The sequence below is a fragment of the Balneolaceae bacterium genome (assembly GCA_034521445.1).
Classification (GTDB): Bacteria; Bacteroidota; Rhodothermia; order Balneolales; family Balneolaceae; genus JAXHMM01.
In genome coordinates, this window is record JAXHMM010000017.1 from 57,672 (window position 1) to 171,829 (window position 114,158).

The following is a 114,158-nucleotide window of genomic DNA, read 5'->3' on the forward strand; positions in this document are numbered from 1 at the left end:
TACGCCTGTTACCGAAGGGATGTCCGCCCAGTTCACGATCCAGTCGTTCCCGGAGGCCACGGTCTGTGAGGCGCCCCAGCTATTTTCCTCCCAGCGGGCGTAGCGAAGGTGTGCTTGTCCGTCGCCGGCGCTGTCGGCGTTTTCCTCCACCCAGCTCAGCCAGACCCCGCCATCCGGCCCGGCCTGCAGATTGGGAACGCGTGCGGAGGCCTCTCCGGAAGGGGCGTCCACCGCTTCGGGGGCGTTGGTTTCAGGCGAACTACAGCCCGCCATCAGCAGAACGGCGGCAAGCAGGGTGGAAAGGAGTGCAGAGACCGGGGCTTTCATCACAGGAAAAGTATGTCGTTATTGGTGGGTAAACATCCTTCGTATAGAAACACATTTGTTATGGAAAAACAAGTACTCACCAAGCTCTTCGAACGCGACCTGGACCGGCTGATCACCGAGATGGAACAGGTGCCCGAAGAGTTGATGTGGAAGGCTCCTCCCGGGGTGACCAACTCCTGTGGGGTGCTGGCACAGCACCTGGTCGGCAACCTGCGTCATTTCATCGGCGCACACCTGGGCGGCACGGACTATCAGAGGGACCGCGAGCGCGAGTTTACGAACACAGGCGTACCGGCCGCCTCTCTTATACGTGAGGTGCGCGAGCTGAAGGATGCGCTCTTTCACATCCTTAATGACCTGGACCAGGGGGTGTGGGAGGGCGACTACCCGGAGGGGACGCCCCTGGAAGGGAGCACCCGTCAGGTGCTGGTCCACCTCTACGGGCACCTGAATTACCACCTGGGACAGCTTAACTACCTGCGGCGGATGCTGGACGAAAAAGAGGGCTGACAATCTGCCCGCCAAGCCCTACCTTCCCGACTTCCCGACTTCCCGACTTCCCGACTTATTAGACTTCAAGACTTTTAGACTTTAAAGACTTAGTAGTATGAAAGACAACGACTTTCTAAAACCCGGAGACACCGTCAGCCACAGCAACAAGCAGCTCATGGAGTCCCCGGAAATCGAAGCCATCGCCAAACGCGTCATCGACAGGGAGGACATGGATTTCGGTCCGGCTGAGATCGGCTACTTCCTGGTCTATCCCAACCTCTCCAAATACCGCGCCGCCAAATGCGTGAAGGCCTCCCGCGAGGTGAAATACTACTCCGGCAACGACTATCTTATCGAGATTTCGGGCGAGATGTGGGACATGCTGGACGAAAATACGCGCGAAATGGTGCTTTTCCACCAGCTGCTGCACGTGGAGCCGGTCTACAAGGCCAAGAACCAGGAGTGGAAAATGAAGATCCGCAAGCCGGACTTCAAGGACTTCTACGAGATCAACGACAAGTACGGCAACGAGTGGTACAAGACGGTGCAGGCCACGGTCTCCTCCCTGTACGACCTCGACCCGCGCCGCGAGAGCAAGGTGTCGCTCTGACTACTCCTCCTCTTCCTCGAAGAATTTCATCTCCAGGGATTCCATCCGGCGCTCCATACGGTCGAGCTTGTAGAGGATAAGGGCGTGGGTTCGGGCCGCATCGATACCCACCGGGCTGTCGTCGCTGCGGATCTGTTCCAGGATTTCCCGGAGTTCTTCGTCGGGTATGTCGAGGGAGTTCATGGTGCCGTCAGCCTTGTACGTTGAATCCTTCTTTTTCAAGAAATGTCGTGACCTTGTCGATCTGGTTGCCCTGGATCTCGATGGTTTTGGCGTAGCTGGTGCCGCCCGCCCCGCAGTGTTTCTTCAACTTCTTCTCCAGCTTCTCGATGACTTGGGGATTATGCTGGATGTTGGAGATGACGGTCACCTCTTTTCCGCGTCGTCCGCTTCGGTCCAGTTTTACAGTTACAGCCATGGGGGAGGGGATCAGAGTTGAAAATTACGGTTGGTGGTCCGGCCTAATAATTCTCGGCGGTGTCGGCATAGGCGTCGGGGCGCTTGGAACGCAGCTCGAAACCGTGCAGGGTATAGTTCCTGAGATGCCACAGAAAGCGCTTGACCGGCGAGTCTGGCAGGGTGAAACGCACGATGGATCCCGCTGCGCGGCGGATGGTCTTGTCGGCCGCCGAAAACTCGGAGATATCCACCACCACGGGGCCCTTGTGTTCCTTCGCCTTTTGCAGGAAATAACGCTCCTGGGGGGAGGCGTATTTGACCTTCGAGTGGGTGTAGCCGGTGTAGACCCCGCAGAGCTGATCGCCGTTCCTGAAATAGAGGAGGGCGCCGGTGTTGCGGTGCTGTTCGAAGATACGGTCGAGGGCCTCATAGGTTTCCGATTCGGAACGGGAAACCAACTCCTCGAAGTCCACCGTCTCCACACTCTTGCCGGCAGCCCGGCCCAGTTCCTCAAGGGCGCGCTTCTTGTCGGGCTGATAGAGTCCCAGAAAGAGGCTCAGGTGTGATTCGTCGTCCGGCAGGGCCGAGAGATGTTCGGCCAACTCGCCGAAACCGGCTCCCTGGAAGGTGATGTTTTTGAAGGTGTCTTCGGGCGTCGCAAGGTCCATGTGGCGCTGGGTTATGGATGGCTTCGGTTCATCATTGCCCCGGCATTTCGGCCGGGAGGGGGCGGGGGCTCCCGTTCGGGGCGCACCAAATATAACAAAAAGTGGCCATACCATGTGAAAAATGAATGCCCCGTGCGTATGTTAGAGGCGGAATGATTTTAAAGCGGTACAGACCCGATTTGCACCGCAGCCGTAATCTCGAATCCCGTCCATGAACCTTGAAGGGCTTACATCGTGGCTGAGCCGGAATCTCACCATACTTCGGTGGGTGGGGGAATATTCGCCCGCCCATCTCCGGGGTGACCTGGCAGCCGGCCTTTCGGTGGGAGTCATACTCATTCCCCAGTCCATGGCCTACGCCGTGCTGGCGGGCGTGCCGCCCGTCTACGGCCTCTACGCTTCGGTGATTCCCCTGATGGTCTATCCGCTCTTCGGCACCTCCCGCCACCTGGCCGTGGGCGTGGTGGCCATCGACATGCTGGTGGTGGCGGCGGGCGTGTCTGCGCTGGCGCCCGCCTCCCCGCAGAGCTACATCGCCCTCGCGGTGCTGCTCAGCTTCATGGCGGGACTGATCCAGGTCGCCATGTCGGCCGCACGCCTGGGTTTTATCGTCAACCTCCTCTCCAAGCCGGTGGTACTGGGATTTACGGCCGCCGCCCCGCTCATCATTGCCGTGAGTCAGCTGGGCAACCTGCTGGGCATGGAGATCGACGCGGCCGCCCACATCTTTGTGATGGCGGGCGACCTTCTGCGCTCACCGGGAGAGGCGCACATGCTGACAGCCGTCATAGGACTGGGCTCTATCGTTCTCATCGTGCTGCTGAACCGGCTGCTGCGCGTATCCTGGGAACCCCTGATCATCGTGGCCGGCGGGGCGTTGGCGGTATGGGGGCTGGATCTGCACGGTGAGGGTGTGGCCGTGGTGGGAGCGGTGGAGGGCGGCCTGCCGAGGGCAGGTCTCCCCTCGGCGGGACTCGAGGAGATGCGCCGCCTGCTGCCCACGGCCATCACCCTGGCCCTGGTGCAGTTCATGAACGTCACCTCGCTGGGACGGACTTTCGCTTCCAGGCACCGCTACAGCCTGCGTCCCAACAGCGAGCTTTTCGCCATCGGAGCGGCCAACCTGGCGGCCGGTATCTTCCGGGGGCTGCCGGTCTCGGCGAGCTTTTCCCGCTCGGCCATCAACGAGCAGTCGGGCGCCCGGACGCCCCTGTCAAATGTCTTTTCGGCCCTTCTGGTGGTGCTGGCCCTCCTGCTGCTCACCCCGCTGCTCTATTACATACCCATGGCCGCCCTCGCCGCCGTGATCATCACGGCGGCCCTGGGTCTTATCGACGTGGGCGAGCTCCGCCAGCTCTTCTACACCAAGGAGCGTGACGGCTACATCGCCCTGTTTACCTTTGCGACCACCCTGCTGGTGGGCATACAGGAGGGCATCCTGCTGGGCGTGAGCGCCTCCCTGGTGGCCGTGCTGGTCCGGGCCAGCCGCCCCAACGTGGCGGTGCTGGGACACATCGAGGGCTCGCGCTTCTTCCGCGACGTGCAGCGCCACCCGGAGGCCGTGCAGGTGGAGGGCATACTGGTGCTGCGGGTGGACGCCTCCTTCTCCTTCAACAACGCCGAGTTCTTCAAGGAGCACATTCTCAGCGAAAGCGAGCGCAGGGGACGTCCGGTGCAGGCGGTGGTCATTGACGGTATAAGCATCAATGACATGGACTCCACCGCCGTGGAGGCCCTGGAGCTGGTGGTGGACGAACTGGGAGACCACGGTATCGAACTGCACTTCGCTGGACTGAAGGGGGCCATTCGCGATGTGCTGCTGCGAAGCGGACTGGCGCGCAGGCTGGGAGGCACCCATTTCCATATCACGCCCGACCGGGCGGTGCGCTACATCCTGCAGAAAGTCCGGCGAAAGGACCCCGCCGACGGGCGACTGGAGTGGTACCTGGGCAGGGTGGACTGATGCCGGGTAAACCGGGCGTGTCGGAGAATGAGCGAAACTTCAGCCTCCCCGTAAGTGGTCGACAGCCGAACCCTGGGGGGTGAGATAGCCTCCCATCAGGTCGGCCGTCAAGCAGGAATGCACCGGAAGCACGCCCAGCAGGTCGCCGGGGCGCACCGAGTCGAAGACCTCCCTGCTGAGCGAGAGCAGTCCGTGTTCCTGGGAGAGGCGGCTTACGCTGCATCCCTCCAGGCTGGCGGACCAGCCGTCCTCGTCAAAGCGCACCACCTTGCCGTAATGCACGCCCCCGTTCTCCTCCAGGCGATCCTTGGAGAGATGCACGGCGCCCCCGTGCACCGTCACCTCCAGGCGCTGCGGGTGGCGGGCCACCACGGGACAGGCCAATGCGCAGGCGATCTGCTGCTCCCGGCAAGCGCCGATCTGCTCCTGCATGAGGTCGTAGAAGACAAAATTGCCCGGGCTCCACTCCTCAATGCCCTCGAAATCCTCTCCGACGCTGCAGCAGGGCGTATCGCCCATGCGTATGACCGCCTCCCCGGCGGTCAGCTCATCGCGCAGGCTCCTCAGGCGCCCGGCACAGCTCCGGTTGATCTCCCGTATCTCTTCGGCTGAGCGGGCCGCGTAGGAGTGCCCAGGGTGGGAGTAGAAGCCGCGGAAGTGCAGGCGGTCCGCCGCAACCAGCCGGTCCAGCACCTCGCCAGCCTTTTCGGTATTATCCCAGGGGATGCCCGTGCGCCCGGACCCGCTGTCCACCTCCAGCCAGACGCCCAGATCTGTGTTCATTTCCCGCTGCAGGACCGACAAGGCGTCGGGGTCGCTCAGAAGCACCGACAGCGAAAGCCGGGAGGCCAGCCCGTTCAGGCGCTCCATCTCCCGCAGGTTGACGGGGAAAGCGATGGTGATCTCCTCCCAGCCCGCTTCAGCGAAATACGCGGCCATGTCCACCGACGAGACGGTGATCTCCTCCACACCCTCGGCGCGCATCCATCGGCCTATTTCGGCCGACTGATGGGTCTTCATGTGGGGACAAAGGCGCGCGCCGAAGCTGCGGGCGCGTTCGGCCATGCCTGCGATGTTGGCGCGGCAGCGTTCAGGATCCAGAATTAAAGCGGGAGAACGTACAAAGTCCATTACATGGATGACTGCATCTCCTCTGCAGTCTGGATGACCTGCTCCCAGACGCGGAAGACGTTGCCGGAGCATATTTTTTCGATTTCCTCCTCGGTGTAGCCGCGCTCCAGCAGTTCGGCGATCAGGTTGGGAAGTCCGGCCGGCGACTTGAGACCCTCCGGAAGGGTGTTGCCCACCCCGTCCCAGTCCGAACCGAGTCCCACATAGTCAACGCCTGCCAGCTCCACCACGTGGTCGATGTGATTGGCCACCATCTCCACGTCGCTGAACTGGTAGTTCTCGTTGTAGTACTGCTGGGCCCACTGGCGCCCCTCATCGCTGGAGCGGTCGAGTCCCATAGCCTCCAGGGAGTCGGAGATGGCTTGCTGCACGCGGTCGCCGCTGTTGGCGGACGCGCTGTCCAGGAAGGCGGAACCGAAGTTGATCATGATCACACCGCCGTTTTCGGGCAGGTGCGCGATGAGCGAGTCACCCATGTTACGCTCAAAGCCCGGGGTGAAGTGGCGGGCGGAGGAGTGGGAGGCGATCACGGGGGCCTCGGTTACCTCCATGACGTCCCAGAAGGTTTCGTCGGTGATGTGGGAGACGTCCACCATGATGCCCAGTCGGTTCATTTCACGCACCACCTCGCGGCCGTAGTCGCTCAGCCCGTCGTGGGTGTCCTCGGAATCGTCGTAGGAGGAGTCGCCGATCAGGTTGTCCTCTCCGTGCGTAAGGGTGATGTAGCGGATGCCGCGATCGTAAAAGTACTGCAGGTTGGCCAGATCGTCCTCAATGCCTGCGCCGTTCTCCATACCCATGGGCAGGGAAACCAGGCCCTCCTCGTGATGCTGCCTGATCTGGTCGGGTGTCGTGGCGATGGCAAATTGGTCGGGCCATTCGCTGGCGATGCGCTCCACAAGGTCGATAAGGGTATCTGCCCGGTTGTAGGCCGCACCGGCCTCGTCCTGGTATCGCGTGGATACGTAAATGGACATAAAGGGCGCGTCGAGTCCGCCTTCCCGGGCGCGAACGAAGTCGATGTCCCCGTCGGGCGTACGCTGGGAGACGTTTTCCCAGCCGCCGCTGAGCCTGGAGGGCAGGTCCACATGGCCGTCAACGATGATAAACTCCTGGGCCAGGCGCTGGGCCTTTTCGGCGGTGGTTTCGGTTTCTCCCGAACAGGCCGCCAGGAGGGTGAGAGCAAAAAAGAGCGTGAAGAGCGGTGCTAAGCGTTTCATATCCATCCGTTTATGTGATTCTGATGCCGTTTTAAGAGATCCTCTAATTAAGGATTTCTTTGCAAAACGTAAAAAACCTTTTACAACATTTACGCTCTGTCACCTCTATCATGCAGCTGTTGCACATATATCTTTAGGGCAATCAGGCGTTCCACGTGATCAAGGAGTCTTTTACCATGCGACCAACCTGCAGCTTATTGCTGTTTCTTCTGCTGGCTTTCCTTGCGGGCTGCGGCGAGCCGGAGATGCGGGAAGGCCCTGCCGACACGCGGGCCCTCCTGCAGCGCGTTTCGGCTGACTCCATCGCGTCGACGGCCCGCACCATGACGCTGAGGGCTGCCAAGCTTAGTTCCGCCGGGGAAGAGGCCACGGGGGACCCCATGGCGCGCTGGGTCTACAGCCGGCTCAACAGCTACGGCGGGAACGAGGGGAGGCTTAGGCTCAGCTACGACCGGCACCCGCACCGCGGCGGCGAGCTGGTTAATGTGGTCGCCGTACTGCCCGGCATTCAAATGGAGGGCCGCAACCGCATCTACGTGGTATACAGTCCCTACCCGGTTGCACCTCCCGAAGGAGCCAAAAACTCCTCCGCCGGTCCTGCATATCTTCTGGAGCTGGCCCGTGTTCTGACGGGGGCGGAATTCGATGCCACCCTGGTTTTCCTGGCCCTGGACGGGCGTGAGGGGGGTATTCCGGCGGCAGAGGCCTTTACCCGGCAGGTAAACTGCAGGAATTTAGACATCGAAGCCGTACTTTCGGTCGAACTGGGTATGGCTTCGGGTGAGGCTCCCCAGGTATTGCGGATTGTAGCCGAAGGATTTGCGCCCAGGGAGGAGCTGGGAGATTACCAACGCGCCCTGCTGGCCTCGGGAGGGGAGAACGACACACCCTCTCGCAATCTGGCCAGATTCCTTCGGCATACGGCCGATGACCATGTGCCCGGGTCGCCCGTGGAATTGGTGTACGGCGACGGGCGACCTGGCGATCCCTCTACACAGGGGGCCTTTATCAGGAAAGACTATACGACGGTCCGGTTGGTGGGAGGCCTGCCGGAAAATGGCATGCAGGAGGGGAGGGACGCCGCCTGGCTGGCAGGGGTTACCCGCATAAGCGTAGCCGCACTGGCGACTATGGCCGATGCACCCGCCCGTCCGCGACGCGTGCGCATGGAGACGGCGGAATCGGGCGACCGGGTTCGCCTGCGCTGGAAAGCAAACAAAGAGCCCGACCTGCGCGGCTACCGGGTGGTCTGGCGCGCCTCCACCGCAGCCTATTGGGAGCATGAAGCTTTTATAGGGGACACCACGGCCTATGTGCCTGAGATAGATACTCCAGCCTACTACCGATTCGGTGTGCAGGCGGTGGACCGGTTCGGGAATGCCGGTCCCGCGGTTTTCCCGCTGGCAGTCAACTAGCCGGGATCACCTGCATGCCCGAGCCTGTCGTCAGTCCTCGTCAAAAAGATAGGCACCTTCCCGCCGGACGTTTTCGTTGCCGTCATGCACGGCGTAGGAGTTGGGTCCGTAGATGCTGGCGCATCCGTAGGCGCCGTCCCTGTTGAGGGCGTAGAAGTTCACGTTGAAGTCGGGGCGCCCGTTTTCGTTCAGCAGGTTGGGAAGTTTGGCATGGTCCACCAGACGCTGGCATACCTTAAGGCAGGCCTCCTCGGGGCTGTCGCCCTGTCGCATGAATTCCACCACCATGAAGCAGCTCAGGTTCTTCAGATTCTCCTCGCCCCGTCCGGTGGAGCCGCAGGCCCCCACCTCGTTGTCCACGTAGAGTCCAGCGCCGATGATGGGACTGTCGCCCACGCGTCCCGGGATCTTAAAAAAGAGTCCGCTGGTGGTCGTTACCCCGGAAATATTTCCGTTCTGATCGAGTCCCATACAGCTGATGGTGCCGGTGATGCGGGTTCTGCTGCCCGAGCCGTACACCTCCAGGCCCTGGTAGGAGATGGAATCGTCTTCGTCCTGCGGCGGAAACCAGTCGTCGTCATCGCTGAGGCTGGCTTTGTAGTCGAGCCATATGCGGCGGGATCGGTCGGTAAGCAGGTTTTCGATGGTGAAGCCGTGGGCTTTTGCAAAATCCTGGGCGCCCTTCCCGACCAGCTGTACGTGGTCGGTCTGCTCCATGACCAGGCGGGCCACCTTGGAGGGGGTCTTGATACCTTCGAGGGCGCCCACGCTGCCGGCGTTGTGGGTGGGGCCGTGCATGCAGCAGGCATCCAGCTGCACCACGCCGTCCTCATTGGGAAGTCCACCGTAGCCAACTGAAATGTCGTCCGGATCTTCCTCGACGATATTCACCCCTTCTATGACGGCGTCGATGGCGTCGCTTCCGCCGCGCATCATCTCCATGGCCCGTTCGGTTGCGCGCAGGCCGTTTCCGCTGGAGACGGACAGCAGGCCGTTGGCCGAGCGTTGGGCTTGCCCGCCGGCGGAGGCAGGACGGGCAATGGTAGAGAGGGGGGCCAGGCTTCCAGCGCCGGCCGCCATCAGTTTCATAAAGTCGCTGCGTTTCATGGGTCGTATATTTAGTGATGATTGCCGTGATTCTGCCTTGCGGTTGCACCGCACCGGGCATCAATCCAAAAGGAACTGCCGGATGCGCCGGGCCGTGTCCGGATCAAAGGCCAGTGGACGTCCCCCGAAATGGAACAGGTGCATCCGCTCCTCGCGTCCGCGTATGCGTCCGGCAAGGTAAACTTCATCCCATAAGTAAAGGCCCGGGAGACCCTTCTGCAAATGGTCTGTTTCCACCTCCATCAGGGCATCCTCCTCGAGGCTTTCCTCTTCCAACCGGCGGCCGTTCTTGAAGTAAATAAAGCGTATTTCCCCCGCCTCCCGGACCAGCCGCACCGTATACCTTCCCTCCATGGTCTTGAGCCCGCAGATCACCGCTCCCGCAAAGACCGCAAAGATGATCAGCCGAAGGGTGTTGCCCCATATGGGGTCGTCGATGCTCCAGAGCAGAATGAGTCCGCCGGCCGTCAGCACGCCCAGGGCGAGGAGACCCACCTTCCAGACGGGCGGCTTGTACTCCTCGACGACCAGGTCGATTTCGGGCCTATTCATGTATGAAATGCTTGGGTTGGGTAAGGATCAGTCCAGCCCCTCGGGGTCCACTCGCGAAGGGGTATCCTCCCCGGTGACGATGCTGCGCGAGCTGAGGGCGATGGCGCGTATCATGTTGGTCATGTGCTCCAGGTTCAAGGTCTCCAGCTCGTCATCCACCGTATGGTAGTATTCGTCCGTGTCGATCTGGACGGAAGATATCGTGTGGGCCGGCACGCCCAGCCGGGCGAGGGTGGCATTGTCCGAGCGATAGAAAAGATTCTGTTCGGGGTAGGGGTCGGGGTGGATGGCGTAGGGGGTGCCCTCCAGGTTGCGCTGGAGGATAGCTCCCATATCGGAGGCCTCGAAGCCGGTCAGAAAGGCGGTATTGGGACCGAACTGGGAGGGCTTGCCGATCATTTCGATGTTGAACATGGCAGCGACCTGCGCCGGGTCCATCTGCTCCGAGAAATAACGGGAGCCGTAGCCGCCTATCTCTTCGGCGGTAAAGGCCACGAAGACCAGGCTGCGTTCCTGCGGTCCCAACGCGCGGTACCAGTCGGCCAGGGCGATGACGGCGGAGGTCCCCGAGGCGTCGTCGTCCGCGCCGTTGGCGATGGAGTCGCCCTCGACGGGAGTGGCGACCCCCAGGTGGTCGTAATGTGCCGAAAAAAGTACGTACTCATCAGGCCTTTCGGTGCCGGGAATCATGCCGGCCACATTGGCGCCCCTCCGGCTGCTGACCTCATTCCCGGCCGTAAGGGAGCCGGAGTCAATCCCGGTGTCGTCGGTGAGAATAAAGAGCCGGGTGCCGCCCTCATTGAGGCGCATGGTGCGCCGCGTGCGGTTGTAAAAGCCGGCGTATCGTCGGAAATCCTCTTCGTGGTCGGTATGCACCAGCACCACAAGGTCCTTCCCGCTGTCGTTGTATTCCTCCCAGGCTGCCGTGAAGGGATCCGCCCGCCCGATGGGCGCCGCCTCCACCTGCGAGAGATCCTCCCACTGCACATCCTCGTAATCGCCCATCACGATGAAATTGCCGGCCGCCAGCTTGCGGCCGTTAAAATTGAGCGAGCGTTCTCCGCGCTCAATGGTGTAAACCGTAAAATCCTGTAGAAAGTCATCCTCGCCCTCGAGGGGCTCAAGGCCGATCTCGTTGAATTCCGCGGCGATGAAGTCGGCGGCTCGCTGCGCGTCCGGGGTGAAGGCCTGGCGCCCCCTCATTTCGTCGGAACTGAGCTCGGTGATCCAGCCGCGCATCTTGTCGACGGTAATGTGCCGGGCAGGATCAGGGCCCGGACTGCAAGCGTGGAGAAGACCGGCGACGAGGAGAGGAAGAAGAATGAAACGGCGGATCATGACGTGGGCATAGGGTTGAATTTCAAGGGAGAATAACGAAAAAATAACGCTATCGAAACGGAAAATGACCGAAGGTGCCAAAGGACCGCGCAGATAGCCGCCAGGGTGGCTATATTTGTTTTTGAGGGCGGAGCCCCCTTTCTTGGTAATGGCACTGTTACGTTGCGGTAATACGATCGTCACACGGCTCTGCAACCTTCACAGCCCAACCGAATCCAAGGCACCTTGAACACCAATCCCGCACAAAACCTGGTATCCAGCAACAAGTACCTGGTTCGATTCGCCTCCAGCGAAGAGGACCTGCGCGAGGCGCAGCATCTTCGTTTTGTGGTCTTCAATCTGGAGTTGGGCGAGGGACTGGAGCAGTCTTTTGAGACGGGCAGGGACGAGGACAAATACGACGCCTACTGCCGGCATCTGCTGGTCATTGACCGTCAGTCGGAATCGGTTATTGGCACCTACCGCCTGCAAACCTACAAGAATGCCGTGCGCAACCACGGCTACTACACCGACGGGGAGTACGTGCTCGAGCAGCTTCCCGAAGAGGTGCTGTACGAGTCGGTGGAGGTGGGACGGGCCTGCATTGCCAAGGACCACCGCAACGGCCGGGTGCTCTACCTGCTCTGGAGGGGCATTGCCGAATTTCTCAAGCAGACCAACAGCCGCTACCTGCTGGGCTGCTGCTCCATCACCAGCCAGGACCCCTCTGACGCATGGAAAGTCATGGACTACCTGGAGCACAACGGGCTGATGCACCCGGATATACGGGTGGAGACGAGGCCCGACTTCCGCTGCGAGGAGGTGGAGCGCGATGAGAACGCCTGGAAAACGGTGCAGCTCCCGCAGCTCTTCCGGCTCTATATGGATGTGGGCGCGCTGATCTGCAGCCAACCGGCCCTCGACCGCGAGTTCAAGACCATCGACTACCTCGTCCTTCTCGACGTGGAGAATCTCGACGAGCGAACCCGCATGCTTTTTTTCAAATGACGGGTGCACGATGAGCCGAGTATGGAACCTGATCAAACTGCTGGCCTTCGGGCTGCTCACCCTGGGCACCATGGCGGGCGTTGTGCTGGCCAGGGGACTCACCCTGGGGCGCAACGGCAACTTCCTGCGCTGGAAAAACCGCATTCTCACGGGGTGGGCCTCCGGCTGCTTTACCATCTTTGGTCTCAGGCTCACGGTGGAGGGTAATCCGCCCAAAGGGCCCTTCATCCTGGTCTCCAACCATCTGAGCTACCTCGATGTGGTGCCGCTCTGGTACCTTACCGACGCCACCTTCGTGGCCAAGCAGGAGCTCTCCGGCTGGGCCTTTTTCGGCTGGGCCATGCGCAGGCTGGAGGTCATCTTTATTGACCGTGCCAACATTCGCGACCTCCCCCGGGTGAACCGCGAGATCGCCCGGCACCTGGACCTGGGGGAGGGGATCATCTTCTTTCCGGAAGGAACCAGCACCAAAGGAGACAAGATCCATCCCTTCAACGCTCCACTGCTCCACTACGCGGCCCGAAACCGCCACCCCGTGCATTACGTTTCCATAGGCTACAAGACCAGAGATCCCGAAAAACCGGCCTCCCGGTATGTCTGCTGGTGGGGCGATATGGACTTTATCGGCCATTTCATGGATTTTATTACCCTGCGGAGGGTGGAGATAACGCTTCGCTTCGGCGAAGAACCGGTGGTCAGCGGCGACCGCAAGAACCTGGCAGAAGAGCTGGAAAACAACGTAAGCCGGCTCTTTGAACCCATCGGATGATGAACCCCACGCTTCGCTCCTGGATACTTGGTTGGAAGGGCCTGCTGCTGGCCTACCTGCTGCTGCTGGGCGCTTCCCACGCCTTGATGGCTCTGCAATCCGACAAAGCCGATGGTGTCGGAGTAGGACAGAGCCTTGAGCTGGCGGTGACGGAAGGGGACAGCCTCACCAGTCGCACGGTGCGTTTTTCCTATCAGGACCGCTACCGGGGATCCCGCCCCGATCCTACAACCCTGCTGCTGCTTTCGGCCGGCGAGCGCGTGCGACCTCTCGCCGAAGGGTTGTCAGACTCCCTGAGGGTGATCCAGCTTGGCGGGCCCGCCCAGGACCCCTCGGCCGACAGCCTGCCCGACTACTCCATGCAGAGCCGCGCCCGCTACGCGTCCCAGCTTCTCGACTCCCTGGGTGTGGAGAACGTGCATGTGCTGGGACACAATCGCGGCGGTGCGGCTGCTATCCATTTTGCGCACGACGACTCCGCCCGGACCGCCTCGTTGACCCTGCTCTCGGCCATAGGCGTGCAGGAGCTCCGCCTGCTGGGCTCCCATCCCATCAACAGGGCCGTCTACGGCTTCCAGCTGGGCGTGACCTGGATGGCCCGAAACCTGACGCCGCATTTCGGTAGCCTGGGTTCCCAACTCACGCTCAGCCATGTGCGGGGTAATTTTGACACCGACCAGCGTCCCCTTCGGGGCTACCTAGAAGGCTACAGCAAGCCCATGCTCATTCAGCACGGGCAAGATGACGCGGTAGTACCATCCGTGGTAGCCAAGGAACACGCCCGCATCGTGCCGCAGAGTGTGCTGGAGTTATACAGCGGCGATCACAGCCTGGCGGCGGACCGCAGCGCCGAGCTCGCCTCCCGCATCACGGTCTTTGTAGGCGAGGTGGAGGCGGGCAAGGCCCTCACACGCGCCGGTGCCCCGCAGCATCGCCTGGAGGAGGCCGCACGCTCTTTCGAGAACATCGATTTCGCCCGTTTTGAGGGACTCAGCCTTGCCATTCTCATGTTCATTATTGCCATCAGCACTTTTGTGAGTGAAGACCTCACCTGCATCGGGGCCGGACTGCTGGCCGCGCGGGGACTCCTGGGCTTCCTGCCGGCCACGGCGGCCTGTTTCCTGGGTATTTTTATTGGGGATATGGGACTCTACCTGATCGGGCGTTTCCTGGGGCGGCCTGCACTCAAGAAGGCCCCGCTGAAGTGGATGATCTCAGAAGCGGACCTCAAGCGAAGCTCCGAGTGGTTCGCCGCCAAGGGTCCCGCCATCATTATCGCCAGCCGTTTTCTGCCGGGCAGCCGCCTGCCCACTTACCTGAGCGCAGGCATGGTGGGGGCAGGCTTCTGGATGTTTACCTTCTACTTTCTGGTGGCGGCCGTGGCGTGGACGCCCATCCTGGTGGGCCTATCCATGCTGGTGGGCAGCGAACTTATCGCCTGGTTTTCGGTCTATAGCAACTACGCTATCTGGGTTATCCTGGGAACCCTTCTGTTTCTTGTCGTATTTGTCAAGGGCGTGATGCCCGCCTTCAGCTACCGGGGACGTCGCCTGCTGGTCTCCCGATGGCGTCGCATCACCCGCTGGGAATTCTGGCCGGTCTGGGTGCTCTACGCGCCTGTCTGCCTCTATATTGGCTGGCTGTCACTTCGTTACCGCAGCCTTACCCTTTTTACCGCAGCCAACCCGGGCATGCCCGAGGGCGGTTTTGTGGGCGAGTCGAAGTCGGATATCCTGGAGCTCATGGGACGGCAGCCCTTCCTTCCGCCGTGGACTCTCATAGCCGCCGATCTTCCCCCCGGCAACCGCATACTCGAGGCGCGCGAATTCCTCAACCGGGAAGAGATGACGTTTCCGGTGGTCCTCAAGCCCGACCGGGGACAGCGTGGGCAGGGCGTCCACATCGTACATTCGCGAGAGCGACTGGAGGAGCTGCTTTCCGATGCCGGCTGCGACCTCATCCTGCAGGGCTATGTCGAAGGGGAGGAGTACGGGGTCTTCTACTACCGCATGCCCGGGGAGCAGACGGGACATATTTTCTCCATCACCTGCAAGTCTCTGCTCTACCTGAAAGGGGATGGCGCCTCCACCATCGAAGAGCTCATCCTGGAAGACGACCGGGCGGTCTCTCTTGCCAAGCGGCACCTGCAGGCCCAGCGCAACCGCCTCTACGAAATTCCGGCCGAGGACGAGCGTGTATCGCTGGTGGAAATAGGTACGCATGCACGGGGTGCGCGTTTTCGCGACGGGGCCGAGTACATTACCGATGATCTACGCAGGGCCATGGACCGCATAAGCGGCAGCCTGAAGGGATTTGCCTTCGGGCGCTATGACCTGAAAGCACCCTCTCCCGAAGCTCTGAAGAGGGGCGAGGGGTTGAAGGTGATCGAGGTGAACGGGGTCACCTCCGAGTCCACCAATATCTACGACCCATCAAACAGCTTCCTGGATGCGCAGCGCATCCTCATGAGGCAGTGGAAACTTGCCTTTGAAACAGGCCGCCGGCAGGCGGAAAGGGGGCACGAGCCTGCGAGCCCGTGGAAGCTTCTGAGGCGCATAGCCGCCTTCCTTACGGGAAGAAACTGATAGGGTCAGCCCTGCGCGGAACCGCCCGCCCCCCGGTCGTCGTTGCTGCGATACATCTCTCGGGCAATCATCCGAAGGCTGTCCGCCATCGACTCCTGCGCACCGATAAAGCGGAAGGCCAGCCAGATGGCCAGGACCAGCAGGGCGATCTGGATGACGACCAGCAGGATTCCAAGTACTCCTATTCCCCAGAAAAACTCTTCAAACATCATGGCATTGGTGATTTAGTTGAAAGTGTAAGAAGTAAATAGCCCCTCCGCGACAAAACCTCAAGCGGCGATGCGCCGAACCGGGCATGTTAACCCGGAAGATCCATGTGGCATGGCACGGCTCCTTTTTCCTATATTTGGGGTTCATTCACATGCAGTAGACACCCCTCACCCCAGATCCTTACAACACGCCATGAGATACGCCATCCTTACCTTTGTCTTTCTATTCGGGGGAATTACCCTTTCCCAGGCCCAGGATACCCAAAGCCAGAATTCCGAATCCCAGCAGGAGGTCATCCAGCTCTCTGATCCGGTGGAGCAGACCGACGACTACCGCGTCTTCGGCTCCGCTTTCGAGGAGGAGGGGGAGATCCTGGCCATTGACTCGGTCATCGCCTCCGCGGAACAGTATGACGGGCAGCGCCTGAAAGCCGAGGGCACCATCAAGCAGGTCTGCCAGAAAAAAGGCTGCTTCTTCATGCTGGAGTCAGAAGGCGTGCAGGCCCGCATCACCTTCAAGGACTACGGCTTTTTTATCCCCACCAACACGGCCGGGCTGACAGTAAAGGTGGACGGCACCTTCGCCGTCAAGGAACTCAGCGAGGAGCAGGCCAAGCATTACGCTGAAGACGCCGGCGAGGACGCGGACGCCATCAGCGGTCCCCAGCAGGAGTATACCCTGGTAGCCACCTCGGTTAAAATCATGGACCGCCCGGAATAGTCTTCCATAATGGAATCGTTCAACCTTCTTTTTCTGCTCGCCGGACTTTTGCTGGGGTCCGCCTTGGTCTGGCTCTACCTGCGCAGCCGCGGGGGACTCACCCAGGGTGAGGCTTCGGCACTGAGAGAGCAGAAGGAGGAGGCGCTGCGCACCATATCCCGGCTGGAAGAGCGAAACGAGCGTCTGGATGCCGAGGCGCAGGAACAGCGCAACCGCATGCAGCAGCAGATGGACCGTGCCAACGAGTCCGAGAAGAAGCTGGCACGCCGTGAGACCGAACTGGAAAACCTGCAGGATCGCCTGGACGAGCAAAAAGAGGAGATGCAGGCCCTGCAGGAGCGCTTTAAGGAGGAGTTCGAGAACCTGGCCAACAAGATTCTGGAGGAGAAGTCCAAAAAATTCACCGAACAGAACAAGGAGAAACTCGACCAGCTTCTCAAGCCCCTGGGCGAAAAACTTCAGGAGTTCAAGAAGCAGGTGGAGGAGACCCACAAGGAGGATCTCAAGGGGCGCAGCTCGCTCGAGCAGCATCTCAAGCACCTCTATGAGCTGAACCAGCAGATGAGCAAGGAGGCCAAGGACCTCACCCGGGCGCTGAAGGGCGATACGGGCAAGCAGGGCAAGTGGGGGGAGGTTATCCTGCAGCGCATCCTGGAGAAGTCGGGCCTTACCGAGGGGAGGGAGTACGAGACCCAGGTGGGGGCCAGGACGGAGGAGGGTGGCCAGCGGATCCTCGATGTGGTGGTAAAGCTGCCCGACGAAAAACACATCATCATCGACTCCAAGGTATCCCTTTCGGCCTACGAGCAATTTATTTCAGCCGAAGAGGATGAGGAGCGTGAGAAGCACCTGAAACAGCACGTGCAGTCCATGCGCTCGCACGTCAAGGGACTCAGCTCCAAGAACTACCAGGAACTCTACGGGGAGTACAGCCCCGATTTTGTACTCATGTTTGTGCCAATTGAGTCCGCCTTTGGCGTTGCACTGCAACAAGATACTGATCTTTACTACGAAGCATTCGAGAAAAATATTGTGATCGTGAGTCCCTCCACACTGCTGGCTACCCTGGCCACCATCGACAGCGTCTGGAAACAGGAGTACCAGAACAAGAACGCCATGGAGATCGCCGAAAGGGGCGGGGCGCTGTACGACAAATTTACGCTCTTTGTAGAGAGCATGGAAGACATCGGCCAGCGCATCCGGCAGACGCAAGATAGTTACGACCAGGCGATGACCCGGCTCTCCGCCGGACACGGCAACGTGATCCGCCAGGTGGAGATGCTCCGCGAGCTCGGCGCCAAGGCCTCCAAGAAACTGCCTGAGCACCTGGCCGATCCCAAAGAGCTGGAGGAGAATAGTGCGGGTAGGGACGGCGAAGAAGCGAACGGCAGTTGACCTCTACTCGCTTCCCAGGTGTGGCAGGAAGTATTTGTCGCCTATTTCTGCAGCGGACCTACCAGCGAGGCGAGCGTGTTTCCGTCGTGGTTGCTGATGGCCGCATACCAGGTATCCTCCCACTTCCAGGTCACCACGTGTTTTCCTTCAATTTCCAATACGTGGTAGTCTTTTTGCGTCTTGCAGTTTTCCACGGCCGCCTGCGTGCGGGTCAGGCTGCGGAATCGATCCAAGGAGTCAATACTGAAGGCAAAAACGTAGATGTACTGGTCGACTGACGGCTGGTAGTACTCGAGCATGGGCGTCTCGTAACCGGGCACAAACTCTGAATAGACGACTCCTGCAAACTCGGTGCCTTCAATAGGCGGTACGTCCATGGAGAGGTTGTAGGAATCGGAGAGGCTCAGTTCAGCCCCGGAAAGGCTGGCGGCACTTATGGTGGGAGGGACGTGGCCGCCGCCGTGGTTGGTAAAGTGCTGGTAGACGTACTGCTCCACATTGTAGCTCTGCTGTTCGCTGGCACCGTACCATGACAGCATGCCCCACAGGGCCACGACGAGCAGAAGGGAGGCTGCGGCGGCAAGGGGCCAACGAAAGTATTTCGCATCCTGCTTATCGTTGGATGTTTCAATATGCGAGGGGTGGTCGAGGCGTTCGTCGTCAATGTCTGGACCGGAGGTTTCGGAGGGCGAACTGCCGGCAGCAAGTTCGCGGACACGCTCACGAAGGCTTTCCGGTGCTTGGCAAAAGGGGCAGCGCGTTACGATCAGCTCCTTGATTTTCTTCTGGGACTGGTATTGCCGCCGAACCTCCTGGTTGTTTTCGATAAAACGGAGGAAGGCGTCGCGCGTCTCCTCGGAGACCTCGCCGTCGATCACGGGAGTAATGAGCTCCAGCGCTTCACCTTTGGATATACTCCTGTTAGACATGGCTGATCCCTGAGACTGACTATCTCAATGCGGCCCAAATAGGCCGTTTATTAATCGATTCATCCCTGCAACACCTTTGACCCTTTCAGTGTTCCAACCCAACGTTTGAAACTTCTCACGAGCGAAGGGAAGAGGCCTTTTCACGGTGCCCCAAAGAAGGGTGTCAGTACCGGCTCCAGTCGTCGTACCAGTGGTCCTGGCGAATCTCAGCCGTCTTGCTGGCCGACTGCCCGCCGGCGGTCACCGTGATGGTGTAGATGCCGGTGTCGGCATCGCCGGTGACGTAGTTCAGGTTGGAGGGACTCAGGTAGTTCTCCACCTGTTGGTCAGACCAGCCGAATTCTCTCAGCCGTTCCGCACGGTCGCGCATTTCCTGCTTCTCCTCTTCGGTGCGCTGGCGCTCCCAGTACTCCTGTTCCCACTCCACGGTATTCAGGCCTGCGTCGCCGCTGCCTTCAAATTCGAAGATCTTGCGACCCGCCTTGAAGACCTCGACCGTCACGGGCCCGCTGGCCTCTTCGCGCAGGTAGTAGTTGACCACCACGTCTTCGGAGGGTGGTTCCCCGTAGAAGTTGATGAAGCTGGAGTTGTTGTCCCCGTTGTCAACCCAGCGGTAGATGGGTTCAATGGGGAAGAGGTGGAAATCGCTGCCCATCATCTCATGGGACATCTCCTGCAGCCAGGAGATGTCGGTGATGAACATGCCACGGCCGTGGGTGCCCACGATCAGGTCATTCTCCCGGGGATGGATCTTCAGGTCATGCACCGGCTGCGTAGGCATGTCGCCTTTCATCCGGTTCCAGGAATTGCCGCCGTCCAGGGAGACGTACACGTGCATGTCGGTGCCCACAAACAGTAGGTTGGCGTTGTTGTGGTCCTCACGGATCACGTTAACCGATTCGTTCGGCAGGCCGTTTGTGATTTCGTTCCATGTTTCACCCCAGTCGGTGGTCTTGTAGACAAAGGGACGGAAGTCGTCGCGGCGGTAGCCGGTGTAGGTCACATAGGCCGTGCCCTCATAATGCTGGGAGGCAATGACGCGACTCACCCAGTACTCGGGATTGCCGGTAATGTTGTCATTGAGCTTGGTCCAGCTGTCTCCGCCGTCACGGGTCAGCTGCACGTTGCCGTCGTCGGTACCCGCCCAGATTTCGCCCTCGTTGAGGGGCGACTCGTCGATAGCGGTGATGGTAGCGTATTGGATGTTGCCGGTACCCACAATCTTGGAGGAGTCGGCGTTGCTGAGGTCGGGACTGATTACCTCCCAGGTCTCACCGCGGTAGGATGAGCGTACCAGCACGTTACCGCCGTGGTAGATCACATCGGAGTCGTGCGGGGAGATTTCAATGGGCGACATCCAGTTCCATCTCGTGTCGTTGTCAATATTGCGGTAGGCGATTCCTGCGGTCTCGCCGGTTTTCAGGTCGCGGCGTACCAGGGGACCGAATTGTGATTCGTTGTACAGGTAGCGGTTGTTGCTGGGATCTACTTCCTGGTACATGCCGTCGCCGCCTCCGGTGGACTTCCAGTCTTCCATGCGGATGGGATTGCCGCTGCGCTTGGCGCTGGGACCCACCATGGAGCCGTTGTCCTGGGTGCCACCATAGACGTTGTAGGGATAATCCATATCGTAGCCGATGGCGTAGAACTGCGCCAGGGGCTTCTCGTCGGGGTGATACCAGTTCTCCCCGGCGTCGTAGGTGATGCCCATGCCGTGGTCGTAGCCCAGGACGATGTGTTTGGGATTGTCCGGGTCGATCCAGATGGCGTGATTGTCGCCCCCGAAAAAGAAGGGGCGGTCCCAGGTCTTGCCGCCGTCGGTGGTCTCCCACATGCGCACGCCCAGCACGTAGACGTGATCGGGGTCGGTCGGGTCCACGCCCATCTGCTGGTAGTAGTAGGCCGGCCCTCCTCCCACGTTTTCGTCGGGGGAGTGGGTCAGGTACCAGCTCTCGCCCATGTCGTCGGAGCGGTAGACCTGGTCGCCGATGTTGCTGCCCTCTACGGGCCGCCCCTCAACCAGGCCCTGGTAGCGTTCCTCGTCGCTTACGCCCTCCACATTGACGTTTTCGATGTTGGCGTAGATAATGTCCGGGTTGGAGGGTGCAAAATCGATGCCGATGCGTCCCAGCATGCCGCCGGGCAGCCCCTCGGTGAGCTTGCGCCAGCTATCCCCGCCGTCGGTCGACTTGTAGATGCCGCTGCCGGGGCCGCCTTCGCTGAAGGTCCACGCACGGCGCACCTTGTCGTAGGTGGCGGCCAGCAAAATATCGGGGTTATCGGGGTTGATGGCGATATCCACCGCACCGATGTGCTTGCCACGGACGACCACATCCAGGGTCTTCTCCCAGGTTTGTCCCCCGTCGGTGGTTTTGTAGACGCCCCGCTCGGGGTTCTCCGAATAGAGGTGACCGAGCGCAGCCACCCAGACCACGTCGGGATTGTCGGGATGGATAAGCACCCGCCCGATGTGGTGTGACTCGGGCAGCCCCATGTTGGTCCACGTCTGCCCGGCGTCGGTCGATTTGTAGACTCCGTCGCCGTAGTAGGTGCTCCGGGAGTTGTTGGCCTCGCCGGTGCCTACCCATACGATGTCGGGATTGGAGGGCGCCACGGCCACATCGCCGATGGATACCACGCTTTCGTGGTCGAAGATGGGATTCCAGGTAAAGCCGTTGTCCATGGACTTCCAGAGTCCCCCGGAGCCGGTGGCAGCGTAGATGATGGTCTTGTCCTGTTGCGGAACGGCGTAATCCACATATCGTCCCCCTTCACGGGTCGGTCCGATAGGCCGGTAGTTCACGCCGTCCAGCAATTCGTCAAGCTGGGCCTGGGCCTCTGCCTGCATGCTGATTCCGAGCAATACAGTCAGGGTGACGAGCCAGAGCAGCCCCCACCCACGTTTTAAGCTATTCATACATCCCTCATATTGTGTTTAAAAGAAAAGAATTAGATCAATAAAGGCATTCCGAGGGCGGGAATCCAGACGCGGAGGGTGGCCGGAGGATGTATTTGCAAAAATTTACGGCGGGATCGGACGCTGCTTACCTTGATCAGATAATTTAAATCCAGTTTTCCAATCTCAGCTCTAATATAGGTTGGAAGTGACGAGTATTATTTGTCACCATGATGAGATTAAATACAACAGAAGTTGATCCAATCAATAAATCGAAATCATCTACTGTTTTTCCAGATTTTCGGAGTCGGGATTTCTCTGAAGCATAGACATCGAGTACTGGATAGATGGGAAGAATCTGTATACCTGACAAAAAATTATCAAGCGCTTTTTGATTCTTCTCTTGATGTTGGCTGTGAGCAACTCCAAACTTCAATTCTGCCAATGTGATTTCAGAAATGAAGCAGTGTTCTGGACCGACCTGTTTGAACTTCGATTTCAGATCATGCAATCCCTTGATAAAGTAAACACAGATGTCGGTGTCGAGCAGGTATTGTTTCAAAACTCTTCACGTGTTCGGGTGAACGTTCTGGATTCTTTGATGTTCCGGATTATCTCATTTGCACTGTCTGTTTCATCCCACGCTCCAAAAGATTTAAAGAATCGGTCGTTATTTTGATCGATATCCTCTTTTATATTTTGGCTCAGCTTGGAAATCAGAACTAATTTGCTTTCGTTGCTCATATTTTTGAATAGAGCTAGATAACTGTCTACTAGTTTCATATTGATATCTGAGCCATCCATAATAGCAAGAATGTCTTCTGATGATTCCGAAAAAGTAATTCTATTTCATGGTTCTTTAATAAATATAACGAAAAAGAAGAGAGAATTGCGCTATATCCTGCCGCACGTACTCAGTTTGATTCTACAATAGCAATACCGTTGAAGGTCACAGAGAAATGGCATGCCTTTTTAATTTGCGGAAATATTATTCCTCCGATGATGTATTGAAACGATTCCACGGGTCTTCCTGCGGAAGTTGGGAAGTAAAACGCATCTCCTTGCCGGTTGCGGGATGTCGTAGGACCAGCTCGTAGGCGCGCAGCGCCATGGCCCGCCCGTCGGGCTGCTCCGGGCCATATTTGTAGTCTCCCCATACGGCGTGGCCCACGGCGGCGAGCTGCACGCGGATTTGATGTGGGCGGCCTGTCTGGAGATGTACCGACAGCAGGCAGAGGGTTTGCCCGCCTTCCTCGGCCATGTCCAGGCGGGCGAAGGAGAGCACCGCCTCTTTGCTGTCTGTCCCCGTCTCATCTCGGGCGGTCACCACGTTGCGGCTGCGGTCTTTCTCCAGGTGATGGGTCAGCACGCCGTTGACCGCCGTTTTTCCGAAGACCGTCACCCGGTAGGTCTTCTGCACCAGGCGGTCGCGTACCTGGCGGGCCAGGTCTTCGGCGGCCCGGCGCGTTTTGGCGAGCATCATCACCCCGGCCACAGGCCGGTCAAGGCGGTGGACCAGTCCCAAAAAGGGATCGCGGGCGCCTCCGGCCCGAAGATACCTCTTGCAGAGGCTCAGCAGGTCGGGGTCGCCGGTATGATCGGCCTGGGAGAGCAGCCCCGCAGGCTTGTTCACCACAAGCAGGTGTTCATCCTCGTGGAATATGGGTATGTCGGGCTTGGTTCCGGTACTGTTCATCAGCTCAGGCCTTCATGTAACGCTCCACCCGTTCCTTCGCTTCCGGCTGGGTGGCCAGGCTGACGCCCGTAAGCAGGGCGATATTGGCGACCAGCCCGTAGATGCCTTCGTGCAGGGGGAGGGGACGCAGCTCGGGCCAGAGCAGGAACAGGATGGTCACGGCCACCCCGCCCACCAGGCCGGCAAGGGCGCCTTTGCCGTTGGCCCGCCTCCAGTAGAACATGCAGAAGACCGGTGGGAAGATCTGCGCCACGCCCCCGTAGGAGCCCAGCAGCAGGTTCACGATGGGCACCTCGGAAAATACGGCGAAATAGTAGGCCACCAGGCTTATCACGATGACCAGCAGGCGGATGAGACGTCGTTGCAGGTGGTCGTTTTTCCAACGATCCGGGAGAAACTTGGCGATGCCGTCGCGCACGCCCACCGAGGCGGCCGAGTGCAGGATGGCGTCCCCGGAGCTCATGGAGGCCGCCAGGGCCCCCGCACAAACCAGGCCGATGAGCACCACCGGCAGCTCGAGCTGGGTGAGCACGTAGGGCAGAATGGAGTCGGCGGGTTCCACGCCGGGGTAGGCCAGCACGGCGGTGAAGCCGATGATCAGTATGGGCACCAGGAAGAGCTGGAACGTGGGGTAGAGCACCACGGTGAGTTTCATGGTGCGGTCGCTGTTGGCGGCGAAGGAGCGCATGAAAAAGTGGGGCCAGACCGAAAAGCCGATGGCCGAGACCAGCACGGCCGAGCTGAAGCCCCACCAGTTCCACGGGGTGCCGTCGCCGGCCAGGCCGGGTGCGGAGAGCATGGCCGAGAAGTCGCTGGCGGCGATGGCCTCGAACATGGGACCCACCCCGCCGAAGAGCTTGAAAGGCAGCCAGAGTCCCAGGAACCAGGCGATTGCCATCATGAACATGCCCTGGAAGGTGTTGGTCCACCCCACGCCCATCACGCCGCTGAACCACACGTAGATCAGCACCACCAGGTAGGCGATGCCCGCACCGGCCCACTGCGGGATGGCCCCCTCGCTGATGGTAGTCAGGATGTAGCCGGCGCCCTTCATCTGCAGGGTGAGGTAGGGGATGAATACGGTGATGGAGAGCAGGGCCAGCAGGATGGAGAGGCTGCGGCTGTCGTAGCGGTCCTCCATGATTTCCGCCTGGGTCACGAAGCCGAAGCGCTCACCCAGTCTTCGCACCTTGGGACCGAAAAAATAGAGCGGTATCAGTCCCGTGGTGCCGTAGGCGATGATGTAGAAGGCCGCGGCGCCCCGCGAGTAGGCCCAGCCAGGTCCCCCGAGAAAGGCAAAGCTTGAGAAGATGGAGGCGCCCATCACGAAGTAGAGGATGAGCAGGTTCATGGAGCGGTCGCCCGCCACGAATCCGGTGACACTGTCGGAGACTTTCAGGCCCGGAATGATGCCCATGGCAAGGGTGAGCAGCAGGTAGATGCCGCAGATGATGAGGACGATGACCCAGTTCTCCATTTACTCCTCCGCCGCCATTGGATCCTCTACCCGGGGATCTGTGAGGTAGTACCAGAGCAGCAGCCCGAAAGCGCAGCAAAGCACCACAATGAGCCAGAAAAAGGAGAGGGGCAACCCCAGGATAAAGGGGCGGGCGCCGGAAAAGAGAGGATAAACGGGCCAGATGAGGGCCAGCTGCACCAGCACAAGTCCGATCACAAAGATTATTTTTCTGCGTGACATGTCCAGCATCCCGGTTGGTTCTCCCCGATTATAACGGAATGCGGCCACAGTTGAAACTTGGGAAGGGAAGCGGTGACTGCCCGGGCGGCAGGGACCTATATCTTTGCGGGCAGAGTTTATATCTTGGTCCGCCTCAACCAAAACCCGCAAAGGTGTCCGATATCAACGTACAGCAGAAAGTCGACAACCTGCCCGCCTCCCCCGGCGTCTATATGTTCAGGGACAGCGGGGGCCGCATGCTCTATATCGGCAAGGCCAAGCGGCTGCGCAACCGCGTACGCTCCTACTTCCAGGAGTCGGCCGCCCATGACGGGCGCATCAAAGTGATGATCTCCAAGATTGACGACCTGGAGGTGATCGTCACCGATTCCGAGGCGGAGGCCCTCATCCTGGAAAACACCCTCATCAAGAAGCACCAGCCGCGCTACAACGTGCTCTACCGGGACGACAAGTCCTATCCCTACATCTGCGTGACCAAGGCCGACCGTCCCCGGGTCTTCCCGACGCGCACGGTGGTCAGCGACGGGAGCAAGTATTTCGGGCCGTACGACAGCGTGACCCACATGAAGCGGATGCTCGAGACCATTCGCAAGGCCTTCAACCTCTGCACCTGCGCCGTCTCGCGCAAGAATATCGACCGCACCAAGGGTCCCCCGAAATGGGGCTCATGCTTCGACGACTACCTGGAGCGGTGCTCGGCGGACATGGACCTGGAGGAGTACAACGACACCATCGACAAGGTGGAGCGCATGCTGAACGGGCGCACCGACGCTCTTATCAGCGACCTGAAGGAGGAGATGCAGATTGCCTCCGACGCCCTGGAGTTCGAACAGGCGGCCCGCATCCGCGACAGCCTGGAGGCAGTGCAGCGCTACAGCAAGAAGATGAAAATGGTAAGCGACAAGAAGGTGGACCGCGATCTCTTCGCCCTGACGGTGGACAGGGAGTTGGGGGAGGCCTGCGGGGTGCTCTTCAAGATTCGCGAGGGCAAGCTCATCGGCAAGTTTCACCGCTTTCTGCGCAACATCGAGCACCTGGAGGAGGGGGAGATGCTGCAGTCCTTCGTGGAGGACTACTACGCCGGCCGTCGCGAATTTGGAGCGGAGATCATACCCGACGAGGTCTATGTGAGCGTTGAACTGGACGACGACGAGGCCCTTCTGCAGTTTCTTTGGCAGGAAAAAGGAAAAAAAGTTCCTGTCCACCGCCCCCAGCGCGGCGAGAAGGCCAAGATGATCCGAATGGGACGATCCAACGCCAAACTGCTGCTGGGCGAGCGCAAGCTGGAGAAGCAGAAGGCCGAACGCGACCGAATTCCCCATTCGGTGCGCGAGCTTGCCGAACACCTCGGCCTGCAGCGGCTCCCGCGACGCATCGAGTGTTTTGACAATTCCAACCTGCAGGGCAGTGATCCCGTGGCATCCATGGTGCAGTTCGTGGACGCCCAGCCCCGTAAGAGCGCCTACAAACGGTTTAAAATCAAATCCGTGGAGGGGCCCGACGACTACGCCTCCATGAAGGAGGTGGTGGCCAGGCGCTACCGGAGGGTCCAGAAGGAGGGGGAACAGGCGCCCGACCTGGTGGTGGTCGACGGAGGGAAGGGCCAGCTCAGCAGCGCCGTGGAAGCCATGAAGGAGATCGGTTATTTCGGATCAAGCGAAATTGTGGGACTCTCCAAGCGCCTGGAGGAGGTCTGGCTTCCCGGCAGAGGCGAACCCGTCATGATTCCCAAGACCTCCAGCGCCCTGAAACTGCTGCAGAAGGTGCGTGACGAGGCGCACCGATTCGCCGTGGCCTACCACCGCAACAGGCGCAGCGGGAGGACCCTGAAGACCGAGCTCACGAAGATCGACGGCATAGGCGACAAGACCGCCCGGAAACTGCTCAAACACTTCGGATCGGTGAAAGGCGTACGCGAAGCCGAGCAGTCCGAGCTCATGGAGCAGATAGGGGAGAAGACCGGTCGGAGGGTCTGGAAGCACTTTCACGGGTCCTGATCAGCCGCAGGCGCCTGGACGGCCCATCACATGATTATGTTATATACAATATGGCTGCTGTGGACTACCATTTGGTAAGAAAGGGCTTCCAGGCACCGTCCATCCGGTGCGGTCGCACCTTTCGGGCAGCATTCCGCGTAGGCGGGAAACCCGCCCCGCTCTTCTGATGTTACGGAAGGGCTTGAGGCAGGCAATCCGTCGAAGGTGTTGCGATGCGTGCTTAAATTTATTAAATCTGGCATGAGGCCACTATGAAATTCGAACGCAGCGACCATATCAGCTCCAAGTACGAAAAACTGGACGACAAGGACCTGGTCCGTTTCTACAGGCAGAACGGAGACGAGCAGGCCTTCCGGGAGCTTATGAACCGGCACCAGTCCAAGATCTATTCGTACATCTACTCCATGGTCGGAAGCGGCGACGTGGCCGATGACATCTTCCAGGAGACCTTTACCAAGGTGATCACCAAGATGGATGACACCTACAACGAACAGGGTAAATGGATTGCCTGGGTGATGCGCATCGCGCATAACGCCACCATCGACTACATCAGAAAACAAAAACGGTTCGTGGACGTTAGTTCTGACTACGACAAGGAGTCGAACACCGACTTCTACGACCGTCTGCCCGATGAAGACCTGGTAGGCGCGCAGGAACAGCTCGAAAAGGACGAGGCAAAATCGAGCCTCATGCGGCACATCGCCGACCTCCCGGACGAGCAGCGCACAGTAGTGATGCTTCGCCATTACTACGAGATGCCCTTTAAGGAAATTGCGGAACTTACGGATGTTTCCATAAACACCGCACTAGGACGCATGCGGTATGCGTTAATCAACCTTAGAAAACTCTTCGACCAGGAAACAGAACAAGAGTCAAGCAAGTATGCGAAATGATGAAAATGCCTGCATCCGCTACCTCATGAAGGAGATGGATCCTTCGGAGGAAGTGCTCATGGAGCGGGCCATGATGGAGGATGAAGATCTTCTCATCGAAGTGGAAAGTATGCGGAAGACCCTGGGCAGGCTGGATGGTCTGCCCGATAAAGAGCCCTCGCCCGAGCTGACCGACGCCATCGTCAACGAGGCGTCAGACTACCGAGAACAGGTGCTATCTTCTGTTTGGCACGTGATGCCACTTGTACGCTATGCCGCTGCAGCCGTTGTACTTATAGGCATGAGCTTTGGTTCTTTTTATGCCTATGACTACTTTTCGGATGCCCAACAGTCCGTCGCAAATTCGCAGGCTTCGGTCTCATCACCCGGCAGCCCGGTCGGTACACCTCAGGTGACCCCGTGGGTGGACCGCAACGACGTGCTGAGGCTGGATCAGACCCTCAACAACTCCAGCCCTGGCTTCGACGCCATCTTCCAGTCGGCCACCCGCAAGCTTACGCCCATCAGCGACCCCTTCTTCGGCACCACGCCCAACCGCAACCTGCAGCTCACCAACAGCAGCGGCAACTGACCCCGCGTGCACACGACCCGCGGCGCCATGGGCTCTGGTAATGTGCTGCTGGATGTGCTATACTTCGGCTTGCGCTTCGTTTGAATACCTGCACCTCCGTTCATCGCCATGATCGTCCACACCGAAGCCATCGTCTTCCGGACCGTCGACTTCAAGGAGTCGAGCCGCATCGTCACCCTCTTCACCCGGGAGCAGGGTAAGCTGGCCGTAATGGTGCACGGGGCGCGCAAACCCAAGGGCAAGTTCGGGGGACTGATGGAGGTGGGCAACCTGCTGGAGGTGGTCTACTATTACAAAAGCACCCGCTCCGTGCAAACCCTATCGGAGGCCTCCTACCTCGAAAAGACCCTTCAACTGCGCACCGACTTCCGCAAAATGGCCCTGATGACCTCCTCCGTGGAGCTCATCAACCAGCTGCTGCACGAAGGGGAGGTAAACGTGCCCATCTACCGGCGCACACGTAACTTCCTGCTATGGCTGGACCGCACCGAGCGCGACCCTAGGGCCGTTTTCCCCTACCTTCAGCTGCGGCTGGCCGAGGATATGGGACTGGGTATCCGCCTGCTTCCGGGAGGGGAGGGGCGGGACCACTACCTGACCATGGAGAGCGGGGAGGTATCCACGGAAAGCGATGCGCGCCATGCTTATAAATTGACACAAAATCAGTTACTTTACGTACGCCTCGCCCTGGGGGAGGAGAGCGGGGCGCTTTTTCGGGTCGATTTCGACAGCGGCGAGCTCAAGGCACTGATTCAGCTGCTGGACCGTTACCTGCAATACCACGTGGAAGGGCTGAAGGAGCGGCGCTCCGATGCCATCTTTGAACAAATTCTGGAGTAAGGATCATGAAACTGCGCGACCGCATTCTCACGGCTACCCTGCTCATCCTGGTGGGCGTGCTCATCGGACTGGTCATCACCTTTTACCAGCGCGGATACGCGGTAGACGACCTGGCCCAGGTACAGGTTACCGAGGTGGAGCGCAGCGAGCAGCCTATGCTATCCGATGAGGTGCTGGAGAAGATGGACGCGCGCTTCCTTTTTAAAACGGTGGCTGAACGCGTGGCCCCCTCTGTGGTCTACATCGAGGCTGTGGTCCCGGTCGAGAGCCGCGGCCGTTTCCGCGGGCAGGAAGAGGAGGAGGGAAGCTTCTGGAACCGCGTGCTGCCCCAGCGGATGCGTACCGTCGGATCCGGGGTCATTCTGAGCCGCGACGGCTATATTGTCACCAACAATCACGTGGTGGATGGCGCCGACGGGGAGATCGAGGTTGTGCTGGACGACAAGCGAAGTTTTCGCGCGAGACTGGTGGGCAGCGACCCGACGACGGACATCGCCGTGGTCAAAATTGACGCCGGGGGGCTGTCGCCCATTACCGTCGGCAACTCCAACGAGGTGCAGGTGGGCGAATGGGTGCTTGCCTTCGGCAACCCCTTCCAGCTGCGCTCGACCGTCACCGCGGGGATCGTGAGCGCTCTCAGCCGCGAGGTGAACATCATCGAGGAGCAGATGGGCATTCAGAGTTTTATTCAGACCGATGCGGCTATTAACCGCGGCAACAGCGGGGGCGCCCTGGTAAATACAAGCGGCGAACTGATAGGCGTGAACACTGCCATTGCCTCCGAGGACGGTTCCTACCAGGGCTACGGCTTTGCCGTGCCCTCCAATCTGGCCTCAAAGGTGGCCCGCGATCTTATTGAATACGGGGAGGTACGAAGGGCGCTGCTGGGTGTGACCATCCTCTCCGTCAACGCCAGCCAGGCCCGCAGACTGGGCATGGACCGGGTACGCGGGGTGCTGGTGAACGCAGTCACCGAGGAGGGGCCCGCCGCCCGCGCAGGCCTGCAGTCTGGCGATGTGGTGCTGGAGGTGAACGGCGATGCCGTCAACGAATCGAACCAGCTGCAGGAGAAGATCGCCGTGCTGCCGCCCGGCCGGGTCGTTACCCTTACCGTCTGGCGGGACGGCGAGCAGCTCCAGCGCGATGTTGAACTGGGCTTGCTGGAAGATGTGCAGCCCGAACTGGCGCAGCAGCCCTCCGGCGAAAGGCCCGGCCTTGAGCCCGCGCCCGAAGGGGAGGGACGGGGAAGCGTCAATTTTCACCGTTTCGAGGAGCTGGGCTTCCGCGTCATGCAATACACCCGCCGAGGAGAGGAAACGCTGATCATATCCGACGTGGAACAGGGAAGAGAGGCGGAACGACGGGGACTCAAGCCGGGCTATACGGTGTTGGACGTGGAGGGCGAAAGAGTTGAAGATCTGCAGACAATGAGAGATCTTGTGCGCCGCACCCTGGACCGCAGCGGATCGGTGGTTCTGCAGATCGAAACCCGCGACGGCACCCGGGGCTACTACGAACTGAAACGCCCATAGAGGACCAATTCCCATGTACCGACGCACGCTTGGAGCGCTGCTGATCGCCGGCGGTCTACTGCTGGTGGGCTGCTCCGCCCCCTCTCCCGCCATCCAAGACAACCCGCAGACCCAACCCGAAGCCGAGACCTCATGGCCCGGATGGTATCGGGCCGACACCCCCCTTCAGACGACCGGCTCCGGGGGATGGACCCTCCACGCCGCCGCGCTGGGCGCGGACTCCGCTCGTGCCGCCTCGGCGGCGCTGCAGCATGCCCGAAAAAACCTCTCCTCGCAGCTCTCCGAGCAGCTCGAGCAGGTGCGCCGAAGCGTGGCCTCCACGGAGGCTGCAAAGGACACGGGCGTGGCGGAATCGTCCTTTGTGATGGCGCTGCGCAAGGCCGAAAGGGAGCTCGGTGCACTGGCCGAGCGTGAGAGGACGGAGGCGCAGCTCTCGGACGAGGCTTCCTCCTGGCGTGCCTTCGTGGAGGTGCGGATGGACAAGCAGGTCCTGACGCGTCACCTGGAACAGGCCCTCTCGTCCCACGCCACGGCCTGGCAGGCTCTCCGCGGTTCCGATGGCTACCGGCTGTGGGGCGCGGGCGGCTGACTTACATGTTCTTGACGATCTCCTCGCCGAATTCCGAACATTTCAGCAACGTGGCGTCTTCCATGAGCCGCTCGAAGTCGTAGGTGACTCTCTTGCTGCTGATGGCGGCCTCGATGCCTTTTTCGATCAGATCGGCCGCCTCTCCCCATCCCATATAACGCAGCATGATCACGCCCGAGAGAATGAGCGAGCCGGGATTCACCTTGTCCTGACCGGTGTACTTGGGCGCGGTGCCGTGGGTGGCCTCGAAAACGGCGAAGCCCGTCTCATAGTTGATATTGGAGCCGGGGGCGATGCCGATGCCGCCCACGCAGGCCGCCAGGGCGTCGGAAATGTAGTCGCCGTTCAGGTTGAGGGTGGCGATCACGTCGTATTCCGAGGGACGGGTGAGAATCTGCTGCAGGAAAGCGTCGGCGATCACGTCCTTGATCACCAGCCCGCCGGGCAGCCTGCACCACGGGCCGTCGCCGATCTCCTCGGCGCCGAACTCCTCCTTGGCCAGCTCATAGCCCCAGTTCTTGAAACTGCCTTCGGTGAATTTCATGATGTTGCCCTTGTGCACCAGGGTCACGCTGTCGCGACCCTCCTCCAGGGCGTAGTTGATGGCCGAGCGGACCAGCCGCTTGGTACCCTCCTCCGAAACCGGCTTGATGCCCAGGGAGGTGGTGTCGGGGAAGCGGATCTTGTCCACGCCCATATCCTCCATGAGGAATTTTTTGAGCTTTTCGTTTTCCGCTGTGCCGGTCTGGTATTCGATGCCCGCGTAGATGTCCTCGGTGTTCTCGCGGAAGATCACCATGTCGTAGGGCGTGGGGTCCTTGACAGGACTGGGCGTGCCCTGGTAGTATTTAACGGGACGCACGCAGGCGTAGAGATCCATCTTCTGGCGGATGGCCACGTTGAGCGAGCGGATGCCGCCCCCGACAGGGGTGGTCAGGGGACCCTTGATGGCTACCTTGAACTCCTCGATGGCTTTCAGGGTGTCATCAGGCAGCCACACGCCATCCCCGTAGGTCTCAACCGCCTTCTCGCCGGCGTACATCTCAAACCATTCGATCTTCTTCTCTCCACCGTAGGCTTTCTCCACGGCGCTGTCCAGCACATTTTTCATTGCGGGCGTAATATCCACGCCGATGCCGTCGCCTTCGATGAAGGGGATGATGGGACGGTCGCCTACCTGGAGGCCGCCGTCGGTATCCTTGGTAATGGTGTCACCTTTGGAGGGGGGCGTGATCTTCGCGTAACTCATGGATGGCTGCTCTGCTTTGGGTTGAAATTCGGGGGGCTGAAGTATAGCAAAAAAAATCCTGTCATGAAGCAGGGCGGGGGTGGGGAAGGGGACCTTTTCGGGATTCCCGTGCAGTTGTTATATTGCATGGAGGTAAAACAAAAACCAAGTCCACGACCCATGCCTGGCAAAATGCCCTTCCGGTCGATGTTCGGGCACCAGCCCAAGCCCAAGCGCTTCGACTACGAATACCGCTACTACGACCCCAAACAGGAGGAACGCGAGAAGCGCCGGATCAAGATCGATCGGCCCTACAAGAAAACCCACCAGGGGAAGTCCATCGTTCTCTACGCCATCTGCCTGTCCTTTGTGGTCTGGCTCATATACCAGCTGGGTACCGTCTGAGAAGAACCCCGGTGCCGCATCTCTTTCTTCTCTATTTTGCCTGCCGTTTTGTACCTTTGGCAACCACGTAAACGACGAACTGCCAAGACCCGCATCCTTGAGCGAAGAGACCCCAGCATCGGAGTCCATCATACGCCAGCTCCCCCCCGAAATTTCCAATAAAATTGCGGCGGGGGAGGTGATCCAGCGTCCCGCCTCAGTGGTCAAGGAACTGATGGATAACGCCATCGACGCGGCGGCGGACCAGATCAAGATCGTGGTGCAGAATGCCGGCCGCACGCTCATCCAGGTCATCGACAACGGCTCGGGCATGGGCAGGGAGGACATTCGGCCCTGCTTCGACAGGCATGCCACGTCCAAGATACAGGACATGGACGACCTGTTCCGCGTGCGCACACTCGGCTTCCGGGGCGAAGCCATGGCCTCTATCGCCTCCGTGTCACAGGTGACGCTGAAGACGCGCCTGCCGGGACGCGACATGGGCTGGGAGTATGAGATTTGGGGCGGGGAGGAGAAATCCTTCGAGCCCGCAGCGGCTGAACCGGGCACCAGTGTCTCTGTGCAGAACCTCTTCTATAACGTGCGGGCCCGCCGGCAGTTTCTGAAGACCGACGCCACCGAGTTTCGCCATATTCTGCGTGCCGTGCAGCAGGCCGCCATCGCCCACCCCGACATCGGCTTCACCCTGCTGGCTGACACCGACACCATCTACGAGCTGCCGGCCGAGCAGCCGCGCAAGGAGCGCATCGCCGAGATGTTCGGCAAGAGCTACCGTGCCAGCCTGCTCTCCTTTGAGGAGGCGACCAGCTATATGACGGTGCGGGGACTGCTGGCCGATCCCAAACTAACCAAGAAGAGCAGGGGAGAGCAGTTTCTTTTCGTCAACGGACGTCCCTTTCAGCATCGCTGGCTCACCCACACCGTGCTCAGCGTATACGACACGTGGACCGGAGAGAATGAGTATCCCTTCTACGCGGTCTTTATCGACGTGAACCCGGAGCAGGTGGACGTAAATGTGCACCCGGCCAAGGAGGAAGTGAAATTCGAAGACGAACGCTCGGTCATTAAGCTGGTGAAATCGGTCGTCAAGAAGGCCCTTCACGAGCGTTTTCAGGTGCCGGAGGTGCCACGCGGTGCAGGGGAGGAGGAACCGGGATCCGGCTTCTCAGGCGGTTTTGCCTTTGGAGGTCCGACCAACCGAGTGCAGGATTCGGGGGACGGTGGACCCATGCGGCTGCCTTCGCGCATCAATTTCGGGGAGGACGGCGGGAAGCCATCCTCGCTTCGGGGCGGGAAAGGCGACGACTGGGCCGACCGTCTCTATGGGGGAGAGGAGGAGACAGCCACCCCTACGCAGGGACGGGAATTCTGGCAGCTCCACAACAGCTACATCCTCACGCAGACCCGCTCGGGCTTCTGCATGATTGACCAGCACGCCGCCCACAAGCGCATCATCTACGAAAAGGCCCTCAGCGCTACGGAGGCTTCCCTGCCCAGCACCCAGCAGCTGCTCTTCGCCCAGAATGTGGAGCTCTCGGCCTCCGAATTCGCCCTGCTGGAAGAGCTGCATCCCATCATCCAGCGCATGGGCTTCAACGTGGAGCTTAAAAGCGGCAATGCCGCCCTTATCAGCGGGGTACCCGCCGATATCGATGTGGGCAACGAGGGCACCATGCTCACCTCCATGCTGGGACGATACCGGGAGCTGGAGGGCGCCGTGGAGCTGGACGCCCGCCACAAGCTGGCCATTGCCTTCGCCTCACGCACCGCCATACGCAAGGGCAAGCGCCTTGCCAACCTCGAGATGGAGAACCTGGTAGACCAGCTTTTTGCCTGCGAGGAGCCCTACCGTGATCCTTTGAAAAAGCCCACAATCGTGTATCTTCCTCTTGAGGAGATTGAATCGCGCTTTCGCTGACCTGTCCCGCGCGACCGCTTCCAGTACAACCAATTCACCGTTTCCCCATGAACATCCTCGCCGTTGAGCCATACTACAGCGGATCCCACAAGGCCTTTCAGAACGGGCTGAAGGAACACTCCCGGCACAACATCATCCCGATCAACATGAGCTACAAGGGACGAAAATGGCGCATGCACGGTGATTCGGTGGCTCTGGCCGGCATGGCCGGGGAGGTGGAAGAGGATATCGACCTTCTGCTCGTCAGCAGCATGACCAACCTGCCTGCGTTTTTGGGACTCACCAACCCGCGTTTCTCGCATACGCCCACGATTATGTACATGCACGAAAATCCTTTCACCCAGCCGGTGCCTGAAGAGGAGGAGCGCGACACTACCTACTGCTACATCAACTACCTGAGCATGCTTACGGCAGACCGGCTCATCTTCTCCTCACATTTCCACAAGCGGGATTTTCTGAGAGCGCTGCCAGCTTTCCTGGAGCATTTCCCCGAGGACAAACACTACTATACGAGCGACAAGATTGCCGAAAAAAGCACCGTCATGTACCCCGGGCTCAATCTCCGACGTTTTGACCGGCAGCCGGACTCCCGTTCCGACAACGAACACCCGGTAATTGTCTGGAATCAGCGCTGGCAGTTCGACCGCAACCCGGCCATGTTTTTCCGCGTGCTCAACCGTCTCAACGACATCGACCTCACCTTTGACCTCATCCTGGCCGGCGACACCCAGCACGAGAAACCCGAGGAGTTCGAAAAGGCGTGGGCGCGCTACGGTCGCCACATTACCCACTTTGGCTATGTCGAGAACGTGGAGAGCTACAGCCGGCTGCTGCACTCAGGAGATATCGTGGTCTCCACGGCTACCTACGAGTTTTTCTGTGTGGCCATCATGGAAGCGGTCTACTGCGGCTGCCATCCGCTGGTGCCCAACCGCCTTCACTACCCCGAGCTCATCCCCGAAAGCCTCCACAAGCCGCTGTTACACGCCCCGGTGCTCTACGACACCGAAGACGACCTGTTCCACTACCTGAAGGACCTGCTGACGGGGGAGACGCAGCCCCTCCCCAAGCGTTCCCTGCAAAACATCAACGGGCACCTGGACTGGTCGGAGCGCATCCGCAAATTCGACGACCTCTTTGAAGAGACGCTTTCTATGGAAATCAGACCGTCGGTCTGATTTCCATAGTTCTTAAAGTCATATAGTCTAATAAGTCGAAGAGTCGGACTTTCTGACTCCTGGACTTCTCGACTTATTAGACTTGGTTAGCGGCCGTAGGCGATGACGTTGAGGGGATTTGTGCGGGAGGCCACCCGGGCCGGCAGCCAGGTGGCAAGGGTACAGAGCGCCAGCGTCACTCCGGCCGTGATGACGAAATCGAGGAGGTGGGGCTGCACCGGTACGTAGCTCATGTAGTAGTTCTGCTCGGAGAGGGGTATGAGCTGCCAGGTGGACTGCACCCAGGCAAATCCAAGCGAAAGGGCGAAGCCGATGGCCAGGCCCACCAGGGCCACGAAAAGCCCCTCCAGCAGAAAGATTGTACGCACCTGGCGGTTCTGCGTACCCATGGTCTTGAGTATACCGATATCGCGCGTGCGTTCGATGACCATCATCAGGATGGTTCCGATGAGGTTGAAGGCGGCCACCAGGATCATCACGCTGATCACGAATGGAATGATCTGCTCCTGCATCTCCACCCAGGCGAAGATGCTGCCGTACTGCTCCAGGATGGTAGTGGTACGGTAGGGGAAGGGCAGGTTTTCCGAAAGTGTCCTGTCAAAGGCGTCGATGGCGGAGGGATCCTCCAGCCGCACCTCCACTGCCGTTGCGTGGGCGCCGGGCAGCTGAAATAGTTGTCCGGCGTAACGTTTGTCGATGATCGCCAGCAGGTCGTCGAATCGGTCTATGCCGGTCTGATAGACGCCGGTGAGGCGAAACTGCTGGATTTCGGGCGAGTTGAGAGGGGAGGGGATGCCCTCCGCCGTAAAGGCGGTAAGCACTGAGCCAATGTCAGCGTCCAGGCTGCGGGCCATGCTGCTGCCCAGCACGATGCCGGGCATGCCGGCCGAGTCGGAGGAGAGGTCGTATTCGCCGCGGCTCACATACTGCTGAAGGTCGGTGACCACGGCGCCTGGCGAGACCCCCTTGAAGCGGGTGCCGGTGACCTGCGATGCGGTCTGCACCATGGCCTCACCTTCGACCACGGCCTGCGCCTCGCGAATTTCAGGAAAGCGGTCCAGCCAGGTAAGCAAGGTGTCGGAGCGATAAACGGGGCTGTCGGTGAAGGTTTCGACCGTCATGTGAGGAGCAAAGCCCATCACCTTGTTATCGATGACCGACTTGAAGCCGTGCACGATGGAGAGGGCGATAAGCAGTCCTGCGGAGCCCACCGCCACTCCCACAATGGCCATGGACTTGATGAAGGAGAGGAAGCGCGCCTGCTTTCGCTGCCCGCGGAAATACCTAAGCGCCAGGTACCATTCGAATTTCATGTTATTCGGGCTTCATCTGGGGAAAGAAAAGCACATCGCGGATGGAGTCGGAGTCGGTCATAATCATGGCCAGACGGTCGATGCCCACACCCAGCCCGGCCGTCGGCGGCATGCCGTACTCCAGCGCGCGCAGGAAATCCTCGTCCAGCGACATGGCCTCCTCGTCGCCTGCCTCCCTCAGTTGCGCCTGCTCCTTGAAGCGGCGCCGCTGGTCCTCCGGGTCATTCAGCTCCGAGAAGGCATTGGCGATCTCCTTGCCATTGCAGATGCACTCGAAACGCTCCACCAGGCCCTCCTTGCTGCGGTGCTTTTTGGCCAGGGGACTCATTTCAAGGGGATAGTCGGTGATGAAGGTGGGCTGGATGAGCTCCGGCTCCACATATGTCCCGAAAATCTCGTCGATGATCTTGCCTTTTCCGGCGCCCTTCTCCAGGGTAATATCAAGCTCGGATGCGATATTCTTAAGCTCATCCAAACCCTTGCGGTACAGGTCCTTACCGGTCTTTTCTTCGATAGCCTCCAGCATCGGAATACGCGGCCAGGGGCGGCGGAAATCGATCTCCTCGCCTCCCACCGTGACGATGGTGCTGCCGTGCATGGCGAGGGCCACCTTTTCGATCATCCCCTCGACAAAATCCATCATCCAGTGGTAGTCCTTGTAGGCCACGTAGAGCTCAACCTGGGTGAATTCGGGGTTATGGAAGCGGGAGAGTCCCTCGTTGCGGAAATCCTTGGAAAACTCGTAGACCCCCTCGTAGCCCCCCACGATCAGTCGCTTGAGATAGAGCTCGTTGGCAATGCGCAGGTAGAGCTTCATGTCGAGGGCGTTGTGGTGGGTCTCGAAGGGCCGCGCGGAGGCGCCCCCGTACTGGGGCTGCAGGATGGGGGTTTCCACCTCCAGGTAGCCTTTTCCGTTCATGAATTCGCGCATGGCCTGCACCATCTCGGTACGCTGGCGGAAGACCTCGCGCACCTCGGGATTGACGATCAGGTCGAGATAGCGCTGGCGGTAGCGCTGCTCCTTGTCGGTGAAAGCGTCGTAGGTGACCGTCTCGCCCTCCTCGTTTTCCGCCTCCTTGGGCATGGGAATGGGGCGTAGCGACTTGCTGAGGATGATGAATTCCTTGGCGTAGACGGTGGTTTCACCCGTTCCGGTAACGAAGACGTGTCCCCTGATACCGACGATGTCACCAATGTCGGTGAGTTTCTTGAATACCGTATTGTAGGTCTTCTCACCCACGTCGTTCTTGCGGATATAAACCTGCACCGTGCCCTCGGCATCCTGCAGGTTGAAAAAAGTGGAGCCTCCCATGATGCGCCGCGTCATGATGCGCCCGGCCACGGACACCTGTTCCGCCTCCCCGTGCTCCTGTCCGTCGCCGATGACAAGGTCGGGATGCTCCAGGATTTCGCGGCTGCTGTGGGTCACCTCGAAGGAATAGGGATAGGGATCGAGCCCCATATCCCGCAGCTCATTCAGTTTTTGGAGGCGAATTTCATGCTGCTCGGAAATCGTGGATTCGGATTCGCTCATGGATAGTTGAGGTTGTGGGTCTTCATTGGGGGTGCCAAATCACCAAAAATAGGAAATATGATGCAAAGTTGTGAGGTGCCTGCGGCCCTTTTCTTTCCCCTTATAGGAGAGGCTCTTATCTTTGATCCTATGGACCGCCGGAAACCTCTCGAAATACTCGACCAAAACAGCCTTCCCATGCTGCCGGGCTATGTGCGTTTGGCCTGGAGCCGGATGGACGCGGAGGGCGGCCAGGACGGACTCTCGGGGGAGGAGCATGAGGAGATGGCCAGTCTGGGCAGCGTGCGCCGGCGGCGTGAATACGGCATGAGCCGCATGCTCATACGCCGCCTGGCCGGCACCGCCGGCATGGAGCCGGCCGAACTGCGCATCCTGAGGGAGGAGGGAGGCAGGCCCTACGGGGAATACCGCGGCCGCCGTGTGCACCTGAGCCTCACCCACACCGACCGCCGTATCGCCTGCGTGCTGTCGGGCGACGGGCAAGTGGGACTCGACATGGAGCCGGAGGGGCGTCGCGTGCATGCGCACCTGCGGTCTCGCATGATGCATCCCGGGGAGGTGAAGCCCATGGAGAGCGTCGACACCCTCCGCATATGGACGCTCAAGGAGGCCATGCTCAAACTACAGGGCAGGGGACTGAGGACCAACATGAACGAGGTGTGCCTGTCACCCGACGGGGAAGGGCGTTTTGAGGCGATATTTAATAATGAGATGAGGGCCAAAATTTGTAGTTTTACGCACGATGGCCACTGGGTCGCCCTGGCCTACTTCATCTAGCAACAGGATCAGCGCATCGTTTTTCTGCCATGAACATCACCTCGTACACCCGGGAGCAGATCACCGAAGGACTCAACCGGGCAAGGGATGCCAACAGGGGAGCCGGCAGCGACCACATCCGCGTTCTCTTTTCGCCCATTACCATAGACGACCAAAACTTTGACCGGGCATGCGACATTTACAGCCGCATCGACCCGGATAACTACGAGACCGTGGTGGTCGTGGAGACGTATGGGGAAGACCTTGACAAGCGGCTGCCCATGCCTTCCAATCGCTTTTTCAAGACCCCGCTGGGACAGGTGAAGGCCAACGAGTTCATGCGTGACGAGTTCTGTGACGAAGACGACGATTTCTTCATCCACGACGAGGGCTACAGCGAGGATATGAGCCTGTTCCAGCAGCTGATGATGCTGCAGTGCACCTTCGGGGATGACTTCTCCGTGCTCAGCGTACAGGTGGCCGACCAGGGCCCGGCCATTGTCAAGGAGCTGGCCTGGGTGCTCGAGGAGGTGCTGGCCTCCAGGCGGGCGCTGGTAGTCTTCTGCTGCGAGCTTGATAACGAGCGCACGGAGGAATTCGAAAAGGTGCGCAGGATGATCGCCTCGAACAACCAGTCGGGACTCCTCAACTACCTGAACAGCGGCGAATCGCACATCCGGGGCACCTCGTCCTTTATCGCAGGCGTTTTGGTGGCACATGCCTGGAAGCTGGACATCACCTTTCTGAACGGCGAATACAGCAACAACCGCGGCAGTCTGGTGACCGCCTACGGCGACCGCCAAAACGTATTTATACGGCCGTGAGCTTCCCGCCGGTCAGTCTCATAGGGACCGGAGCGCTGGGCGGGGCCTTCCTGGAGGCCTTCTCGGAGCTGGAACTGGACGTTGCCGGTGTCTACAATCGCACCCCATCCCGCGCTACCCGACACGCCGATCGCTTTTCAGGCGCCCGCTCCGGCGCCTTTCCCGACACCACGGATGAACTGGGAGGGCTCCTTCTGCTTGCCGTGCCAGACGGGGCCGTGGCCGAAACGGCTGCGCGACTGGCCGGCCTGGGTGGAATCTGGGAGGGGCGCTGCGCCGTACACTGCTCCGGTACGCTCACCTCCGATGCGCTCTCACCCCTGTCCGACAAGGGCGCCCGCACGGCTTCCTTTCATCCCCTGCAGAGCTTCACGGCCGAAGGCGGGGGTGGGGCCCGACTGTTCGATGGCATCTGTTTCAGCACCGAGGGAGACGCCCGGGCTCTCCATCTGCTGGAAAAGCTGGCCCGCCTGCTGAACGCCCGCCTGCTGAAGGTGCGTCCTCAGCAGAAACCGCATATCCACCTGGCCGCGGTCTTTGCCTCCAATTACCTGGTGGCCCTGCTGGAGGCGGCCGGAAGGGCAGGGGCGGAGAGCGAGGAGGAGCGCGGGGAGCTGGTGCGCGCGCTGGGTCCCCTGGTGCGGCAGACGGCCGAAAACATCGCGGTCAAAGGCACCGGGGAGGCGCTCAGCGGTCCCATATCCCGGGGCGACGCCGGCACCGTGGAGAAACACCTGGAGCTGCTCGAAGATCATCCCCGCCTGCGGGAAATCTACAGGCTGCTGGGCGCCGAGCTGCTGGATCTTGTGAAAGGGCGTTCAGAGGAGGATGACCCCCGGACGAACGCATACTTAGAAAAGTTGTTGGAACGTTAAGGCCATGAACGCCTCTGAAAAAGACTACTACGAACGGGTCTACGAGGTGGTCCGCCGCATTCCAAGCGGACGGGTAACCACCTACGGGGCCGTCGCCTCGCACCTGGGCATTGCCTCAGGAGCTCGGATGGTAGGCTATGCCCTCAACGGTTCCGCCGACCGCCTGCCGGCGCACCGGGTGGTGAACCGGCTGGGTGAGCTGAGCGGCCGTGAACACTTTCCCGACGACACCATGCGGGAGAGACTCCGCCAGGAGGGCGTCACCTTCGTGGAACCCTACAGGGTAGACCTGGACCAACACTTTTGGAATCCCTCGGATCCGAATCAATGAAAGCAAAGATCCCGATCATCGAACTTGCCATCCTGCTGGCTCTGAGCGCATCGGCCGGTACCGCTTTTGCGCAGCAGGCCATCTCGGACGAAGAGCTGCTGGTGGACGCCGGGCCGGATACCCTCCAGCAGGTCATTGACTCCTACCAGGGGGAAAAGGCCGTAATCGTAAACGTCTGGGCCACCTGGTGCGCCCCCTGCATCGAGGAATTTCCCCATCTCGTCGATATTCAGCGAAAGTACGCCGACCAGGTGCAGGTGATCTTCGTGTCGGCCGACTTTCCCGACGTGCGCGGCCGCGCCCTCGACTTCCTGCGCAGGCAGGGGGTGGACTGGACCACCTATTTCAAGCAGGGCGGGGACCAGGCCTTTATTGAATCGCTTTCCTCCGACTGGAGCGGCGCGCTGCCCTTCAGCAAGGTCTACGACACCTCCGGCAGCGTGGTGGCCAGCTGGCAGGCCAAAACTTCTTTCGAAACTTTCGAGAAATACGTCAAACAAGCAATAAACCCCTGATATCATGTTTAAACAAACGCTTCGTCTGCTTACCGTACTGATGCTTGGCTTCGGCCTGGCGGCCTTTGTGCCGTTGGAAGAGCCGGCGAATCCCAAGCTTGAACTTGGTGCAAAGGCGCCCCTTACCGATTACGAGATGCAGAACGTGGACGGCGAGATGCTGAGCCTGTCCGACGTGGCCGGTGAGAACGGCGTGCTGGTGGTCTTCTCATGCAATACCTGTCCCTGGGTGGAACGCTGGGAGGACCGCTACAACCCCGTTGCCGGCCTGGCCGAGGAGAACGATATCGGCGTGATATTCCCCAATTCCAACGCGGCTATCCGCGACGGTGGAGAAAGCTTCCAAGACATGGTGCAGCGCGCCCGCAGCAGCGGCTACGAATTTCCCTACGTGCTGGACGAAGATGCGCGCCTGGCCTCAGCCTTCGGCGCCACACACACTCCCGATGTCTTCCTGTTCAACGGCGACATGGAGCTGGTCTACAAAGGCGCCATTGACGACAATGCCGCTTCGGCGGAGGACGTCGGGCAGCACTACCTGCGCGACGCCATCAACGCGCTGGCCAACGGCGGAGAGATCGGTCCCAAGGAGACCAAATCGCTGGGCTGCGAGATCAAATTCCCCGAATCCTGATACACATTTCCGCCTGAATTGGTTATTTTGAGGGCCTTCCGCCATGCGGTGGAGGGCCTTCTTTATAAATGCGACCTGCACCATGTACCGAGCCGAAACCGCCACACCAAATAATGCCGGAACCTCCGGGAGGAAACTCTCGGAGGTGGCGTATCCGGTCATGGAACACTTCCTGACCATACAGGGGGAGGGCGTGCATACCGGTAAGGCCGCCTACTTCATACGTACGGCGGGCTGCGACGTCAACTGCTGGTGGTGCGACGTGCAGGAGAGCTGGGACGAGGAGAAGCACCCGCCCGTCACCGTGGGCGAGCTGGTGGAGGCCGCCTCCGAAAGCGGGGCGCCTATGGCTGTGCTCACCGGCGGGGAGCCCCTGTTGCACGATCTGGGACCGCTCACGCGGGCGCTTCGGCAGGCCGGCCTGCGCACCCATCTCGAGACCAGCGGGTCCTCGCCCATGTCGGGACACGTTGACTGGGTCACCCTCTCCCCGAAACGCTTCAAGAAGCCGCTGAAGGAGGCCTACGCCTGCGCGGACGAGCTAAAGGTAGTGGTGCTCACCGCCAAGGACCTGGCGTGGGCCGAGTCGTGCGCCGCCCGCTGCCCCAACAACACGCGCCTGTTACTGCAGCCTGAATGGAGCCGAAGCGAGGAGGCCGTCCCACTAATTTTCGACTATATAAAACAACATCCTCAATGGGAAATAAGCCTGCAGACCCACAAATTCATGGGGGTGCGCTGAGCCGCCCATGAGTCGACTCTCCTCGCCATTTACCGCCGTTGTAACCGGTGCCAGCCGCGGCATTGGCCGCCGCATTGCCCGCGCACTCGCCCGCGAGGGTGACGTCTACCTGCTGCTGGTGGCCCGCAGCCGCGAGGGACTCGTGCGTACCCGAAGCCGCTGCATGGAGGAGGGCGCTCCCGGCGCCGAACTGCAATGCTGCGACCTGACGGAGCCGGAGCAGGTGCAGGCGCTGGAGGTTCCGGACACTTGGCCGCCCGTAGGCCTGCTTGTCAATAACGCAGGATCGTATCTTCTAAAGGACTTGCAGGCAACGACATACGAAGAATACCACAGACAAATTCAAAGTAATCTTTTCTCGGCCGTACATGCCACCGGACGCTTCCTGCCCGGGATGAAGGAGCAGGGACAGGGGCTGTTGGTCAATATCTGCTCGGTCGGCGCCCTGCAGGGACTGGCCGAGAGCGGCGCCTACGCCTCCTCAAAACATGCGCTGCTGGGGTTTACGCGCTCGCTGCGCGAAGAGCTGAAGGAGGAGGGCATAGGGGTCACCGCCGTCAACCTGGGACAGACGCACTCTTCCTCCTGGAAGGATTCTGACCGTGACCCGCGCGAGCTGGTGGATCCCGAAGATGTGGCGCGGATTGTGGTCGCGCTGGCGCGGCTGAGCGGACGCAGCGTAGTGGAGGAGCTCAGGGTTCAGCCCCAGGGAGGGCAGGGGCCTCCCTTATAGAGGGCATACCGGAGGTGTACCGACATGGAACGGTGGCGGCAAGGGTAACCTTTTGTAAAACCATTGGGATATCGCCCTCAATTTTTCCTTCTTATACCTTGGCTACAAGGTCATCAATCATAATAACAGTCGATTTTCCATGCACAAGTCACGTACATCCACCATCGTCGCGATGCTTGCACTCTTCCTGGCCGCCTGCAGCGGGGGACAGACCGACCAGGCCGCCCCGTCGAATACCTCAACCGATGGCAGCCAACCCGTCATGGGACAGGGCATACAGGACACCCTGGACACCTCCGGGTACACCCTTGAAACCGTCACGACCGCCGTTTCGGTGCCATGGGGCATGACCTGGCTTCCCGATGGACAGATGCTTGTGACCGAACGCAGCGGCAGCCTCCACCTCTTCGGCGATGGCAGCGAGCCCATACGCACGATCGATGGTCTGCCGGAGATCTGGGCGCGCAGCCAGGGGGGATTGCTGGACATCGCCCTGCATCCCAATTACGAGGAGAACGGCTGGATCTACATCACCTATTCAAGTCCTGAGGGCGGCGAGGGCGCTAACACGGCCCTCATGCGGGCCCGGCTCAACGACGATCGCACCGGCCTGGTTGACCAGGAAGTGCTCTACAAGGCCGAGCCCAACAGCGGACGGGGACAGCATTTTGGAAGCCGCATCGTTTTCGACAACGAGGGTCACGTCTTCTTTGGCATTGGCGACCGCGGCAACCGCGGGGAAAATCCCCAGGACATCACCCGGGACATGGGTAAAATATACCGTCTGAACACCGACGGCAGCATTCCGGAGGACAACCCCTTCGTGGGACAGGAGGGATTGGACGCCATCTTCGCCTACGGTATCCGCAATCCGCAGGGCATGGACCTTCACCCTGAATCGGGCGAGCTCTGGGAGCATGAGCACGGTCCGCAGGGCGGCGACGAAATCAACATTATCCGGGCCGGAAACAATTACGGCTGGCCGGAGATCTGCTACTGCGTCGATTACGGCGGAGACGAGATTACCTCCGATACCGCCCGGGCGGGCATGGAGCAGCCGGTATGGTACTGGAACCCGTCTATCGCGCCTTCAGGCATGACCTTCGTGACCTCCGATCGCTATCCTGACTGGCAGGGAGACCTGCTGGCTGGATCCCTGAAATTCGGCTATCTCGTACGTGTAGAGGTGGAAAACAACGAAGTGACAGGCGAGCAGATCGCCTTTGACGGCATCGGGAGGGTACGTAACATCGAGCAGGGGCCGGACGGCTACCTCTATGTAGCCACCGAGTCAGACAACGGCATCGTACGCATCGTACCCAATCAGTAGGACTTTCCTTGTAGCCGGATCTTTCCGACCGCTGACGGCGGTGTGGAGAGGTCCGAAGGGCAGGGTGGACAGGATCCGGCACAGCGCTGGTCTCCATGTCCATATGTTTAACTTTACATAATATAAATTATACGACATATATATAGTAAGTCTGCCAGGATTGACCGTTAAAGGATCGTAATTTCCTGCACGGCGCGCTATTGCGCGCGTCTGTAGCGAATGCGCCATTGCAGCTGCCAGCTCTCGCCCCCGTCGGCAGAGCGTTCCCAGTCCCAGGTCAGGCTGTCGCGCGTAATCTCGTGAAAAACCATGCGCTGTAAAACCTCGTTGCCCTGCGGGTCCATCCCTGTTCGGTGGAAAATGCGCCGGTCGCCGTCTACAGCCCCGGTAAAATCCAGGTAGCCTCCCTGGTTGTCCACCCAGGTCTGCTTCCACATGCCGGAGGCCGGCTGAAAGACCGACCAGCTGTTTCCGGCGTAGCCGTCCATGGTTCCCCCCTCGGCGGAGAAATTCTCCTGGATCACCCTGCCGCCCAGGATGCGTTCGATGCGGTTGGTGCCCCGACCGGTCGTCCCGTCCCTGTTCTCCCAGGTCAGGTTCCACTCGCCCAGCCAGAAATCGTAGAAATGGGCGGGTTCAAGATTGGCTATGCGAAGTGATTCCGGACTTTCGGATTGCTGGGCGTGCGAGGCGGCGGCAAGTATCATCAGCAGTACAACAAAGGCAAGAAGCGTTTTCATGGCGGTTCTGTGACGTTAAAAGTAGGGTTTCTCCCAAATTTGCCTTCTAAGCGTCTTAAATCGTCTCTGTTTATAAAGGTTGACCCCTTTTCAGGCCGAATTTCCGTACAAACGGTCCTTCTTGAACTGCGACGGCGTCTTGCCGGCATTCTCCTTGAAGACCTTGTTGAAGGAGGTCTTGTTGTTGAAACCCGACTCGAAGGCGATGTGCAGTATGGTCAGGTCCCGGTTGGAGGGATCGGCCAGCCTCAGCTCTCCGTCCTTCCACGGTTTCTCTCTGCGCATATGCGACTGCAGCCGCTCCAGCTGCTCGTCAAGTTCCCGGCGGTCCATTGTGGAGGTTTCGTACTTGCGAACGATCCGCAGCTCCTCTCCCGTTGGACCGTTCAGGTAGCCAAGATAGCCCACGGTATAGATAAAGAGCGTCATGGCCCCCGATATCATGTAATCGAATTCCACGTTGAAGTCGATGGTGTGCACCAGTACGTAATAGAGTGTATAGCAGCCAATAAAACCGCCGAAACAGGCTGCCGTGACAAGAAGGCGCAGACGCAGCTTGGAATAATCGGCTACCTCATGGATTCTTACGCCACGGAATCGACGCCGTATCAGCCACAGCGAGGCGCCCAGATAGGCGCTCAGATGCAGTACCTTGGCGCCCACCGGCAGCAGGCGCTCCAGGCTGCCCCACTCGGAAGCCAGGGTGCGTAAAAAAGTGAGCTTTTCGGGCGCAGACAGAAGGAAAAAAGGTGCCATCCATGCCAGGTAGAGTGCAAAAGGCAGCAGATGGGCAAGATGTTTCCGGGAAATCACCGCCTCCGGGTAAAGAGTGGTGAATATGTAGGCGAAGAACACCGGTCCGAAGAGAAAGTATAACGGTTCGGCCACCGCCATGAGGTGCGGGTAGACGCGCTGAAAGCCGGTCCAATAGGCCACGTAGGTGGCGAGGGTTATCGAAAATAGCAACAGGAAAAGGGCCATGAATCGCGAGGAGCGCGTTCCGTTTCGCCGCCATACCAGTCCCGACAGCACAAGCCCGTGAAGGGCGGCCAGCAGAAAAATCGTGGTCCAGGTGTTGAAAGAAGCTTCCATGGAACAAATGAGTGACACCTCCCTATAACTATGTTTGACAAAATATATTTCTTCAGAACAAGACCTGAAAGAGTGGTAAAGATAGCAAACAAGGAGAGAGCCGAACTTGACAAAGTCACTGGCTTGCAATTACTTATAGGCGTTCAAACCGGGAGGCACCATTCCGATACGCGGGACGGGACCATTCCCTCTAATGTGGTAATCCCCGCTTCATGCGCGTATTGATAGTGGAAGACGACCGGGTGCTCTCCCTTATGCTTTCGATGATGGTCCAGCGGCTGGGCTACCGCGTGGCGGAGACGCTCAGCGAGGGTGAAGAGGCCGTGCAGTACGTCCAGGAGCAGCAGGTGGAACTCATCCTGATGGACATCATGCTGGAGGGTGTAGTGGACGGCATACAGGCCATCCGGCAGATACGCGACTTCTCCTCTGTCCCGGTAATCTATGTAACGGGCAATTCCGACAGTACCACCCTGGAGCGCGCCGGGAAGACGGGCTATGCCGACTACCTGGTCAAGCCGGTGCTCATTGAGCACCTGAAGGAAGCCATCTCAAAGATCTGAAGCTCTTTCCCGACCGGATCGTGCCAGGGCCGCGTCCGGACCACAGACTGCGCGGAGTCCCCCCGGATGGATCCGTACCAAAAAATCCCGTTCCCCTTCTCCGAAGGCCTCACCGTCCATGTGCGCGGACACCGGCGCATCGAACCTGAGCCGGCATTCCCGCACCGGCCTGCTGTGCACCACAGGCAGCCAGCCCTGGCGGCCCGCGATAAACAGGGGCAGCAGCAGGGGCAGAAGTGCACGCGGGACCGGTTCACCGTCGATCCCGCAGGCCATGCGCCGGTGCATGAGACAGGTGCGCAACGCAGCGGCCACGTAGGCCAACCTGCCGCTCCCTCCCCCTTCGCGGACCATCCCGGCGACCTCCCCGTCGAAACCGAATCCCAGGGTGTTGATGAAATGGCGGCCGTTGCAGCTGCCCAGGTCCACCGAATGTATCCGCCCCTCACGCAGCAGCGCCAGGGACTTCTCCACGTCAAGGGGCACGCCCAGGCTCTTGGCCGTATCGTTTCCGTTGCCGACGGGAACCACGCCCAGCGCGCACGCCGTGCCGGCAAGTGCGCCTGCCACTTCGTGGACGGTCCCGTCACCCCCGCAGGCGGCCACCACGTCAAACGATTCAGCGAGCGACGCCGCAAGTCCGCGTATATCTCCGCTCCTGCGCGACGTCCGGTATGCTGTTTCCGGCCAGCCGGCTGTTTGCCGCTTCAGCCGTTCGAAGGGTCCCGCGGAACGGCCGCTATTGCTGGCGGGATTGTAGACGAATGCAACACGCCTCATAGGCAAAATAGTATATATCAATCACGCTAAACCATTGGTGTACATATATTTAGTCCTTGGTATCAAAAGCTATTTTGAAAGTACCGTCATCCTCCGGCCTCAGCTTGATCTTGTCTATGACCGCCCCGGTGTTGAGGGGACCATAGACGTGGGGAAACAACTCATCGCCTCCCTCCTCCCCCTCCTCGTATCTTACTTCGGGCTCCAGCGAGGCCACGTCGATAACCAGCAGCAGCATCTTGCGCTCACCGGGGTAGAGACGGTTGGCAACCTCCTCCAGCTGCCGTCCTGCCGAGCAGTGGACAAAGCCCGCCTCCTGCAGCGACGGCGGACGGTAGGTGCCTCTCTCCTGCCGTTCTTTCCATTCCTTTTCGCTGACCAGGTGAAAAATGATATCCTGTCGTTCCATTAATTTCTGTAATTATTGTATTTATAACATTATTCGTTGTAGGCAAGGTGCATCAGCGCGTCCCCCTTGTGCACCACGGGCGCGTGGTTCAGCCCGATCACCCTGCCCGAGCGGGGCGCGCTCACCTTGTACTGCTCCGTGCCGTAGGGATCGTTAATGTGTCCCACCACCTGGCGGTGCCGTACGGTATCGCCGGCCGCCACGCGCGAACGAAAGAGCCCGGCGTACCGGGCCCTCACCCAGGTGCTCTTGCGGTAGATCTGCGTCTCGCCCGCTTCGGGGGCGGACTCGCGCATCTCAAGGTGTTTCATCACTCGCAGCGTGCCCTCGATGCCCAGCCGGATACCCTCCTCGTCCAGGCGGTGGGACTCGCCAGTCTCGTAGACCAGGATATGCTTGCCCTTTTTGTGGGCCGCCTTCCGAAAGGATTTGTCTATGAGCGAGCTGTGCAGGATGACCGGAGGGGCAAAGGCGCGGGCCAACTCGGCGTTTTCGGGGACGTCGAGGACGCTTCGAACCTGCGGGAAGTTGGCCCTTGAGGCGCCGCCCGTGTGAAAATCAATGCCGTAGTCTGCGCGGGGCAGAATCTGGTTCATCAGGGTATGGGCCAGCAGGCGGGCCAGCGACCCCCCTTTCGCCCCGGGAAAGCTGCGGTTGATGTCCTTGCCGTCCGGTAAGCCACGCACATTCTGTATAAACCCGTAGAGGTTGACCAGGGGGATGGCAATCACGGCGCCGCGCCGGAGGTGCAGCTGCCCGCGGCTGATCATGCGGCGAATTATTTCGATGCCGTTGATCTCATCGCCGTGCAGTCCCCCGGTCAGCAGCAGTACGGGCCCCTCCTGCTCCCCGCGATACACGTGCACGGGGAGATCAATGGGGGTGTGGGTGGGCAGCCGGGCGACGGTGAGATGCAGTTCCCGGTGCTCGCCCAGAGCTATGGCCTCTTTGTTGATGACCATGGCGTCAGGCTTCGCTCTTTATCCTTTTGCGGCGGGAGCTTTTCTCGCTGTAGTCTTTGGCTCCCTTTTCCACGAAATGAATGATCTGTTCTGCAATGTCCTTCCCGGTAGCCCGCTCAATGCCCTCCAGGCCGGGCGAGGAGTTCACCTCCAGCACCAGGGGGCCCCGTTCTGACTGCAGCATATCCACCCCCGCCACCGAGAGTCCCATGACCCGGGCGGCAATGAGCGCGGCCCTGCGCTCCTCCTTGCTGAGACGGATCAGCTCCACACTTCCCCCGCGGTGCACGTTCGAGCGGAACTCCCCCTCTTTGCCGGTGCGCTTCATGGCACCCACCACCTTGCCGTCCACCACGAAGGCGCGTATGTCCTCTCCCTTGGCCTCGGCAATGTACTCCTGCACGATGACGCGTGCCTTCATGCTGTGAAAGGCCTGGATGATCGACTCGGCCGCCTTGAAGGTGGGCGCCAGCACGACGCCCACTCCCTGCGTGCCTTCCAGCAGCTTGACGATGAGCGGGGGGCCGCCCACGCTCTCGATAATCTTGCGTACCTCGGTGGAATAGTTGGTAAATACGGTCTTGGGCATGCCCACGCCCGCGCGCGCTAGGATCTGCAGGCTGCGCAGTTTGTCGCGGGAGCGTACCAGCGCCTGCGACTCCACAGCAGTGAAGACCTTCATCATCTCAAACTGCCGCACCACGGCCGAACCGTAGAAGGTCACGGAGGCGCCGATGCGCGGGATGACCGCGTCCACGCCCTGCACCCTGGTGCCCCGGTAGTAGATGCAGGGATTGTCCCTTTCGCTGACAATATCGCACTTGAGGTGGTCGAGCACGGTGGCTTCGTGCCCCGCCTCCTCGATGGTCTCAACCAGTCGGGAGGTGGAATAGAGTCTGGCGTTGCGGGAAAGGACTACAATGTGCATTCAGAAAGGTTTAATCGGATTCGGTTAAGGGTGCAGAACCGGTGCGTGAGACGTCCACCAGGAAACGTCCTTTCAGGACTTTCCGGCCCAGCAGCACCGCGTACTTCATGCCGGTACGGTCAGCCAGGGAGAAGTCAGCCGAAATTTCGCTTCCAAAAAGACGAACGGCGGCGTGGATGAAGATCCTTTCTTCAGAGACCCCGTTGGAGCTGCGTACGGTCTTGCGGCGCCGGACGGGCACCTCAATGGGCTCCGAACGATAGTTTTCGCAGGAGGGATCCAGCAGCCACAGGCGTACCCAGTCCTCCTGTCCGTCTCCCTTTTGAATGGCCTCCACCCGGTGGCAGTGCAGGCTGGAGGAGTAAGCGCCGGTATCGACTTTTGCCTCCAGGCCGGTGTAGTTCCACTGCGGAAAGTCCACGGTGACGTGCCGGCCGATAATTCGCAAATTGCTGTCCATACCGCATCGAGATACCTGGTTGCCGCCCGCTAGCAGAGTCGGTAAGTATACAAGTTATTCCACTCTCTGTCACCTGCAACCAAAAAGGGGGGCGTTGGACCGGCCTCTCTCCGGTCAGCGGGTCAGCGATTCAACCCGATGTCCTCAGCCGCTCCTTCCGAGGTGTCGGTGTCGCTGTAGTCGGCGCGGCCTTTTCGAGTCTGGGTCTCACCGTCGCCGCCACTTCGGCGCACGATCAGAAGTCCGGTCAGCAGCCACAATAACATGCTGACCCCGAAAAGCCAGGCAAAGAGGTTCGATTCAGGCTGTGCCCGAAGGGCCCAGCGGTCTACCTTCTCATCAAGTTCGGCGATCTGCCGGTGGGTAAGAAAACCCTGATCGCCGGCGTATTCAGCCCAGCTCAACTGCACCTTGCCGGTCCAGAAATTGTTGAACCTCTGCCAGTCGTTCCGCACCTCCTCGCCGCCCTCTTCGGTGGCGCGCTCCAGGGAACGGTCCAGGTAGCTGTCCATCTCCTTGAAAAGCTCCCCGCTGCCGTTCACTTCGGCCACGGGTAGATTCAGCTCCTGAAGATCGCGGTTAACGGCCATCCAGAGCTGCGTATCGAGACGCTCCCCCCAGCGGGTGAGCTGCTCCTGGATGCGGTCACGCCGTTCCTCGCCCTCACCATACGTACTCAGCAGCTGTTCGTCGAGGCGATTCCACATGGCAGAAAATTCGCGGTGCACCTGGTTCATGCGAAGGTAGTCCATCACCTGCAAGTCAGCGGACTCCTCCAGGAACGCCGCATTGCGGGCAGCCACACGTTCGATCAGGTCAAGGGGACCGCCGTCTCCCGACAGGGATCCGCCCTGACTTAGCTGTTCTTCCTGGGCGGCGGGCAGATCGGCGTAAGTGACCGTCATCGAATCGACGATAGAGCGTACCAGAGCATCTCTGCGCTCGACGCTTCGCCGGTACTCGGCCGCCAGTTCCTGCAGATCCCGCTTTTCCACCGCGGTGGACCGCATGGCCTGCTGCAGGGAATCCGCATGGCCTGTGAGGGACTGCAGCTGCTCGTCGTAGCTGGTCAGCTGGCGGTTCATGCGCTCGATGCGGTTGTTCAGGCTCGCTATTTCGGCCAGTCGGGCGCGGGTATCGACTGCTCGGCTCCGCAGCCGGTCCATCATGGCACGGTAGGAGCGCGGATGAAGGGCTTCGTCGAGCAGCTCTCGGTGCCCAGAGAATCGATCTTCCAGGTCGGAAATCTCCGCTATAAGCGAATCGGCCGCAGCGGGACTTCCCACCAGGTCAAGCCGTCCCTGCAGCTCGGACCAGGCCTGGGTGAAGGATTGGTAGATTTCGTAGTCGGATGGTTCGGGCTGTTCCTGTACGGACTGCTGCGCTGTCGTAGCGCCAAAGCAGGCCAGCAGGAGCGCTGTCGCGACAAGGGGTATGCTTATAAGTCGTATCATGGTTTGCCGGCCTCCGCCGTGGTTTCAGGTTGGGAAGAAACGATGCCGCTGCTGGAGAGGCGGTAGCTCTCGCCGGTCTGCCGGTTCAGCAGCACTACATAAGGTTCACGCTGGTTGAAGGCGGGGCGAGCAATGCCCTCCTTAGAGATGAGGATACGCCTTTCCACCTTGAGGCGACTGTCCAGGGGTTTCAGAACGTAGACGTGCCGGTAGGATGAAGCGGTCACGAAATAGTGGCCATCCTGTCCCCTGATCAGGCGCACTTCGCGGGTACTCACCGAGGTGCTGTCGCCCGTTTCGGCGTATTGCAGCGGTAGGATACTGAAGGAGAGCCCGCTTTCGGGATCCCTGATTACGCCCTCTGCGTCGGGTTCCAGGACGCTTTCGATGGGCTGGGCGTACTGCACGTCGGAGATTACCATTGACTGTTTGCAGCCGCCCATGAGGATGATCCCTGCGAGCAGGACCAGGGATAGAAGGGATGCTCGGGTTGGTAGCATGGTCGGGTCCGTTTTGTTAGCCTGTTACCGTTAATGTGGGTCACTCCACATGCATGTATAGGCCTGGACCCGCGGGCGTGTTCCCGCGCAGGAAAAGAAATGTTGGAAACCCTAGAGGGAGAGGAGCACTTCGAAGGGCACGTCGCCGGGAAGCCTGCCCCTTCCCCCCAGGTCGGCCAGCTCGATAATAAAGGAGTAACCTGCCACCTTTCCCCCCATGTGGCGTACCAGTTCGGTGGCGGCCTGCGCCGATCCGCCCGTCGCGATGAGGTCGTCGTGAATAAGCACGGAAGAGCCCTCCTCGAAGGCGTCGGTATGAATTTCAAGACGGTCCTGCCCGTATTCCAGCTCGTAGGTGGCCTCGTGGGTCTCGGCCGGCAGCTTGCCGGGCTTCCGGATGGGGACGAAACCGGCGTGAAGGTCCTGCGCCAGGTTGGTGCCGAAAAGGAAACCGCGGGATTCCAGGCCCACCACCATGTCGATGTCGGTGCCCCTGAAAGGACGCGCCAAAACCTGCGAGGTGAGCTCCAGGGTGTCGCGGTCGCGCAGCAGCGGCGTGATGTCCTTGAACTGTATGCCCGGCTTGGGGAAGTCGGGGATGTTGCGGATCCTGGAATTCAGAAGTTCGAGTATGCTGCTGCGTACGGATTCCATGCGGGGAGATCGAGTTTGCGATTGAAAGGGATAATAGCCAATCCCCCCGCAAAGGTGCAATATTACATCTTATGCCTAATTCCGCTATACTCCAATCTCGGCAAATCCCTCAAGCCTTACAGCTCCATGTCACACAACGGCATCTCGTTGAGCAGCCAGCACGAGCGCTATATGATGCAGGCCTTCCGCCTGGCCGAGCAGGCCTACGAGGAGAAGGAGGTGCCTGTGGGCGCGGTTGTGGTACATCGGGGACGTATTATCGGCAAGGGCTATAACCAGACCGAAAGACTGAAGGACCCTACCGCCCATGCCGAGATGCTGGCCGTATCGGCCGCCTGCGCCACCCTGGAGTCAAAATACCTGGAAGAGTGCACACTCTATGTGACCCTGGAACCCTGTCCCATGTGTACCGGGGGACTGATCTGGGCGAAGCTTCCCCGGCTGGTCTTCGGGGCGTGGGACGCACGTGCGGGTGCCTGTGGCAGCATGTTCAATCTGGCCGACCACCGGAAGCTCAATCACCGCATCGAGATCATCCAGGGCATTCTTGAAGAGGACTGCGAGGCGCTTATGAAGACTTTTTTTCGCGAGCGCAGGAGCTGAGCTCTCTACCGAATATTGACAAGCATGACAGAGCGTTACGACTACATTATCGCCGGCGCCGGTGCGGCCGGGCTCAGCCTGGCGCATCACATGCTGCGGCCCGAACTGTCAGACAGGAAGATCCTGGTGGTGGACCTGCGCCTGGAGCCTCTCAACGACAAAACCTGGTGTTTCTGGCACGAGGGGGATCCTCCCTTCCCCGACCTGGTAAAGCGCTCCTGGGAGCGCGGGGAAGTGCGAATGGGCGATCGCACCATGCCTGACCGCCTGCTCGACCACCGCTACTCCTGCATACGCAGCTGGGATTTCCGCCGACACATCCTGGAAGAGCTGAGGGGTGACGACCATTTCGACCTTCTCGAAGCCCGTATTGAGAGTCTGGGCAACGAAAAGGGGCGACCTACGCTGAGGACCGGCAGTCGCGTCTTTACCGCTGAGTACATCTTCCAGAGTTGCCTGGAGCCCGAACCCGCCGCGGGAGGAGCAGCTTACCCTCTTCGTCAGCATTTCCTGGGCTGGGAAGTAGAGGCCGGGAAGGAGACTTTCCGCCCCGACCGCTTCGTGCTGATGGATTTCGACGAAACCTTCACCGGCGGGGTGGCCTTCATCTACCTGCTGCCCTGGTCGGAGCGCCGGGCGCTGGTGGAGTATACCGTCTTCTCAGCCGGACTGCTGGACGAGTCCGACTACGAGCGCAAGATCGAGCTCTACCTCTACAACCGCTACGGCATCCGCAGGCTGGACTATCGGCGCACGCGCACCGAACGGGGCGTCATTCCCATGGACGACCGGATCTATCCCGCCTGGTACGCCCCGGGCGTACTGAACGTGGGAACCGTCGGAGGTCTTACCAAGCCTTCAACGGGCTATACCTTCACCCGCATACAGCGACACAGCCGGCAGGTGGCGGCCGACCTGGCGGCGGGACGCCCGCCCTCGCCTCCCCCCCGGCCGGGACGCTTTCATGCCTACGATCTCTGGCTGCTTCAGATCATGCACGAGCGGCCCCGTGCGGCCCTGGATATCTTTGAAGCCCTTTTCCTGAACAACGATATGGACGCGGTCTTTGCCTTCCTGAGCGAGCGCTGCAGTGTGGCGCGGGAGCTGAAAATCATGGGCAGCGTACCTCCCCTGCCCTTTCTTCGCGCCATCTGGAAGAGCCGGGGCCCCCTGCTGCGCTGGCTGCTCAGCCGCCTTCAGGGGTCAGCGCTGCCTCCCAGCAGGAAGCCGTAGGGCTTAAGGGCCTCCACTTCCAGGAAGATGCAGCGCAGGATACCCAGGAAGGGCACAAAGAGAATCATGCCGGCTATGCCCCATATCTGTCCCCCGATGATCAGCGCCACCAGGGCCATGAAGGGATTGATGCTCACCCGGCTGCCGATCACATTGGGCGTAATAAAGTTACCCTCCAGGAACTGCACCGCCGCAAAGACGCCGATCACCGCCACCGGATCCCAGAACGTCTGTGAAAATAGAAGAGCCCACAGTATGGCGGGAATGCTTCCCAGGATGATGCCGATATAGGGTATGACGGCCAGCACGGCGGCGAAAACCGCAAAAAAGAGGGCGTTCTCCAGGCCGATGATCCAGAGTCCGATGGCGTTGAGTGCGGCCAGGATGGAGATGACGGTCATCATGCCGATGATGTAGTTCTGGGTGACGTCCTGTACGTCGGAGATGACCGAGTCGACCGACCGGCTGTCGCGCCGCGAGGTGACCAGGTGCAGAAAGTGCCGAAAGAGGTTGCGGTAGTACATCATGAAAAAGACGAAGATGGGCAGCAGTCCCAGCGTGGTGAAGACACTGGTGGTGGCCCCCACGGCCGTGGAGAGATACTCCCCGCTGCCCTTGACAAGCTGCTGCAGCCCCTGCTCCATGTAGGCGATCTGACGCTCGGGGGTGATGCCCAGCAGCGATTCGGCCGTCGCCGTCAGCTGTTCGCTTATCTGCTGGATGCGCTCGTTGGCCTCCGGAAGTCGGTCAGCGAACTGCACAATCTGCGTGGAGAGCAGAAAAACAAGTCCGGCAACCACCACCAGGGCGGCGAGCAGGCTCAGCAGGATGCTGCCCACCCGGCCCAGTTTCCACCGCTCGAAGCGGTCGCGCAGAGGGTCCAGCAGCATGGCAAAAAAGGCGGCGAAGGCCAGCGGCATCAGGATGAACTTGCCGTAGACCAGCAGCTGCACCAGTACAAAGAGGGCGACCAGCACGGCGGTGCCCTTCAGCCAGGCGGGATAGGAACGGTTCATGGTAGGTCGGTTCTTGGTTTATGCGAAGATGGTGCTCAGTAGGCGCGGGCTACGTCCTCGGAAGGACAGAGAACGCCCAGTCGCTGGGTAGTAGTCGGGACCCGGTTTGCGTCCCAGCAGCGCGGCGCACCATGTCCACCGGCAGGGCGTTCTGGCGCAGGATGAAATCGTGGAACTCCTTCTCGCTCATATCCCCGTTTACCACAAACTCATGGTGCAGGGCGCGAAACTGCAGTCCCCCGACCAGGTAGGCGATCTGGTAGAGGGGTCCGTAGCCCCCGGTAAAGGAGCGGCGCACCTCCGCCTCCGCGTTGGCACGCTCGTGGCCCACCTTCTCCACCAGGAAATCGATGCTCTCCTGCGGCGACATCTCACCCAGATGGTAGCTCAGCGAGAAGATGATGCGTGCGCTGCGGTGCATGCGCCAGAAGAGCATGCCGATGCGGTCCTCTGGCGAGCGGGGAAAGCCCATGTCCCATAATCGCAGCTCCCAGTAGAGGGCCCATCCCTCCGTCCAGAAAGGCGTGGAGAAGGCCTGCTCACGGTAGGGCCGGTGGCGGTCGTTCATAAATCCCTGCAGGTGGTGACCGGCGATGAGCTCGTGGTGCACCGTGGCGCGGGAAAAATGGGGGTTGTTGCCGCGCATGCTCATCATTTTTAGCTCGTGCTCCATGGTGTTGGTGGGGTAGGATATCTGGATCACCTCCCCTCCCAGGAAAAACGGCGCGTAGCGCTGGCGCTCGGGCGACATCATGCTCATGCGCCAGGTCTCCTTGGCCAGGTCCGGGATGGTAAGCAGGTCATGCTCCTCCAGGAAATCCACCGCCCCCGTGGCCAGCCCGTAGATCATTTCGGGCTGCTTGCCGGCGGGTACGTAGCTTTGCTTGACGTGCTCCAGGGCCGCCCGCCAGTCGTCCCCGTAGCCCAGTTCGCGGGAGGCCTTGAGCATCTCCCGCTGGCACCACGCGAATTCGCGGTTGGCCAGATCGATGAGTTCCTTGGGGGTGTAACCTATCATCTCGTACGCCAGCATCTCCATCACGGCCTCGCGGCCTGCGGGGTTTCCGATAATGCCGCTGCCGTCGTCGCGGTGACTCTGGTCGGCCCTGTACCCCTGCAGGAAGGCGCGGTAGCCGCCGAGCAGGGAGTCGGCGCGGCGGTAGGGTTTCTCGGCCCACCAGGTTACGTCGGGATCGTAGCCGTGATAAAATTCCCAGCTGTAGGCCAGGGTCTCACGCAGATTCTCCACGGCATCGGCCGCCGCCTCCGAGCGCTCCGGGGAGAGCGGCGCCATGGAGGCAACCCTGGCGCGGGCCTCCGTGACGGCCGCTGCCAGGCTGTCCAGGCGCCGGGCCATGCGTTGACCGTCGGGGTCCTCCCCTACCCTGCGCTGCCGCTCCAGGCGTGCAATCATGGGTTCGAAGGGGACCGCAAAGCTTGCCCGGCGCCAGGCTTCGGCCTCGGCTCGCAGCGCGGCCCGGTCGCTTTCCACGTTACGCCTGAGCAGGGTGTAGTCGATGCCTTCAGCCACGTTGAGCGCGGCGTAATCCACCTCCTCCAGGCGCTGCAGCCAGTCCTGGTAGAAGTTTTCCATTCGGGTGAACCACTCTTCGTTTTCCAGGACGTAGGTACGTCCCAGGCTGCCCCGGTCGGCATCATACTGCTCGATCAGGGTGTACATGCGCCCAGGTCTCTCCTGGGCGGCGGCAGGCGGTACCAGCAGCAGGGCGGCCAGGACCAGTATCAGGCAGGGGATGGCAGCTTGCAGGCTTCGTTGGTCACGGTCATGCATGGGAGTGGGATGGTGTTGATGCCGGATCTTGGCCGAATATATATATAAAATGCCCCGATGTGGAGGTCGGGGCATTTTTCAGGTTCTGAAGTTTGACGGTTACGAGCAGCCTGTGGTCGATCCGCAGGTGATGCATTTCTGGCAGGTGCCGTTGCGGACCATGGTCATGCTCCCGCACTCTGGGCAGGAGTCGCCGGTGTAGCCCAGCTGCTTGGCACGCTCGTAGTCGCTTTCGTAGCTCCCCTGCTTGCCGTTGCCACTGCGGTCTTGAGGACTGTCTTCCACGGTTTCCGGCTCGTATTCGGGTGAGTGGAAACTGGAATCGCGCTGGTCCGAATCGGGGTCGTTTTCGTCCGAATCGGGGGCTTCGGCATCCGCCCCGCCCTGCCGCTCGCGATCGGCCTCCTCCTGCTCGGAGGGGCGCAGCTTGCGCGTGAGGATCTCCTCGGCGGGCACATGCGCCAGGTCGTCGCGACCCATGTAGGTGACGGCCAGCTCCCGGAAGATGTAGTCGATGACCGAGGTGGTCATTTTGATGTGCGGATTGCCCTGAACCGAACCGCTCGGATCGAACTTGGTGAACACGAAAGCGTCCACGAACTCCTCGAGGGGCACGCCGTGCTGCAGCCCAAGCGAGATGGCGATGGCGAAGCAGTTGGTGAGGCTCCGGAAGGCGGCGCCTTCGCGGTGCATGTCGATGAAGATCTCGCCCAGCTGTCCGTTCTCATACTCGCCGGTGCGCAGGTAGACGCTCTGACCGCCGATCTTCACCTTCTGCGTGTAGCCGCTGCGGCGGTTGGGAAGCCGCTTGCGGCTGGCCACGTACTTGTGGATGATTTTCTCGGCTGTTTCCACCACGGCGTCCTGCGCTTTGGAGGTATCCTCGTCGGAGGGCTCCAGGTCTTCCTCGTCCAGATCCTCGAAGACGTCGCTGAGGCTGTTGAGGGGCTGGCTCAGTTTGGATCCGTCGCGGTAGAGGGCGTTGGCCTTGAGCATGAGCTCCCAGGATTCCATGTAGGCATCCTTGAAGTCCTCCACAGTGGCCTCGTTGGGCAGGTTGATGGTCTTGGAGATAGCGCCCGAAATAAAAGGCTGGGCCGCGGCCATCATGCGGATGTGTCCCCCGGGTTTGATGTACCGGGTGCCCGTGCGGCCGCAGCGGTTGGCGCAGTCGAAGACCGGCAGGTGCTCGTCCTTCAGGTGGGGCGCGCCCTCCACGGTCATGGTGCCGCAGACGTAGTCGTTGGCCTCCTGCACCTGATCGTCGTCAAAGCCCAGGTGCCGCAGCATGTTGAATTGCGGGTTGGAGAGCTGGTCTTCTTCCAGGCCCAGCTCCTCGCGGCAGAAATCCTCGCCCAGCGTCCACTGGTTGAAGGCGAACTTGACGTCAAAGCTGCTGGGGAGGGCCTCCTCCACCGCCGAGATCTGTTCGTCGCCGAAACCCAGCTCGCGAAGGCTCTCCTCGTTGATGTGGGGGCAGCCCTCGAGGGTAGCGTGTCCCTTTGCATAGGTGATGATCTCGTCGATCTCGCCGTCCGAATAGCCCAGGTTTTCAAGCGCGCGGGGAACACTCTGGTTGATGATCTTGAAATAGCCGCCGCCGGCCAGCTTTTTGAATTTGACCAGGGCGAAATCGGGCTCGATGCCCGTGGTGTCGCAGTCCATGACCAGTCCGATAGTTCCGGTCGGGGCGATGCAGGTCACCTGTGCGTTGCGATAGCCGTGCTCCTCGCCCATCTTGACGGCGCGGTCAGACTCCTCCTTGGCCTTTTTAAGCAGGTAGTCCGGGCAGACACTTGCGTCAATGCCCATGGGCTTGACGGTGAGCCCCTCATACTTGTCGGGGTCGATGTTGTAGGCCGCCCGCCGGTGATTGCGCACCACACGCTTCATGGGTTCGGCGTTGCGTTCATAGGCTTCGAAGGTACCCAGCTCTTCGGCCATTTCTGCACTGGTGGCATAGGCCCCCATATGCATGATGGAGGTGAGTGCGCCGGCGATGGCGCAGCCCTCATCGCTGTCGTAGGGAACCCCCTGTACCATGAGGGCGGCGCCCAGGTTGGCATAGCCGAGCCCAAGCGTGCGATAGATATAGGAGAGCTCGGCAATTTCCTTGGAGGGAAACTGGGCCATGAGCACAGAGAGCTCCAGCACCACCGTCCACATGCGCGAGGCGTACTGCAGTAGCTCGAGGTCGAACTCCTCGCACTCTTCGGTCTTGAAGTACTTCATCAGGTTCAGGGAGGCCAGGTTGCAGGCTGTATTGTCCAGGAACATGTACTCCGAGCAGGGATTGCTGGCGTTGATGGGCCCGTCTTCGGGGCAGGTGTGCCACTCGTTGATGGTGTCGTGGTACTGGGCCCCGGGATCGGCGCACGACCACGCCGCGTAGGCGATGTCGTCCCAGAGCTGGCGTGCCGGGATGGTCTTGCAGGCTTCGGGCTCGCGTCCCTCCTCTTCGGCATCCCTCTTCTCGGTGCGCCAGAGGAGGTCCCACTCCTTGTCCTCCTTGACGGCCTGCATGAACTTGTTGGGCACGCGCACGGAATTATTGGAGTTCTGTCCGCTGACGGTGCGGTAGGCCTCGGAATCCCAATCGGTGTCGTAGGTGTCGAATTTCAGATCGGTAAAGCCCTGTTCGGCCAGCTGTACCACGCGCTCGATGTAGTTGAGAGGCACGTCGTCGCCGCGGGCCTCGCGGATGGCCTGTCCCAGCTCCTTGTTCTTGGTGGGATCGCGGCTGACGGCGCCGTTGAAGGTGCGCCCCTCGATCTCCACGGGCTTGTGGCAGAGCCGGATGATATTCTTCAGGTGATCTTCCAGCACGCGCGATCCGGTGACCATCGAAGCCACCTTCTGCTCCTCGCGCACCTTCCAGTTCACGTACTCTTCGATGTCAGGATGATCCAGGTCCAGCGTGACCATCTTGGCCGCCCGGCGCGTGGTGCCGCCCGACTTGATGGAGCCGGCCGCCTTGTCGCCGATCTTAAGAAAACTCATCAGCCCCGAAGATTTCCCGCCGCCGCTAAGGGGCTCCCCTTCAGCTCGGATCTTGGAGAAGTTGCTCCCGGTGCCCGATCCGTATTTGAACAGGCGCGCCTCGCGCACCCAGAGGTCCATGATGCCGCCCTCGTTGACCAGATCATCGCGCACGCTCTGAATAAAGCAGGCGTGGGGCTGCGGGTGGGTGTAGGCGTCTTCCGAACGCTTGAGCTCGCCTGATTTCCCGTCTACATAGTAGTGTCCCTGGGCAGGACCGTTGATTCCGTATGCCCAGTGCAGGCCCGTGTTGAACCACTGGGGGCTGTTGGGGGCCGCCATCTGGTGGGCCAGCATATAGCAGAGCTCCTCATAAAAGATGCGCGCGTCCTTTTCGGTGTCAAAATAGTCGTGCTTCCACCCCCAGTAGGTCCAGCAGCCCGCCAAACGGTTGAAAACCTGCCGGCTGTCGTGCTCGCTGCCGTAGCGATCCTCTTCGTCCAGCTTTTTCAGGGCGCCGGCATCTTCTTTTGAGCCCTGAATCCACTCCGGCACGCCCTCCTCTGCAATGCGTTCGGTCGCGGCGGGCACGCCTGCCTTGCGGAAATACTTCTGTGCGATAATGTCGGTGGAGACCTGCGACCAGGTCTTGGGAACAATCACCTCGTCCATGCTGAAAACCACCGAACCGTCGGGGTTCTTGATCTCCGACTTGCGGCTGACGAATTCGAGATCGCCGTAGGGTTGGTCCCACTCCTCTTTGGTATTGTGACGTTTAAATTCCATAGAAATACACCTTAACTTTAGCCTTTATTCTGTAATGACTGGGTGGTAGAAAAATAAAATGGGCCTGCCCGTGCCAAGCCGCCTTGTAAATCAATAATATACAGGACTAGCGGAAGCTTGCAACTAAAAAATGAAATACTTTTCCACAATTACCTGGAGTTATCCACATTGAAAAATTCGTTTTCAATATGCGCTATGGAGGGATTAATTTGTGATGTATTTTATAATCTATTTATAACTATCTTATCGTAAAAAATACATAAACTAAATCGCCTTTCACAGGTCTATAACCCTAAATTTCCTGGGGAAGCACTGCGCAGGAGCGGCCTAAAAAGTTATCAACAGACCTTCAGGACAGGAGATAAATAATATAATTTTCACAACTATACAGTATGCATAAATTTATAGATTTTTATGTTTGTGATAGATATGTTATAAATATATTTCAATACATATGACATTTACAGTTATTTATCAAGTTCTCAACCCTATGTGCCAGCCTCACCTGGTTTTACTCTCCTTCCCGGACAGCAGTTGCCTGCACGCCTCCAGCAGCCCGGACACGGAATCAAAACAGCGAGACGCCCCTCCCCCATCGTCCAGGGTCCACCGGTAGCTCCTCTCCCCCTGCGACCGCGCCTCCACCAGGGGTGCCTGCGTACACTCCTTCGCCTCGCGAACCCGGAAGCCTTCGCGCTCAAGAGCGCGACGCGTCCAGAAAAGGGGAACCGGGTCGCCTGACACCCACAGTTCACGCTCCGGACTGCGGTGAATATTGAAGGAGCCTGAGCTGCGGTCGAAGTCGAAGCTCTCCTTGCGGAAAACCTCCTCGAAGGTGCCGTCCAGGACCAGGTCTTCGGGCACGCCCGACCAGAGACTCACGTCGCGGTTCATGAGCCATACACGGTCGGCCGCTTTCAGGGCCAGGTCGAGCTCATGGGTGGAGGCCAAGATGCCCTTGTCCGTTTCGTGTGCCAGTCGGCGCAGCAGCTGCATGATCTCCACGCGATTGGGCAGGTCGAGGTGCGCCGTGGGCTCGTCCATTAAGATAAATGGCGTGTCCTGGGCGAGTGCGCGTGCAATCATCACCTTCTGGCGTTCTCCGTCGCTGAGCCGCGAGATGTCACGCGCCACAAAATCCTCCAGGCCGGTGGCGCCAATGGCCCAGCGCACCTTCCGGTGGTCCTCCTCCCGCAGCTGTCCCAGCCAGCCCGTGTAGGGTGTGCGCCCGAAGGCCACCATGTTGTAGACGGTGAGGTTGCCCAGGGTGACCCGGTCGGTCAGAACGGTGCTCATATAACGGGCGCGTCGTGCGGCGTTCATGGCCCCTACGTTCTGCCCCCCCAGCAGGATCTTGCCGCCCAGGGACGGGTGCATGCCTGCCAGGGTGCGGATGAGGGTCGATTTGCCCGATCCGTTGGGTCCCAGCAGGCAGATCAGCTCCCCTGCATGAAGGTCAAGCTCCAGCCCGGAAGCCACGACCACCGGACTCCCGCCGCCGTTGCGGTAGCCGATCTCCAGGTCGCCGGTATGCAGCAGCCTCGCGTCCATGTCTAAAAGGAGGCCCCCAGGTTACGGCGTTTCAGAATGACCCAGATCACGACAGGCGAGCCGACCATGGAGGTCACCGCACTGATGGGCAGGGTGGTGGCGCTGCCGGGCACCTGGGCCACGATGTCGCAGATCAGCATGAGCAGGGCGCCGGTGACCAGGGTAGCCGGGATGAGCACCTTGTGGTCGTTGGTGTTCAGCGCCGAGCGCGCCAGGTGAGGTACCGCGATGCCTACGAATCCGATGGGTCCGCAGAAGGCGGTGATGCCTCCGGCCAGCAGGCTGGTGCTGACGATGACGATGTAGCGGGTTCGGCGGACCGGTATGCCCATGCTCCGGGCGTAGTTCTCTCCCAGCAACAGGCCGTTGAGCGACTTGGAGAGTCCGAAGGCCATGAGCGTCCCCGACAGGGTAACCAGCAGCAGGATACCGATCTGTCCCGGGGGCACGCCTCCCAGGCTTCCGAAGGTCCATATGAGGTAGTCACGGATCTGCTCGGGCTGGCTGAAGTACTGCCAGACGGAGACCAGCGCGATGGTGATGTTGCCGATCATCAGTCCCAAAATAAGAAGGGTGACGTTGTCCTGCACCTTTGCCGAAATGGCCAGGATGAGCAGCAGCACCAAGAAGGATCCCAGGCTGGCCGCGCCGATGATGAGCCAGCTTTGCAGGCTGCCCAGCTGCTGGATGGCGAAGACCGAGGCGACCGAACCGGCGGCCAGCATGACGGCCGCCACGCCCAGGCTGGCGCCTGCCGTGATGCCCAGCACGGAGGGCCCGGCAAGGGGATTCCGAAAGAGCGTCTGCATCTGGAGCCCCGCGACGGAGAGGGCGCTGCCCGCCATCACAGCGGTGAAGGCCCGGGGCAGCCGCAGGTTGCGTATGATCTTGGTCCACGCCGGCTCGGCCGCCTCCCCGCCCAGCAGCACCCTCACCACCTCACCCAGCGGGATGGGAACTGACCCCAGGCTCACGCTGACCAGGAAGAAGAGCATCACGCCTGCCCCCAGCAGAAGCAGGACGCCTCCGAAGCGGCGGCCGGAATAGATCTCGGCGGATGTCGTATCTTCGGGACTCAACGGCTCTCCTCCAGTTCCCTGTAATAAACGAGCTCGTGCCCGGGCAGCAGGCCAGGGTGCAGGATCTTGACGAGGTCGGCCAGCACCCGCTCAGGGTGCACCACGCCCGACTCCCAGAAATCGTTGCCCCCTGTGGGACCCATCCGCCGGTTGTTGTTGTAGACCCTGCCCTGCTCGACGGGCCGGAAATCGCGGAATCGCGCGTCCTGTCCCATAAGCTCCTCCAGGTTGCGCGCCGCGCCGGGATTAAGCCAGACGTCGGCACGCAGACCCACCTCGTAGACGCGCTCGAAGGTGAGGCGGAGTCCCCCGGTACCCTCCGTATGGTACCATGGATAGGAGGCTCCGGCGTCCCTCAGGTACTGCGCGGTAAAACTCCCGCCGGACGACACAAACCAGGCACCCTTGTAGGGGGCGTTGTTGATGACCAGGGGACGATTTTCGACCTGCCCGGCCATGCGCTTCAGTTTGAGGTATTGCTCCTCCACACCGGCAAAACTGCGCCGGGCCATCTCCTCCCTGTTGAGCAGTGCACCCATCACTTTCATCCATTCGGCCTTCCCCAGCGGGGTGGTCTCCAGCCACTCGGCGTTGACCAGGACCCCGATGCCCGAATCCAGCAGCACGCGGTAATCGTCCAGCTGGGAAGACTGGCCGGCGGAAACCATCACCAGGTCGGGTGCCATAGCCAGGGCCTGTTCCATGTTAAACTCACCCTGCGGGAAGGAGACGATCTCCCCGGACGCCAGGCGCCGGCGTACCTCCGGGGCGTAGATGTATTCGGCGCCGACCATGCCCACCAGCACATCGTGGGCCTTCAGGATACCCGTGAGTCCCACGTGGGTGGTGGAGGTGGCGATCATTCGGCGTACAGGTACATCGATGTAGCGAGCGCCCTCGATATCGGGACGCACTTCGGAGCCTCGGGGACGCAATACGTAGCGGAGGGTATCGGTGCGGTCCTGGTAGGGATTCAGCACCTCAAGCAGCTTGTAGCTCCCGCGGTATTCGAGGCGGAAACCCTCGGCGTAGTCCACCGAAAGCGTGTCGGACCAGTTAGCCGATAGCAGACGGCCGTCGGCAGGGCCGGGTTCGGTCTCCGGGACGCCGCAGGAAGCGAGAAGTACCAGAAGGGCCAGAACGGGCAGTAAGAGGGATATGCGATGATGGTACATGGGTCGGCTTTTCTCCCGAAAGCGTTGCCTTCATCGGCGCGGGCAGGTCTTCTGGCTTATCCGCGGCCTCCTTCCCCTTCCCGCCCCGGCAGTGCCGGGGCAGTGGGCAGTGAAAGGGCCATCACGGAATTACAGCAGCGGGGACTGCTCCGGTCTTTCCGCACGGTCCGTCGGACCGTGCGAAGCACCGGATTCCCATATTAATCCCTCCCGTGACCGCCGGGCGCCTCTGCGGCCTCCGGCGGCATGCGGGAACGGAACCCAAGCCGAATCAGAATGTCAAGGTTGGTTGCCCGGACAGTATAAGGGAATTGCCCTCCATTCGCGAATGCCTGCAGATGCATTATTGGACGCCTTCCGCTATATTAGACTTTTCCCAACCCAATCTTAGCGGCATGACAAAGCGACTCACCCATCTCCTGGTCGGCATTTCCATCGGCACCCTGCTCACCCTCGGCGCATTCCATCTGCTGGACGACCGTGAAATCACCCCGGAAACGGTGCGGCAGACCTCCAGGGTCCTCGGCCTGGAATTCACCGACGGCGAGATTGACGCCATGATCGGTACCCTGGAGAACAACCGTGAGGACTACGTCGACCTGCGGGAGCTTTCCATTCCCAACGGCCTGCCCCCCGCCCTGATATTCGACCCGGTACCCGCAGGCAAATCTTTCGACCGCACGCAGGAGCCCATCGACTGGGAGATACCAGGCGACGTACCTCTGCCTGACGACCGATCCGAGCTCGCCTTCTACTCTGTACGCGAGCTGGCCTCCCTCGTCCGCTCCCGCAAGATCAGCAGTGAGGAGCTCACCCGCTTTTTTCTGGATCGCCTCCGCACCTACGGCGACACCCTGGAAGCGGTGATCACCCTGACCGAGGAACGCGCCCTGGAGCAGGCACGGCGCATGGATCGCGAGCTGGCGCAAGGCAACTGGCGGGGTCCCCTGCACGGCATACCCTACGGGGCAAAAGACCTCTTCGCCGTGGAGGATTACCCGACCACCTGGGGTGCGGAACCCTACCGTGACCAGACCCTCGACCATACGGCCACCGTAATCAACAAGCTGGACGAGGCGGGCGCCGTACTGGTAGCCAAAACCACCCTGGGCGCTCTCGCCTACGGGGACGTCTGGTTCGGGGGACAAACCCGCAGCCCGTGGAATCTGGAGCAGGGCTCAAGCGGCTCCTCTGCAGGATCGGCAGCCGGCACCTCGGCGGGCCTGTTGCCCTTCGCCCTGGGCACGGAAACCCTGGGGTCCATCGTCTCTCCCGCCCACCGTAACGGCACCACCGGCCTGCGTCCCACCTTTGGCCGCGTTAGTCGCCACGGCGCCATGGCCCTGAGCTGGAGCATGGACAAGGTGGGACCGCTTACCCGCTCGGTGGAGGACGCCGCCATCGTATTCGACGCCATACGCGGCCCGGACGGCCGCGACCGCACCCTTTACGATCTGCCCTTTAACTACAAGCGGTCGGTGGACCTCTCCTCCCTGCGCATCGGCTACCTGGATGTGGACGACTACAGCCATCGCGACTCCCTCACCCTGGCGAAGCTGCGCGAGCTGGGGGCAGAGCTGGTTCCCGTCCAGCTGCCCGACGTGCCGGCCCGCAATATCAGCTTTATTCTGAGCACAGAGGCCGCGGCCGCCTTTGACGATCTCACCCGCTCGGGTGCGGACGACGAGATGGTGCGGCAGAGCCCGGGCGCCTGGCCCAATACCTTCCGCGCCCACCGATTCGTTCCGGCCGTGGAGTACATCCAGGCCAACCGTCTGCGCACGCGTCTCATCGAGAAAATGGACTCGGTTATGCAGCATGTGGACGTCTACGTCTCCCCCACCTACGGTGGCAGCAACCTGCTGGTTACCAACCTGACGGGCCATCCCTCCGTGGTGCTGCCCAACGGTTTTGACGACGACGGAGAGCCTGCCAGCATCACCTTCGTGGGACGTCTTTTCGGGGAGGCCGATCTGCTGGGCGTGGCCAAGACCTACCAGGAGGCCACCGATTTCCACACGCGGCACCCGCAGATGTTCCGCTGATCCTCCGCACTTGGGCTGCAGGTACACGAAGTGGCCGACCTGGCCGACGTACGCTCGGAAGCCGAGACGGGTTCCGAGGGCGAGACCGACGTCTTCCTGACCATGCGCGACGCCAACCGCCAGAGCATCGACGACCTTATGTCCATGCCTGTGCAGGTGAACGAGGCAACCTCCGTTAAACTGGCTTCCATGGCGGACAACCGTATAGAGAACAGCGCCCGGGCCATCCAGCGGCAGGACCGCCGCACCTCCATGGGCGTGACCGTGAACCTGGACGGCATCACCATGGAGAAGGCGCGCACGGACATAGCCACCGTCATGGATCAGATCTCCTACCCCGCCGGCTACGGCTGGAGCTACGGTCGCAGCTTCCAGGACGACCAGCAGGCCATGGACGAGATGATCGTGAACATGTTGCTGGCCATGTTCCTGATCTATCTGGTGATGGCTTCCCTCTTCGAATCGGTGCTCTTCCCCTCCAGCATCATCACTTCCATCTTCTACGGGGTGGTGGGCATCTTCTGGTTTTTCATGGTCACAGGCACCGATTTCAGCTTTATGGCCATGATCGGCATCCTTATCCTGATGGGCATCGTGGTCAACAACGGTATCGTGCTCATCGACCACATCAACCAGCTGCGCGAACGGGGACTCTCCCGCATGGAAGCCATCGTACAGGGGGGACGCGACCGCATGCGTCCCATTCTGATGACCGCCGGCACCACCGTGCTGGGTCTGCTGCCCCTCTGTTTCGGATCCACCCAGATCGGGGGCGACGGACCTCCCTACTTTCCCATGGCGAGGGCCATCGTTGGCGGACTGGCCTTTTCAACGGTAATAACCCTGCTCATTCTGCCCGTCATCTACCTCATCCTGGACGATCTCAAAAACTGGTCGGCCCGCACCCTCGCTTCAGGCCGCCCCTAACACCCTATTCCCAGTCGGGGGCGAAGCTGGGGTTGACCAGGCGGACGCCCTTCTCCAGGCCGTCAATGCGCTCAAACTCCTCGTCGCTGAGGTGGAAATCGAAGATGTCGATGTTTTCTTCCAGGTGCTCGCGGCTGGAGGCCTTGGGAATGGCCACCACGTTCTCCTGCTCAATGAGCCAGCGAAGGGCTACCTGTGCAGGTGTCTTGCCGTGCTCCTCGGCGATTTCGCGGATCGTCTCGTCCTGCTCCACCCTGCCGCGTGCGATAGGACTGTAGGCGGTCAGCAGGATCTCCTTTTCGATGGCGTAATCGAGTATATCGAGCTGGTCGATGTAGGGATGAAATTCCACCTGGTTGCAGAAGATGGGAGCGCGTATTTCGTCGTTGACCTCTTTCAGTAGGGAGAGGGGAAAATTACTCACTCCGATGTTCATCGCCTTGCCCTGGTCGCGCAGCACCAGCATGGCCTCAATGGTGGCGCGCAGGTCGTACTGCTCGTTGGGCCAGTGGATCATCAGCAGGTCCACGTAGGGCGTCTGCATGTTGCGAAGACTCTCCTCGGTGGTCTGCAGCACCTCGTCGGAGTCCAGATTGGTATGCCAGATTTTGGTACTCAGAAAGATTTGCTCCCGAGATACGTTGGAGATCTTCATCGACTCGCCAATCTCACGTTCGTTCTTGTACATCTGGGCCGTGTCGATGTGACGGTACCCCATGTCGAGCGCCATTCGCACCGCATTGGCGCATTCTCTTTCGTGAAGTTTGTAGGTGCCCAATCCGATTTCGGGCACATCAATTCCCTGAATGTTTTTGTATTGCATGCGTATCTGGTACTGCCGCTCCTTTCTTGGGTTAACGTGGGATTTTGTTATAACAGAAGGCGGAACCGATTGGTTCGCCTTTAACTAAAGGTACAAATATTCGCATACCCTTGCAGGAAAGTCCCTAAGGGTTGATGTAGGTAACAGGACGGCTGAAGGGACGCCCGTCTACCTCCAGCATTATTCGGTAGATGCCCTGCGGAAGGTTGGAGGGGGTCCAGGTTTGCCGGTGTTCCCCGATCTCCATGGGGCGGTCGACCAGCGTGGCCACTTTGGCCCCGATGGTGTTCCAGACGGTGATGCGCACATGGGCGTTTTCGCTCAGCTCAAAGGGAATGGTGGTGGAAGAGCTGAAGGGATTCGGATACATGGGATTGAGCCTGACCGACTCTGGCGTCTCCTCCTCCGCCACCTGAGGTCCGACGGGCACGCGAACGGAGAGCGTAAAACGAGGCTGGTCGCCGGCATCCGGGGCGGGCATCTGCAGGTCGGGACGGCGCAGCTCCCCTTCAGTCTGACGGGTGACAGGTCCCTCGGCCCGTTGTTCAAATTCGTAGGCGTCGCGTGAGCGCAGGTCAATCTGCCTCCCGTTCAAGCGGTCGGTAAGCCGGAGCTCCCAGTTTTCGGGCAACCCCTCCATGCTCCATCCCAGTTCCATGGTACCTGAGAAACCTCTCGTACGCACCTCAAGGGGGATGCTCAGCCCTCCCTTCAGGTTGCGGGGACGTGATTCGCGGGCCTTGTACACGCTGCGGCCACCGCGCTGTCCCACCAGGCTGAGGGTGGCCCAGCGGTCAGAGAGAGGACGAAGCTTGGTGGCGTCCATGGCGTCCCATCCGTGGGAGGCTTCTTCCCCAAAGACCATTTCGGCGGCGCGGTCCGTGACCGTTTCTCCCCCCGGGCCGCGGCCATTCAGGCGAAAGGAGATGCGTGGGGTCTCCTCCATGCCCCCTGGAGCAGGATCCCCTGAGTCAAGCTGCGCCGATTCGGGTATTTCCAGACTGGAAGCTTCCCGGTTTTGCACCAGAAAACCCTCCCAGGCTTCCAGCCGTGCATCTTGTGGCGTGAGAAGCCGGAAGCTGCGTGTGCGGGCGTCCCATACCTGGGCCACCGCGCTCTCCAACTCACCGCCCCGGGCCCAGCCTTCCAGGCCGGACAGGTCAAGTGGTGCCGCATAGGGGTTGCCCAGTAGGTTCCAGCCACTGCCCTCGCCGTGAAGATCTACGGTAGATTACCGGAGTTGCCGCGGCCGGGGGCCTCAAGGACGGCGGTGCTCCCGGAAGCGGAACGGTCGTCGTTTAAGTAGAGCAGGAAGCCGCGTCCCGGCTCAAAAACCCCGTCCAGGCGGTCCGGGGCGGTGAAGCTCTCCCCGTCCAGGCGCGTGTAGAGATTCTTGGCCGCCATCGGCTCGTAGCCCCGGAAACCCTGCAGGGGTGTGACGTCGTGCATGTCGGCCAGGCGCATAGCAGGCGCAGGCGAGGAGAGTATATGCCAGGTGCCGGAGTCCAGGCTGCGGGAAGCGGTGAAATACGTGCCATCGCTGCGCAATCCGGGACTGCGGGACGTCTGGGAGACGGACAGGTGTCCGGTGAAGGCACCCCTGCCCTCGGGGCTGCGGACCAGGGAGCCCTCGCGTACCCGCTGATCACGGTAGCGGTGGGCGTCAATGCGCGTGCCCGACCCATCAAGAAGGGTCACGGTGTCGCTGTCTCCTTCGGGCGAGAAGTCAGGGGCCGCCAGGACCTGCGCTCCTCCGTAGGATCCTGCGGGTTGAGTATTGTTGATGACTACCAGGGCCGCGCCGGAAGCGAGACGTGTACCCTCCGGAAAGTGAAAAGCAGCGCCCCCGCTCCGTGTCAGGTACCACCCTGAGAGGTCCACCTGCTGCCGCTCGGTGTTGAGCAGTTCCACAAAGGCCTCCGTCCCTTCCGCTCGTCGGTCACCGTCCATGTCTGCTTCAGTGGCCGGCTGAATTTCGTTGATGACGACGCCGGCCTGATCGTTGTCGGCGATGTCCAGGCGGAAGGCGGCTGAGGTGCCTATGGAGATATTGGGGCCCGAGCGAAGGTTGCGCAGTACGAGGGTGGCGTGCTCCGGCCCTTCGAATTCGTTGTCGTCACGAAGCTCGATATGCGCCTGCTGGACGCTGCCCGCTGACAACCCCGCCTCGAAATAAAGGGTAAGGACTTCTGGAGTGGCAAAATCTTCGGAGGAGGCGCTGCTGAGATTGGGTTGAAGCACGATGTCCACGTGGAGGTCCTCCTGCAGGTTCACGTCCAAACGTACCTCCACGACCACCGTTCCGTCGCTTTCGACCACGTGTGCCCCGGAACGCACAAATCGGACCCCCTCCCGGCCGTCTGACGACGCCTGTGCCTCAGCCGGAGTGCGGACATAGCCCTCCGCAGGCGCGGTTCCCAGAAGAAGCAGGAACAGGCCAAGGCAGGCGGCTATGTACGCAGGTTTCCGTAGCGTTAATCCCATACACGCGCGTTATTTTGGGGTGCAGGATATCAATTACGTCTTTTTTCGGCATTTTTTCAACGAAACTACTGCTATAATGCCTATATGTGCCCATTTATTGTGTGTCCAGCCGCTCCATGCGACGGGCGCTCTCCTGGATCAGCTCCTGAAGACCGGGGTTGTCCATCCCGGCAGCCCTCCCGTAGAGTTCCTGGGCCTGCCGTGTTCGGCCAAGCTCCTCCTGGAGTCGCGCGCGGTTGTAAAGCACCAACAGGTTGCAGGGATAACGTTCCTGCAGACGTTCCAGGTAGGCGATGGCCTCTCCCGCCCTGCCCTCCTTCTCGTGCAGGTAGGCCAGAATCATAAGGGCGTCGTTGCGCACATGGGAATCCGAGCGTGAGGCGCGGCGCAGCAGCTCCAGGCCCTCCTTTCGGTCGCCCTTCAGTCCCGCCATGTTGGTCATCCAGCGCACCCCGCCCGGCACGCTGCCCAGCATGTAGCGGAATACCCCCTTGCCGATGAGCGCGCGCGGGTCGGCGCTGTCCAGCGCCAGCAGCTGCCGGGTATACCGATAGCCGGTCATCCCACTCTCCAGGGCGGTGCGGTAACGTTTCTCGCTGGCGGCAATAAGACTTCGGTAGCCATACAGTCCGCTCATCAGAAGTACGGTGGTGGTATCGGTGGGATGGCGGTCCAGCCACTCCTCGCCGCGAATAAGTGCCTCCGAGGAGAGCTCCAGGAAACGCCGGGCGGTCCCGGTACCGCCCATCCCGAAGAAATAGTCCCAGAAGGGAATCATGGCCTCGAAAAACCATGCGCGCGGGTCTTCAGGCCTCTGCTCCTGAAGGCCGTTGAACAGACGCTCGGCGCGCTGCCAGTCGGTCCGGTAGAAGGCGTCAATGCCCTCGCGCAGAATGGTCTCATAGTCCTTCTCCGGCTGTCCCGTCCCGCTAAGAGTCGGGGCGTTTTCACAGAGGGGACATAGAACTAGAATCAAACTGAGTAGTGCCATCATGGTGGGTTCCGTCGGTGCATGGGTACGCTCGTTTCAACAAAAACGGCGTCGCCCGAGGTTCCCGGCACTCCTCAGTCGTCAAAGTGCATGTCGCCGAGCAGACCCTCGGTGTGAGCCACGGCCACTGATACGGCGGCATCGCCCGTAATATTGACCGCCGTACGGCACATGTCCAATATGCGGTCCACCCCGAGAATGAGCGCGATGCCCTCCACCGGCACATTGATGGCCTGCAGTACGATGACCAGCATGATTATGCCCGCTCCGGGCACGCCGGCCGCACCGATGGATGCGAGGGTGGCGGTGATCACGATGGTCAGCTGCTCAAGGATGGTAAGGTCCATACCCAGCGCCTGGGCGATGAATACGGCGGCCACCGCCTGGTAGAGGCTGGTACCGTCCATGTTGATGGTGGCTCCCACCGGCAGCACGAAGCTGGAAACCTCCTCGTCCACGCCCACGTTCTTCTCCACGCGCTCCATGGTGACGGGGAGGGTGGCCGACGAGGAGGAGGTGCTGAAGCCCACCAGCATGGCAGGGCGGATAGCACGAAAAAAGTCGCGCAGCTTCATCTTGCTGAAGATCTTGAACAGACTGGAGTAAACCAGCGTGAGGTGCAGCAGGAGCCCCAGCAGTACGGCCACGCAATACCAGCCCAGGGCGCCCAGCAGGTTAAGGGCCTGGCCCAGATCGTCCCCGGCCAGGTCCACGATCACCCCCGCCATCAGGGCGAAGACGCCGTAGGGCGCCAGCAGCATGATGAAATCCACGATCTTGATAATCACCTCATTGAGGGCATCGAAAAAGTTGATCAGCGCCCCCCCTTTTTGTACGGGAATCTGGATGAGGCCAATACCCAGCAGGATGGCCAGAAAGACCACCTGCAGCATATTCCCGTTGTCGGAGGCGGCCGAAATGACGTTGGTGGGCACGATATCTACGAAGAAATCCATCAAGGTGCGGTCCATCACCTCCTGGGCATCCTCGCTGGAGCCCTCCAGGTTCTGCTGGTAGTTGGCCATCAGGCTCTGCTGGGTCTCCTGAGGGAGGGCGTCTCCGGGCTGAATGACATTTACCACCGTAAGTCCGATGGTAATGGCCAGAATGGTCGTCACCAGGTAGATGCCGATGGTCTTTCCCCCCATCCGTGAGAGCTTGGCCATGTCGTTGAGACTTGTCACCCCCACGACCAGGGAGGCCAGCACCAGCGGGATGGCGATGAGCTGGAGCAGGTTGATAAAGATGGTGCCGACCGGCTGTATGTAGTCAACGGTAATTTCTGTGAAGCCCCAGAAACTGGCTGCCAGTCCCCACAGGAGGCCGAGGATCAGCCCGATGATGATTTGCCAGTGCAGGCGCTTATACCATGCTTTCATAGATAAATCCCGTTTAGAATTAAGGCCCAGAGCGAGGCGAAGCCCGTGGCCAGCCAGTTCACCGTGTTATTGTCGATGCCCAGGCTCCACGGACGCTCCGTGAAAGGCATCGGGAATTCCAGCGTGAGGCTGTCCTGTGAAGTTGCTCCCAGCAGGGAATCGAAGAGGCAGCCCAGAAACCCGGAGGAGAATATGATAAAAAACCACACCAAATTCAGGGAGTAAAACCATGTGCCGGCTCCGGCCAGAAGGGCGCTGCCGGCCACTCCGGCCAGGGTACCCGGCAGGCTGATGCCGCCGTCGGAACCGGCCGGTACGGGGCGAAGACTTGTAAGCGACCAGGTATTGCCGGGCATGCGGTGGGTGCCGAGTTCGGTGGACCAGGTGTCGGAGGTGGCGGCCGCCAGCGCAGCCACTGCGCTGGCTGTGAAGAGATGCTCGCCGGTGACGTGCAGCAGCAACAGACAGAGTACCAGCCAGAAGCCGTTGGCCCAGACTTGGGAGCCGGTGCGGCGCCCCTCCCTGCCCGGAGGACGGCGGCGCAGCCGCTCTTCCCGCTCGGCCGATGCGGGGGCGGGCGGGTCGCCCCGGAACAGGGGAAGCCCGGAAATAAGGGAAGAGCTCAGAAAAAAGATCAGCAGCAGGCCCGCCATGGGCAGTCCCCCCAGCCCGAAGGACACGGTGCCTACCAGCGTGGCGGCGGGAACTCCGTCCAGGGTGAGCCAGTTCAGGTAGAACCCACTCACCGCCAATATAACCGAAAGAAGGGCGCCAAGAATGACCAGGAACTGGTTTTCAGGGGGGGCAAAGAAGACGAACACGCCCACCAGGGCGAAGAGAAGAAGGTAGGTGGTGTGGCGGCCCACGTCAGCTTGACGGCTGGCCGGAGACGTCGGATTCGCCGTTCTTGCGTTTCATGATGGCTACGATGATGGAGATGTAGCCCGCCATGATAACAACAGGTGACACAAAGAGGGAGATGAAGCCGTTTACCTCGTTTTCGATGTACATGGCCGAGAAGCCCACCACGATGAGCAGGAGTCCCGCAGCCAGCACCTTGTAATTCCAGGATCCGAATAGCATATCTTTGGACATGGCGATGTTTTTTTGGTTAGACGTAATCTCACCATACATTCCGTATAATTCAAGGCCCAACCGCAACCTTTCCACACTTGCTCCATGAGCGATCCCCTTCCCCTCTGCCTGGCTTCAGCCAGTCCCCGCCGGAAAAAGCTGCTTCGGGAGCTGGGACTCAGGTTTCTTGTGCGGGCGCCCCGCGTCGAGGAACACCTGCCCGGATCGCCTTCCCCGGAGGAGCTGGTACAGGAACTCGCCCTTAGAAAGGCCCGCAACGTATTCTCCTCCGACATGGGACTGGTCATCGGGGCGGACACGGTGGTGGTGCACCGCGGAGAGGTGCTGGAAAAGCCCGGATCCCCTGCGGAGGCCGAAGCCATGCTGCAAAGGCTCTGTGGTGACCGCCACGAGGTGCTGACGGGCGTGGCCCTGATAAAATCTCACGGCCAAAACGAATCGGGCGAGCATACGTTCGTAGAGCGCACCCAGGTGCGTTTCGGCAACGTTGATAATGCCCTCATTCGAGAGTATGTTGCCTCCGGAAGTCCCATGGACAAAGCTGGGGGCTACGGCATCCAAGATCCCCTGGCGGGCCTTATGGTCGCAGGCATACGGGGCGACTACTACAACGTAGTCGGTTTTCCTCTCCATGCCTTCTACAGGCAGCTAAGATCCCATGCCCCAGAATATGTCGAGATGATTACTACAAGCGCATGAAATTCAGACCGTTACAACTTTTTGGTATCTCTATATTCCTGGCCTTTTCTTTGATGCTGACCCTCCCCGCTACCTCCACGGCTCAGCAGCCCCAGTTTGGCATGGAGTACACCATCGCCAACCGACTGCTGGACGACCAGGAATACGAGCAGGCCTACCGGCGTTTCCTGAAGCTCTACCGCGAAAATCCTCGTACCTACCTTCTGTTGGACCGGCTGACGGAGTGCCTGATCAATCTGCAGCGCTACGAGGAAGCCCTGGACCTTACCCGTGAATACATTGAAAACGACTACAACAACATGCAGGGCACCGTGCGCCTTGGAGAGATACATTACATTCGAGGGGACTCGGCGCGGGCCGACTCCACCTGGGACCGTATCGCCTCGAACCCTTCCGCCGGACTTCAGCAGTTGCTGACGCTGGCGCGCACCATGCGCGACCGGCGCGCCTTCGGGCGGGCTGTGGCCACTTACAGGGAGGCGGAACGCCGCTTCGAGCAGTCCTCCCTGGTCGCTTCCGAACTGGCCAACACATACCTGATGTCAGGTGATTACAACGAGGCCATGCAAGTCTACCTCGACCTGATCGCCGAACAGCCCGACCGCATCGACGAGCTCCAGAGCACGCTCTACCGCTACAGCGACGACGTGCTCTACGACACCGCCATCCTGGAGCTGGAGGAGACCATGCCGGAGCTCTCCACCGGCCACCCCGCCTACCAACGTCTGCACCAACTCCACGTCTGGCTGCTGATGGAACGGGAGCTCTATGAGCGCGCTCTGGCCACCTCCATTGAATTTGAGGACCGTGTATCCCAGGTCACCTTCAATCTCTACGTTACAGGCCGCCGGCTGGCCTCCGAGCGGCAATATGCCCTGGCGGTGGAGGCCTATCGCTACTACATCGACCGCGACGTGGCCTCCGTCCTACAGCGAAGCATGCAGGAACTGGCTGATGTCTACATTGCCTGGGCGGACTACCTGGACGACTACAACCTGGCGTACGCCTCGCGCCGCGACTCCCTCTACCGGCGCGCCTACGGTCTGCTGGACGACCTTCGTACCGGGGAACCGCGCTACGGTTCACTGGGCGAAGTGCTGGTCACCCAGTCCGAGCTGGCCCTCTCCCGCCTCCATCGTCCCGACGAGGCGCGTCGCTACCTGCAAACGCTTGAGAGCCTGGGTGACAGCTCACTGGCTTCCCAGGCAGCATATCTGAGGGGACGCATCCTGCTCTACGAGGAAAATTATGCGCAGGCCCGCGTGGAACTCACCCGCAGCAACCGCCGTGAAGGCAGCGGAGCCCTGGCCGAGAAGGCGCGCTACTACCTCGCCATGAGTGATTTTTTCTCCGGGGACTACGAATTTGCCAAAATTCAGCTCAACGCTCTGGAACGCCAGAACACCTCCTATTTTGCCAATGACGCCGTGCGCCTGCGCGTCTGGATACAGGACGGGCTGCAGGCCGACAGCACCGGAGGCTACCTGGACCGCTTTTCGGGGGCCATGCGGCTTACGGAAACGGGCCGCACCGGTGAAGCCCTCCAGCGCCTGCACGCATTTGTCGACAGTTCAGCCGGCTCCCTTCGCGACGACGCCTGGCTGCAGCTCGCTTCCCTCGCCAGCCCGCAAAACCTCACGGAGCTATACCCGCAGCTGGACCGCTACCTTGAGAATGCCGGCGGTGGTTCCCCCCTGGAGGAGCGCCTTCTGTGGGAGCGGGCGCGCATGGCCGACCAGTGGCTGAACGGCGCCGGCGACACGCCGCCCCTCTCCGCCCGTTCCGGCGGAGAGGCGTCCGGCACCTCCACCTCCGCCCTGCCGGCCGACAATGAGGCACTGGTGGAGCTCTACGAGCGCCTTCTGCTCCGTTTCCCAAGCAGTTTTTACGCCTCCTTCGCCCGCGATCGCATACAGGAACTTCAATCCCCAAACGAAACCTGACATGGTCCGACGAACTTCCCTCCTGCTGACTCTTCTTTTTCTGCTGGCCGGCAGTGCCTCCGCCCAGCAGAAACTCCTCATACCCATGGACGCAGGCCAGACCAACCATCTGAAGGCCTACGGCATCATATTCAACAGCCTCAGCGCGGGTGGAACCGCCCAATGGCTGCTCAACCATCGCGGCGGCAGCTTCATGACCGACTACAGCGAGGAGCTGATGCGCGAATGCCGTCTTAAAAACGTCTCTGTGGAGACCCTCGACGCCTCTGAAGCCTCTTCGCTCATCGCCCGTGTGGAGCAGTCCGATGTGAACACCGCTGTCATGCAGCTGGACAAGGCACCAAAAATTGCGGTCTACACTCCCGACCAAGCCCTGCCCTGGGACGATGCGGTCACCCTCGCCCTGACCTACGCCGAAGTGGAGTACGAACAGATATGGGACCCCGAAGTGCTTAACGGCGATCTTTCGCAATACGACTGGCTCCACCTGCACCACGAGGATTTCACCGGCCAGTTCGGCAAATTCTGGGCCAGCGCCCGCAACCAGCCCTGGTACGTGCAGCAGGTGAAGCGCATGGAGGCCATGGCCGACCGGCTCGGCTATCCCACGGTCCACGAAGAGAAAAAAGCGGTGGCCCGCCAAATCAAGGAGTATGTGGGCAACGGGGGCTTTCTGTTCTCGATGTGTTCGGGCACCGACACCTTCGACATCGCGCTGGCCGCCGGGGAGACGGACATCGCCCCGGCTCCCTTTGACGGCGACCCGGCCGACCCGCAGGCACAGCAGAAGCTGGACTTCTCGCAGACCCTGGCCTTCACTGACTTCAACCTCATCACCGACCCGGCCGAATACGAACACGCCGACATCGACGTGTCGGTGCGGCCCGAGGAGGTGGACCGGGTCCTCGATTTCTTCAGCCTCTTTGAGTTCTCTGCAAAGTGGGACCCTGTGCCCACCATGCTCACACAAAATCACGTGAGCAGCGTACGCGGCTTCTACGGGCAGACCACAGCTTTCCAGAAAGACAAGGTGAAGGAATCGGTGGTCATCCTGGGCGAAAGTCCCGGCCGCTCCATGGTCAAGTACATTCACGGCAATTACGGCAACGGCACCTTTACCTTCTATGCCGGCCACGACCCCGAGGACTACCGCCACTTCGTGAACGACCCGCCCACCGACCTGAGCCTGCATCCCAGCAGCCCGGGATACCGTCTCATCCTCAATAACATCCTTTTCCCCGCCGCCAAGAAGAAAGAGCGCAAGACCTGATGAATGCCACCTCCTCCTTTGAAGACCTTATCGAGATCGTCCGCATTCTCCGCCGGGAGTGTCCCTGGGACCGCAAGCAGACCCACGAAAGTATCAAGGATCACCTCATCGAGGAAGCCTACGAGGCCGTGGAGGCCATCGACAGGGAGGACTTCGACGAGCTACGCCGGGAACTGGGTGACCTGCTGCTGCACGTGGTTTTTCACAGCACCATGGCTTCCGAGTCTGGAAAATTCGACGTAGACGCGGTCATCCGCACCCTCCAGGAAAAACTGATCCGCCGCCATCCCCATGTTTTCGGCGACGCCGAGGCCGAAGACGAGGAGCAGGTGGCCAGAAACTGGGAGAGGATCAAAAAGGAGGAGGGCAAATCATCCGCCCTGGACGGCATTCCGGACCGCCTGCCCGCCCTCATCCGCGCACAGCGCATGCAGGAGAAGGCCGCTAATGTGGGCTTCGACTGGCCCGAGTCCGACCCGGTGTGGGATAAGGCGGCCGAGGAACTGGAGGAGTTGCGCGAGCGCATGGAGGAGGGCGACCGGGAGGCGGCTGCGGAGGAGTTCGGCGATTTCATCTTCTCCGCCGTCAACGCCGCCCGCGTTCACGGACTGACCGCCGAGGACAGCCTGCGGCTGACCATCCGTAAATTCGAGCGCCGCTTTCGGTATATTGAGGCGGAGCTTGAGCGACGGGGACGTACCCTGGGGGAGAGCTCCCTCGAGGAGATGAACCACTACTGGGAGGAGGCGAAGAAGCAGAATTGACGGCCCCTTCAAACGATGGAAGGCCCGTTCACGTTATAGCGAGTGACGGGCAGGACTAAGGGATGCGGCATGGCCGCTGCACCTGAATTTTAGTACCTCCCGTGTTATATTTGACCGACATTTGACCAAGACCGTAAAACAATAAAATCGGAGAACAGAATGGCTGAGAGCTTACCCAACAATATTGACATGAATCAGTACCCTCACATCAACAAGGGACTGGAGGGAATTGTCGCCTTTTCAACTACTAAAAGTTTTATCGACGGACAGAAAGGCGAGCTGATTTATGCCGGATATCCCATCGACACCCTTGCCGAAAACGCCACCTTCGAGGAGGTTTGTTTCCTGCTGTGGCACGACCGTCTGCCCGACCGCAGTGAGCTGAACCGCCTAAACGCCAGGCTACAGAAGGATCGCAACCTGCCGGAGCCGGTGAAGCGCTACCTGCACAGCACCTCCAAAACGGCCGAACCCATGGCTGTGCTCCGCACCGCCGTCTCCATGCTGTCGGATTTCCACGATGTGAAGGGGGACCGCAGCGAGAAGGAGTTCCGCATCCACAAAGCCATCTCCATCACAGCCAAGATTCCTACCGTCATCGCCGCCTTCGACCGTATCCGCAACGGCAAGGATCCCGTGGAGCCGCTTTCCGACCGGAGCACCGCCTACAACTTCCTCTACATGCTCAACAACGAGCGGCCGGGCGAGAAGGCCGAAAAGACGATGGACCTCTGCCTGATTCTGCACGCAGAGCACGGAATGAACGCCTCCACCTTTACATGCCGCGCCATTTGCTCCACTGAATCCGACATGTACTCGGCAGTCACCGGCGCCATCGGCGCCCTCAAGGGTCCCCTTCACGGCGGCGCCAACGAGCGCGTGATGAACATGCTGCTGACCATCGAGGAGGAGGGGTCCGATCCCGTGGAATATGTGAAGGAGCGGCTGGCAAGCAAGGAGAAGATCTCCGGTTTCGGCCACCGCGTCTACAAGACCATGGATCCCCGCGCCCGCATCCTGCGGCAGATGTCCAAGGATCTCTCCGAGGAGACAGGACACGTGGAACTCTACAACTGGTCGGAGGCCATCCTTAAGACGATGATGGACGACAAGGGCATCGACCCGAATGTGGACTTCTTCTCGGCCACCGTCTACTACTCCATGGGCATCAAGCCCGACCTCTATACCTGCATCTTCGCCATGAGCCGGGTCTCCGGCTGGACGGGCCACTATATTGAGCAGGCCGAGAACAACCGCCTGGTACGGCCACGCGCCCTGTATATCGCCGAAAAAGACCTGGACTGGACGCCTGTAGACGAGCGGTAGGTCCATGTTCCGCCGCCCCGAACCGGCCGCCGCCCAGCGCCGACAGCTGCGCGGGCTGCTGAGCGCCGCTTCCGAAACCCGCTGGGGAGAGGAATACGCCTTCGGGGAACTGCAGGATTATCGCGACTTCGCCGCCCGCGTACCCGTACTCACCCGCCCGCGACTACAGGAGCTGACCGACGAGCTCAAGTCGGGGGCCGAGGATCTGGCCTGGCCCGGCCAGGTAAGACGCTTCGCCGTTTCGGCGGGCACCACCGGCGAGGGACGTCACCTGCCTGTGACCCGAGAGCGGCTGCGCAGCGACCGGCAATTCATGCGCATGGTGACTCTCTCCCACCTACGCCGATACCCCAACGTACTTCGGCTGGCCGGGCCACACCTGAGTCTGCCAGGGAATGTGGAGGAATATGGCGGCTGGACGGCCGGGGAGATCAGCGGCTACACCGCCCTGCAGGCCCCCGCCTGGCTGCGCTGGCTGCAGGTGCTCGATCCGGAAGAGGCGGTGCGCATGTCCTTCAGACATAAGATGGAACTCATTCGGCGTCGCGCCGCCGACCTCTCCCCCCGCGTGATCGTCTCTGCGCCCAGCTGGCTGCTCACCCTCTTCCAGGACATCCTGGAAGACACGGGCGCCGGTTGCCTGCGCGAGATCTGGCCGCGGCTGCGCCTGCTGGTCTGCGGCGGGGTCGCCCTGAGCAGCTACCGCGGACATCTGGTCCGCCTTATCGGTCCCCCGGAACCCCGTTTTATCGAGACCTACGGCGCCTCGGAGGGCTATTTCGCCTGGTCAGACGATCCTGAACGCGGGGACCTGCTACTGGCCGTCGACAACGGCATTTTCTACGAGCTTATCCCTGATCCCCTGCCCCAGGCCGAGGCAGCGGGCATCCAGCAGACTGTGCCGCTATGGGAGGCGGAGACCGGCCGCGCCTACGGCCTGGTAGTGAGCACCAACGCGGGTCTGTGGCGCTGTCCTGTCAACGACATTGTCTCCTTCACCTCCCTTGACCCGCCGCGGCTGGTGGTGCGGGGACGGGTGAACGAGATGCTGGACGACTACGGAGAGGCCCTTCACCTGCATGAGGCGGAGGAAGCGCTTAAGGAGGCGGCTGCGGAGCTGGGACTGGAGGAGACGCCGGGACCCTTCACCATCCTGGCCTATCTGCCGGAGCGCGGGGCCCCACGGCACCGCTGGTTTCTTCGCTTCGGGCGTACGCCCCACCGCGGGCTGCTGGAAAAACTGGCTGGGGTGATGGACCGCCGGCTGCAAAAGGTCAATCGCCACTACGCCACGCGCAGGGAGAGCGGCGCGCTGGAGGCCCCGGAGATGCGCTCCATCCGCCAGTCCGACATCAGGCGGTGGCTGGAAGTTACGGGGCGGGACCGGGCGCAGGGCAAGCTGCCGCGGGTTATAGGAAAGGATGACGCAGACATTCTTCAAAGTCTGTAAAGTCGGGAAGTCAGAAAGTCTTAAAGTCGGTGGACCTACGGACTTTCTGACTTTTGGACTTTACAGACTTATTAGACTACGAAATTGACGATGCGGCCGGGGACGAAGATCTCCTTGACCACCTTGCCTTCGGCCAGGTAGCGCTGCACGTTTTCCTCGGCGCGCGCCTGCTCCAGCACGAAGTCCTTGTCTTCTGCGCGCTCCATGGGCACCTCGATGTCGGCGCGCACTTTGCCGTTCACCTGTACGGGGTAGAGCTGGGTCTCCGCGACCAGCAGCGCCTCGTCGTATTCTGGCCAGGGCTCGTAGGCGATGCTCTCCCCGTGGCCCAGGCGTCGCCAAAGTTCCTCGGTGATATGGGGCGCAAAGGGTGAGAGCAGCTTCAGGAAGGGCTCTGCCACGGCGCGGGGACATCCCTCCCACTTGTTGGCCTCGTTCAGAAAGATCATCATGGCCGAGATGGCGGTATTGAAGGAGAGCTCCTCGATGTCGCCGGTCACCTTCCTGATGCACTCGTGCAGCACGCGCAGCTGCTCGCTCCCCGGCTCCTCGTCCGTGACGGTCACCATGTCGGGGTCGTCCGGGTCGCCCTCCACCAGGCGCCAGACGCGGTTCAGGAAGCGGTAGACTCCCTCCACGTCCTTGGTGCTCCAGGGCTTGACCTGCTCGAGGGGGCCCATGAACATTTCGTACATGCGGAAGGCGTCGGCTCCGTACTCGGCGATAATGTCGTCGGGGTTGATGACGTTGCCGCGCGACTTCGACATACGCTGTCCATCAGGTCCCAGGATCATGCCCTGATTGACCAGTTTCTTAAAGGGTTCGCGCGTGGAGACCACCCCGCAGTCGTAGAGCACCTTGTGCCAGAAACGGGCGTAGAGCAGGTGCAGCACCGCGTGTTCGGCGCCCCCAATGTAGAGGTCCACCGGCATCCAGTAGGACTCTCCGTCGCGGTCCACCGGTCCCCCGTCGAATTCCGGGCTGATATAGCGCAGGTAGTACCAGCAGGAGCCGGCCCACTGCGGCATGGTGTTGGTCTCCCGCCGGGCCGGCTTGCCCGTCTCGGGGTCGGTGGTCTCCACCCACTCCTCCGCCCTGGCCAGGGGCGGCTCGCCGGTGCCGGTGGGCTTGAAATCCTCCAGTTCGGGAAGCTCCACCGGCAGATCCTCCTCGGGCACAGGCCGGCTCTCCCCATCCACATGCACGATGGGAAAGGGCTCGCCCCAGTAGCGTTGGCGCGAAAAAAGCCAGTCGCGCAGTTTATAGTTGACGCTGTGCTGCCCATAACCCTCGTCCTCGAGCCAGGAGATGATCTTCTCCTTGGCCTCCTCCACCGAAAGCCCGTTCAAAAATTCGCTGTTTATGGCGGGACCCTCGCCGGTGTACGCGGTACCTTCAAAATCCTCCGGCGGCTGCACGGTGCGTACGATGGGCAGGTCGAATTTCTCGGCAAACTCCCAGTCACGCTCGTCCTGGCCGGGCACGGCCATGATGGCGCCGGTTCCGTAGTGGGCCAGCACGTAGTCGGCCACCCAGACGGGGATCTGCTCCCCGCTGGCGGGATTCACAGCGTAGGCGCCGGTGAAGACGCCTGTCTTGGCCTTGTCGAGCTCCTTGCGCTCCAGCTCCGACTTGCGGGCGGCCTGCTCGCGGTAGGCCTCCACCTCCTCACGCTGTTCCTCCGTGGTGACTTTTTCCACCAGGTGGTGTTCGGGGGCCAGGATCATGTAGGTGGCCCCGAAAAGGGTGTCGGGGCGGGTGGTAAAGACGCGGATGCGCTCCTCGTACCCGCTCAGCGGGAATTCGATCTCCGCGCCCAGCGACTTGCCGATCCAGTTGCGCTGCATCTCCTTGAGCGACTCGGGCCAGTCCAGCTCATCGAGTCCCTCCAGCAGGCGGTCGGCATATTCGGTGATCTTGAGCACCCACTGGCGCATGGGCTTGCGCACCACGGGGTAGCCGCCCACCTCGCTCTTGCCGTCGATGACCTCCTCGTTGGCCAGCACGGTGCCCAGCTTGGGACACCAGTTGACGGGTACGTCGTCCTGGTAGGCCAGCCCTTTTTCGTAGAGCTTCAGGAAAATCCACTGGGTCCACTTGTAGTAATCAGGATCGGTGGTGTTAATTTCGCGGTCCCAGTCGTAGCTGAACCCGAGCATCTGCAACTGCTCGCGAAAGCGGTCGGTGTTCTTTTTGGTGGTTTCCCGCGGATGGGTGCCGGTCTTGACCGCATACTGCTCGGCGGGCAGCCCGAAGGCGTCCCACCCAATGGGGTGCAGCACGTTGAATCCCTGCATCCGCTTGTAGCGGGCCACGATGTCGGTGGCGGTGTAGCCCTCGGGGTGGCCTACATGCAGGCCCGAACCGCTGGGATAGGGAAACATGTCCAGCACATAATACTTGGGACGGTCATGGTCTTCAGGCGTGCGGAAAGTCTTGTGCTCCAGCCAGTAGTCCTGCCAGCGGGATTCAATTTCTTTGGGATCGTAGGAGCTCATCGGGCGATACGGGGGATGCGGATTGCAATTACAGTTCGATGGATGCGGTCGACGAAGATAAGGAAAAATAGCCACTGCTTCAGCCGGCGGAGAGCCAGCAGGCGGGCCGGCGCCCTAGGCTTGCCGGGTGAGCCAGCGGAGGGGATCGGTGCCATCGGGCTTCCAGTGCAGGGGCGGGGACTGTGCATCGGTCAGGTATTCCGAGCGCTCCGCCCAGCCCGGCACTTCCGCCTCCGGATGCGGCAGGTAGACCGACTGCAGTCGGGGACCGAATTGACCGGCCAGGTCGGCCACCGTCTCCTCGTCGCCCTGGACCCAGTAGCAGATGAAATCACGGTCCAGCTCCAGTCCCCCCTCCTGCACCAGGAAGTGGTCCAGCCAGGCCTGGGGGCGCTCCACGGCCTTGTTGTAGGCGAAGCGGTGGCGCAGGGCGGGTCCCGGCTGCAGATACTGCGGATTCTCCAGCCAGAAAGACTCGATATAGTCGGTCCACTCGCATTTGATCTCATCCAACGGCCACGGGGCCACCACCACGGCCACCGAGCGGCAGCCCATGCCCCCGTAGCGGAAAACGGCCTCGGTCAGATCCTCCATTACGCGCGGATCGCGCCGGTCCACCCAGGCCAGGGAAAAGCCGGCGGTTCGTACCAGGAAACGCGCATCACGGGAGGCCATGTCCCCCTCCTCCACGGCGCGGCGAACCGGGGGCACCGAGCGCTCCGAGCCGGCAAAGAGCACCGCCTCGTGGGCCATGCCCTCAAAATCGCTCAGCCGGTGGGTCCACTGTACCTGCCGGTCGTTCCAGCCGGCGGTCTTCTTCACTTCGTTCAGGAAGGTGGGCATCAGGTAGGGATCCTTGCGGGAGATCTTACCGCTGTAGCGTCCCCCGCCGAGAAGTACCGCCAGGGCGTCCTGCATGCCGACCAGGGGCAGGTTGCCGGCGTGCAGACAGAGGGTCAGCGGAGCGGGCGCATGACCCTCCTCCAAGCCAGCCCTTTCGACCCAGGTGCGCAGTCCTTCCGGGGTGCAGCTCCGGCGAAGGGCCTGCAGGGCGTTCCGCACGTCGGGCAGGGAGAAGTAGCCCTCATCCACGGTACGTTCCACCGCCTCTTGCAGATAGGCGTTCTCCTCGTGCAGCCAGTTCTCACAGGCTTCGGCCAGATATGATATGCGTCTTTCAAGTTCCATTAATCCCTGTCAATCAAGAAGTTACACCCTCTCATATTATCTGGTTTCCATCTTCCCTCCACCCGAAACTTGCCCTTGCCGTTATGTGCCCCGCGGTCTCCTGTGAGCAGGAAGGCGCAGGAGTGGCGGTTGGCCAGATCCACAAAGCCCAGCAGTCCCTCCTGCCCCGGGGGGAGTGCACGGGAGGGATCGTCGGGATCGCGCACGGTCACGCCCAGCCAGGGCGGGCTGTGAAACCAGCTGCCCCCGGTGGCGTAGGCCTGGCTGAGCATCTCGGCCATGCCGTACTCGGAGTGCACACGGGAGATGTCCAGACCGAAGCCTCGGGAGAGCCTGCGGTGCAACTCATCGCGGTTCATTTCCCGGCGTCGGGTTTTCATGCCCCCTGTTTCGATAACCACGCTGTCGGAGGGAAGAGGGGGCGCGCCCGCCTCCAACAGATCCAGCAGACCGAAGGCCGCCCCAAAGAGCACCAGCGAGCGCCCGCTCTCCTGTACCACTTCAACAGCTCCGCCCTCGTAGGCCTCGCCCAGCGGAAGGAAGCGGCTGAGGGGACTCCCGCTGGCTTCGATGAGTTCGCGCAGCATCCAGATGAGGGAGGAATCGGGGTTCTCGCTATAGCCGGGCGTGCAGGCCCAGACCGCCGAGCTTTCCAGGCGGTAGTGGCGGCGAAAGCCGCGGAGCAGGGAGTCGCGGTAGCGTTCCGGATCGGGCACGCGGTGCACGCTGCGCGGGCCCCCGCCGGTGCCGCTGCTGCGGAAGAGGAGATCCTCTTCATCGTCCTCGACGCCATTCTCCCCTGTCGGGGTGATTACCTCGGCATCGGCGAAAGCGCGCACGGGCAAGAGGGGAAAGTCGTCTGGGTAACCGGATACCTGCTCCGGAGCCCCCAGAGCATCGCAGAAACGGCCATAGACAGGATTCTCCGCCCGCTGGAGGCGGTAGAGAGCGGAAGCCTTCCCGGCAAAGGGAATATCTTCCGAAAATAGCTCCTTCGTGTCACTCATGACGGAAAAGGGATTACAGGGGACTCAGGCGAGACCCACGCGCTTGAAAATGCGGTCCACGTTTCGCGTGTGGTGGTCCAGGTCGAATGCCTCGTCGATATCCTCAGCCTCCAGGTAGCCGGTAACCGTATCGTCGGCCTCCACCAGCTCACGGAACATGCGCTTCTCTTCCCATGCCTTCATGGCCAGTGGCTGCACCGTGTCGTAAGCCTCCTCGCGTGAGAGGCCGCGGTCGATGAGCATGTGCAGAAGCCGCTGGGAGAAGGTGAGCCCGTAGGTGCGCCAGATGTTCTCCTCCATGTTCTCGGGATAGACGCGTAGATTTTCAATCACACCCGCAAAGCGGTGCAGCATGTAGTCGAGCAGGATGGTAGCGTCGGGCAGGATGATGCGCTCTACGGAGGAGTGTGAGATATCGCGTTCGTGCCAGAGGGGAATGTTTTCGTAGGCGGAGGTGACATAGCCCCGTAGCACGCGCGAGCAGCCGCTGATGTTCTCCGAGCTGACCGGATTGCGCTTGTGCGGCATGGAGGAGGAGCCCTTCTGGCCCTGGCGAAAATGCTCCTCGGCCTCCCTCACCTCGCTGCGCTGCAGGTGGCGCACTTCCACGGCCATCTTCTCCAGCGTGGAGCCCACCAGGGCCAGCACGGAGACGTAGTGGGCATGGCGGTCGCGCTGCAGCGTCTGGGTGGAGATGGGCGCCGGGGCAAGTCCCAGTTTCTCACAGGCGTACTCCTCCACCTCCGGCGGGATATTGGCGAAGGTGCCCACGGAGCCACTCATTTTGCCGAATTCCACGTCCGTCGCCGCTTTCTCGAAGCGATCGATGTTGCGCTGCATCTCGGCGTACCAGAGGGCGCATTTGAGCCCGAAGGTCGTGGGCTCGGCGTGCACTCCGTGGGTACGTCCCATCATAACGGTATACTTGTGCTCACGCGCCTTTGCGGCCAGCACCTCGGACATGCGGGACAGTCCCTCGCGCAGGATGGTGTTGGCCTGTTTGAGGCGCACCCCGTAGGAAGTGTCCACCACGTCGGTGGAGGTGAGCCCGTAATGCACCCATTTCTTTTCGGGTCCCAGCGTCTCTGAAACTGCTCGCGTAAAGGCCACCACATCGTGGCGGGTCTCCTTTTCGATCTCCTTGATGCGTCCCACATCAAAATCCGCCTTTTCGTAGAGGGTCTCCACGTCCTCCTCGGGTATTTTGCCGAGACGGCTCCAGGCCGAACAGGCGGCCAGTTCCACCTCAAGCCAGGAACGAAACTGGTTTTCGAGAGACCAGATGTCCGACATCTCCTTGCGTGCGTACCTTTCGATCATGAATGGGGGAAATTAGTTTTTGGCGTGGGTTCCGGAACAAGATATTAAAAGTAGGGCGCAATGGATAAGGGAATCGGGGACGGAAGATCCGGTCTACCGCCCGCCTGCCGGAACCTTCAGGAGGGTGCCCTCGGCAATGACCTGGCCGTCCTCCACCTGGTTCAGGATGGCGATCTCTTCCAGGGTAACCTCGCCGGGCAGCGGCTGCGGCAGCAGCGCGGCCAGGTCGCCCTCTCTTTGGGCGGGACGAACCTCCAGGCGCAGGGGACGGATGGCGAGAATGTCAGGATTGTCGAGCTCCCGGAAAGAACTTGCGGTTCGACCGAAGGTCTGCTCGTAACGGCCGTAACGTTCGGCATAGGTGTAGGAGGTGAAGCGGTAGATGAGGTCGCCGTAGGCCACGGCGCGCACGCGGTAGCGTACCTGGTTTCCCTCCTGTGTATCGGCGGAAGCTTCGGCTTCGTAGGCCGTCAACCCGTGCTGGCTGTCCTGTGACTGATCCAGGACGGTGATACCCTCCTGGTTGAGGAAGGCCTCGACCGAGGCGCGCGGGCTGTCGTGCTCGCTGTCGATCTGCAATAGGGTGACGGCGTCTTCTTCGGGGCTGACCGCGGCCACAAGATTACGCTGGTTGATGAGCTGCCAGTCATCGGGCCGGTCGAAGCGGAAGGCCAGGTCGGGATGGTAAAAAACTCCTTCGCGCGAAAATCCTTCGCGGGGGTTCTCTCCGTAGACCAGTCCCTCGAGGCGTCTTAGGTAGTCTTCGCGTTCAATCACCTCCTGCGGGTAGCCTTGCTCGGCCCAGTCCCGGGCCAGTTCGGGGATGGTCTCAGCCCGGACAGCCGGGTCGGGATGGGTGGACTGGAAGGTGGGCAGGGAGTGCCCCGACTGTGCGGAGATACGCTGCAGCGTGGTGAAGAAGTCGGCCCCTTCGGCCGCCTCGTAGCGCTGCCGCGCGGCGTACTCCACACCCAGTGCGTCCGATTCCCTTTCGTCCTCGCGGCTGTAGCTCAGAAATAGAAACTGCGCGGCCTGGCTGCCGGCCGCCAGGATGTCGCCGCCGGGCACACCCAGCAGCTCCTGACCCGCAATGGCGCCGCCCAGCAGGGCAAGCTGGCCGACCTGCTGCTCCAGGGCACGCTGGGAGGCATGGCGCGCGGCCACGTGGCCGATTTCGTGTCCCAGCACCACAGCGAGCTGCGCCTCGTTCTCCAGGTGCGCCAGCAGTCCCCGCGTCACGTAGACGTAGCCTCCCGGCAGGGCAAAGGCGTTGACGACGGGCGAGTCGAGCACGCGGAAGGTGAATTCGGTCTCTCGGTACTTTTGCTGGCTGTCCTCACGCCGCATGTGGCTCACCTCCAGCATGCTCCGGCCCACGCGGTCGACGTAGTCCTGGATCTCCTCATCGGGATAGACGCCGTATTGCTGCTGTATCTGCCGGTCGGCCTCCTCGCCCAGCCTCAGTTCCTGCTCCCAGCTCCAGGCATAGGCGCGGCGGTTGCCGGTTATGGGACTTTTCTGCACCGAGCAGGCGGAGGTGAGCAGGGCCAGAAGGAGCACGGCGAGGAGACGGACAGCGGATCCCGGCCGGCGGCGTTGAAACGAAGATGTGTTCATGTAATTGGTGTCTGAAAGTAGAGGGTCAGGAATCTTGTACTTGAAATGCGCATCCGCTGTTCCAGTGCTGGAAAATCATCAGCATGGCCAACGTGTCCAACTCGCAGTATTTAAGCAACGAAGAGAGGCGGTCCTGGCGTTCGTCCACTCCGAGCCGGCCGGCACGCAGATCCGCATAGCTGGTCATGGCCTCCGCCCCCCGCTGCACGTCCGCCCCGCCCTGTTCCACCAGGATGCGGTAGGGGCTGCGCACCCCGCCCTTCCCGTCGGGCTGCCACCAGACGATTCCGTCGAAATTGGAGCCGCGGTAGGGGCGGCTCCAGCGCTCCTGCAGCACTCCGCCCATCGCCATGACTGCACGCACCACCTCCTTCAGGCCGAGGGAGTCCTCCATGTGGCGGTTGTAGTAGTAGTCGCGCACCAGCCGGCTCATGTCGGCCAGCTGGACGGCCGGTCTTCCCTCCGCCCCGTCCAGCAGAGCGTCCAGCCAATCGAGTAGCTCCCGACGGTCTTCGGGTGCCCGTCCGCGTTGTTCCTCCCGCAGCTCACCGCGCATCTTGCGCAGGGCCTGTCCCTCGAATCCTGAATACTGCACGAGGGTGCCGCCGCCCGTCGAAGAGTCCGCTCCCAGCCCGGGCACCCTGGCCAGGTTGCGCAGCAGGGCATAGTTGCAGTAGCCCTCCCCGCCCCGGTCAATCCACTGCCGGTGGCTCCACGACCCATCCTCGTGCAGGGTGTGGCAGGAGAACTGGAAAAGCTCCAGGTGATAGGGCGGTCGCCCTCCGCGGACAGGAACAGCGTAGGTGCCGGCTTCAAAATCAAGAAAGTACAGCGGGTAGCGCCAGGAGGCGAGCGCATCCGGCAGGCCGGGGCGCACGATCTCCTCCGGCAGCTCTCCACCCCGGTAGCCCCTCATCTGCAGGCCCTGCCGCTGCTTGGCGGTAAGGGGACGCTCCCCCGCGCGTACCTCGGCGACAGTGGCAATTTCCTCTTCCGGGATCTCATGCTGCAGGTAAATGCCCTCGCGGCTCCAGCGGCGTATGCCGGGACCGAAAAGTCCGAAGATGTGACGGTCGTCCTCCTCCATGCGGCCGCTCCAGCACTCCCGGAAACCGTGCGGTTCCCGCCCGTCGTCCGGATCGAGGCGGAACTCGCAGCCGCGGCACTTGTAGCCCGGCGAAGGCTCGGGCCGCCGTTTCCCGCGCAGCAGCTCCACCGCACTTTCCATGGCGTCCGGCAGCTCCAGTCCGGCCCAGGAGGTGCCCCTGAAAAGCTCCCCGCGGCGTACACGCGAGACCTCCTCTTCGGCCTCCACCTCCACCAGGAGCGAAGACTCGGGATGTGGAAGCGGATCACCTTCCTCCAGCATGCGATGCAGGGCGTCGTTGGCAGCCCTGCCACTGCGGCTGGGGAAGACAAGCAGGGGACGAAGCTTCTCCCCGGGAAGGCACCAGGAGACCACCTGCATGCGGAAGGCGAAGTCCAGGAGCGTTTCTCGCCATGTATCGCGCACCGCCCCGCCCTTACCGCTCAGCCTGTGACGCCCCGGTTTAAAGGCGCGGGTCTGCACCAGAAGGCACTCCAGGCTCCCCTCCCGCCGGCGCAGCAGGGGAAGGCGGGCCCGGCAGCCGCGGTCTTCGAACTGCGCGTCATAGACCAGCTCCCAGCCCTGATCCAGGGCTTCCCGCGTGGCCCCAGCAGCGGCGGCATCCCCCTCCTTCTCTACGCGGAGTCCCCCGGGATGGACGGCCCTCAGAAGGGCTTCCAGCTGACGCCGATTGTAGCGGGCATGGCGCGCGTAGGTGCGTCTCTCCTCCTTTTCGGGATAGTCCAGGCGGTGGTAGCGCAGGCGGACGGGACACCTGGTGGCCGTGCGGAAAAGAAAGGAGCGCAGCAGGGGCGCTTCGCCTTGCGGTTTTGAGGCCATTCAGCTTATGATATTCACTTCCGGTACCAGTTCAATGCCAAAGACGCCGGCCACCTCGTCGCGGATGCGGCGGGCCAGCTCCCAGACCTCGTGGCCGGTAGCCCCGCCGTGGTTGACGATGACCAGGGCCTGCTGCCGGTAGGTGCCCACGGGTCCAACTCTACGTCCCTTCCAGCCCGTTTCCTCTATAAGCCAGCCTGCCGGTACCTTCACCCGGCCTTCGCCCGCCGGATAGTGGGGCATGCCGGGCCAGCGCTCCCGGAGTTCCTCAAAGCGTGGACGATTGATCACCGGATTTTTGAAAAAACTGCCGGCATTGCCCAGGTCGTCCGGGTCGGGCAGCTTGCTGCGTCGCTCGGCCATGACCGCACGGCTGACCTGGTCGATGTCGGGATTGACGATGCCCTCTCTCTCCAGGCGTCGGCGCAGGGCGTCGTAGCCAGTGTTCACTTCGTGCTGAAGGGAAAGCCGAAGTGTCACGTCGGCCACCAGCCATTGTCCCCTGCCCTCCCCCTTGAAATAGCTGTCGCGATAGCCAAAACGGCACGCCTCGCGGTCGAAGGTGCGCGTTGTGCCGTCCGACAGGTTAACCGCCGTGAGGGAATGGAAAACGCCGGAGAGCTCCGCCCCGTAGGCGCCGATGTTCTGTATGGGCGCGGCGCCTACGGTGCCGGGAATGAGGGAAAGATTTTCGATACCGCCCCACCCCTGCTCTACACAGTGGCGAACCAGTGCGTGCCAGTTCTCGCCTGCGCCCGCTTTCAGCCATAGGTGGCGGTCGTCGCGGGCGATTACCTCCCGACCGCCAACGGCCACGTGCGCCACGATTCCGTCCACATCGCCCAGGAACAGAACGTTGCTTCCGCCACCCAGGATATGCACCGGACGCTCCCGGCTGGGGGGCGCTTCGAGCAGTCGTGCCACGTCGGGGATTTCCCGGATTTTGACAAACCATCCGGCCGTGGCCCCCACGCCAAGCGTATTGTAGGGAGCGAGATCGACGTGTCGTCGGATGGAAAAATCGGCCATGCTTACTTGTTTTCCCTGCTGTCGGAAGAGCGGGGCCGGGCGTTTCCGGGCTGCACACGCACGCGGAGCTTGCGCACCCGGTTGTTCTGCACGGAGTGGATGGTAAGTTCCAGGTTGCCGTAGTAAACCCGCTCGCCCACATTGGGGATGCGTTCGGTGAGATGGTAAACAAGTCCCCCCAACGTCTCGTACTCGTCCTGGTCGGAGGTCAGCTCGCACTCGATGATCTCCTCCATGTCGTCCAGATCGATTTTGGCATCGAAGATGTAGACCCCGTTCTTGAAACGGGTGTAGAGCTTCTCCTCGTTGTCGTCGTACTCGTCGGTAATGTCGCCCACAATCTCCTCCAGGATGTCGTCCAGGGTGATCAGCCCTTCGGTCCCCCCGTACTCGTCCACCACAATAGCGATATGCGTCTTTTCCTGCTGGAAGTCGCGCAGCAGGTCGTCCAGCTTCTTGGTGGCCGGAATAAATAGCGCCTTTCGGGCAATGGAGCGCCAATTAATGGTGGTGCGCTCGATGTCGGAATTGATGTAGGGAAGCACGTCCTTGGCGTAGATCACGCCCAGGATGTTGTCCAGGTCACTTTGGAAAAGGGGCATGCGCGAGAGGTTTCTGCCGCGGATCAGCTCGAGTACCTCATGCAGGGTGTTCTCGGTGGATACGGCTACGACATTCACCCGCGAGGTCATGATTTCGCGTACCGAGGTGGTGCCGAACTCGATGACGTTCTCGATGATCTCGCGCTCATCGCTCTTCAGCGAGCCCTCCATCTCGCTAACCTCCGCCATGGTCTTGATGTCCTCTGAGGTCATCTTGGCGCTGGGTTTGGGAAGACGCCCCTCCAGGCTGAGAGTGCTGCTGGCGATCCAGCGCGACAGGGGCTTTAGCAGCACGAAAAAGAAATAAATGAAGCGGCTGATACGCCGGGAGGTCTGAAGGGAGTTGTTGATGGCGATGAGCTTGGGGGTAATCTCGCTCAGAATAAGGATGGTAAAGGTGAGCACCAGCACTTCAATGGTGAAAGCCAGGACTTCAGGCAGCCCGTACCATGCGGCCACCTGGCCGGTAAGCACGGCCGCCAGCACGGAAGTGACAATGTTGGCCACAGTGTTGCCGATTAGGATGGTGGCCAGCAGGCGACGCGGCTTCTCCAGCATGCGCAGGATGAGTTGGTCGGCGGTACCTTCCATCTCTCCCTCGATAAGCAGGTCCGGTTTGCGGGAGATAGAGAAGAGGGCTACCTCCGATCCCGAAAATAGCGCTGAAAAGACCAGTCCCAGCAGGATAAACAGCCCCTGGACGGCCAGAGTGAGCACGGAGGGTGCCTCTCCGGAAAATACGTGCTCCTGCATCATCAGGAGTAGGTCTCCCATCATGTATAGACTGCCGGGATCGTCCAAGGACGCAACATTCGGTTCATCGGTTTCAGAGGCCTGCGGGTTCCCGCGGGGTGCAAGATAAGAAAAAAGCGGTGGATTGCACGCAATCCACCGCCTGGCAGGGTCCTTCCGTTATTCGGGTCAGGTGTAGGGCTTAGAAGGGAAGGTCGTCGTCCATATCATCCAGGTCCTCGTCGAGGTCTACGTTGCTGGAGACAGGCTGGGAGCTGTCGGGCTTGGCGGGTGCCGCCTCACGGGCCTCGCGATCGCTCTTGCTGTCGAGCATGGTCAGGGTGAGGGCCTTGATTTCGGTGGTATAGCGGGTCTGTCCCTCACGGTCCTCCCACTGGCGGGTCTGGATGGGTCCCTCGATGTAGACCTGGGAGCCCTTTGTCAGGTACTCCTGGCAGATTTCCGCCAGGCGTCCCCAGGCCACCACACGATGCCACTCGGTGTTCTCCTTCCACTCGCCGGTGCTGTCCTTGTAGCGTTCGGAGGTAGCCACGGAGAGGTTCGCCACGGCCGTGTTAGACTGGGTGTAACGCACTTCGGGATCCTGTCCCAGCCGGCCGATAATCATCGCTTTGTTCAGTGAACTCATAACGGTTCCTCATTTGGGGTTACTTTTCTTGGGTAAAAGGTAAGACATCTGAGGCAGGAAATCCTTACAGTTTTTTTTCCCACAGCGGGCCGTTCGCGTCTCCCTTTTCCTCTGCATATGCCAGAAACGAATGCCTGTCCTCCCTTGTTAGAGCATCTGCACAACCCCCAACAAACCCGGCGCCACGTGATCTCCCACCCTGCACTCTACACCGACTACTACGAGCTGACCATGGCCCAGGGTTATGTGCTGGAGGGCCGGGCGGAACAGACCGCCACATTCGACTATTTTTTCCGCGATCTTCCCTTCAACGGGGGATACGTGCTCTTCGCCGGCATCTCCGACCTACTGAAGCTGCTGGACGAATACCGTTTCGGACCGGAGGAACTGGCCTGGCTGAAGGAGCAGGGATTCAAGGAACCCTTCCTGGACTACTTGGGGGATATGGAGCTCGAACTTGACATCCTCTCGGTTCAGGAGGGCGAAGTGGTTTTCCCCCGGGAGCCGCTGGTGCGCGTGGAGGGACCGGTCGTGCAGGCCCAGCTTCTCGAAACCCTGCTGCTGAACATCCTTAACTTCGAATCGCTCATCGCCACCAAGGCCTCCCGCATGACCCAGGCGGCCGGATCGGGCAAGGTACTTGATTTCGGGTTGCGCAGGGCCCAGGGCTACGGCGGGCTGCAGGCCTCCAAGGCGGCGATCATCGGCGGAGTGGAGGCCACTTCCAATTCGCTGTCGGCCTTCCTTCACGGCACCCCGGCCAGCGGCACGATGGCCCACTCCTGGGTGCAGTCTTTCGACACGGAACTGGAGTCCTTCCGTGCCTTTGCGCGCTGCTACCCCGATAACAGCGTGCTCCTCGTGGATACCTACGACACCCTCCGCAGCGGGATGCCCAATGCCATCAAAGTGGCTCATGAGATGGAGGAAAGGGGCAACCGACTGAAAGGTATTCGTCTCGACAGCGGCGACCTGGCCTACTTTTCGCGCAAGGCGCGCGAAATGCTGGACGAGGCGGGGTTGGGTTACGTAAAGATCGCCGTTTCCAACCAGCTGGACGAGCGTCTTATCAAAAGCCTGCTCGACCAAGGGGCACCGGTGGACCTCTTCGGGGTGGGTACACGCCTGGTGACCGGTCACGAAAGCCCGGCCCTGGACGGGGTCTACAAGCTGGCTGCCATCGACGGGGATCCCAGGCTCAAGATCTCCGAGAATATCGAAAAAATCACCCTGCCCGGCCGAAAAAAAGTGCTGCGTTACACCGACGGGCGCGGTCGCTTCTACGGCGACGGCATCGTCCTCGAAGAGGACGTACAGGCCGATACCATTTACCACCCCTACTATCCCGCCAAGCACACTGCCATCAGCGGCTATGACGCGGAAGAGCTGATGCAGCCGGTCATGGAGGGCGGACGGCAGACCGCCGGCGACGCCACCGCGCAGGAGAGCGCGGACTACGCCTCCCGCCGCCTGGAGAAATTAATGCCAGAGCATAAACGTTTCGAAAATCCCCACATCTACAAGGTGGGCATCGGCGGGTCCCTGATGGATCTGCGCGACGAACTCACCCGGCAAATCAAAAAGCAATCAAACTGACGCCATGTCCCGACGCGCACTGCTCATCATTGACGTCCAGAACGACTTCTGTCCCAGGGGCGCCCTCGAGGTGCCCGAAGGCGACCGAGTGGTTCCGGTGATCAACCGACTCTCCGGCGCCTTCGACATCGTAGTGCAGACGCAGGACTGGCACCCCGACGGCCACTCCTCCTTCGCCTCCTCCCATAAGGGCAAAGAGCCTTTCGAGACTGTGGAGATGTCCTACGGCGAACAGGTGCTCTGGCCCGACCACTGCGTTCAAGGCAGCGAGGGGGCGGCCTTTCATCCCGACCTGGAAACCCACCGCAGCCAGCTCATCGTGCGCAAGGGTTTTCGGCCCGACATCGACTCCTACTCGGCCTTTTACGAGAACGACGGCAATACCTCCACCGGCCTGACCGGCTACCTGCGCGACCGGGACGTTGAAACGCTCTATGCCGTGGGCCTGGCCACCGACTTCTGCGTGAAATGGTCGGTGGTGGACGGACTCAGGGAGGGGTTCAAGGTTACCGTCGTTGAGGACGCCGTGGCCGGCATCGACCTCGACGGCTCCGTGGAGGCCGCCTGGCAGGAGATGGAGCAGGCAGGCGCCGGCAGGGTGCGCTCCGGCGAACTCCACGGGACGTAGATGTCCGTATCCGACTACCTGGTCCTGGGCGCCGGCCTTGCCGGCACATCCCTGTCGCTGGCCCTGTGCCGTGCCGGCCGAAACGTGCGGCTGGTCGATACCGCGGCAGTAGGCTCCGGGGCCTCCGGAACGCCCGGTGCGCTGGTCAACCTGGCCACGGGGCGCCGCGGTACCCGCGTATGGCGGGCCGACCGCTGCCTGCGGGCCGTGCGCGGTAACCTGGAAGCCGCCTCGGACCACCTGGAAGCCGGCGATCCCCCCTTCTGGCGCCCCACCGGAGTCCTGCGCCCTGCCCTCACCCCCAAGATGGCCCGCAAGATGCGCGAGCAGTACGAGAAGACGCAGTGGGACCCTTCCATGTGCCGGTGGCTTGACCGCGGAGCGGTGCATGAACGGCACCCCGGAATCTCCTGCGTGGACGGGGGACTCTGGCTGCCCGCCGGCATGTCGGTGGACAGCGGCGCCTACCTGGAGGCCCTGGCACGGCTGCTATGTGCCGAGGGGGCGGAGGTGCACGAGCATGTCTCCTATGAGCTGCGCCGCGAAAACGGAGTCTGGATCGCCGAGGGTGAGGACGGCGTGGGCCAGGCCATCCGCTGGAAGGCGCGGCGCGCGGTTTTCGCCGCGGGACGCGCCATGGTGGAACATCCGCTCTGGAATTTTCTCAACCTGCATCCTGTCAAGGGGCAGCTGGCCCTGCTTGAGACTGACCAGCCCCTGGGCTTCGCCCATTCGGTCTCCTCCCTGGGCTACCTTTCCAACGCAGGCGACAACCGGCACTGCGTAACCGGAAGCACCTACGAGCACGACTACAACCACCTGAAGCCCGACCAAGAGGGCGAAAACTACCTGCGAAGGCGCCTGCGACGAGCCCTGCCGGAGCTGGAGGCACGCGCCCGCACCAAGGGCCGCTGGTCCGGCGTGCGGGTCTCTTCCCCGGATCGCAAACCTGTGCTGGGGGCGCACCCGCGCGAGAAGGACCTCTATTGCTTCACGGCGCTGGGTTCGAAGGGACTGCTATACAGCGCCTATCTGGCAACGTGCATGTCCGGCTGGCTGGAGGGCATAGATAAGCTGCCGGAGGCAGTCCACATCCGCCGTATGACGGAGGGGTAATCAGGGAAAAGTGCGGAGAGGGAGGGATTCGAACCCTCGGTACCCCTATGGGGGCACACTCGCTTTCCAGGCGAGCCCGTTCGACCGCTCTGGCACCTCTCCGAAAAGAAGGGCTAAGATAGGACATTGCCGCTGCAGTATCAACGCCTAAATCGCCTCAGATCTCTACGCGGAAGTCGTGCCTGACGAAGGCTCGCACCTCGCTGCCCTCGTTCCTGGCGGGCCGGAAGCGCCACTGGTGGGCGGCCCGCAAAGTGGCCGAAAGAATGGACTCCGGGAGGTCGTTAACTATTTCGAAACTGCCGTCCTTGTTAATGCGACGAATCTCTGAAATGCTGGCCTCCTCCACGGAGCCGTCGCGGTTCACCAGGAACCGGATTTTAATCACCACCTCGCCCAACTTGCCATCAAGATCGGAGGGAAGGGTGGGCTCCACGATGCGCACCACGCTGGGCGGAAGTTGCGGGTTTGCTGCGATTTCGTCGCTGTTTCCCCTGCTTTCGGGCATAGGCGTCGAGAGGGAATCGGCGTACTCGTCAAAGGTGGCGTCGGAAAAATCGATGGGATCCTCCTCAATGATGCGGTCGTTGGGCACCTCGATGGGAACCGGCGGCGCCGGCGGCGGGGGTGGCTTGCTCTCCTGCGTGGTGCGGCGCACCTCCTCTATCGGGGTATTGCTGTCAGAGTAGATCACATCCTGATAAACCGGATCGCCCTGGTCCGGGACGGGCCACAGCAGTACGAAGGCTAGGGCGATCAGCTCTGCCGCGGCGATGCCCGCCATGATGCGCACGCGGTAGGTCTGCTCGCTGCGGTGACTATGTCCGTTTCTGTGGTCCACCGGGATTCGCCCTTGTTTTTGTGTAGTGATAACTACTTACTAGGTATCTAAATTCCGCACCCTTTGCAATTCCTTTTCGTTTTGCCCGCGGCATGGCTTTACCCACATCTAAAAAAACGAAAGACTTCACCTGAAAATTATATGCACAGGCCGGCTGGAGGAAATGGAGGTAAAAGATCCACCGATCCCATATGAGCTAGCTGGTCGGGGCACGAATCAGGAGCTATCCACCCCCAGTTCATGAAGGGTGCGCCGCACAAAACCGTCGTTTCGGGCCAGCAGTCGCTCGGCTTCGGGACGTTCTACCTCCCCGAGGGTCATCACCAGGGCCACCTTTACATTGCCGCCCGAAGCCTTCATGGCCCGGTCGGCCCCCTCATAATCCAGGTTGCTGAAAAGCATAAGAATGCGGCGGGCCCGCTCGTGCAGCTTGCGGTTGGTGAGCTGCAGGTCCACCATCACGTTTTCATAGATCTTGCCCAGGCGTACCATGGCCCCTGTGGAAATCATGTTGAGCACCATCTTCTGTGCGGTGGCGCTTTTCATGCGGGTACTGCCCATAATCACCTCGGGGCCCACCGGCACGTCGATCATAATATCCACCTCCAGACGCACCTGCTCGCCCGGCACCGTGGTCACCATGACGGTGAGACAGCCGCGTTCGGCCGCCTCCCTGAGCGCCCCGTGCACGTAGGGCGTACGACCGCTTGCCGCCAATCCAATAAGGATGTCATATGAATTTAAACCTATATCTTCCATGGCTTTACGCCCGTTCTCCTCGAAATCCTCAGCACCCTCCTGGGCGACGAACATAGCCTCACGTCCGCCTGCGATCAGGCCCTGCACCCTATCCGGGTCGGTGCCGAAGGTGGGAGGACACTCAGCCGCGTCAAGCACGCCCAGGCGTCCGCTGGTACCTGCCCCGGCATAGATGAGCCTTCCCCCGCTCGCCAGGGCCGCGCGCACGGCCTCGATGGCGCGTGCGATCTCGGGCAGGCGCTTCTTTACGGCAGGCGCCACTTTTTGGTCCTCCTCGTTGATCAGGCGGGCGATCTCCCCGGCCTCCGCCAGGTCGATGCGCATGGACCGGGGATTTCGCTGCTCGGTGTCGAGGGAGCGCAAAAAATCGAACAGGGATTCCGAATCGTCTTCTTCCCCAGGCCTTCCCGGCGTGTCCCCGCCTGTGGGCGTGCTTCGGTCGGGATTGCGTGCATCGTCGTCAGTCACAGCTCAGGAGTGGGATTGGCGTTTGCGCCACCACTCGGAAGCTGCGGACCCGTTGGCGCCGCTGCGCTGCAAGTCGAGCTGCTCCCCTCCGCCGTTGGTCGACCGGAGAAGTGTGGCGGCCAGCATGCGGGTGGCGGGCGGGACCCGTCGGGCCTCGTCCAGTGCTTCCGGGCGGAACAGGTCGGGCACAAAGTGCGTGTCGTAGTCACCGGACACGAAGTCTTCGTGTCCCAGCACATAGCTGCAGAAGGGAATAGTGGTGCGGCACCCGGCGATCTCGTACTCCTCCAGGGCACGCAGCATGCGTGCAGTGGCCTGCCGGCGGTCGCGGCCGTACGCGCAAAGCTTGGAGATCATGGGGTCGTAGTTAATGGTCACGGCCTGCCCCTCCTCCACCCCGGCGTCCACGCGGATGCCGTTGCCGGAGGGGATGCGGTGGCGGTGGAGGGTGCCCGTACTCGGCAGAAAGTTTTCGCGGGGGTCCTCCGCGTAGATGCGGCACTCGATGGCGTGTCCACGGACGGTCACCTCCTCCTGGCTGAAGGGCAGCTCGCGTCCCTCGGCCACCAGGATCTGCAGCTCCACAAGGTCCAGTCCGGTAATGAGTTCGGTGACGGGGTGTTCCACCTGCAGACGTGTGTTCATCTCCAGGAAGTAGAAATTGCGTTCAGCGTCCACCAGGAACTCCACCGTGCCGGCGCCCACGTAGTCGCATGCGCGGGCGGCCGAGATAGCCGCGGCGGCCATCTCCTCCCGCAGCGCGTCGGTGAGGATGGTGCAGGGCGCTTCCTCGATCACCTTCTGGTGTCGGCGCTGAATGGAACACTCGCGGTCAAAGAGATGCAGGCAGTTGCCGTGCTCGTCGGCCATGATCTGGAACTCCACGTGGCGCGGTTCCACAAGGTACTTTTCGATATAAACCCGGTCGTCGCCAAAAGCGTTGCGCGCCTCCGAGCGGGCCGCACGAATACCCTCGCCGAACTCCTTCTCCTCGCGGATGATGCGCATACCCTTGCCTCCCCCGCCGGCCGCCGCCTTGACCAGCACCGGGAATCCGATGTCACTCGCCACCTGCTCAGCCTCCTCTACGGTTTGCAGCTCTTCGGTGGTGCCCGGCGGAAAGGGCACGTCGGCCTTGCTCATAAGGGTGCGCGCTGCGGTTTTGTCGCCCATAAGCCGGATGGACTCGGCCGAGGGACCGATAAAGACTATCCCCTCATTCCTGCAGCGCTCGGCGAAGTCGCCGTTTTCGCTCAAAAAGCCGTAGCCGGGATGGATGGCGTCGGCGTCTGTCTCACGGGCCGCCGCAATGATCTTGTCGTGTACCAGATAACTTTCGGAGGAAGCGGCCGGTCCTATGGCCACCGACTCGTCGGCCATGGATACGTGGGGGGCGTCCGCGTCGGGCTCCGAATAGACAGCCACGGTGGACTTGCCCATCTCCTTGCAGGTACGGATGACACGGCAGGCGATCTCCCCCCGGTTGGCTACCAGAATCTTGTTAATGTCGGGCATGGGACGTTCGGACTTGAATGGCTTGGTTGAATGGTATCAGATGATGTGGGTCCTGAGCATACGTTTCCAAAGCTCCCACTCCTTCTCCCCAGGCAGGTTCCATACATCCAGCTCGTGCTCGACGAACTTCATGCGCAGCACGTGGCTCATCCGGCGGGAGAGACTTTCCCTGGAATCGCCGGAAAAGGTGGCCAGGCGGAAATCCACCTCCTGGATATGCTGCAGGAGGGTAGACGAACCCAGGTTGGGTACGTAGTCCACGGGATTGTTGTAGTAGACGTCGTCGTCGTAGTGATCGCCCAGGAAGGTTTTGATGTCGTAGACCCCACTCATGCCAATAACCTTGCCGAACTCCTCCGGGTGCTTCAAGGCGAGGTTCACCGCGTGGTAGCCTCCCAGATCGGAACCCGCGATGATGAGGTAGGGAATATCGTTGTGCTGGCGAATATAGGGCACCACCTCCTCCACCACATAAGCCTCGAACTGCGTCTGTCTAGTGACCCGTCGGTCTGCGGTGACAGTTTCGTTGAGAAAGCTCTCCTCGTCCACCGCGTCGATGCAGAACAGCTGGTTGTACTCCTCCCCGAGCTGGTGGGCGATGGCCTCCACCATCCCCTGCTGCTCCCACTGACCGTGTTTGGCCCCTCGCGTGGGCAAGGCCAGCACCGGGGTGCCCGATCGGCCGTATACCGCAAGGGTCATGTCGCGTCCCAGGCTGGGACTTCTCCAGGTTTCGATATTTTTTTGCATAAAATCGTGCTGATGCGAACGGTTAGGGCGCGGCCGAACGGCGCGCGGTACAGGGGGAATATAACAGAAAGCCCGCTTTAGTGTAAAGGTCCCGGCCGGCCGCGCGAAGGCGCGCGCCTAACTCTGCTGGTAGCGCATGCGGTACAGCACACCGGGCAGCACGGCTAATTTTTCGGTGGCATTCAGGTAGGCACGCCGGTCGAAAACGCGGTAGCCGTTCTCCTCGATCTTGTCCAGTATGCGGCTGTAGTTGTAGCGCGCAAGGTAGACCGGCAGGCGTGTGCCGGGCTCCAGCATGGGCACGCCCAGGTCGGAGCGGGCGTAGTAGCGGCGGGCGCGGTCGATCTGAAAGCGCATCAGCTCGCGGAAGTTCCCGTCCATGCGTCCCCACAAGAGCTGTTTTTCGGTCACTCCGAAGCGGCGAAGCTCCTCTGCGGGAAGATAGATGCGGTCCCGGCGAAGGTCCTCTCCCACGTCGCGCAGGATGTTGGTAAGCTGCATGGCAATGCCCAGCTCTTCGGCGTGATCCAGGGCTTCGGGGGTGCGGTAGCCAAAGATCTCGCAGGTCATCAGTCCCACCACGCTGGCCACCTTGTAGGCGTAGCCGTAGAGCTCCCCGAAGGTTTCGTAGCGGCGCTTGTAGAGGTCCATGCCCACCCCTTCAATGAGCTGCAGGGGAAGTTCCAGGGGGATATGAAAGGTGTTGAGGGTGTGGGAGAAGGCGCGCAGGATGGGATGGTCACACGCCCCTCCCAGGCAGGCCGCCTCCAGCCTGCGCTTCCACTCCTCCATGCTTCGGCGGATGCCCTCCCGGTCGAGCTGCCTGCGGCTCACCAGGTCCTCCGCCTCGTCCACCAGGTCGTCCACATAGCGGCAGAGGGCGTAGAGGGCGAAGATGCCCCGCTGCTTGTCGTTGGGCAGGAAGCGGGTGGCCATGTAGAAGGTTTTGGCGTGGGTACGCGTAATCTCCCGGCACTGGGCGTAGGCCTCCTGCAGTTCCTGCCCGCGCACCTCCTCGATCACCGACCGGTGCAGGGAGGTGCGCCGGTAGAGGGGCTTTACAAGCTTGTAGGATATGCGAAAGAGGTCGGTCATGGGATCGCATCGTGCGTTCACTAAAATAATGCGTTGATTCGTCCCGAACGTTCCCGCAGGACCCGGTCGTTTCAATTGCCTCGTATTTTTCGGATTTTCCCCCGACCCAGCAATTTCAACGAAGTTCCGCCACGTGGACACCTCCGCCTCCGACCGCCGCAAAGCTCTCGACCACTGCGTCACCCGCACCTCCATACAGGGACTGCCCGAGCCCTACCGGGGCAAGGTGAGGGACGTATACGAGCTGGACGCGCATACCCTCGGCATTGTGACCTCCGACCGCATCTCCGCCTTCGACCACATCATGAAACAGGCCATTCCCTTCAAGGGACAGATCCTGAATCGGCTGGCGGCCTTCTCCTTCGGCAAGGTGCAGGACCTGGTCGAGACCCACGTGGTCGACGTGCCCCATCCCAACGTCACCGTGGCAAAGCGTTGCCGGCCCCTGCCTGTGGAGGTGGTGATCCGGGCCTGCCTTACCGGACACGCATGGCGGGTCTACCGTGACGGGGGACGAACACTCTGCGGGGTCTCCCTGCAGGAGGGCATGCGCGAGAATGAGCATTTCGAGGAACCCATCCTCACCCCGGCCACCAAGGCCGAGGAGGGACATGACGAGGACATCTCCGAGGCCGATATCCTGGCGCAGGGCATCGTGGAGGAAGAGATCTGGGAGGAAATACGTGAACGCGCCTTCGCCGTCTTCGAGCGGGGACGGCAGGTGGCCGCCGAACGGGGACTCATCCTGGTCGATACCAAGTACGAGTTCGGGCTCTTCGAGGGGCGCCCGGTGCTCATCGACGAGGTGCACACGGCCGACTCCTCCCGCTATTTCTATGCCGAGGGCTACCGGGAGCGGCTGGAGGCGGGAAAACCGCAGCGACAGCTCTCCAAGGAGTTCCTGCGTGAGTGGCTGATGGATCACGGCTTCCAGGGCCGGGAAGGGGAGCGCCTGCCCAACCTGCCCGACGAATTCCGATGGAAGGTCTATCGGCGTTACGCCGAACTGTTCGAAACCCTTACGGGCGAGCCTTTCGTCCCCCGCCTGGTGGAGGACATGGACGCTGAGCTGGAGAAGCTGTTCGAAGGCTGGCGCACGGGCTGAAGAGTCAAAGCGTGAGCGGCATCCCCTATTCCGAGGTTCATGGACGCCGGTTTTGATATTTCACCCGGCCGATGCCAGCAGGGAGCACCTGCAGGTAGCCGTGGATCAGCAGGGCCACGCCGCCGGCCAGCAGCAGCTGCCAGCTCCACGTCCGGACCGCCTCCTGCAACGGGAGCATCCAGTAGGCCAGGTAGGCGCCCCCCATCAGTCCCAGGCCGCCCAGCACGCGCACGTAACCTCCCCGGCGGTACTGGTAAACTCCGTACATGAGGCCCGCTACGGCCAGGGCCCCTCCCTGGTAAATGGCCAGCATCCACTCCTTCAAGGCGTAGGTGTCGCGCACCAGGAAGTAGGAGATGACGATCAGCAACGGAAGCGCGGTATAGAGGAGGGGAAAACGAGCAAAAGCGGGCTTGGACTCCCGCACGAAAAGGGCCAGGGCGCTGAGCACACAGGCAAGCAGCAGCACGTGGCCCCATTCGGCCACGGGTGCTGCTATTACTTCGGGAAGAGGCGCAGCGAACAGCACGGCGGCCTGCGATATGCATAAGAAGGCCGCGGCCGCCAGAAGCACGCGGAAGGTGGTGCGCCCGCTTCGCACCGCCACCAGGGAGAGTTTGAGCAGGGCGTAGAGTCCGCTTGTCATCAGGATGAGGGCGGGCCACTCCATTTCAGTCTTCCCCTATCCTGCGTTCGCGCTCGCGCCGCTGCTCGATCTCGCGGCGGGCCTGCCGGTCCTGGTTGAAGACCATTACAAGGTCGGCCACCTCCTTGAGTCGCTTGCGCTCGAAGCGTACCATCTCCTGCATCAGCGAAAAGAGGGTCATCTTCTCCTTGCCGCGGTGCAGCTCGGCCTCCCAGTCGGCATGCGTTATCTCCCCGAGGACATTCACCAGGCCGGTGCGGTGCTCGGCCAGCCTGCGAAGCAGGTTCTCCGCCCCCTCCTCTCCTGTGGCGCCCCCGAAGGTCTCGCGAAAGGAGTCAAAGTCGTCCAGCGAGAGGGGCTTGCTTCTTCCGCGCGCCTCCTCCAGCAGGGGACGATAGTAGGCGCACTGGGCGTGGTCGATGAGCAGCAGCTTCTCGGCGATGGAGCTGCCGCCGGGCGGGGCTTCATGCACGGGCACCGCGTCGATGACGTGGCGGAGGGCTTCGGCCTCATCTGTCAGGTAGGCGATGTCGCCGGTAAGCTTGCGAACCTCACCCGGGTCTATGTCGGTGACGTTCATGGCCTAGCGTACCCACGCCGAATCGACCTCGGCGCGGTCGCTCCCTTTCTGCCGCTCCAGCATGTCGACCAGGGAGAGACCGGTGTTGAAATCACGGTCTCGGTCGCGCACCGAGTGGATGTTGTTCTCCTCCTGAAAATCCCAGAACTCCCCGAACTGCCGGTTGCGGTATTCGCGCAGGAACTCCAGACGCTCCTGCAGGTCCTCCTTGGGTACCAGCAGGCGCTCTTTGTCGTAAACGGCTTCCTCGCGCGACTCGAAAACGATATCGTAGTCCTTGCTCATCACGATGGCCTCTTCGGGACAGACCTCCTCGCAGTAGCCGCAGTAGATGCAGCGGAGCATGTTGATTTCAAAAATTTCAGGATAGCGCTCCTTGGGATCGTCGCTCTTTTCGCTGGCCTGCATGCTGATGGCCAGGGGCGGACAGGCCCGGGCACAGAGCCCGCAGGCCACGCAGCGTTCCTGTCCCTCGTCCTCCACCAGCACGGGACGACCCCGGAAAATAGCGGGCGGGTCCCATTTCTCCTCGGGATACTCCAGGGTAACCGCGGGCTGGAACATCTGCTTGAGAGAATACCAGAGCGCCTTGAAGATTTCGGGCAGATAGAGCTTTTCCAGCAGGGAAAGGCTGCGCTCGCGGTCGTACTCTGGATTAAGCGCATTGGCGCGCGGCTGTTCCAGGTTGCTTATATCGGCCATAGTCTGCTCGTTTCGGAACGGTTCGGGGGATGGCTGCGCGGGTTAAAATAACGCATATGCCTATTCACATCAACGCGAATATCACTCATTTCTCGCGGAAGACAAGGGTCAGCGGAACGCCCTGAAAACCCCAGCGCTCGCGAATCTTGTTCTCGATGTAGCGGCGATGGTTGGGGGGAAGTTCCGAGGGCATGTTCATGAAGAACTTGAAGACGGGAGGCGCCGACTTCACCTGCGTGGCATACTTGATCTTCAGGGCATGGCCCCTGCGCATGGGAAGGGGCTTCTCCTTGAAAATCTCTTGCAGGAAGTCGTTGAAGGCGGGGGTGGGAATCTCCCGGGCCCGCTCGGCCAGCACGCGGTCGGCCACCTCGAGCACGCGGTGCACACGCTGCCGTGTAAGGGCGGAGCAGGTCACAATGGGGATCCAACGCATCATGGGAATGCGGTCGTAGACGTACTCCTCGAACTCCCGGTGCAGGTTGGTGTCCTTGTCCGGAACCAGGTCCCACTTGTTGAGCACCAGCACGATGCCCTTGTTGAGGCGGTCCGCCTCGCGCAGGATACGTTTGTCCTGGTCCTCGAAACCCTGCATGGCATCCACCATCAGGATGGCCACGTCACACTCCTGCAGCGCCCGGTCAGTGCGCAGGGTGCTGTAGAACTCTACGTTTTCCTTGACATTCTTGCGCTTGCGCAGCCCGGCCGTGTCCACCAGCACATACTCTTTATTTTCCATGATCAGCCGGCTGTCGAGGGAGTCACGGGTCGTGCCCGGGATGTCGGTGACGATGCAGCGCTCGTCGTTCAGCAGGGCGTTGATAAAGGAGCTCTTGCCCACGTTGGGACGCCCTACAACCGCCATGCGCGGCGCAGAGGTTCCCTCCTCCCCCTGCCGCTCCGGCAGCAGGGGCACCAGGTCGTCCAGCAGCTCGCCGGTACCGGTTCCGCTCAGGGCCGAAACCGGGTAGACCCTGTCAAAGCCGAGGGCATAGAATTCGGAGGCGTTGAGGCTGCGCTCCTCGTTGTCGGCCTTATTGGCCACCAGAAGCACCGGCCTGGACTGCTGCCGCAGCAGGGCGGCCACGGACTGGTCGAGGCTGGTCATGCCCCCCGCGGTATCCACCACAAAGAGAATGACATCCGACTCCTCGATGGCGATATGCACCTGCTCGCGGACCCCCTCCACCATCACCCCGCTCTCTTCCGGCAGGTAGCCCCCGGTGTCGATGACAGAGAACTCGCGGCCGTTCCAGTGGGAGAGCCCGTAGTGGCGGTCGCGGGTCACCCCGTAGTGGTCGTCTACGATGGCTTTGCGGCTTCCCACCAGGCGGTTGAAGAGCGTGGATTTGCCTACGTTGGGTCGGCCTACGATGGAGACTACGGGAAGCATGTGGATGAAATTATTGGTATTTTGGGCCCCTTCGCGGGAAGCCGCTAAAATAAGGAATTCACCGCTCAATACAGAACCTCATTCCATGCTGGAGACCTTCTATAATAATTTCGGATTCCTGGGGTCCATCGCTCTCGCCTTCACGGCCTTTCTCCTGTTCATATTCTGGATCGCAGGAATCGCCGGACTGGCCCAGCGTCCCGACACGGGCACCAAGAATATCCAGCTGGCCTGCTGCGTGCTCTTCCCCCCCTTCCCCATTCTCTGGCTTTTCTGGGACATGTACTGGCAGAAAAAACAGATGGAGCACACCGGAGACTAGCCCGCCGGCCGCTAGAATCGGTAGCCCAGCTGCACGTTGAAGGTGAGAATATCGAGGTAGCGGTCCGGCGCATTCAGCCTCTCCTGGCGCTCGTAGTTTACCGACAGCTCCGCGCTCACCGCGTCCCCCAGCTCATGGCGGAGGCCTGCGCCCGCGCCCCACGACTGCAGGCGGAAGATCCCTGCCTCCACCTGCTGAAAGGTGCGCTCGGACGGGCTCACGCCCATGCTGCCTGAGAGCCAGAGGTAGCTGTCGGGCGTGCCCAGGTAGCGGCGCGCCATCAGTACGGCTGAGCCGTCCAGTGCCCCGCTCCCGGGGATCACAAAGGGTTTGAAACTCAGGTACCAGCTTCCGAAATAGCCTGCCAGGGAGCCGGTCAGCAAGGTGACCTCCTCCCCGCCGACCAGTATAAGGTGACGCGCGCCCAGAGAGAGCTCAAGGGAGAGCGGCAGGCGGTGGTACAGCTCCACCCCTGCGCGGTGTTCCGGGTAGAGAGGACTTCCGCTCCAGGCGTAGCTCAGGTAGGCGTAGAATCCCTCCCCGAAGACCGGGTACCAGTCCACCTCCCCCTGCAGGCCGTTCTCACCGAAGCGGCGCTGCATACGCAGCCTGCCCAGGACCGGTCCCATTCCCGTCTCCCGGCGGTACTGCAGGAAGAGGTTTTGGGACGGGCCAAAGACCGCGGAGTAGTGGTCGTAACTCCAGGAGGCGCGCACGCTGTTCATATACCGATGAGAACTCACCATGTCGCGCAGTTCCTTCAGCTCTCCGTAGCCGGGGGAGGTCCGCTGCAGGCGTGTGTAGACCAGGCCCGCCTCCCGATAGCGTTGCGTGGCCGTCAGGGCGCGAATGCGGCGGTCCATCAGTTCCGGGTCGAGGGGGTGGTATACCAGGGCGCGCGCTGCGGCTCGGGCTGCTTCGGCGTGGTTGCCACTCCAGTAGGCCACGTTGACCAGGGCCAGCAGGGCGTCCCGGTTGCGCGGGGCGCGCACGAGTACCTCTTCGAGATGTTTACGGGCCTCACCGAAGCGCCCCTCCCATGCGTAGGTGCGTCCCAGCAGTATGCGCACCTCGTGGTAGTCTGGTACCTCATCCAGGATGCCGAGGCAGAGTCTCCTGGCCTCTTCGTAGCGCTCGGCGTAGGCGGCCTCCCTCGCCTGTCGGAAGCGCTCGTCCACCCCGGCCTGCTGGGCCGGAAGGGCGATAGGAAGGAGCAGAAGAAACGGGAGCAGCAGAACGAGGCGTAAGCGTGCGGTTTGATGCATGGAGGATCGAATAATTTGAAGTTCGAACGATTCAATACGACCTTCGGCAGCGCCTGCAGCTACCAGGGGAAACATAGCAAGCCGCGGCCACAGTTGCATGCGGATCCCCGCACCGCCGCCAAAAGCCTTTTTATTTTAGTGCTCACACAGATATATTCCGTGTTTTAACCGCCATGCCCAACGCTCTGCCATGCTCAACGAACCCGCATTCGTTCCCCGCAATCTCGGCTGGATCGAGGTAGTCTGCGGCGGGATGTTCAGCGGCAAGACCGAGGAGCTTATCCGCCGGGCTCGCCGAGCCCACATTGCGGGGCAGCGCGTGGTGGTGGTCAAGCCCAAACTGGACAACCGCTTCAGCGAACAGGATGTGGTCTCCCACAACGACACCATGATGCCGGGGCTGGTGGTCGACACGGCAGACCAGATCGTGCTGCTGACCGGCAACGCCGAAGTCATCTGCATCGACGAGGCGCAGTTTTTCGACGAGCGCATAGTGGAGGTGGTCAACACCCTGGCCGACGACGGAAAACGTGTCATCGTGGCGGGCCTGGACATGGACTTCGAGGGGCGGCCCTTCGAGCCCATGCCCCAGCTGATGGCCGTGGCCGAGTATGTAACAAAGCTGCACGCCATCTGCGCCGAGAGCGGCATGATGGCGCACTACTCCCAGCGCGTGGTCGAGAACCAGGACCGGATGCTGGTGGGCGAGTCGGATGCCTACGAGCCTCGCGCCCGCCACTGTTTCCGTCCGCCGGTGGACCGCCGCAGGGGACGCAAGGTTCCTCCTTTCCGGGGAGGCGGGACAGACGCTTCCCCTACGTCCATACGCAAACCAACCCAGGCAACACAGGATCCCGACCATGATTGACATTTTCCGCGGGCTGCTCGGCATGGGCGCCATTGTGCTGCTCACATGGCTCTTCAGCAACAACCGAAAGGCCGTAAACTGGCGCCTGGTAGGCGTGGGACTTGGTATTCAGTTCGTGCTGGCCGTCCTGATTTTGAAGGGCGATCCCATGTCGCAGTATTGGGCGCCGCTGGGATGGCCCAAGGCCTTCTTCAGCTGGGTCTCCTCCTTTTTCGTGATCGTGCTTGACTTCACCACCGAAGGGGCGGAGTTTATCTTCGGCGACCTCGCCAAAAGTCCGGGCACCGAAAACAGCATGGGGAGCTTTTTTGCCTTCCAGGTGCTGCCCACCATTATCTTTTTCGCCTCCCTCACCGCCATACTCTACCACTACGGCATCATGCAGCGGGTGGTCAGGTACATGGCCCGGGGCATGCAGAAGTTGATGGGCACCTCCGGTGCCGAATCGCTCTCGGTCATTTCCAACATCTTCGTGGGTCAGACCGAGGCGCCCCTGGTCATCAAGCCCTACATCAGCCGGATGACACCCTCGGAGCTTCTGGCCGTGATGACCGGCGGCATGGCCACCATTGCGGGCGGGGTGATGGCAGCCTACGTGCAGATGCTGGGCAATTCCTATGCCCAGGCACAGGGCGTCGGTCTCGATGCGGGGCGACTGCTTTTTGCCGAGCAGCTGCTGGGGGCCAGCCTGATGGCCGCCCCCGCAGCCCTGGTCATCGCCAAAATCCTCTACCCGGAAACCGGCGAACCGGAGACCTCCGGGGAGGTGCAAATGACCATCGAGAAGACCGACGCCAACGGCATTGACGCTGCCGCCAGCGGGGCCGGAACGGGACTCAAGCTGGCCGCCAACGTGGGCGCCATGCTGCTGGCCTTCATCGCCCTGCTGGCCATGGGCAACTACTTCCTGGAACAGCTCGGGGGACTCACCGGCCTCAACGGGCTTATCAGCGGCGGTCCTCTGCGCATCGAGACCATCCTGGGCTGGATCCTGGCGCCCGTCGCCTTCATGGTGGGCGTACCCTGGGCCGACGCCGTGCAGATGGGCTCCCTGCTGGGCACCAAAATTGTACTCAACGAATTTGTAGCCTACATGCAGATGTCCGAACTTGTGAGCGGCGGCGCCCTCAGTCCCAAGACCACCCTGATGGCCACCTTTGCCCTCTGCGGTTTCGCCAATTTTTCCTCCATCGCCATACAGATCGGCGGAATCGGAGGACTCGCCCCTGATCGCAAGTCCGACCTGGCCCGCTTCGGCATCACCGCCGTCTTTGCAGGCACCCTGGCCAACCTGATGACGGCCACCATCGCAGGCATGCTCTATTGAACCCAGCTGTCCGACCCGTGTACAACATTTCAAACCAGATACTGCGCCCTCTTTGCCTCCTGCTTGCAGGTGCGCTCGGCCTGGCCGCCTGTACCGTACCCGGCGGACAGGGCAACGACAGGGCGCTGGCCCGTGTGGGCGGCGAGACCCTTACCCTGCAGCAGGCGCGCGAGGCCCTGCCGGAACACCTGCTGGCCTCCGACAGCCTTCGGGCGCTGACCAGCTACCGCGACGAATGGGTGCGCAGCCGCCTGATGAGCCGCGAAGCAGAGCGGCTGGGACTCATCCGTTCCGAAGAAGTGCAGCGGCGTCTCGAGCGCGCACGCCGCGAGGTGCTCTCCGAGGCCCTGCGCAGCCAGATCATGCGTCAGTTTGCGGAGGGCGACAGCGTCAGCAATGAGGAGGCGCGCAATTACTTCCAGACCCACCGCGAACAGTTCGTCCTGCAGGAGCGTTACGTGCGCTTCCGCCACCTGGAGACCCAAACCATTGAAGAGGCGCGCTCGGCACGCCAGCAGATCATGCAGGGGGAGCCCTGGCCGGAGGTTGCCCGGCGTTTCGGTCGCAATCCCGAACAGGCCATAGGCCAGTCCGAGCAGTTCTGGCCCGTATCGATGGCGGCGGCCGACCAGCCCGTGCTGCAGCGCTACCTGGAGGAGGTCATCGGCATCACCGAGATTTCGCCGGTTCGCCGTCTCGGCACAACCTACCACTTCGTTCAGCTCATGGAGGCGCGTGAGGCGGGCGAACAGCCTGACCTGGAATGGTTGATGACGCAGATCAAGGACTGGCTGCGCATGGAGAAGCGCAGAAGG

Annotated in this window: 107 protein-coding genes, 1 tRNA gene, 1 pseudogene and 1 riboswitch (2 of these 110 cut by a window edge); of the genes and pseudogenes, 46 read left to right on the top strand and 63 right to left on the bottom strand. The window is 61.1% G+C overall.

Going from position 1 to position 114,158, the window contains the following annotated elements:
• On the bottom strand, positions 1-327 hold the 5' end (the start) of the coding sequence (locus U5K31_14100; protein ID MDZ7773853.1) for a hypothetical protein. Its footprint begins 915 nt before the window's first position; the window shows 327 of its 1,242 coding nt (coding positions 1-327); it begins with the start codon at positions 325-327; the stop codon falls past the left edge of the window.
• A 60-nt stretch (positions 328-387) separates the two neighbouring features.
• Here U5K31_14100 and U5K31_14105 point away from each other — a divergent pair, with 60 nt between their 5' ends.
• Positions 388-837, top strand: coding sequence for a DUF1572 family protein (locus U5K31_14105; protein ID MDZ7773854.1), 450 nt, complete (start codon positions 388-390; stop codon positions 835-837).
• 97 nt (positions 838-934) lie between these two features.
• The gene (locus U5K31_14110; protein MDZ7773855.1) at positions 935-1,429 is read left to right on the top strand and encodes a putative metallopeptidase; all 495 of its coding nucleotides are present in this window, start codon (positions 935-937) and stop codon (positions 1,427-1,429) included.
• On the opposite strand, the gene U5K31_14115 is transcribed toward U5K31_14110, so the two are convergent.
• The 3 genes from U5K31_14115 to U5K31_14125 are packed head-to-tail and all read right to left on the bottom strand — an operon-like array spanning position 1,430 to position 2,496.
• Positions 1,430-1,612 (bottom strand): hypothetical protein, encoded by a 183-nt coding sequence (locus U5K31_14115; protein MDZ7773856.1) that lies wholly within the window; start codon positions 1,610-1,612, stop codon positions 1,430-1,432. It abuts the gene before it with no gap.
• A 7-nt stretch (positions 1,613-1,619) separates the two neighbouring features.
• Complete coding sequence (locus U5K31_14120) at positions 1,620-1,847, bottom strand: translation initiation factor (GenBank protein ID MDZ7773857.1); 228 nt, start codon at positions 1,845-1,847, stop codon at positions 1,620-1,622.
• A gap of 43 nt (positions 1,848-1,890) precedes the next feature.
• A complete protein-coding gene (locus tag U5K31_14125) occupies positions 1,891-2,496 on the bottom strand; it encodes a hypothetical protein (protein MDZ7773858.1) in 606 nt (201 codons plus the stop codon).
• A 211-nt stretch (positions 2,497-2,707) separates the two neighbouring features.
• Between U5K31_14125 and sulP the strand changes: the two genes are divergently transcribed.
• Entirely contained in the window at positions 2,708-4,459 is a 1,752-nt protein-coding gene (gene sulP / locus U5K31_14130) for a sulfate permease (protein MDZ7773859.1), read from the top strand.
• Positions 4,460-4,498: 39 nt separating this feature from the next.
• Here the strand turns inward: sulP and U5K31_14135 are convergent, their stop codons facing one another.
• Together U5K31_14135 and U5K31_14140 are read right to left on the bottom strand one after the other, a co-directional pair.
• Positions 4,499-5,590: an alanine racemase gene (locus tag U5K31_14135; GenBank protein MDZ7773860.1), complete on the bottom strand. Its 1,092-nt coding sequence runs from the start codon at positions 5,588-5,590 to the stop codon at positions 4,499-4,501.
• The gene (locus tag U5K31_14140; GenBank protein MDZ7773861.1) at positions 5,590-6,810 is read right to left on the bottom strand and encodes a dipeptidase; all 1,221 of its coding nucleotides are present in this window, start codon (positions 6,808-6,810) and stop codon (positions 5,590-5,592) included. Before U5K31_14140 ends, U5K31_14135 begins: the two co-directional genes overlap by 1 nt.
• A gap of 176 nt (positions 6,811-6,986) precedes the next feature.
• Here U5K31_14140 and U5K31_14145 point away from each other — a divergent pair, with 176 nt between their 5' ends.
• Positions 6,987-8,225 carry a M28 family peptidase gene (locus U5K31_14145; GenBank protein ID MDZ7773862.1) on the top strand — a complete coding sequence of 413 codons (1,239 nt, stop codon included), beginning with the start codon at positions 6,987-6,989 and terminating at the stop codon, positions 8,223-8,225.
• Positions 8,226-8,255: 30 nt separating this feature from the next.
• Here the strand turns inward: U5K31_14145 and U5K31_14150 are convergent, their stop codons facing one another.
• Genes U5K31_14150 through U5K31_14160 form a run of 3 tightly spaced genes read right to left on the bottom strand, consistent with a single transcriptional unit; the run spans position 8,256 to position 11,222 of the window.
• Positions 8,256-9,332, bottom strand: coding sequence for a N(4)-(beta-N-acetylglucosaminyl)-L-asparaginase (locus U5K31_14150; GenBank protein MDZ7773863.1), 1,077 nt, complete (start codon positions 9,330-9,332; stop codon positions 8,256-8,258).
• Between the two features lie 60 nt (positions 9,333-9,392).
• Complete coding sequence (locus U5K31_14155) at positions 9,393-9,884, bottom strand: hypothetical protein (GenBank protein MDZ7773864.1); 492 nt, start codon at positions 9,882-9,884, stop codon at positions 9,393-9,395.
• Positions 9,885-9,911: 27 nt separating this feature from the next.
• Complete coding sequence (locus U5K31_14160; protein MDZ7773865.1) at positions 9,912-11,222, bottom strand: M20/M25/M40 family metallo-hydrolase; 1,311 nt, start codon at positions 11,220-11,222, stop codon at positions 9,912-9,914.
• Positions 11,223-11,447: 225 nt separating this feature from the next.
• On the opposite strand from U5K31_14160, the gene U5K31_14165 reads away from it, so the two are divergent.
• From U5K31_14165 to U5K31_14175, 3 genes are read left to right on the top strand one after another with little or no spacing between them, the layout of a single operon-like run.
• A complete protein-coding gene (locus U5K31_14165) occupies positions 11,448-12,209 on the top strand; it encodes a GNAT family N-acyltransferase (GenBank protein MDZ7773866.1) in 762 nt (253 codons plus the stop codon).
• Positions 12,210-12,219: 10 nt separating this feature from the next.
• A complete protein-coding gene (locus U5K31_14170) occupies positions 12,220-12,978 on the top strand; it encodes a lysophospholipid acyltransferase family protein (GenBank protein ID MDZ7773867.1) in 759 nt (252 codons plus the stop codon).
• The gene (locus U5K31_14175; protein ID MDZ7773868.1) at positions 12,975-15,563 is read left to right on the top strand and encodes a VTT domain-containing protein; all 2,589 of its coding nucleotides are present in this window, start codon (positions 12,975-12,977) and stop codon (positions 15,561-15,563) included. Before U5K31_14170 ends, U5K31_14175 begins: the two co-directional genes overlap by 4 nt.
• A 5-nt stretch (positions 15,564-15,568) precedes the next feature.
• On the opposite strand, the gene U5K31_14180 is transcribed toward U5K31_14175, so the two are convergent.
• Positions 15,569-15,775 (bottom strand): hypothetical protein, encoded by a 207-nt coding sequence (locus tag U5K31_14180; GenBank protein ID MDZ7773869.1) that lies wholly within the window; start codon positions 15,773-15,775, stop codon positions 15,569-15,571.
• Positions 15,776-15,965: 190 nt separating this feature from the next.
• Between U5K31_14180 and U5K31_14185 the strand changes: the two genes are divergently transcribed.
• Together U5K31_14185 and rmuC are read left to right on the top strand one after the other, a co-directional pair.
• Positions 15,966-16,493, top strand: coding sequence for a DUF4920 domain-containing protein (locus tag U5K31_14185; GenBank protein MDZ7773870.1), 528 nt, complete (start codon positions 15,966-15,968; stop codon positions 16,491-16,493).
• A gap of 9 nt (positions 16,494-16,502) precedes the next feature.
• Positions 16,503-17,888 (top strand): DNA recombination protein RmuC, encoded by a 1,386-nt coding sequence (gene rmuC, locus U5K31_14190; GenBank protein MDZ7773871.1) that lies wholly within the window; start codon positions 16,503-16,505, stop codon positions 17,886-17,888.
• Between the two features lie 41 nt (positions 17,889-17,929).
• Here rmuC and U5K31_14195 read toward each other — a convergent pair whose 3' ends face one another.
• The 7 genes from U5K31_14195 to U5K31_14225 form a co-directional block, all read right to left on the bottom strand.
• Positions 17,930-18,817 (bottom strand): hypothetical protein, encoded by an 888-nt coding sequence (locus U5K31_14195; protein MDZ7773872.1) that lies wholly within the window; start codon positions 18,815-18,817, stop codon positions 17,930-17,932.
• A 163-nt stretch (positions 18,818-18,980) separates the two neighbouring features.
• Entirely contained in the window at positions 18,981-21,734 is a 2,754-nt protein-coding gene (locus U5K31_14200; protein MDZ7773873.1) for a hypothetical protein, read from the bottom strand.
• A 145-nt stretch (positions 21,735-21,879) separates the two neighbouring features.
• Complete coding sequence (locus tag U5K31_14205) at positions 21,880-22,275, bottom strand: type II toxin-antitoxin system VapC family toxin (protein ID MDZ7773874.1); 396 nt, start codon at positions 22,273-22,275, stop codon at positions 21,880-21,882.
• Positions 22,272-22,457 (bottom strand): hypothetical protein, encoded by a 186-nt coding sequence (locus U5K31_14210; GenBank protein MDZ7773875.1) that lies wholly within the window; start codon positions 22,455-22,457, stop codon positions 22,272-22,274. The genes U5K31_14205 and U5K31_14210 overlap by 4 nt, the downstream gene beginning before the upstream one ends.
• A 244-nt stretch (positions 22,458-22,701) precedes the next feature.
• Positions 22,702-23,409 (bottom strand): RluA family pseudouridine synthase, encoded by a 708-nt coding sequence (locus U5K31_14215; GenBank protein MDZ7773876.1) that lies wholly within the window; start codon positions 23,407-23,409, stop codon positions 22,702-22,704.
• Positions 23,410-23,413: 4 nt separating this feature from the next.
• Positions 23,414-24,886, bottom strand: coding sequence for a sodium:solute symporter family protein (locus U5K31_14220; protein MDZ7773877.1), 1,473 nt, complete (start codon positions 24,884-24,886; stop codon positions 23,414-23,416).
• Entirely contained in the window at positions 24,887-25,108 is a 222-nt protein-coding gene (locus tag U5K31_14225; GenBank protein ID MDZ7773878.1) for a hypothetical protein, read from the bottom strand. It abuts the gene before it with no gap.
• 152 nt (positions 25,109-25,260) lie between these two features.
• On the opposite strand from U5K31_14225, the gene uvrC reads away from it, so the two are divergent.
• The 6 genes from uvrC (at position 25,261) to U5K31_14255 (ending at position 31,530) form a co-directional block, all read left to right on the top strand.
• A complete protein-coding gene (gene uvrC, locus U5K31_14230) occupies positions 25,261-27,105 on the top strand; it encodes an excinuclease ABC subunit UvrC (GenBank protein MDZ7773879.1) in 1,845 nt (614 codons plus the stop codon).
• Between the two features lie 251 nt (positions 27,106-27,356).
• Positions 27,357-27,998: a sigma-70 family RNA polymerase sigma factor gene (locus U5K31_14235; GenBank protein ID MDZ7773880.1), complete on the top strand. Its 642-nt coding sequence runs from the start codon at positions 27,357-27,359 to the stop codon at positions 27,996-27,998.
• On the top strand, positions 27,988-28,569 hold the full coding sequence (locus U5K31_14240; GenBank protein ID MDZ7773881.1) for a hypothetical protein: 582 nt from the start codon (positions 27,988-27,990) through the stop codon (positions 28,567-28,569). Before U5K31_14235 ends, U5K31_14240 begins: the two co-directional genes overlap by 11 nt.
• Positions 28,570-28,677: 108 nt before the next feature.
• On the top strand, positions 28,678-29,409 hold the full coding sequence (gene recO, locus U5K31_14245) for a DNA repair protein RecO (protein MDZ7773882.1): 732 nt from the start codon (positions 28,678-28,680) through the stop codon (positions 29,407-29,409).
• Between the two features lie 5 nt (positions 29,410-29,414).
• Positions 29,415-30,941 (top strand): Do family serine endopeptidase, encoded by a 1,527-nt coding sequence (locus U5K31_14250; protein MDZ7773883.1) that lies wholly within the window; start codon positions 29,415-29,417, stop codon positions 30,939-30,941.
• A 13-nt stretch (positions 30,942-30,954) separates the two neighbouring features.
• Complete coding sequence (locus U5K31_14255; GenBank protein MDZ7773884.1) at positions 30,955-31,530, top strand: hypothetical protein; 576 nt, start codon at positions 30,955-30,957, stop codon at positions 31,528-31,530.
• A 1-nt stretch (position 31,531) separates the two neighbouring features.
• Here U5K31_14255 and icd read toward each other — a convergent pair whose 3' ends face one another.
• Positions 31,532-32,779, bottom strand: coding sequence for an NADP-dependent isocitrate dehydrogenase (icd, locus tag U5K31_14260; protein MDZ7773885.1), 1,248 nt, complete (start codon positions 32,777-32,779; stop codon positions 31,532-31,534).
• A gap of 159 nt (positions 32,780-32,938) precedes the next feature.
• Between icd and U5K31_14265 the strand changes: the two genes are divergently transcribed.
• From U5K31_14265 to U5K31_14275, 3 genes are all read left to right on the top strand, one after another.
• Positions 32,939-33,163 carry a hypothetical protein gene (locus U5K31_14265; protein ID MDZ7773886.1) on the top strand — a complete coding sequence of 75 codons (225 nt, stop codon included), beginning with the start codon at positions 32,939-32,941 and terminating at the stop codon, positions 33,161-33,163.
• Between the two features lie 97 nt (positions 33,164-33,260).
• Positions 33,261-35,081, top strand: a complete 1,821-nt coding sequence (gene mutL / locus U5K31_14270; protein MDZ7773887.1) for a DNA mismatch repair endonuclease MutL — start codon at positions 33,261-33,263, stop codon at positions 35,079-35,081.
• A 47-nt stretch (positions 35,082-35,128) separates the two neighbouring features.
• A complete protein-coding gene (locus tag U5K31_14275) occupies positions 35,129-36,259 on the top strand; it encodes a DUF3524 domain-containing protein (protein ID MDZ7773888.1) in 1,131 nt (376 codons plus the stop codon).
• Positions 36,260-36,345: 86 nt separating this feature from the next.
• Here the strand turns inward: U5K31_14275 and U5K31_14280 are convergent, their stop codons facing one another.
• Both U5K31_14280 and lysS read right to left on the bottom strand, forming a co-directional pair.
• The gene (locus tag U5K31_14280; protein MDZ7773889.1) at positions 36,346-37,572 is read right to left on the bottom strand and encodes an ABC transporter permease; all 1,227 of its coding nucleotides are present in this window, start codon (positions 37,570-37,572) and stop codon (positions 36,346-36,348) included.
• A gap of 1 nt (position 37,573) precedes the next feature.
• On the bottom strand, positions 37,574-39,106 hold the full coding sequence (gene lysS / locus U5K31_14285) for a lysine--tRNA ligase (GenBank protein ID MDZ7773890.1): 1,533 nt from the start codon (positions 39,104-39,106) through the stop codon (positions 37,574-37,576).
• A 57-nt stretch (positions 39,107-39,163) separates the two neighbouring features.
• Between lysS and U5K31_14290 the strand changes: the two genes are divergently transcribed.
• The 9 genes from U5K31_14290 to U5K31_14330 all read left to right on the top strand — a co-directional run bounded on the left by U5K31_14290 (position 39,164) and on the right by U5K31_14330 (position 45,846).
• A complete protein-coding gene (locus U5K31_14290; GenBank protein ID MDZ7773891.1) occupies positions 39,164-39,883 on the top strand; it encodes a 4'-phosphopantetheinyl transferase superfamily protein in 720 nt (239 codons plus the stop codon).
• A gap of 29 nt (positions 39,884-39,912) precedes the next feature.
• A complete protein-coding gene (gene amrB / locus U5K31_14295; protein MDZ7773892.1) occupies positions 39,913-40,686 on the top strand; it encodes an AmmeMemoRadiSam system protein B in 774 nt (257 codons plus the stop codon).
• On the top strand, positions 40,683-41,561 hold the full coding sequence (locus tag U5K31_14300; GenBank protein ID MDZ7773893.1) for a DUF2520 domain-containing protein: 879 nt from the start codon (positions 40,683-40,685) through the stop codon (positions 41,559-41,561). The genes amrB and U5K31_14300 overlap by 4 nt, the downstream gene beginning before the upstream one ends.
• A 4-nt stretch (positions 41,562-41,565) precedes the next feature.
• The gene (locus U5K31_14305; GenBank protein MDZ7773894.1) at positions 41,566-41,892 is read left to right on the top strand and encodes an MGMT family protein; all 327 of its coding nucleotides are present in this window, start codon (positions 41,566-41,568) and stop codon (positions 41,890-41,892) included.
• Positions 41,889-42,407, top strand: coding sequence for a TlpA disulfide reductase family protein (locus U5K31_14310; protein ID MDZ7773895.1), 519 nt, complete (start codon positions 41,889-41,891; stop codon positions 42,405-42,407). Before U5K31_14305 ends, U5K31_14310 begins: the two co-directional genes overlap by 4 nt.
• 4 nt (positions 42,408-42,411) lie before the next feature.
• Positions 42,412-43,041 carry a thioredoxin family protein gene (locus tag U5K31_14315; GenBank protein MDZ7773896.1) on the top strand — a complete coding sequence of 210 codons (630 nt, stop codon included), beginning with the start codon at positions 42,412-42,414 and terminating at the stop codon, positions 43,039-43,041.
• Between the two features lie 82 nt (positions 43,042-43,123).
• Positions 43,124-43,783 carry a 7-carboxy-7-deazaguanine synthase QueE gene (locus U5K31_14320; GenBank protein MDZ7773897.1) on the top strand — a complete coding sequence of 220 codons (660 nt, stop codon included), beginning with the start codon at positions 43,124-43,126 and terminating at the stop codon, positions 43,781-43,783.
• A gap of 7 nt (positions 43,784-43,790) precedes the next feature.
• Positions 43,791-44,516 carry an SDR family oxidoreductase gene (locus U5K31_14325; protein ID MDZ7773898.1) on the top strand — a complete coding sequence of 242 codons (726 nt, stop codon included), beginning with the start codon at positions 43,791-43,793 and terminating at the stop codon, positions 44,514-44,516.
• 139 nt (positions 44,517-44,655) lie between these two features.
• Complete coding sequence (locus U5K31_14330) at positions 44,656-45,846, top strand: PQQ-dependent sugar dehydrogenase (protein MDZ7773899.1); 1,191 nt, start codon at positions 44,656-44,658, stop codon at positions 45,844-45,846.
• A gap of 197 nt (positions 45,847-46,043) precedes the next feature.
• Here U5K31_14330 and U5K31_14335 read toward each other — a convergent pair whose 3' ends face one another.
• Together U5K31_14335 and U5K31_14340 are read right to left on the bottom strand one after the other, a co-directional pair.
• On the bottom strand, positions 46,044-46,586 hold the full coding sequence (locus U5K31_14335; protein MDZ7773900.1) for a hypothetical protein: 543 nt from the start codon (positions 46,584-46,586) through the stop codon (positions 46,044-46,046).
• Positions 46,587-46,676: 90 nt separating this feature from the next.
• Positions 46,677-47,696, bottom strand: coding sequence for a helix-turn-helix domain-containing protein (locus tag U5K31_14340; protein ID MDZ7773901.1), 1,020 nt, complete (start codon positions 47,694-47,696; stop codon positions 46,677-46,679).
• A gap of 194 nt (positions 47,697-47,890) precedes the next feature.
• Between U5K31_14340 and U5K31_14345 the strand changes: the two genes are divergently transcribed.
• The gene (locus U5K31_14345) at positions 47,891-48,241 is read left to right on the top strand and encodes a response regulator (GenBank protein ID MDZ7773902.1); all 351 of its coding nucleotides are present in this window, start codon (positions 47,891-47,893) and stop codon (positions 48,239-48,241) included.
• Here U5K31_14345 and U5K31_14350 read toward each other — a convergent pair.
• From U5K31_14350 to U5K31_14385, 8 genes are all read right to left on the bottom strand, one after another.
• A complete protein-coding gene (locus U5K31_14350) occupies positions 48,230-49,021 on the bottom strand; it encodes a diacylglycerol kinase family protein (protein ID MDZ7773903.1) in 792 nt (263 codons plus the stop codon). The two genes, U5K31_14345 and U5K31_14350, sit on opposite strands and share 12 nt — an antisense overlap.
• A gap of 49 nt (positions 49,022-49,070) precedes the next feature.
• On the bottom strand, positions 49,071-49,430 hold the full coding sequence (locus tag U5K31_14355; GenBank protein ID MDZ7773904.1) for a DUF952 domain-containing protein: 360 nt from the start codon (positions 49,428-49,430) through the stop codon (positions 49,071-49,073).
• Positions 49,431-49,459: 29 nt separating this feature from the next.
• Positions 49,460-50,392 (bottom strand): succinylglutamate desuccinylase/aspartoacylase family protein, encoded by a 933-nt coding sequence (locus tag U5K31_14360; GenBank protein MDZ7773905.1) that lies wholly within the window; start codon positions 50,390-50,392, stop codon positions 49,460-49,462.
• A 4-nt stretch (positions 50,393-50,396) separates the two neighbouring features.
• The gene (rimK, locus tag U5K31_14365) at positions 50,397-51,320 is read right to left on the bottom strand and encodes a 30S ribosomal protein S6--L-glutamate ligase (protein MDZ7773906.1); all 924 of its coding nucleotides are present in this window, start codon (positions 51,318-51,320) and stop codon (positions 50,397-50,399) included.
• Positions 51,321-51,330: 10 nt separating this feature from the next.
• Positions 51,331-51,780, bottom strand: coding sequence for a RimK/LysX family protein (locus U5K31_14370; protein ID MDZ7773907.1), 450 nt, complete (start codon positions 51,778-51,780; stop codon positions 51,331-51,333).
• A gap of 122 nt (positions 51,781-51,902) precedes the next feature.
• The gene (locus tag U5K31_14375) at positions 51,903-53,234 is read right to left on the bottom strand and encodes a hypothetical protein (protein ID MDZ7773908.1); all 1,332 of its coding nucleotides are present in this window, start codon (positions 53,232-53,234) and stop codon (positions 51,903-51,905) included.
• Complete coding sequence (locus tag U5K31_14380) at positions 53,231-53,734, bottom strand: hypothetical protein (protein MDZ7773909.1); 504 nt, start codon at positions 53,732-53,734, stop codon at positions 53,231-53,233. Before U5K31_14380 ends, U5K31_14375 begins: the two co-directional genes overlap by 4 nt.
• A 111-nt stretch (positions 53,735-53,845) precedes the next feature.
• Positions 53,846-54,388, bottom strand: coding sequence for an adenine phosphoribosyltransferase (locus U5K31_14385; GenBank protein MDZ7773910.1), 543 nt, complete (start codon positions 54,386-54,388; stop codon positions 53,846-53,848).
• A gap of 126 nt (positions 54,389-54,514) precedes the next feature.
• Here U5K31_14385 and tadA point away from each other — a divergent pair, with 126 nt between their 5' ends.
• Both tadA and U5K31_14395 read left to right on the top strand, forming a co-directional pair.
• Positions 54,515-54,991 carry a tRNA adenosine(34) deaminase TadA gene (gene tadA / locus U5K31_14390; GenBank protein ID MDZ7773911.1) on the top strand — a complete coding sequence of 159 codons (477 nt, stop codon included), beginning with the start codon at positions 54,515-54,517 and terminating at the stop codon, positions 54,989-54,991.
• 24 nt (positions 54,992-55,015) lie between these two features.
• The gene (locus U5K31_14395) at positions 55,016-56,224 is read left to right on the top strand and encodes a lycopene cyclase family protein (protein ID MDZ7773912.1); all 1,209 of its coding nucleotides are present in this window, start codon (positions 55,016-55,018) and stop codon (positions 56,222-56,224) included.
• On the opposite strand, the gene U5K31_14400 is transcribed toward U5K31_14395, so the two are convergent.
• From U5K31_14400 to U5K31_14425, 6 genes are all read right to left on the bottom strand, one after another.
• Complete coding sequence (locus tag U5K31_14400) at positions 56,188-57,240, bottom strand: AI-2E family transporter (GenBank protein MDZ7773913.1); 1,053 nt, start codon at positions 57,238-57,240, stop codon at positions 56,188-56,190. The two genes, U5K31_14395 and U5K31_14400, sit on opposite strands and share 37 nt — an antisense overlap.
• 49 nt (positions 57,241-57,289) lie before the next feature.
• Positions 57,290-59,032 carry a DUF885 family protein gene (locus U5K31_14405; GenBank protein ID MDZ7773914.1) on the bottom strand — a complete coding sequence of 581 codons (1,743 nt, stop codon included), beginning with the start codon at positions 59,030-59,032 and terminating at the stop codon, positions 57,290-57,292.
• 99 nt (positions 59,033-59,131) lie between these two features.
• Positions 59,132-62,797, bottom strand: a complete 3,666-nt coding sequence (locus U5K31_14410; GenBank protein ID MDZ7773915.1) for a vitamin B12-dependent ribonucleotide reductase — start codon at positions 62,795-62,797, stop codon at positions 59,132-59,134.
• Between the two features lie 501 nt (positions 62,798-63,298).
• A complete protein-coding gene (locus U5K31_14415; protein MDZ7773916.1) occupies positions 63,299-64,348 on the bottom strand; it encodes an ABC transporter ATP-binding protein in 1,050 nt (349 codons plus the stop codon).
• A gap of 2 nt (positions 64,349-64,350) precedes the next feature.
• Entirely contained in the window at positions 64,351-65,427 is a 1,077-nt protein-coding gene (locus U5K31_14420) for an iron ABC transporter permease (GenBank protein MDZ7773917.1), read from the bottom strand.
• Positions 65,424-66,602, bottom strand: a complete 1,179-nt coding sequence (locus U5K31_14425; protein MDZ7773918.1) for an ABC transporter substrate-binding protein — start codon at positions 66,600-66,602, stop codon at positions 65,424-65,426. Before U5K31_14425 ends, U5K31_14420 begins: the two co-directional genes overlap by 4 nt.
• A 23-nt stretch (positions 66,603-66,625) precedes the next feature.
• Positions 66,626-66,882, bottom strand: a riboswitch (cobalamin riboswitch).
• Positions 66,883-66,997: 115 nt separating this feature from the next.
• Between U5K31_14425 and U5K31_14430 the strand changes: the two genes are divergently transcribed.
• Entirely contained in the window at positions 66,998-68,647 is a 1,650-nt protein-coding gene (locus tag U5K31_14430) for an amidase (protein ID MDZ7773919.1), read from the top strand.
• 30 nt (positions 68,648-68,677) lie between these two features.
• Positions 68,678-69,574, top strand: a complete 897-nt coding sequence (locus tag U5K31_14435; protein MDZ7773920.1) for an efflux RND transporter permease subunit — start codon at positions 68,678-68,680, stop codon at positions 69,572-69,574.
• A gap of 4 nt (positions 69,575-69,578) precedes the next feature.
• Here the strand turns inward: U5K31_14435 and U5K31_14440 are convergent, their stop codons facing one another.
• From U5K31_14440 to U5K31_14470, 7 genes are all read right to left on the bottom strand, one after another.
• Positions 69,579-70,397 carry an aldo/keto reductase gene (locus U5K31_14440; protein ID MDZ7773921.1) on the bottom strand — a complete coding sequence of 273 codons (819 nt, stop codon included), beginning with the start codon at positions 70,395-70,397 and terminating at the stop codon, positions 69,579-69,581.
• 124 nt (positions 70,398-70,521) lie between these two features.
• A complete protein-coding gene (locus tag U5K31_14445) occupies positions 70,522-71,508 on the bottom strand; it encodes a T9SS type A sorting domain-containing protein (protein ID MDZ7773922.1) in 987 nt (328 codons plus the stop codon).
• Positions 71,509-71,618: 110 nt separating this feature from the next.
• Positions 71,619-72,734, bottom strand: coding sequence for a lamin tail domain-containing protein (locus tag U5K31_14450; protein ID MDZ7773923.1), 1,116 nt, complete (start codon positions 72,732-72,734; stop codon positions 71,619-71,621).
• Positions 72,735-72,975: 241 nt separating this feature from the next.
• Positions 72,976-73,875 carry a tetratricopeptide repeat protein gene (locus tag U5K31_14455; protein ID MDZ7773924.1) on the bottom strand — a complete coding sequence of 300 codons (900 nt, stop codon included), beginning with the start codon at positions 73,873-73,875 and terminating at the stop codon, positions 72,976-72,978.
• A 71-nt stretch (positions 73,876-73,946) separates the two neighbouring features.
• Entirely contained in the window at positions 73,947-75,251 is a 1,305-nt protein-coding gene (locus U5K31_14460; GenBank protein ID MDZ7773925.1) for a dicarboxylate/amino acid:cation symporter, read from the bottom strand.
• A complete protein-coding gene (locus U5K31_14465) occupies positions 75,248-76,117 on the bottom strand; it encodes a DUF92 domain-containing protein (protein MDZ7773926.1) in 870 nt (289 codons plus the stop codon). The genes U5K31_14460 and U5K31_14465 overlap by 4 nt, the downstream gene beginning before the upstream one ends.
• Before the next feature lies 1 nt (position 76,118).
• Complete coding sequence (locus U5K31_14470) at positions 76,119-76,346, bottom strand: DUF3098 domain-containing protein (GenBank protein MDZ7773927.1); 228 nt, start codon at positions 76,344-76,346, stop codon at positions 76,119-76,121.
• An 84-nt stretch (positions 76,347-76,430) separates the two neighbouring features.
• Here U5K31_14470 and U5K31_14475 point away from each other — a divergent pair, with 84 nt between their 5' ends.
• The 6 genes from U5K31_14475 to U5K31_14500 all read left to right on the top strand — a co-directional run bounded on the left by U5K31_14475 (position 76,431) and on the right by U5K31_14500 (position 83,798).
• Positions 76,431-77,045, top strand: a complete 615-nt coding sequence (locus U5K31_14475) for a Maf family protein (protein ID MDZ7773928.1) — start codon at positions 76,431-76,433, stop codon at positions 77,043-77,045.
• A 53-nt stretch (positions 77,046-77,098) separates the two neighbouring features.
• Positions 77,099-78,988, top strand: coding sequence for a tetratricopeptide repeat protein (locus tag U5K31_14480; GenBank protein ID MDZ7773929.1), 1,890 nt, complete (start codon positions 77,099-77,101; stop codon positions 78,986-78,988).
• A 1-nt stretch (position 78,989) separates the two neighbouring features.
• Entirely contained in the window at positions 78,990-80,258 is a 1,269-nt protein-coding gene (locus U5K31_14485; GenBank protein ID MDZ7773930.1) for an asparagine synthetase B, read from the top strand.
• Positions 80,258-81,022: a nucleoside triphosphate pyrophosphohydrolase gene (mazG, locus tag U5K31_14490; protein MDZ7773931.1), complete on the top strand. Its 765-nt coding sequence runs from the start codon at positions 80,258-80,260 to the stop codon at positions 81,020-81,022. The genes U5K31_14485 and mazG overlap by 1 nt, the downstream gene beginning before the upstream one ends.
• A 189-nt stretch (positions 81,023-81,211) precedes the next feature.
• Positions 81,212-82,348, top strand: a complete 1,137-nt coding sequence (locus U5K31_14495; protein ID MDZ7773932.1) for a citrate/2-methylcitrate synthase — start codon at positions 81,212-81,214, stop codon at positions 82,346-82,348.
• A 4-nt stretch (positions 82,349-82,352) separates the two neighbouring features.
• Complete coding sequence (locus tag U5K31_14500) at positions 82,353-83,798, top strand: GH3 auxin-responsive promoter family protein (protein ID MDZ7773933.1); 1,446 nt, start codon at positions 82,353-82,355, stop codon at positions 83,796-83,798.
• A 71-nt stretch (positions 83,799-83,869) separates the two neighbouring features.
• Here the strand turns inward: U5K31_14500 and leuS are convergent, their stop codons facing one another.
• The 9 genes from leuS to U5K31_14545 form a co-directional block, all read right to left on the bottom strand.
• A complete protein-coding gene (leuS, locus tag U5K31_14505) occupies positions 83,870-86,296 on the bottom strand; it encodes a leucine--tRNA ligase (protein ID MDZ7773934.1) in 2,427 nt (808 codons plus the stop codon).
• Between the two features lie 114 nt (positions 86,297-86,410).
• A complete protein-coding gene (locus tag U5K31_14510) occupies positions 86,411-87,484 on the bottom strand; it encodes a hypothetical protein (protein ID MDZ7773935.1) in 1,074 nt (357 codons plus the stop codon).
• Positions 87,484-88,491, bottom strand: a complete 1,008-nt coding sequence (locus U5K31_14515; GenBank protein MDZ7773936.1) for a hypothetical protein — start codon at positions 88,489-88,491, stop codon at positions 87,484-87,486. Before U5K31_14515 ends, U5K31_14510 begins: the two co-directional genes overlap by 1 nt.
• A 24-nt stretch (positions 88,492-88,515) precedes the next feature.
• On the bottom strand, positions 88,516-89,811 hold the full coding sequence (gene purB, locus U5K31_14520; GenBank protein MDZ7773937.1) for an adenylosuccinate lyase: 1,296 nt from the start codon (positions 89,809-89,811) through the stop codon (positions 88,516-88,518).
• A 93-nt stretch (positions 89,812-89,904) separates the two neighbouring features.
• Positions 89,905-91,428 carry a M48 family metalloprotease gene (locus U5K31_14525; protein ID MDZ7773938.1) on the bottom strand — a complete coding sequence of 508 codons (1,524 nt, stop codon included), beginning with the start codon at positions 91,426-91,428 and terminating at the stop codon, positions 89,905-89,907.
• A gap of 25 nt (positions 91,429-91,453) precedes the next feature.
• Complete coding sequence (locus U5K31_14530; protein MDZ7773939.1) at positions 91,454-93,355, bottom strand: DUF2779 domain-containing protein; 1,902 nt, start codon at positions 93,353-93,355, stop codon at positions 91,454-91,456.
• Positions 93,356-94,384, bottom strand: coding sequence for a UDP-N-acetylmuramate dehydrogenase (murB, locus tag U5K31_14535; GenBank protein MDZ7773940.1), 1,029 nt, complete (start codon positions 94,382-94,384; stop codon positions 93,356-93,358).
• Positions 94,385-94,386: 2 nt separating this feature from the next.
• On the bottom strand, positions 94,387-95,763 hold the full coding sequence (locus tag U5K31_14540; protein MDZ7773941.1) for a hemolysin family protein: 1,377 nt from the start codon (positions 95,761-95,763) through the stop codon (positions 94,387-94,389).
• Between the two features lie 157 nt (positions 95,764-95,920).
• On the bottom strand, positions 95,921-96,367 hold the full coding sequence (locus U5K31_14545) for a single-stranded DNA-binding protein (GenBank protein MDZ7773942.1): 447 nt from the start codon (positions 96,365-96,367) through the stop codon (positions 95,921-95,923).
• Positions 96,368-96,511: 144 nt separating this feature from the next.
• Between U5K31_14545 and U5K31_14550 the strand changes: the two genes are divergently transcribed.
• The 3 genes from U5K31_14550 to U5K31_14560 are packed head-to-tail and all read left to right on the top strand — an operon-like array spanning position 96,512 to position 99,707.
• A complete protein-coding gene (locus U5K31_14550) occupies positions 96,512-97,963 on the top strand; it encodes a nicotinate phosphoribosyltransferase (GenBank protein MDZ7773943.1) in 1,452 nt (483 codons plus the stop codon).
• Between the two features lie 4 nt (positions 97,964-97,967).
• Positions 97,968-98,591: a bifunctional nicotinamidase/pyrazinamidase gene (gene pncA, locus U5K31_14555; GenBank protein MDZ7773944.1), complete on the top strand. Its 624-nt coding sequence runs from the start codon at positions 97,968-97,970 to the stop codon at positions 98,589-98,591.
• Positions 98,592-99,707: an FAD-dependent oxidoreductase gene (locus U5K31_14560; protein ID MDZ7773945.1), complete on the top strand. Its 1,116-nt coding sequence runs from the start codon at positions 98,592-98,594 to the stop codon at positions 99,705-99,707. It abuts the gene before it with no gap.
• A gap of 13 nt (positions 99,708-99,720) precedes the next feature.
• On the opposite strand, the gene U5K31_14565 is transcribed toward U5K31_14560, so the two are convergent.
• The 6 genes from U5K31_14565 to U5K31_14590 all read right to left on the bottom strand — a co-directional run bounded on the left by U5K31_14565 (position 99,721) and on the right by U5K31_14590 (position 105,156).
• Positions 99,721-99,809 (bottom strand) — tRNA-Ser (locus U5K31_14565).
• 55 nt (positions 99,810-99,864) lie between these two features.
• On the bottom strand, positions 99,865-100,548 hold the full coding sequence (locus tag U5K31_14570; GenBank protein MDZ7773946.1) for a hypothetical protein: 684 nt from the start codon (positions 100,546-100,548) through the stop codon (positions 99,865-99,867).
• A gap of 216 nt (positions 100,549-100,764) precedes the next feature.
• Positions 100,765-101,775, bottom strand: coding sequence for an N-acetylmuramic acid 6-phosphate etherase (gene murQ, locus U5K31_14575; GenBank protein ID MDZ7773947.1), 1,011 nt, complete (start codon positions 101,773-101,775; stop codon positions 100,765-100,767).
• Between the two features lie 3 nt (positions 101,776-101,778).
• Complete coding sequence (locus U5K31_14580) at positions 101,779-103,290, bottom strand: acetyl-CoA carboxylase biotin carboxylase subunit (protein ID MDZ7773948.1); 1,512 nt, start codon at positions 103,288-103,290, stop codon at positions 101,779-101,781.
• A 36-nt stretch (positions 103,291-103,326) separates the two neighbouring features.
• Positions 103,327-104,040 carry an alpha/beta fold hydrolase gene (locus U5K31_14585; protein MDZ7773949.1) on the bottom strand — a complete coding sequence of 238 codons (714 nt, stop codon included), beginning with the start codon at positions 104,038-104,040 and terminating at the stop codon, positions 103,327-103,329.
• 117 nt (positions 104,041-104,157) lie between these two features.
• Positions 104,158-105,156, bottom strand: coding sequence for a squalene/phytoene synthase family protein (locus U5K31_14590; GenBank protein MDZ7773950.1), 999 nt, complete (start codon positions 105,154-105,156; stop codon positions 104,158-104,160).
• A gap of 112 nt (positions 105,157-105,268) precedes the next feature.
• Here U5K31_14590 and U5K31_14595 point away from each other — a divergent pair, with 112 nt between their 5' ends.
• Entirely contained in the window at positions 105,269-106,240 is a 972-nt protein-coding gene (locus U5K31_14595; protein ID MDZ7773951.1) for a phosphoribosylaminoimidazolesuccinocarboxamide synthase, read from the top strand.
• Positions 106,241-106,277: 37 nt separating this feature from the next.
• Here the strand turns inward: U5K31_14595 and U5K31_14600 are convergent, their stop codons facing one another.
• The 4 genes and pseudogenes from U5K31_14600 to der form a co-directional block, all read right to left on the bottom strand.
• Complete coding sequence (locus tag U5K31_14600) at positions 106,278-106,910, bottom strand: hypothetical protein (GenBank protein ID MDZ7773952.1); 633 nt, start codon at positions 106,908-106,910, stop codon at positions 106,278-106,280.
• A 1-nt stretch (position 106,911) separates the two neighbouring features.
• Positions 106,912-107,466 (bottom strand): hypothetical protein, encoded by a 555-nt coding sequence (locus tag U5K31_14605; protein ID MDZ7773953.1) that lies wholly within the window; start codon positions 107,464-107,466, stop codon positions 106,912-106,914.
• A 3-nt stretch (positions 107,467-107,469) separates the two neighbouring features.
• On the bottom strand, positions 107,470-108,168 hold the full coding sequence (locus tag U5K31_14610; GenBank protein ID MDZ7773954.1) for an NADH-quinone oxidoreductase subunit I: 699 nt from the start codon (positions 108,166-108,168) through the stop codon (positions 107,470-107,472).
• Between the two features lie 85 nt (positions 108,169-108,253).
• Positions 108,254-109,546: pseudogene (gene der / locus U5K31_14615) on the bottom strand (ribosome biogenesis GTPase Der).
• A 100-nt stretch (positions 109,547-109,646) separates the two neighbouring features.
• On the opposite strand from der, the gene U5K31_14620 reads away from it, so the two are divergent.
• Positions 109,647-109,883 (top strand): hypothetical protein, encoded by a 237-nt coding sequence (locus tag U5K31_14620; protein MDZ7773955.1) that lies wholly within the window; start codon positions 109,647-109,649, stop codon positions 109,881-109,883.
• Positions 109,884-109,894: 11 nt separating this feature from the next.
• Here U5K31_14620 and U5K31_14625 read toward each other — a convergent pair whose 3' ends face one another.
• A complete protein-coding gene (locus U5K31_14625) occupies positions 109,895-111,148 on the bottom strand; it encodes a YaiO family outer membrane beta-barrel protein (protein ID MDZ7773956.1) in 1,254 nt (417 codons plus the stop codon).
• Positions 111,149-111,338: 190 nt separating this feature from the next.
• Here U5K31_14625 and U5K31_14630 point away from each other — a divergent pair, with 190 nt between their 5' ends.
• The 3 genes in view from U5K31_14630 to U5K31_14640 are tightly spaced (at most 17 nt apart) and all read left to right on the top strand, a layout consistent with a single transcriptional unit that may run on beyond the window.
• Entirely contained in the window at positions 111,339-112,016 is a 678-nt protein-coding gene (locus tag U5K31_14630) for a thymidine kinase (GenBank protein MDZ7773957.1), read from the top strand.
• A complete protein-coding gene (locus tag U5K31_14635; protein MDZ7773958.1) occupies positions 112,009-113,343 on the top strand; it encodes a nucleoside transporter C-terminal domain-containing protein in 1,335 nt (444 codons plus the stop codon). The genes U5K31_14630 and U5K31_14635 overlap by 8 nt, the downstream gene beginning before the upstream one ends.
• 17 nt (positions 113,344-113,360) lie before the next feature.
• Positions 113,361-114,158: the 5' portion of a hypothetical protein gene (locus tag U5K31_14640; GenBank protein MDZ7773959.1), read on the top strand. 141 nt of this gene lie beyond the right edge of the window; only the first 798 of its 939 coding nucleotides appear in the window; its start codon is at positions 113,361-113,363; its stop codon lies beyond the right edge, outside the window.

Bases quoted from the DNA above. Each gene is read 5' to 3' on its own strand.
- U5K31_14475 (MDZ7773928.1), top strand. From the start codon at position 76,431: ATGAGCGATCCCCTTCCCCTCTGCCTGGCTTCAGCCAGTCCCCGCCGG.
- U5K31_14235 (MDZ7773880.1), top strand. From the start codon at position 27,357: ATGAAATTCGAACGCAGCGACCATATCAGCTCCAAGTACGAAAAACTG.
- U5K31_14280 (MDZ7773889.1), bottom strand. From the start codon at position 37,572: ATGAAATTCGAATGGTACCTGGCGCTTAGGTATTTCCGCGGGCAGCGA.
- U5K31_14560 (MDZ7773945.1), top strand. From the start codon at position 98,592: ATGTCCGTATCCGACTACCTGGTCCTGGGCGCCGGCCTTGCCGGCACA.
- U5K31_14515 (MDZ7773936.1), bottom strand. From the start codon at position 88,491: ATGAGTGACACGAAGGAGCTATTTTCGGAAGATATTCCCTTTGCCGGG.
- U5K31_14135 (MDZ7773860.1), bottom strand. From the start codon at position 5,590: ATGGACTTTGTACGTTCTCCCGCTTTAATTCTGGATCCTGAACGCTGC.
- U5K31_14305 (MDZ7773894.1), top strand. From the start codon at position 41,566: ATGAACGCCTCTGAAAAAGACTACTACGAACGGGTCTACGAGGTGGTC.
- U5K31_14140 (MDZ7773861.1), bottom strand. From the start codon at position 6,810: ATGAAACGCTTAGCACCGCTCTTCACGCTCTTTTTTGCTCTCACCCTC.
- U5K31_14385 (MDZ7773910.1), bottom strand. From the start codon at position 54,388: ATGGAATCCGTACGCAGCAGCATACTCGAACTTCTGAATTCCAGGATC.
- lysS (MDZ7773890.1), bottom strand. From the start codon at position 39,106: ATGAGCGAATCCGAATCCACGATTTCCGAGCAGCATGAAATTCGCCTC.
- icd (MDZ7773885.1), bottom strand. From the start codon at position 32,779: ATGAGTTACGCGAAGATCACGCCCCCCTCCAAAGGTGACACCATTACC.
- U5K31_14600 (MDZ7773952.1), bottom strand. From the start codon at position 106,910: ATGGAGTGGCCCGCCCTCATCCTGATGACAAGCGGACTCTACGCCCTG.
- U5K31_14325 (MDZ7773898.1), top strand. From the start codon at position 43,791: ATGAGTCGACTCTCCTCGCCATTTACCGCCGTTGTAACCGGTGCCAGC.
- U5K31_14225 (MDZ7773878.1), bottom strand. From the start codon at position 25,108: ATGTCACGCAGAAAAATAATCTTTGTGATCGGACTTGTGCTGGTGCAG.
- purB (MDZ7773937.1), bottom strand. From the start codon at position 89,811: ATGATCGAAAGGTACGCACGCAAGGAGATGTCGGACATCTGGTCTCTC.
- rmuC (MDZ7773871.1), top strand. From the start codon at position 16,503: ATGGAATCGTTCAACCTTCTTTTTCTGCTCGCCGGACTTTTGCTGGGG.
- U5K31_14460 (MDZ7773925.1), bottom strand. From the start codon at position 75,251: ATGAAAGCATGGTATAAGCGCCTGCACTGGCAAATCATCATCGGGCTG.
- U5K31_14240 (MDZ7773881.1), top strand. From the start codon at position 27,988: ATGCGAAATGATGAAAATGCCTGCATCCGCTACCTCATGAAGGAGATG.
- sulP (MDZ7773859.1), top strand. From the start codon at position 2,708: ATGAACCTTGAAGGGCTTACATCGTGGCTGAGCCGGAATCTCACCATA.
- recO (MDZ7773882.1), top strand. From the start codon at position 28,678: ATGATCGTCCACACCGAAGCCATCGTCTTCCGGACCGTCGACTTCAAG.
- U5K31_14220 (MDZ7773877.1), bottom strand. From the start codon at position 24,886: ATGGAGAACTGGGTCATCGTCCTCATCATCTGCGGCATCTACCTGCTG.
- U5K31_14415 (MDZ7773916.1), bottom strand. From the start codon at position 64,348: ATGGACGCGAGGCTGCTGCATACCGGCGACCTGGAGATCGGCTACCGC.
- U5K31_14215 (MDZ7773876.1), bottom strand. From the start codon at position 23,409: ATGAACAGTACCGGAACCAAGCCCGACATACCCATATTCCACGAGGAT.
- U5K31_14210 (MDZ7773875.1), bottom strand. From the start codon at position 22,457: ATGAGCAACGAAAGCAAATTAGTTCTGATTTCCAAGCTGAGCCAAAAT.
- U5K31_14335 (MDZ7773900.1), bottom strand. From the start codon at position 46,586: ATGAAAACGCTTCTTGCCTTTGTTGTACTGCTGATGATACTTGCCGCC.
- rimK (MDZ7773906.1), bottom strand. From the start codon at position 51,320: ATGCACATTGTAGTCCTTTCCCGCAACGCCAGACTCTATTCCACCTCC.
- U5K31_14610 (MDZ7773954.1), bottom strand. From the start codon at position 108,168: ATGGCCGATATAAGCAACCTGGAACAGCCGCGCGCCAATGCGCTTAAT.
- U5K31_14360 (MDZ7773905.1), bottom strand. From the start codon at position 50,392: ATGGTCATCAACAAAGAGGCCATAGCTCTGGGCGAGCACCGGGAACTG.
- U5K31_14480 (MDZ7773929.1), top strand. From the start codon at position 77,099: ATGCTGACCCTCCCCGCTACCTCCACGGCTCAGCAGCCCCAGTTTGGC.
- U5K31_14540 (MDZ7773941.1), bottom strand. From the start codon at position 95,763: ATGATGGGAGACCTACTCCTGATGATGCAGGAGCACGTATTTTCCGGA.
- U5K31_14170 (MDZ7773867.1), top strand. From the start codon at position 12,220: ATGAGCCGAGTATGGAACCTGATCAAACTGCTGGCCTTCGGGCTGCTC.
- U5K31_14110 (MDZ7773855.1), top strand. From the start codon at position 935: ATGAAAGACAACGACTTTCTAAAACCCGGAGACACCGTCAGCCACAGC.
- amrB (MDZ7773892.1), top strand. From the start codon at position 39,913: ATGAACATCACCTCGTACACCCGGGAGCAGATCACCGAAGGACTCAAC.
- U5K31_14470 (MDZ7773927.1), bottom strand. From the start codon at position 76,346: ATGTCCAAAGATATGCTATTCGGATCCTGGAATTACAAGGTGCTGGCT.
- U5K31_14180 (MDZ7773869.1), bottom strand. From the start codon at position 15,775: ATGATGTTTGAAGAGTTTTTCTGGGGAATAGGAGTACTTGGAATCCTG.
- murB (MDZ7773940.1), bottom strand. From the start codon at position 94,384: ATGGCCGATTTTTCCATCCGACGACACGTCGATCTCGCTCCCTACAAT.
- U5K31_14430 (MDZ7773919.1), top strand. From the start codon at position 66,998: ATGACAAAGCGACTCACCCATCTCCTGGTCGGCATTTCCATCGGCACC.
- U5K31_14580 (MDZ7773948.1), bottom strand. From the start codon at position 103,290: ATGCCCGACATTAACAAGATTCTGGTAGCCAACCGGGGGGAGATCGCC.
- U5K31_14500 (MDZ7773933.1), top strand. From the start codon at position 82,353: ATGTTCCGCCGCCCCGAACCGGCCGCCGCCCAGCGCCGACAGCTGCGC.
- U5K31_14265 (MDZ7773886.1), top strand. From the start codon at position 32,939: ATGCCTGGCAAAATGCCCTTCCGGTCGATGTTCGGGCACCAGCCCAAG.
- U5K31_14400 (MDZ7773913.1), bottom strand. From the start codon at position 57,240: ATGAACCGTTCCTATCCCGCCTGGCTGAAGGGCACCGCCGTGCTGGTC.
- U5K31_14620 (MDZ7773955.1), top strand. From the start codon at position 109,647: ATGCTGGAGACCTTCTATAATAATTTCGGATTCCTGGGGTCCATCGCT.
- U5K31_14630 (MDZ7773957.1), top strand. From the start codon at position 111,339: ATGCTCAACGAACCCGCATTCGTTCCCCGCAATCTCGGCTGGATCGAG.
- U5K31_14160 (MDZ7773865.1), bottom strand. From the start codon at position 11,222: ATGATCCGCCGTTTCATTCTTCTTCCTCTCCTCGTCGCCGGTCTTCTC.
- U5K31_14440 (MDZ7773921.1), bottom strand. From the start codon at position 70,397: ATGCAATACAAAAACATTCAGGGAATTGATGTGCCCGAAATCGGATTG.
- U5K31_14410 (MDZ7773915.1), bottom strand. From the start codon at position 62,797: ATGGAATTTAAACGTCACAATACCAAAGAGGAGTGGGACCAACCCTAC.
- U5K31_14125 (MDZ7773858.1), bottom strand. From the start codon at position 2,496: ATGGACCTTGCGACGCCCGAAGACACCTTCAAAAACATCACCTTCCAG.
- U5K31_14155 (MDZ7773864.1), bottom strand. From the start codon at position 9,884: ATGAATAGGCCCGAAATCGACCTGGTCGTCGAGGAGTACAAGCCGCCC.
- mazG (MDZ7773931.1), top strand. From the start codon at position 80,258: ATGAATGCCACCTCCTCCTTTGAAGACCTTATCGAGATCGTCCGCATT.
- U5K31_14405 (MDZ7773914.1), bottom strand. From the start codon at position 59,032: ATGCATGACCGTGACCAACGAAGCCTGCAAGCTGCCATCCCCTGCCTG.
- U5K31_14315 (MDZ7773896.1), top strand. From the start codon at position 42,412: ATGTTTAAACAAACGCTTCGTCTGCTTACCGTACTGATGCTTGGCTTC.
- U5K31_14525 (MDZ7773938.1), bottom strand. From the start codon at position 91,428: ATGAACACATCTTCGTTTCAACGCCGCCGGCCGGGATCCGCTGTCCGT.
- U5K31_14510 (MDZ7773935.1), bottom strand. From the start codon at position 87,484: ATGGAACTTGAAAGACGCATATCATATCTGGCCGAAGCCTGTGAGAAC.
- U5K31_14395 (MDZ7773912.1), top strand. From the start codon at position 55,016: ATGACAGAGCGTTACGACTACATTATCGCCGGCGCCGGTGCGGCCGGG.
- U5K31_14355 (MDZ7773904.1), bottom strand. From the start codon at position 49,430: ATGGAACGACAGGATATCATTTTTCACCTGGTCAGCGAAAAGGAATGG.
- pncA (MDZ7773944.1), top strand. From the start codon at position 97,968: ATGTCCCGACGCGCACTGCTCATCATTGACGTCCAGAACGACTTCTGT.
- U5K31_14250 (MDZ7773883.1), top strand. From the start codon at position 29,415: ATGAAACTGCGCGACCGCATTCTCACGGCTACCCTGCTCATCCTGGTG.
- U5K31_14605 (MDZ7773953.1), bottom strand. From the start codon at position 107,466: ATGAACGTCACCGACATAGACCCGGGTGAGGTTCGCAAGCTTACCGGC.
- U5K31_14275 (MDZ7773888.1), top strand. From the start codon at position 35,129: ATGAACATCCTCGCCGTTGAGCCATACTACAGCGGATCCCACAAGGCC.
- tadA (MDZ7773911.1), top strand. From the start codon at position 54,515: ATGTCACACAACGGCATCTCGTTGAGCAGCCAGCACGAGCGCTATATG.
- U5K31_14425 (MDZ7773918.1), bottom strand. From the start codon at position 66,602: ATGTACCATCATCGCATATCCCTCTTACTGCCCGTTCTGGCCCTTCTG.
- U5K31_14455 (MDZ7773924.1), bottom strand. From the start codon at position 73,875: ATGATGGCACTACTCAGTTTGATTCTAGTTCTATGTCCCCTCTGTGAA.
- leuS (MDZ7773934.1), bottom strand. From the start codon at position 86,296: ATGAGCTCCTACGATCCCAAAGAAATTGAATCCCGCTGGCAGGACTAC.
- U5K31_14350 (MDZ7773903.1), bottom strand. From the start codon at position 49,021: ATGAGGCGTGTTGCATTCGTCTACAATCCCGCCAGCAATAGCGGCCGT.
- U5K31_14380 (MDZ7773909.1), bottom strand. From the start codon at position 53,734: ATGCTACCAACCCGAGCATCCCTTCTATCCCTGGTCCTGCTCGCAGGG.
- U5K31_14635 (MDZ7773958.1), top strand. From the start codon at position 112,009: ATGATTGACATTTTCCGCGGGCTGCTCGGCATGGGCGCCATTGTGCTG.
- U5K31_14375 (MDZ7773908.1), bottom strand. From the start codon at position 53,234: ATGATACGACTTATAAGCATACCCCTTGTCGCGACAGCGCTCCTGCTG.
- U5K31_14320 (MDZ7773897.1), top strand. From the start codon at position 43,124: ATGTACCGAGCCGAAACCGCCACACCAAATAATGCCGGAACCTCCGGG.
- U5K31_14625 (MDZ7773956.1), bottom strand. From the start codon at position 111,148: ATGCATCAAACCGCACGCTTACGCCTCGTTCTGCTGCTCCCGTTTCTT.
- U5K31_14585 (MDZ7773949.1), bottom strand. From the start codon at position 104,040: ATGCAAAAAAATATCGAAACCTGGAGAAGTCCCAGCCTGGGACGCGAC.
- U5K31_14545 (MDZ7773942.1), bottom strand. From the start codon at position 96,367: ATGAGTTCACTGAACAAAGCGATGATTATCGGCCGGCTGGGACAGGAT.
- U5K31_14120 (MDZ7773857.1), bottom strand. From the start codon at position 1,847: ATGGCTGTAACTGTAAAACTGGACCGAAGCGGACGACGCGGAAAAGAG.
- U5K31_14485 (MDZ7773930.1), top strand. From the start codon at position 78,990: ATGGTCCGACGAACTTCCCTCCTGCTGACTCTTCTTTTTCTGCTGGCC.
- U5K31_14370 (MDZ7773907.1), bottom strand. From the start codon at position 51,780: ATGGACAGCAATTTGCGAATTATCGGCCGGCACGTCACCGTGGACTTT.
- U5K31_14115 (MDZ7773856.1), bottom strand. From the start codon at position 1,612: ATGAACTCCCTCGACATACCCGACGAAGAACTCCGGGAAATCCTGGAA.
- U5K31_14330 (MDZ7773899.1), top strand. From the start codon at position 44,656: ATGCACAAGTCACGTACATCCACCATCGTCGCGATGCTTGCACTCTTC.
- U5K31_14290 (MDZ7773891.1), top strand. From the start codon at position 39,164: ATGATGCAAAGTTGTGAGGTGCCTGCGGCCCTTTTCTTTCCCCTTATA.
- U5K31_14195 (MDZ7773872.1), bottom strand. From the start codon at position 18,817: ATGTCTAACAGGAGTATATCCAAAGGTGAAGCGCTGGAGCTCATTACT.
- U5K31_14495 (MDZ7773932.1), top strand. From the start codon at position 81,212: ATGAATCAGTACCCTCACATCAACAAGGGACTGGAGGGAATTGTCGCC.
- U5K31_14145 (MDZ7773862.1), top strand. From the start codon at position 6,987: ATGCGACCAACCTGCAGCTTATTGCTGTTTCTTCTGCTGGCTTTCCTT.
- U5K31_14345 (MDZ7773902.1), top strand. From the start codon at position 47,891: ATGCGCGTATTGATAGTGGAAGACGACCGGGTGCTCTCCCTTATGCTT.
- U5K31_14105 (MDZ7773854.1), top strand. From the start codon at position 388: ATGGAAAAACAAGTACTCACCAAGCTCTTCGAACGCGACCTGGACCGG.
- U5K31_14175 (MDZ7773868.1), top strand. From the start codon at position 12,975: ATGATGAACCCCACGCTTCGCTCCTGGATACTTGGTTGGAAGGGCCTG.
- U5K31_14530 (MDZ7773939.1), bottom strand. From the start codon at position 93,355: ATGGCCTCAAAACCGCAAGGCGAAGCGCCCCTGCTGCGCTCCTTTCTT.
- U5K31_14200 (MDZ7773873.1), bottom strand. From the start codon at position 21,734: ATGAATAGCTTAAAACGTGGGTGGGGGCTGCTCTGGCTCGTCACCCTG.
- U5K31_14185 (MDZ7773870.1), top strand. From the start codon at position 15,966: ATGAGATACGCCATCCTTACCTTTGTCTTTCTATTCGGGGGAATTACC.
- U5K31_14310 (MDZ7773895.1), top strand. From the start codon at position 41,889: ATGAAAGCAAAGATCCCGATCATCGAACTTGCCATCCTGCTGGCTCTG.
- U5K31_14255 (MDZ7773884.1), top strand. From the start codon at position 30,955: ATGTACCGACGCACGCTTGGAGCGCTGCTGATCGCCGGCGGTCTACTG.
- U5K31_14150 (MDZ7773863.1), bottom strand. From the start codon at position 9,332: ATGAAACGCAGCGACTTTATGAAACTGATGGCGGCCGGCGCTGGAAGC.